Here is a 115,343-nt window from a genome sequence, read left to right as displayed (position 1 = left end):
TGCCGTGGAAGGCGATGCGGCGCGCCGCCAGCGGCCGTTCGGCGGTCGGGCGCGAGAGCGCCCACTCGGCGCGCTCGGCGAAGGCCATGTAGGCGGCGAAATAGAGGAAGTCGGCGCCGTTGAAGTCGAGCGTCGGACAGGGGTGGACGGTGAGGCCCGGCGCCGCCGGATCGAGGGGCGCGGGCGACCGGAGCGGGAGGAGCGCGGCCTCGTGGGCGGCGACGTCCGGGTCCGCCGCCGCATCGGCGCCGACCGGCGGCAGGCCCGGCACCTCCGTGCGGACCACGTGGGTGTTGCGCCCGGCGGTGGTCCGCCGGACGAAGACGGACGTCATGGCGACGGCGCCGACCGGGCGGCCCATGACGGTGAGCCGGTGGTGGCTGACGAAGCGGGTGCGCGACAGGCGGACGAGGCGGGACGCGATGGCGAGCGGGTCGTGCTCCCGGCAGGTGGCAAAGCCCGCCGCGTCCACCGTCACGCCGGAGAAGGCGGCGTAGATGGGCGCGCCGTCCGGATCGCGAAAGGCCGGGACGGCCAGGCCCGCGCTCTCGGCGAGGAGATACCAGTGCCGGTGGCCGCATTCCTTGAGGAGCCAGTGCTCCGACAGCATGCCGGCCGCCAGATGCGGCATGCCGAGGACGACGGTCTGCGGCAGCCGGCGCGGCCGGGCCGGCACGGTCTTCAGCCGGCCGGCTAGGTCGCTCGTCAGCCGGCGTGCTTCGTCGAACCAGACGAGCCGTGTCATGGGGAGGCGCCTCAGCCGGCGGCCCGGAAGGCCGGCACCTGGCGCATCAGCGCCAGGTGGGCGACGATCCGGTCCTTCAGATAGGCGGCATCGCGGCCGACGCCGACGAAGCGGCCGGAGCCCCAGGTGTGCAGCCAGGGCAGGCCGAGGGTGTAGACGCCTGGAAGCGCCGTGACGCCCCGCGCGTGGGTGGGGTAGCCGTTGCCGTCGAAGAGCGGCAGGTCGACCCACGACCAGTCGGGCCGGAAGCCGGTGCACCAGACGACGGACGTGATGCCGGCCGCCACCGGGTCGAGCGTCGGCTCGAACGGGCCGGGCCGCCAGACGGGTTCGTAGCGGGACGGCGGCGGGGCGAGAAGATCAGCCTCGGCGATGTGCTTGTCGATGAGGCCGCAGATGCCGTTGTAGACCGCGTCGGCGCCGTCGAGGTTGGCCGCAAGGTCATCGCGGAAATGGATGCGGCCGCCGCTCACCGTCTCCATCCGGCCGTGGAGGCGCATGCCCTCCAGGGCGAACTTGCGGAGATCGATGTCGCGCCCGCCGCCCCGGCCGGTGAGATAGTGGTTGGCCTTGCGGCGCACCTTCTCCTTCAGGGGGTGTTCGGTGACCGGCAGGTCGTACTGGCCGAGGTCGGCGAGCCAGTCGACGGCGTCGCGCCCGCGATAGACGCGCGGGCAGCGGGGCGCGCTGCCGACGACGAGGTGGACGGTGCGGCCGGCAAGGTGCAGGTCCTCGGCGATCTGGCAGCCGGACTGGCCGGAGCCGACCACCAGGACGGCGCCGGGGGGCAGCTGGTCCGGGTTCTTGTAGGCGGCGGAGTGGACCTGCACGATCGCCTCCGGCAGGCGCTCGCCGGCGCGCGGCACGAAGGGCGTGTGGTAGCCGCCGACGGCGAGGACGACCGCGTCGGCGGTGGTGACGCCCTCGGCGGTCTCCAGCACGTAGCGCTCGCCGGACCGCGACAGGCGGTCGATGCCGAGGCCCTCGCGGACGGGCGCGCCGATGCGGGCGGCGTAACCCTCCACATAGGCGACGATCTCGTCCTTCAGCATGAAGCCGTTCGGGTCGGTGCCCGGATAGGGATGGCCCGGCAGCTGGCACTGCCAGTTGGGGGTGACGAGACAGAAGCTGTCCCAGCGCTGGTCGCGCCAGGCGTGGGCGACCCGGTGCCGTTCGAAGATCACGTGGTCGATGCCGCTCTCCTTGAGGTGGTAGCTCATGGAGAGGCCGGCCTGGCCGCCGCCGATCACGGCGACCGGGACGTGGCGGGAGGGGGATGCGGTCATCGGGGTCAGTCCTCGAAGGCTAGGATCGCCACGGCGGCGTCCGGGTCGGACGCGAAGCCGGCGGCGGCGGTCTCGATGCGGGCGAGCTGGCCGAGGGCGCGGGAACAGGGGACGCCGTACTTCGCCCGCACCCGCTCGCTGGCGATGCCGAGGGCGGTGCGGCTGCGGTCGAGGAAGTCGGCGAGCGGATAGGTCTCGCCGACGGCCATGTGCTCGCGGATGACGAGGGACGGCGAGTAGCAGCTCTCCGCCTGCCCGTCGGGCCAGCGGACGGTGAAACGCATCTCAGGCATGGACGGCCTCCGTGAGGGCGGCATAGGCGGGCAGGTGGGCGCGGGCGACGGCGGCCCAGTCGTGGTCGGCGGCGATGCGAAGGCCGCGGGCGGCAAGGCCGGCGGCGCGGTAGCCGTCGAGCGCGAGGCCGACGGCGCCGGCGATGGAGGCGGGATCCTCCGGGTCGCACCAGGCGACGTCCGCCTCGCCGCAGTATTCGGTGAAGGGCGCGATGCGGCTGAGCACCACCGGGCAGGCGCTCGCCATGGCCTCCAGGACGACGAGGCCGAAGCCCTCCTTGACGGACGGGAAGACGAGGGCGTCGGCGATCCGGTAGAGCGACGGCATGTCGGCGTCCGGCACCGGGCCGAGGCGAAGGACGGCGCCCTCCGGCAGGCCAGACGCCGCGAGAGCCGCCGCGAAGGCGGCCTGGTAGGCGTCGTGGTCGAGGAGGGAGGCGCCGCCGGCGATGACGAGGCGGGCGGTCGGGTGGGCGGCGCGGACGAGGACGAAGGCGTCGAGGATGCGGCGCGTGTTCTTCCGCGCCTCCACGCCGCCGACGGCGAGGAGCAGCGGACCGGGGCCGGCAAGGCCGTGGCGGGCGCGGACGAGCCGGTCGTGCGGGTCGGGGGACGACCGGTAGCGGTGCATGTCGACGCCGTTGCCGACGCGGTCGGCGGCGATGCCGTGCTCGGCGGCAAGGATCCGCTGCCAGAGCCGGCTCACCACCAGATGGCGGTCGGGCGTGACGAGGGCGCGGGTCTGGAGGGCGGCAAGGCGCGGGTCCGCGAAGGCGTCCACGTGGTGGACGGTGCGGACGAAGCCGGCAATCAGGCCGCGGTCCTTCAAAGTCGCGAGCGCGTTGGCCGAGATGCCGTCGCCGGCGTGGAAGACGTCGAACCGGCGGTGGGCCGGGTCCTCGAACCAGCGGACATAGTCGGCGGCGCGGGTCTCCACCATGTCGGCAACGTCGCGGCCGACCGGCGAAGCCGGCACGGACACGGTGGCGCAGCGGGTGGGGCGGAAGAAGCCCTGGCCGGACGGGTCCGGCGCGTGCACCACCGCCTCGATGCCGGCGTCGGTGAGCGCGTCGGCGAGCGCCAGCGCGTGGACGACGCCGCCGCGCGGGTTGGTGGAGTGGGCGAGGAGGGCGACGCGGAGGGTCATGGCGCTCCTTTCGCGGGGGCGCAGCCGATGAGCGGTTCCAGGGCGAAATCCCAGACCGTGCGACGGGGGCCGGCGGCGGCGATGTCGACGCGCCTGCCGGGCTCGAAGGCGCCGACGTCGGCGGCGACGATGTCGCGTTCGGCGAAGCGGGCGATCACCGCGGGGGCGTCGGTGGGCGAGGCGGCGAGGAGATAGCCGTAGCTCGGGAAGGACTGGAGCCAGCGCTCCAGGGGAACGCCCGCCGGCACGGGCACGGCGTCGAGGTGAAGGACGGCGCCGACGCCGGAGGCTTCGGCGAACATCATCAAGGTGCCGACGAGACCGCCCTGGCTGATGTCCTTGGCGGCGACCGAGAGGCCGGCCTCGGCGATCTCCGGCAGGAGGGCGAGGTCGGCGCGGAGGCGCTCGGGCGGCGCGTCGGTAGCGGCTTCCCAGTTGGAGAAGGGCTCGCGGTAGCGGCCGCGATGGTCGACGGCGGCGATCAGGCGGTCGCCAGGCCGGGCGTCGAACGAGGTGAGCAGGCGGCGGGCCCGGCCGAGGACGGCGACGGCGAGCTGGCCGCGGTCGGTGGAGAGGTTGGAGTGGCCGCCGACGATGGGCACGCCGTAGCGCGCGCTCGCGGCGGCAAGGCCGTCCAGCACCGGCCGGGCGCCGTCCTCGCCGGGAGCCCAGACGGCGTCCACCACGGCAAGCGGCCGGCCGCCCATGGCGGCGATGTCGGAGAGGTTGACCATGACGCCGCACCAGCCGGCGAACCAGGGGTCGCGCTCCACGAAGGCGTTCATGAAGCCCTCGATGGCGAGGAGCAGATAGCCGTCGCCGTCCGGGATGGCCGCGCAGTCGTCGCCGACCGGTACGGCGGCCGCGGCATCGAGGCCGAGGCGCGCCGCCACGCGGGCGATGTCCCGCTTGGCGACGACGCCGGCACCGGCCCTCAGCCGGTCCGCCAAGGCGTCGACGGCACCTGGATCCATCATCCGCCGGGTCTCCGCAGAAGCGAGAGGAAGCCGACCTCCGGATCGGCGATCGGCGGGTAGTAGGCGAGATCGGCTTCCATGAAATGGTGCGGCCGGCCGTGGATGGCGGTCTCCTCCAGGGTGGTCCAGCGCAGGCGCCGGAACAGCGGCGCGTTCTGGCTCTGCACGTGGGCGAAGAAGCGCCGGCAGCCGCGCGCGTGGGCGGACGAGACGGCCAGGCGGATCAGCGACGAGCCGAGGAGGCCGACCTTGCGGTAGGGTTCGGCGACCGCAAGGCGCGAGCCCCACCAGACGCCGGGCTCCGCCTCGTGGATGCGCACGGTGCCGACCACCTCGTGCGGCGTGACCGCGACGCTGGAGACGGCCACGATCGGCACGGCGACGTCGTCCACCGCGTCGCGGTCGTGGCCCACAAACAGGCTCTGCTCCACGCAGAAGACCTGACGGCGGAGCGCCGCGGCGGCGGCGAACTCCCAGGGGCGGGTGGCGAACTTGATGCGGTATTCGGCGGGCAGAAAGGCCGAGACGGGTTCGATGATCACGCCGCGCCCTCCCGCTCGTAGGTGGAGAGCGCCGAGCAGGCGCCGCACTTGCCGCAGCCGGCCTTGATGTCGGTGGACTTGAGGCCGCCGGCCCGCAGCATGGCGGCGAGCGGCTTCAGGATCTCGTGCATGAAGCCCGGCGCCGGGGTCGGGTGGCTTTCCAGCGGCGTCCCGGAGATGGGCACGAAGGGCACCACGAAGGGGTAGACGCCGAGGGCGATCAGCCGCTCGGACATGGCGAGGATGGCCTCGCGGGTGTCGCCGAGGCCAGCGAGGATGTAGGTGGACACCTGGCCGCGGCCGAACACCGGCACGGCGGCGGCGAAGGCCTCCATGTAGCGCTCCACGCTCACCTCCGCCTTGCCGGGCATGATGGCCTTGCGGACCTCCGGCGTGACGGCTTCCAGGTGCATGCCGAGGGCGTCGACGCCGGCGTCCTTCATCCGGGCGAACCAGGCGTCGGTGTCCGGCGGCTCGCACTGGGCCTGGATCGGCAGGTCGACGGCGGCCTTCACGGCGGCGGCGCTCTCGGCGAGGATGGCGGCGCCGCGGTCGCGGGTCGGCGGGGTGCCGGTGGTCATCACCATGTGCTTGACGCCGTCGAGCCGGACGGCGGCCTCGGCCACCTCGGCGAGTTGCGCGGGGGTCTTGCGCTCCACCGTCCGGCCGGCGGCGAGCGACTGGCCGATGGCGCAGAACTGGCATGTCTTGGTGCGGCTCTGGTAGCGGATGCAGGTCTGCAGCACGGTGGTGGCGAGCACGTCGGCCCCGTGCAGGACGGCGATCTTGGAATAGGGAATGCCGTCGGCGGTCTTCAGGCCATAGAAGGCGGGCTGCAGGGGGAAGGTGACCTCGCCGAGCACGAGGTCGTCGCGGCGCACCCGGCTGCGGCCGAAGGCGTCGGGCTTTTCGACGAGGTACGGGCTCTCGAAGGCCGGCGCGGTGTGTACCGGCACCATGACGGTCATGCCGTCGATGGTCATGGCCTTGTGGTCGGACGGCCCTGCCCCGCCGCGGCGGCTGTCGGCGCCGGCCTTCGGGTCAACGAGACGGACCCCGTAGGACTGCAACTCGTTGATGAGCTGTTCCGGGGGGAGCGCGGTCGGCAGCGTCGGCTTCATCGGCGTCGTGTCCGGGAAGGGGAATGGGAAGGGGGGCGGCGTCGGTGGCGACGCTGAGCGGCGCGGCGGGCCGGTTGTCGAGGGTGAGCGACAGAAGCTCCGGCCGGGCGTAATGACCGACGGAGTCCATCATGCGCTTGCGCTTGACGATGAAGGCCATGTCGAGGTCGGCGACGAGGATGCCCTCGCCGGTGGTCAGCGGCGGCACCACGTGGGCGCCTTCCGGCGACACGATGGCGGTCATGCAGCCGCCGGTGAGCGCCCGCTGAAGCTTGGGGTCCGGCGTCACCGAGGCGATCTGCTCGTCGGTGAGCCAGCCGGTGGCATTGATGACGAAGCAGCCGGATTCCAGGGCGTGGTGGCGGATGGTCACCTCGATCTGGTCGGCGAAGATCGGCCCGACCAGGGAGCCGGGGAACTGGGCGACGTGGATCTCCTCGTGCTGCGCCATCAGGGCGTAGCGGGCGAGCGGGTTGTAGTGCTCCCAACAGGCGAGCGCGCCGACGCGGCCGACGGCGGTGTCCACCACCGCAAGGCCGGCGCCGTCGCCCTGGCCCCAGATCATGCGCTCGTGGAAGGTGGGCGTGATCTTGCGCCGCTTCAGCACGATCGAGCCGTCGCGGTCGAACACGAGCTGGGTGTTGTAGAGCGAGCCGTGGTCGCGCTCGTTGACGCCGAGCACCACCACGAGGCCGTGGCGGCGGGCCGCGGCGCCGACCGCTTCGGTGACCGGGCCGGGCACCGCGACCGCGTGCTCGTAGAGCCGGATGTGCTCGGCCCCGGAGAGGACCGGCGGCAGAACGAAGGAGAAATAGGGGTACCAGGGGACGAAGGTCTCCGGGAACACGACGATCGCGGCGCCCTTGCCGGCGGCCTCGTCGATGGCGTTGAGGACGCGGACGAGCGTGCCGGCTCCGTCGGTCAGATCGGGCGCGATCTGGACGGCGGCGGCGCGGACGATGCGTTTTTCGGCCATGGCGCTCTCCTTTCGGGCCGGGACCTCGCCGGCCCGGCACCTGGCACTGCCCTTGCTAATCCCCTTGGGAGGGTCGGCGAGCCCCAGGCCGCGACGACGGATGCGCCGCCGCGGCCTTTGGGCGGTCGAGCGGTCAGACCGTCCAGGTGTGGAGCTGGAAGGCGTTGTCGCGGCGGTGGATCAGCACCAGGTCGAGCACGTCGAGCGGGTTGATCGGGCGGATGCCCTCGATGAGGGACGGCTCGCCGTGGCCGTAGAGGGCCTGGAGCGCGAAGCGGCAGGCGTAGACCTTGCCGCCCTCGGACATGAACTTCATCAGCTGGTTGTTGAAGTTCTGCGCGCCCGGGAAGGCCTCGTCGCCGATGGTGGGGAAGCCGCGTTGGATGCCGAGGGTGACGCCGGGGCCGTAGAGCAGGATGGATGTCTCGAAGCCCTTGCGCAGCAGGCGCAACGCCTGGAGGATGTTGACGAGGCCGATGGAGCCTTCGAAGGCGACGGTGTGGAAGGTGACGAGGGCCTTTTCGCCCGGTTCGGCCTTCACGTCCTCGAAGACCTTCTCCTCGTAGTCGACGAAGAAGTCGCCCTTCTTGTGCATCGGCGTGGTCACGGCAGGCATGGTGCTCTCCTCAGGTGTCTTTCGGCGGCCCATTCCGGCCGTCCGTGGCTCCGAGGACGTCGCAAACTACGTGCCAACACTGATATCCAATCAATCCATACAGTCTGGACCCATTTTCCAGTCAGATATGCAGTCAATCATGGCTGGTCGCGGTCTGTGACGCGGTCACGGACCGGTTGCCGGATGGCGTGAAACTGGGCGATTGGTGCCTTTTTCTTTAGCGATGCTCCGGTTTTCAGAGGCAGCGCGCGGGTGGACAAGCCATCGTCCGGTGATACAGTCAATTTGATTGGACGGGCGCAAGCACGGGACGGGGCATGGGTGAGTGGACGCCGGATCTGAGCGCTAGCGACAAGCCGCGCTACCTCGCCATCGCGGACATCATCGACGCCGACGTGAGGAGCGGCCGGCTGGCGCCCGGCGACCGGCTGCCGCCCCAGCGCAAGCTGGCGATCCGGCTCGGCATCGACTTCACCACGGTGGCGCGCGGCTATGTGGAGGCGCAGAAGCGCGGGCTGATCGAATCCCGCGTCGGCCAGGGCAGCTATGTGCGCGCCGCCGAGCCGCGCGCGCCGACGGCCCTCACGCGCCGGTCCAACCCGGTGGACCTCTCCATGAACCTGCCGCCGGAGCCGGACGACCCGGCGCTCCTGGAGCGGATGCGGGCGGGCCTTCAGGAGATCGGCGGCGACCTGGTGGCGCTGTTGCGCTACCAGGGGTTCGGCGGCAGCCCGGCGGACAAGGACGCCGCCTCCAACTGGCTCGGCCGGCGGGCGCTGGTGCCCTCGCAGGACCGGCTGTTCGTGACCCCCGGCGCCCATCCGGCCATCCTCGCCATCCTGTGCACCGTGGCGGAGACCGGCGACGCCATCCTCTGCGAGGACCTGACCTATCCGGGCCTTCGCGCGCTCGCCGCCCAGATCGGCCTTCGCACCATCGGCCTGCCGATGGACGACGAGGGCATCGACCCGGACGCCCTGCAGGCGGCCTGCGTGCGGGAGAAGCCGAAGGCGCTCTACCTCAACCCGACGCTCCTCAACCCGACCACCGTGACCATTCCGGAGAAGCGGCGCGCGGCGATCGCCCAGATCGCCCGCCGCCACCGGCTGCCGATCATCGAGGACGACGCCTACGGCTTCATCCCGCAGCACGGGCCGCCGCCGTTCGCCGCCATCGCGCCGGACATCACCTGGCACATCGCGGGGCTTGCCAAGTGCGTGGGCGCGGGTCTGCGGATCGCCTATGTGGTGACGCCGGAGGTGAAGGCCGGCTGGTCCTTCGCGCCGGTGATCCGGGCGGCCTGCGTGATGGCCTCGCCCGTGACCGCCGCGCTCGCCACGCGCTGGATCGAGGACGGCACGGCGGACGCCATCCTGCGCTTCGTGCGCACCGAGACGCTGGCGCGGCAGAAGCTGGCGATGGAGATCCTGCCGGCGGGAAGCGTCCGGTCCGACCCGCTCGGCTTCCATCTCTGGGCAAGCCTGCCGGAGCCCTGGACGCGCTCCGCCTTCGTCAGCCAGATGCGCGGCACCGGCATCGGCGTGGTGGCGAGCGACGCCTTCGCGGTGGGGCCGCTACCGCCGGAGGCGGTGCGCGTCTGCCTCGGCGGCACCGCCGACCGGGGCGGCGTGCGCCGGGCGCTGGAATTCATGGCCCACCTGCTCGCCACCCGGCCGGAAGCGGCTTCGGGGATTTTGTGAAGGTTCGGAGGGAGGGGGCTTCTTTCCGCTGCGACCGGTCGGCGGTCTTCATCCTTCCCCTCAGGGGAAGGTGGCCCGAAGGGCCGGAAGGGGTTGTCTTTTTCTTGCGTCTTGGCAGTGCGGAAAGGAAACGCACAATCCCATCGAAAAAGACGACCCCTCCCCCGGCCTCCGGCCGGACCCTCCCCTGAGGGGAGGGATCAGATGGAGCTTCAGATGCCTGGCTGGACCCGTGAGGAGAAGAACCGCCTGCGCCTCAGGCGAGGGCTCCCGCAGTGAGCGCCCGTTCCACACCGCGCAGTTCCGCGAGGCCCTTCAGGCGGCCGATGGCGGGGTAGCCGGGCTGGGCGCCGCGGGCGAGGTCGTCGAGGATGTCCTGGCCGTGGTCGGGCCGCATGGGGATGACGGCATCAAGCCGGCCCTCGGCTCGCCTTCGGGCCTCCTCGGCGAGGAGGGCCGCGACGATCGCCACCATGCGGCCGTCGCCCTCCAGGTGCTCGTCCTCGAAGAAGGAGCAGGGCACGGTCTCGGCCTCGCGCCGCACGGTGCGCAGGTGCGCGAAGTGGATGTGCGGTCCGAGCCGGCGGACCATGCCGAGGAGGTCGTTGTCGGGACGCGCGCCGAGCGAGCCGGTGCAGAAGGTGACGCCGTGCGCCGGGCTCGGGACCGCGTCGAGAACGGCCCGGTAGTCGGCCTCCGTCGACATGATGCGCGGCAGCCCCATGATGGGGAACGGCGGATCGTCCGGGTGGCAGCAGAGGCGAAGGCCGAGGCGCTCGGCCGTGGGCACCACCTCGGCGAGGAAGTCGACCATATGGCGGCGGAGGCGATCCGCGTCGATCTCCGCGTAGCGGGCGAGCTCGGCCCTGAGGCCGTCGAGCCCGCCGGTCTCGGCGGCGCCCGGCAGGCCGGCGTTGACGCTGCCGGAAAGCCGCGCCCGGTCGGCGTCGCTCATGGCTTTGAAGCGGCGGGCGGCGGTCTCCACGAGGTCGGGCGGATAGTCCTCCGCGGCGCCGGCGCGGGCGAGCAGGTGGATGTCGAAAACGGCGAAGTCGACGAGGTCGAACCGCATGGTGGTGCCGCCGTGGGCGACCCGCCAGGCAAGGTCCGTGCGCGTCCAGTCGAGCACCGGCATGAAGTTGTAGCAGATCACCGTGAGGCCGGCCTCGGCCAGATGACGAAGCGACGTGCGATAGGCGTCGAGGTGGGCGCGCCAGTCGCCGGTCTGGGTCTTGATGGCCTCCGACACCGGCAGGCTCTCCACCACCTCCCAGGCAAGGCCGCTCGGTGCGCCGTCCGCCGTGGTGGCGACCTCCGCCTGCCGGCGGCGGATCGCCTCCGGCGTCCACACCGCGCCGGTCGGCACGTGATGGAGCGCCGACACGATCCCCTCGGCGCCGGCCTGCCGCGCGTCGGCGATGGACACCTTGTCCACCGGTCCGAACCACCGCCACGTGTGCCTCATCTGAACCCCCGTTGATCCTCGGTTTCGATCCGCATCCCGTCAGCCGAACGCAAGGTTCGGCAGCCACAGCACCAGTCCCGGCAGGAACAGGAGGGCCGTGATCAGCGCCACGATGGCGGCGATGAAGGGGATGGATTCGATGCTGTACTCTTCGATGCTGACGTCCATCAGCGAGCAGACGGCGAACATGGCCGGGCCGCTCGGCCAGGTCATGCCGCCGAGCGTGACGATGCTCATCATCAGGATGCCGAAGTGGACCGGGTCCATGCCGATCGTCTTGATGATGGGCACGAAGATCGGCGTCAGCAGCAGCACCATGACGGTGCTCTCCAGCGCCAGACCGGCGATCAGGAGGAAGACCAGGATGACGAGCACGATCATGTTCGGGTCGGTGATGCCGGTGAGCATCCACGTGGCGAGGTTCTGCGGCACCTGCATGTAGATGACCGCGAAGCCGATCATGCCGCTCATCAGGATGATGAGCATGATGAGGCCGACGTCGGTGGCCGCCTGCACGAAGCTGGTCCAGACCTTCGCGAAGGTCAGCTCCCGGTGGGCGAGGAAGCCGACCGCGAGGGCGTAGACCACCGCGAAGGCGCCGACCTCCGAGGGTGTGAACACGCCGCCGCGGATGGCCAGCACCAGGGCCACGGGGAAGAGCAGCGCCCACTTGGCGTTCCAGGCGGCGGCGCCGAGGGCGGCGGCGGTCGGCTTCGGCTGGTCGGTGACCACGTAGCCGCGCCGGCGGGCGATGACGTAGGTGGTGAGCATCAGGACGAGCATCATCAGGATGCCCGGGATGATGCCGGCGAGGAAGAGACGGCCGATCGAGACGTTGCCCACGTAGCCGTAGAGGATGAGGCCGATGGAGGGCGGGATGGTGGCGGTGATCAGCGAGCCGACCGCGATGGCGGCGGCGGAGAAGCCCTTGCCGTAGCCCTTGGCGATCATGGTGGGGCCGAGGATGCGCGCCTCCATGGCGGCGTCGGCGACGGCGGAGCCGGACACGCCGCCCATCAGGGTGGAGAGCACGATGGCCACCTGGGCGAGCCCGCCGGACATCCAGCCGACCGCCACCAGCGACACCTTGAGCAGGCGGTCGGTGATGCCGCTCTCGTTCATCAGGTGGCCGGCGAGCACGAAGAAGGGCACGGCCAGAAGCGGGAAGCTCTGGCTCATGGCGGCGATCTTCTGCACGCCGATGGACATGGGCATGCCCGCCTCGAACACGAAGAAGACGAAGCCCGCGATGCCGGTGGCGAAGGCGACCGGCATGCCGATCGCCATGAGGACGACGAACACGATGGCGATCAGCATGTCAGAGCTCCAGCACCGGCTCGGCGTCGCGGTCGATCGCGGTGCGGGTGTAGACGAGCGCCCCCTCGGCGCGGCGGCGCCAGGCGAGGACCATGTTGTGGATCAGCGATCCGGCGATGAGCAGGGAGCCGACCGGCACCGCCACGGTGACCCAGGCGTAGGAGAGCGTGCTGTCGCCGAACTGGCGCTCCAGGTTGAGGAGGGTGAGCTCGACGCCCTTCTCGGCAAGCACCAGCAGGAAGAGGATGACGACGACCGACGAGACCATCTCCACGGCGAACTGGCGCCGGTGGCCGAGGCGCTTGGCGATCACCTCCATGCCGAGGTGGGCCTTCTGGCGCATGGCGCGGGAGGCGCCGAAGAAGCAGAGCCAGATGAAGAGCAACTGGGCAAGGTCCACCGACCAGGTCAGCGGGTAGCCGAAGAACCGCATGATGGCGGCGACGAACACGAGGCCGGTGATCGCCGCGAGCAGCACCGCGCAGACGCCTGCCTCCAGCAGCGAAAGCCGCTTGAGCATGAGTTACCTCCCCTTCGGGATGGATGGTCGGCTGGTTGGACCCGCCGCCGGTCGGGGCGGAGCGGCGGCGGGTCCGGGTGTCCGGGATCGGCGCCGGGTGGCGCCGGACCTGGACGGAGGGTGGATCGGCGAAGGGGCGGATGGAACGCGCGGCCCGGCTCCGCCGCCGGCTTCACTGGCTGGCGATCGCCTGCAGCTCGTCGCGCAGGTCGCCATAGCCGAGCTTGTCGTAGACGCCGGCGGTGGCGGACTTGAAGGGCTCCAGGTCCGGCGTGGTGACGGTCATGCCGGCGGCCACCAGATCCGCCTCGATCTGCTGAAGGGCGTCGCGGGTGCCGTAGGACGCCACGTCGCCGGCCTTCAGGGCCTCTTCGCGGAGGATCGTCTGCAGCTCGGCCGGCAGGCTGTCGAACCACGGGCCGCTGGTGACGACGCCGGTGATGAGGTTGATGTGGCCGGTCTTCGTCACGTGCTTGGTGACCTCTGAGAGCTTGGCGCCGAGGCCGGCCGGAAGCTGAGCCTCCACCGCGTCGATGACCTTCTGCTCCAGGCCGGAGTAGACTTCCGAGAAGGGCATGGGAGTCGGCGTGGCGCCCATGGCGCTGACCGTCTCCACCCAGACCGGCGCGCCGGGCGTACGCATGCGGACGCCGGCGAGGTCGGCCGGGCCGGCGACGGGCGTGTTGGTCCACAGGTGGCGCTCGCCCTGCCACCAGTTGAAGGAGAGGACCTGATGGCCGGAGCTGTCGTGGAGCGCCTTCACCCAGGTCTCGAACACCGGCGAGGTGACGATCTTGCGCATGCCGTCGTAGCCGGACGCCAGGTAGGGCGCGCCGAGGACGCCGAACTCCTTCTGGAAGACGGCGAGACGGCCGCCGTCGACGACCACGGCCACCGGGGCGCCGGCGCGGGCCTGTTCCAGCACGTCCTCGTCGGCACCGAGCTGGGAGTTCGGGAAGAGCTTGATCTCCAGCGCGCCGTTCGACCGCTCGGCGACCTGTGCCTGGAAGGACTCCAGGCCCTTGTAGAGCGGGTCGGTGGTGGTGAGCGCGGTGTTGATGCTGAGGGTGTAGTCGGCGGCGAGCGCCGGCGACGCCGTCATGGCGAGTCCGAGCGCGACCAAGGACGAGACGATCCGGTGTTTCATGGTTTTCCTCCCCAGGCGATGACGCCACGGGTCATTACGCGGTTGACGCGACCCGTGACCGTGCGGCTGACTCCTCCCGCCGCTTCCCAATACGCTAGTATGGTAGTATAGGACTGTCAACATGGCGACCACGTTCCAACTCTCCACGCTCCACGACGCGCCCCCGCAGACCCGGCGGTCGACCGTCAGCGGGCGCGTGTTCGAGGTGGTGCGGGAGGCCATCATCCAGCTGCGCTTCAGCCCGGGGAATCCGCTGTCGGAGGCCGACGTGGGGCGCCAACTGGGCGTGTCGCGCCAGCCGGTGCGGGAGGCCTTCATCAAGCTCGCCGAGGTGGGGCTGGTGGAGATCCGGCCGCAGCGGGGCACCTTCGTGCGGATGATCTCGCGCCGGGAGGTGGCGAACGCCCGCTTCATCCGCGAGGCGATCGAGGTGGCGATCGTCCGCAAGGCCGCAGTCGAGGCGGCGCCGGCGAGCCTTGCCGGGCTCGACGGTCTGATCGAGCGGCAGCGCGCCATGGCGGCGGCCGGCGACCACGGCGGCTTTCTCGCCCTCGACGAGTCCTTCCACCAGACGCTCGCCCACGCGGCCGACTGCGACGACGCCTGGCGGGTGCTGGAGGGGCTGAAGGCGCAGATGGACCGCGTCCGCTTCCTGTCGCTGCCCGACGCGACGCCGCTGGAGGCGCTGATCGAGCAGCACGCGGAGATCCTGGCGGGCGTGCGCGCCGGCGCCCCCGACCAGGCGGAGGCGGCCATGCGGCGGCACCTCTCCGAAATCCTGATCTCCCTCCCCCGCCTCGCCGCCGCCCACCCGGCCTTTTTCGCGGACTGATCCGGGCCGGAACAGGACCGGCGCGTCGGCCGTTTCGAAGACAGTGTTGCTTCGAACCGAAGATCGGCTCCCCATGCCCGACATGCCGCCCGCCGTCGTCGTCACCGGCGCCTCCGCCGGTCTCGGCCGCGCCATCGCCCGCCGCTTCGCAAGGAGCGGCTGGCGGGTGGGCCTGATCGCCCGCGGCTTGGACGGGCTGGAGGGCGCGGCCGCCGATGTGCGGGCGCTCGGCGGCGAGCCGCTGGTGCTGCAGGCCGACGTCTCCGACGCGGAGGCGGTGTTCGCCGCGGCGGACCGTGCGCGGGCGACCTTCGGGGCGATCGACGTGTGGGTGAACAGCGCCATGGCGACCGTTGTCGGGCCGGTGGAGACCGTGACGCCGGCCGAGTTCCGTCGGGTGCACGAGGTGACCTATCTCGGGCAGGTGCACGGCACGATGGCGGCGCTCCGCCACATGCGGCCGGTGAACCGGGGCACGATCGTGTCGATCGGATCGGCGCTCGCCTACCGGTCCATCCCGCTGCAGGTGCCCTATTGCGCCGCCAAGGCGGCGACCCGCGCCTTCGTGGAGGGGGTGCGGAGCGAGCTCAGCCACGGCGGCAGCGCCGTGCGCGTCTCCATGGTGCACATGCCGGCGATGAACACGCCGCAGTTCGAATGGGCGCGCACCCACATGGACGCGGCGCCGCGGCCGGTGGCGCCGGTGTTCCGGCCGGAGGACGCGGCGGACGCGGTATATGACGCCGCGCGCTCGGGGCCGCGCGAAATCTGGGTCGGCGGGTCGACCGCGCAGGCGATCGTCGGCGAGATGGTGATGCCGGGCCTCCTCGACCGCTATCTCGGCAGCGTCGCCTGGGACGGCCAGATCGACAGCCGGCGGCAAGCCGACCGGCGCGACAACCTGTTCGAGCCGGTGCCTGGCGACCACGGCGCCGACGGCCCGTTCGGCGACGAGGTGAAGCCGGCGCCCTGGCGGTTCGACGCCGCGATGGTGCGGATCGCCGGCGCGGTGGGGGCCGCGGTCATCGCCGGCGGCCTCGTCGGCGCGCTGACATCCGCGGTCCGCAGCGGCCGGCGCCGCTGACGCGGGCCGCCCCCTCCCTCCCTCATCCTTCACATCCGGAGCCGACCGATGCCCATCCTTCTTTTCATCCTCATCGTGATCCTGATCGCCCAGATCGGCTTCTGGGACACCCTCGGCGCCCTCTTCGGCGCGGTCGGGGCGCTGATCCTCTTCGTGCTGATCGTCGCCGCCATCATCGGCGTGGGGGTCAACATGGCCGTCCGGCGGGCCCGCCGCCGGCTCTGACCGGCCGCGCCTCTGCGAATCAAAGGCTGACGATCACGAAGGTCAGGACGCCGCCGGCGAGCGCGTAGAGCGCGCAGGCCACGAGCGTGCGCTTCAGCACCTCCCCTTCCCCGCCCTTCAGGCCGACGGTCGCCGCGCCGGCGATGATGTTGTGCGGGCAGACGATGTTGCCGACCGCCGAGCCGAAACCCTGGGCGGCGATGATCCAGAGCACCGGCAGGCCGAGGGCGGCGGCGGTGGCGGCCTGGAAGTCGGCGAAGAGGATGTTCGAGGCCGTCGACGACCCGGTGACGAAGGTGCCGAGGATGCCGATCAGCGGCGCGAGCAGCGGCCACGCCGGTCCGAGATGGGCGGCGGCGGCGGAGGAGAGGGCGTCCACCATGCCGGCGTGCATCATCAGCCGGGCGATGCCCAGCATGGCAAAGAGCGCCAGCACCACGAGCGGCAGGCGGAGAGCCGCCGCGCGCGCGGCCCCGGCGAGGTCGCCGGCACCCCGGCCCTGCAGGAGGCCGCCGAGGAGGAAGCCGGCGAACAGCAGGGTGCCGGGGTGGTGGAGGGGCTGCACCGTGCCGCGGAAGGTGTCGGCGATCGTCCAGGAAAGGGTCACGCTCCGGGTGAGCGCCTGAAGGTCCGGCACGAGACGGGTGGCAAGCACGAGGACGAGCAGCACCAGATAGGGCGCGGCGGCGCGGACGAGAACGCCGGCCGGCGGGCCGTCGGCCGGGGAAGCGCCGGACGGGGCGGCGTTGGCGGCGGTCTTCGACGGCCTCGACCGCCAGCGGACAGCCGCGGCGAAGGCGAGGCCGCCGAGGAGCGCCGCCGCGACGGTCGGCAGTTCGGGGCCGACGAACCACGCGATGGCGAGGAAGGGGACGAGGAAGGCGGCCGCCGCGAGCGTCGCCCAGCCGATGACCGGCCGCCGGTTTGCGCCCGGCATGGCGGCGCCGGCGATCCGCACCACGAAGACGAGCAGGATCCAGCCGAGGAGGCCGTGCATCAGCCCCATGGCGGCGGCGATCGCGGCCGGATCGAGTCCGGAGGCCGCCTCCAGCGGCACCACCGGGGTTCCGACCGCCCCGAAGGACACGCCGGCCGCGTGGCCGATCAGCACCAGCGTCACCGCCGCCACCGGCTGGAAGCCGAGGGTGACGAGGAGCGGGGCGGCGAGCGCCACCGGCGTGCCGAACCCGGCGACCCCCTCCATGAAGAGGGCGAAGAACCAGGCGACCAGGAGGGCGAGGATGCGCGGATCGTCCGACAGGCGGGCGAGCGCGGCGCGAAGCGTGTCGAAGGCGCCGCCGCGCACCTGCGCCTCGTAGATGCAGAGGGCCGGGAAGATGATCCAGATGACCGTCGCGGTGACGAACCCCGCCTCGGCGAACGCGCCGGCGAGCGCCACCGCCCGGCCGCCCTCCCCGGCTACAGGCGCGCCATAGCCGAAGGCGAAGAGCGCGATCGGCACCGTGACCGCAAGGGCGGCGCCGCCGGCGAACGCGGCGGTCCAGCGGAACGCCGTCATGGTGATCAGGATGAGGAGGATGGGCGCGGCGGCAAGGAGGACGGGCACGGGCGGGCGGAGACCATCAGGGAGGCGGGACCGGCGGTTCGCCCCATCCTGGCAGCCCGATGCCGGCCTGGATACTCCGTGCGCCGCCGGATGCGCCCGCGCGACGGTCGGTGTTGACCCGCTCCTGGCGGAGCGACGGGCGGCTCCGACCGGACGACGCGCGAAGTCCCGCGTGATTGAGACTCCGCGCGTCTGGCGTCAGGGCTGCGGGGCGGGCGCGGCCGGGGACGGCGGCAGCACCGCCGGGGCGACCTCCGTCTGGGCGGGCGTCGTCCGCCCGGCGTCGTCGGCCGGCGGGAGGGCCGCGCCGTCCGGGGCGGCTGCGCTGTCCGGCGCAGGCGGGGTGGTGGCGCCGGTCGCGGGCGCGGCGCCGGCGGGCGGTTCGGTGGCGGGCGTCGCGGCGACGCGGTCGGAGCCGATCGGCTCAGGCGTCACCGTGCCGTCGGCGGCGGCGACGCGCCAGACCGTGTTGCCGGCATCGTCGGCGATAAGGAGCGCGCCGGTGCCGTCGATGGCGACGCCGACAGGGCGGCCGCGCGCCGTGTCGCCGTCAAGGAAGCCGGTGACCACGTCCTGGGCCATGCCGGCCGGGCGGCCGTTCTCGAAGGGCACGTAGACCACCTTGTAGCCGTTGAAGGCGGAGCGGTTCCAGCTGCCGTGCTCGCCGATGAAGGCGCCGTTGGCGTAGGGCTCCGGCATGGCCGAGCCGTTGGAGAAGGCCAGGCCGAGGGCGGCCACGTGGCTGGAGAGGGCGTAGTCGGGCTTGATCGCCGCCGCCACCATGTCGGGCCGGGGCGGATGGACCCGCTCGTCCACATGGTCGCCGAAATAGCTCCAGGGCCAGCCGTAGAAGCCACCGTCCACGACGGAGGTCATGTAGTCCGGCACGAGGTTGGGGCCGAGCTCGTCGCGCTCGTTGACGACCGTCCAGAGGACGCCGGTCTCCGGGTGGATGGTGAGGCCGTTGGGGTTGCGCAGGCCCGAGGCGAAGACGCGCGCGGCGCCCGTTTCCCGGTCCACCTGCCAGATGGCGGCGCGGCCCTTCTCCGCCTCCAGGCCGCGTTCGGCGGCGTTGGAGTTGGAGCCGACGGAGGCGTAGAGGAAGCGGCCGTCCGGGCTGAGCGCCAGGTCCTTGGTCCAGTGGTGGTTGATCGGGCCGCCGGGGAGCGGCGTCAGCACCGTCGGTTCGGCGGTGATCTCGGTCTGACCCAGCTGGTAGGGATAGGTCAGGATGGCGTCCGCCGCGGCCACGTAGAGCGTGTCGTCGGCCCAGGCGACGCCGAAGGGCGAGTGGAGGCCGGTGAGGAGGTCCACCCGCTCGTCGACCTGGCCGTCGCGATTAGGGTCGCGGAGAAGCGTGATGAGGTTGCTCTCCTTCTGCGGCCCGCCGCCGCCCTGGGCGAACGACATCACATAGTCGCGGATCACGTCCTTCGGGCGCGGAAGCGGCTTGCCGGAGGGGCCGCGCGACTGGACGACCAGCACGTCGCCGTTCGGCAAGGTGTGCACCGTGCGCGGGTGGGCGAGGTCGGCCGCGTAGGCGGTGACGACGAGGCCGTCCGGGACGGTCGGGGTGGCGCCGTCCGGCCAGCCGACCACCTCGGCGATCTTCATGTCGGGGAGGAGGCCGGGATTGGGCTCCGGCAGCACCGGGTCGGGGCCGATCTGGCTGGTGACGTCGAAGTCCCCGCCCTCCTCGTTGCAGGCGGCGAGCCCGAGGGTGAGGACGGCGGTGGCGGCGAGGAGCGCGGCGCGGCGCGCCGAAAGATCAAAGGTCATGGTCGCGGACTCCGACACCGTGGACGTGGACGAGCGAGGCACCGAGCCAGGCGGTGACGAGGAGCACCAGCACGGTGAGGGCCGAGAGGATCAGCCCGGTCGGCACCACGGCGGTCCAGCCGTCGGCGGCGTGGACGAGGTTGTTGAAGAAGGCGAGCACCAGCGCGATCACGTTACCGATGGCGTGCGGCCAGGCCGGGCCTTTCGCGCGCACCTCGCGGCGGGCGAAGTCGATCGCGCCGAAGAGGCCGGCGGCGACGCCCGTGACCATGCCGGCCAGAAGCAGCCAGGCGGAGAACTCCACCCACATCAGGTGGCCGGTCTGCCAGTAGACGATGTCGGTGACGAGGGCGAGGACGAAGCAGACGATCGGAAACGGCACCAGCATCGCGTGGATGGGGTGCCCGGCGATCGAAGCTGTCGATCGTGGATTGTGGTGTCGGATGGAGGACATGACGGCCTTTCCCGGTGTGGGGGTCCCCGGGGTAAAAGGCCGGCGTCCGGTTTTGTTCCGGCAGGAGATGCCGGGGCGCGTCGGCGGCACCGGGCTCGATGGCCCGGCGCCGCCGAACACCGGATGGCTCAACCGGCGCGGTTGGCGGCGGCGGGCTCGCGGAAGAAGCGCATCATTTCCGCCGATGCGTCCGGGCCGGCCGGATCGGTGTAGGACCCGGCGGCCGCCCCGCCGGACCAGGCGTGGCCGAGGCCGTCGAGGATCCAATGCTCCGCGGCGGCGACGCCGTCCGCGGCCCGGTGGACGACGCGGGTGAAGCCGCGCCCGGCGGCGCTGGTGCCCTTGGCGCGGTCGACCGACGCGGCGCCGATGGCGCGGGCGGCGACGATGGCCTCGCCGTTGGAAGGGTGCACGGTGCGGTCGGCGGTGCCGTGGAAGACGATGAGCCGCGCCGTGGTGCTGCCCTTGGACGCCGGCCTCGGCTGGCCGGTGCCGCCCATGGCGGCGAAGGCGGAGGCGACGTCGGACGCCGATCCGGCCGGCAGGCCCGAATGGATGCCGGCGGCGGCGAACACGTCCGGGTAGGCCTCGGCGAGGATGGCCGCCATGGCACCGCCCGCCGACAGGCCGGCCACGTAGACGCTGTCGGCCGGCACGGCGAACTCGTCCGCCACCGACCGGGCGAGAGCCGCCAGGATGGCGGGCTCGCCGGCGCCGCGGACCTGGTCTCGCGGGCTGAACCAGTTCCAGCAGGACGACGGGTTGGCGGCGGACAGCTGGCCCGGATAGACCACGATCATGCGCTCGGCCTCGGCCTTGGCGTTCATGCCGGTGCCGACGGCGAAATCGTCCGGGTTCTGCTTGCAGCCGTGCAGCATGAGGACGAGCCCGGCCGGCCGGTCGCCGGCGGAGGCCGGGATGTAGACCCGGTAGGGCCGCGCGCCCGCCGGGCAGGTGAATTCGCGGGAAAGATACTGCGCGCCGGGCGGCACGTCCGGCGTCGCCGCCGGACCGCGGACGCCATCGGCCAGACCTTCGAACAGGCGCTTCGCGCCGGCAAGGCCGCGCACCGTTTCGGCGAGCGAGCGGCGCAACGCCGGACGGGCACGGCCGAAGGCGGCGGGCTTGGCAGCGGCGGGGTTCGCGGCGGGGGAACTCGAAGCGGCGGGGTTTGTGGTGACGGATCTTGCGGCGGCGGGGCGGTTCACCTCGGTGGCGGTGAGGTCGAGGACGTCCGGGGCCGCCACCGACGGGTGGGCCGCGGCGTCAGCGGACGGTTCACCGGCCGGAGTGCCGTGGCCGCCGAGGGCGGCCTGGATGGCGCGGGTCGCCTCGGCGAGGTTGCCGGCGCGGGTGAGCGATGCGGCACGCTGCATGGCGGCTGCGAACAACTGTGTCATGGGATTTGATCCTGGTTGGGACGGCGTCAGCGGATGCGATCCGCCAGGGCTGCCCGGATTTCGGACGGCGCCTGGAGGGCGCCGAGAACAGTCAGGGAGCCGATCGCCGCCAGGGCGAGATCGGCCGTCACGTCGGGGGCGATGCGGGCGAGGCCAACCACGTGGAGGGTCAGCTTCTCGCCGCCCGCCCGCGCGGCTTCCAGTTCGGCACGGGTGATGTCGCGAAGGCCAAGCTCGAACGTGCTCCGCTCGATGGACCGGGCCAGCACGTCCGCGTGGGCGGTCAGCTGGTTGCGGATGGCGGTGCGGATGAAGTCGGACCGGTTGGAGTAGAAGCCGTCCCGCACCATGAGGTCGATCCGGCCAAGGTCGACGTAGCCGAGGTTGATCGTGATCTTCTCCGAGTCCTCAGTCTTCTTCATGGGGGTCATGCGCCAAACCATCCGTTCGCCATCCGTCTGGATGGTATATGGAGGGTCCGAAGTGACCCCGCAAGGGGTAGCGCAGATGAAGGGGGCCGAGCGCTGCCGGTCGCCCTCCCGGGCGCCTCCCGTCAACGGCGGGTGGCCCGGATGGCTCCCGTCCGTTCCGGGATGGCCGCTATGCGGTGGATCGGGTGCTGGCGCCCGCAAGGCTCACCGACCTGACGCCGGCCGGAATGGCCGGCGTGCAGAGACGAAGAACCACGCCGCCCCTTGCGGGACGGCGTGGTTCCAGGTCTGCGCGGACGGCGGGGCAATGGGTCAGAGCAGCGATTTCGCCAGCAGCATGTGGATGCCCTTGTTGCCGTCCACCATCTGGGTGACCCTGAGGTTCCCGGCGAGCGAGCAGAGCATGTAGGCCTGGTTGCGTGTGAGGTTGGTGCGCGAGCAGACGTGCGCCACCATTTCGCGGACCGCCTGCTTGACCGCGTCGTCCAGGTCCTCGTCGAGGCCGATCGACATCAGGTGGTCCTCGGTCTCGGCGAAGGGCCAGGTGAAGCCGAGGTCCTTGCGCACCGTCAGGCGGAAGGTGCCGGTGACGCCGGTCTCCAGCGCCGTGATGCAGACCTCGCCGTCGCCCTGGACCCCGTGGCCGTCGCCCGCGTAGAAGAGCGCGCCTTCGTTGTAGACGGGCAGGTAGAGCGTGGTCCCGGGCTTCAGCTCCTTGTTGTCCATGTTGCCGCCGAAGCTGCGCGGAACCGGCGAGCCGCAGCGGCCCCAGGCCGGCGGCGGCGCCACGGAGATGATGCCGAAGAAGGGATCGAGCGGGATCTCGGTGCCCCACGGCATGGTGCAGACGCCGCGCTCCGCGTCGATGGTGGGGTGGATGGTCTCGTAGTCGGTGAACTCGTCCGGCAAGGTGCCGAGCAGCGGCAGGATGGCGACGAAGCCCCAGTCCATCCGCGTCTTCACCTCCAGGATGTCGATCTGGAGCACGTCGCCCGGCATGGCGCCCTCCACGTGGACCGGTCCGGTGATGAAGTGCGGGCCCGGGCCCTGGCTCATGGTGTCGAGCGCGGTCCGGTAGTCGGCCGGCACGATCGAGGCATCGGGCGGCAGGCTCTCGGGGCCGCCGGCCGGAAAGGAATGAAGGGTCACGGTGTCGCCGGATGCGACCCGCAGGACCGGCTTGGTGGTGCTGTCGAGATAGCCCCAGACCATGTTTTCGGTCGTGGCGGGGATCTCATGATGCCGCGGCATTGCTCAACTCCAGCATTCGGATGGGAAAGGTCAGACGGCGATGTGCCGGGACAGGGCGTCCCGGTCGATCGCCCCACGGTCGGCCGTCTCCACCACGGTACCCCGTGACATGACGACCACCCGGTCGGCGAGACTGATCGCGAAGTCCAGGTACTGCTCCACGAGCAGGATGGAGATGCGGCCCCGGAGGCCGGCGATGACGTCCTCGATGAGGCTGACGATGGAGGGCTGGATGCCCTCGGTCGGCTCGTCGAGGATGAGGAGCTTGGGGCGGGTGACGAGCGCCCGGGCGAAGGCGAGCTGCTGCTGCTGGCCGCCGGAGAGCGCCCCGCCGCGCCGCTTCCACATCTCCTTCAGGATGGGGAAGAGGTCGAGCGCCTCCTCCACCGCCCCGGAGGCCTTGGTGCCGTGGGCGCGGGCCGCGGCGAGGATGTTCTCGCCGACGGAAAGGTCGCCGAAGATCTCGCGGCCCTGGGGCACGTAGGCCATGCCGCGGCGGGACCGGACGTGCGACGGCAGGTCCACCACGTCCTCGCCGGCAAGGCGGATGCTGCCCCGGGTCGGCGCAAGCACGCCCGTCAGGCACTTCAGAAGGGTCGTCTTGCCGGCGCCGTTGCGGCCGAGCACGGCCACGCAGCCGCCAGAGGGGACGGAGAAGCCCACGGACCGGAGGACCTGGGCGCTGCCATAGTGCTGATCGAGGCCGTCCACGTCGAGCTGCATCGTTCACCGTCCGAGATAGACTTCGATCACCCGGGCATCCGCCCGCGCGCCGGCCATGGAGCCCTCAAAGAGCGTGCGGCCCTCGTGCAGCACGGTGACCCGGTCGGCGATGGTCTCCACGAATCCCATGTCGTGCTCGACCACCACGATCGCCCGGTCGGGGCGCTTCAGGGAGCGCACCAGGGCGGCGGTCTTCTCGGTCTCCTCGTCGGAGAGGCCGGCGACCGGCTCGTCGAGGAGGAGCACCTTGGGGTCGCCGCCGAGCACCATGGCGATTTCGAGCCACTGCTTCTGGCCGTGGGAGAATTCGCCCGCCTGACGGTCCGCCTCGTCGGCAAGCCCGACCGCGTCGAGGAGATCGAGCGCCCGCCGGCGCACCTCGGCGGCCGGGGCGGTGCGGCGGAGGCGGCCTTCCACACCGACGGCGACATTCTCGGCCGCCGTCAGGGCATCGAACACGCTCGGCTTCTGGAACTTGCGGCGGACGCCGCTGCGGGCGATCAGCGTCTCGCTCGCCCGGGTGATCTCCAGGCCGCCGTCGAGGACGACGCGGCCGGCCTTCGGGCGGGTGATGCCGGAGACGACGTCGAGCACGGTGGTCTTGCCGGCGCCGTTGGGGCCGATGACGCCGCGGATCTCGCCGTAGTCGATGGCGAGCGACAGGCGGTCGATGGCCCGGAAGCGGCCGAACTCCACGCTGATGTCGTCGATGAGGAGGGCGCTCACGGGCCGGCCCTCCGTGGATCGAGGCTCGCCACCCCCTCCCGCCGCATGCGGGCCTTGAGGGCGCCGAAGCCGCGGGAAAGGTCGAGGAGGCCGTTCGGAAAGACGAGGACGACGAGGACTATCAGCGCCGAGAGGATGAAGGGCCAGACGTCCGGCGCCGCGAAGGAGAGCCAGAACTTCAGCGCGTTGACGAGCACGGCGCCGATCACCGCGCCGACCAGGTGGCCGCGACCGCCGATGGCCACCCAGACGGCGATCTCCAGGGAGAGCTCCGGGGAGAGGATGCGCGGGTTCACGATGCCGACCTGGGGCACGTAGAGCATGCCGGCGATCGCCGCGAGGAGGGCCGAGACCACCCAGACGCCGGTCTTCAGCACGATGGTGTCGTAGCCGAGCGAGCGGAGCCGGACCTCGTCGTCCCGGGTCGCCAGCATCAGCCGGCCGAGGCGGCCGGAGACGAGGGCGCGGGTGGCGACAAGGCCGAGCGCCAGCACGACGACGGAGGCGAGCGCCAGCACGGCGCTCGCGGTCTCGGTGCCCATGCGCAGGCCGAAGATCACCGAGAAGCCGGTCATGCCGTTGTTGCCGCCGAAGCCGGTGTCGTTGCGGAACATGAGGAGCATGGCGGCGTAGACGAGCGCCTGGGTGATGATGGCGAAGTAGACGCCGCCGACTCTCGACCGGAACGACACCCAGCCGGTGACAAGGGCCACCACGCCGGCAAGGACGAGCGCGACGGCGAGCGCGTACGGGAAGACGCCGAGGCCGGCCCAGTAGGCGGGGAATTCCTTCCAGCCCATGAACTGCATGAAGTCCGGCACGGTGCCGGTGGTCTCGAAGCTGTGCATCAGGAGATGCATGGCCATGACGTAGCCGCCGATGGCGAAGAAGAGGCCGTGGCCAAGGCTGAGGATGCCGAGGTAGCCCCAGATGAGATCGAGCGCGAGAGCCAGGAGCGCGAAGGCGGCGAGCTGGCCGATGATGTTCACCAGGAAGCCCGAGGGGCCGACGCCGGCGAGGGTGGCGACCAGGAGGGCCGCGGTGACGGCGAGCGCCGCCAGGGTGAGCGAAAAGCCGGTGCCGCCGGAGGAGCCGAGGAGGGAGCGGATCATTTGCGCCGGCCCGCCACCGTGAAGAAGCCTTCCGGGCGCCATTGCAGGAAGGCGATGATGAGGGCGAGGACGATGACCTTGGCGGCCACCGCGCCCCAGATCGGTTCGATCAGGACGTTGATCTGGCCGATCCCGAGGGCGGCGATCACCGTGCCGGCGATGGACCCGACGCCGCCGAGGACGACGACCATGAAGCTGTCGATGATGAAGTTGGTGCCCATCTGCGGGTTGACGTTGTAGATCGGCGACAGCGCCAGGCCCGCGAGCCCGGCGAGCCCCGACCCGAAGCCGAAGGCCAGCATGTCGACCCGGCGGGTGGGGATGCCGATGCAGCCGGCCATGTCGCGGTTCTGGGTGACGGCGCGGATGTCGAGGCCGATTCCGCTGCGCCGGATCAGGAACCAGGTGCCGGCGAGCGTGAGCGCGGCGAAGCCGATGGCGAACAGGCGGTTCCAGGTCATGATGAAGTCGCCCACGATGGCGATGCCGCCTGTGATGTAGAAGGGCGTTTCCATCTGCAGGTTCTGCGTGCCGAAGCCGACGCGCACGAGGTTGATGAGGAAGAGGCTGACCGCCCAGGTGGCGAGGAGGCTCATCAGCGGCCGCCGATAGAGGTGGCGGATCAGGCTCGCCTCGAGGGCGATGCCGATGAGCGCGGTGACCAGGAAGGCGAACGGGATGGCGATCACCAGATACCAGTCGAGAAGACCCGGCAGGAGCGCGCGCAGCCCCTCCTGGACCACGTAGGTCACGTAGGCGCCGATCATGATGAACTCGCCCTGGGCGAGGTTGATGACGCCCATCAGCCCGAAGATGATGGCAAGGCCGATCGACGCCATGAAGAGGATGCTGGCGAAGCTGAGACCGTTGTAGAGGGTGGCGGCGGCGTTGCCGATGGCGATGGCGCCGGACACCTTGGCGGCGGCGGCGTCGACCGCGGCGGCGAACGCCGGCTCGGACGCGTAGGCCGGGTCGGCCCGCAGCGCCTCGATCTCGGTCAGCACGCGGCGGTTCTCCCCTTCGGCGAGCCGGGCGACGGCGGCGACCCGCTTGTCGATGTCGGTGCCGTAGAGGCTGGCGAGGTCGGCGACCGACGAAATCCGGGCGGCAAGCGCCGGATCGGGCTCGCGGCCGGCCGCGGCGGCGAAGAGGTCGGCCGGCACGTCGGCGGCGGATTTCGCCAGGACCTCGAGCGCGGCGGCACGGGCGGCCGCGTTCGGCGCGGCGAGGAGCGCCAGGGCGGCGGCGAGGCGCTCGAACTTCGCCCGGTTCTTGAGGCTCACCACCGGGGCCTTGCCCTTCGGCAGGGCGGCGAGCGGCGCGCCGGTCGCAAGGTCCACGGCGCCAGTATCGGCCTTGAGGGCCACCGGGTCAGTGGGCGCGGCGGGGCAGACGAGCTTCTTGGAGAGGAGACCGCCGATGGCCGCGTCGGCGAACGCGAGGTCGTCCGGCGAGAGGGTCGGCGTAGCGGAAAGCAGACGGTCGGCGGCCTCGCCGGACGCGGCGGCGTTTCCGCAGAGACCGCGGAGCGTCGGGTCGCGCTCCAGGGGCGCCGCCCCGGCGGCGGTGGCAAAGATCAGGCCGATGAGGACGGCGGCAATTCGCAACATGACCCAGGCGATCCGGAGGGCGGACGGAGGGCGCCGAGGCTGGCGCCCTCCCCTTTAGACCTTGTCAGCCGAACGGGCTGAACGGGCCGTGTCAGCCGAAGGGGCTGAACGGGCCGTGTCAGCCGAAGGGGCTGAACGGCACGGGCTTCGGCGTGTCCTCCGACTGCCAGAGGATGTCGAAGCCCTGGGCCTCGTTGACGGAGCCGATGAAGACGCCGCGCGACACGTAGTTGTTTTCCGCCGTCATGGCGATCTTGTAGCCCGACGGGCAGTCGAAGCTGAGCCCGTCGAACGCCTTCGTCACCTCCGGCACGTCGAACGAGCCGGCCTTGGCGGCGGCCATCGCCCAGAGGTGGACCGAGTCGTAGGCCGACACCATGGGGTCGATCGACACGTCCGCCCGGTAGGGGACGGCGTTCTTCTCCACATAGCCCTTCCAGTCGGCGAGGAACTTCTCGTTCGCCGGACCTTCGGCCGCCTGCAGGTAGGCCCAGCAGTTGAGGTGGCCGACGAGCGGGGCGGTGTCGAGACCTTCCAGGTCCGCTTCCACAACGTCGAGGCCGAGCACGGGGACGTCCGTCGCCTTGATGCCCTGGTTGATGAACTCGCGGAAGAAGTCCGGGATGGACGAGCCGACGCAGGTGAGGATCACCACCGGCTGGCCGCCCTCCTCGTCCGCGAAGGCGCGGATCTGGTTGACGAGGGTCTGGAAGTTGGAGAAGCCAAGCGGGACATACTCCTCCTTCCAGGCGGTCTCGGCGATGCCCTTGCTGGCGAAATAGCCCTTCAGCTGCTTGTTGATCGTGCGCGGCCACACATAGTCGGAGCCCAGCATGAAGAAGCGCTTGGCGCTGACGCCCTCGTCGCTCATCAGGTAGTCGACGGCGGGCAGCACCGAGGAGGCCGGCGGCGAGTTGACGTAGACGACGTTCTTGGAGTTCTCGTCGCCCTCGAAGTGCAGCGGGTAGAAGAGAAGGCCGTTGCTCTGCTCCACGACCGGCAGCACGGACTTGCGCGACACCGACGTCCAGCAGCCGAACAGGGCGGCGACGCCCTCCTGCTGCAGCATCTGCTTGCCGATCTGCGCATAGAGCGGCCAGTCGGACGCCGGGTCGGAGGTCAGCACGTCGATCATCTTGCCGTTGACGCCGCCGGCCGCATTGATTTCGTCGGCAGCCATCTTCACGACAAAGTTGAGACGCCCCTCGATATTGGCCATGGTGCCGGAAGACGAGAAAAGGCAGCCGAGCTTGACGGTATCGGCGGCCCGCGCCGACCGGATGATATTTGGCGCCGACAGCGGAAGTACGAGACCTGCACCTGCGACACCGGCAGCCTTGATGATTGAACGACGCGTAAAGTTGGTCATTGCCGAACTCCTTCTGCGACCTGCCAGATGTTTTCTCTTTGGAGCCCTTGGTTCAAATCCAAATGTCGATCAAAGCGGCATGCATCTGCTCAACTTTGAGGCACCCATGCGCCGAAGCGTCAGTTCTGCCATAATAGCCGGCACGCGCCCTGCTTCGGCCGAGCCGAAATCGGCCGGCGGGCGGTTTCCATGGCCCAGTGTGGGGGCAGGCACGCCGCTTGCTTCGTGCATGGGCGGGATTTGGCAAGTTCGGCGGACAACGATCCAGAGGGGCCCTGACGTGAAGAAATCCCGGCATTCCGAAGACGAGATCCTGACGCTGCTCGACGAGGCGCGGCGCGGCATTCCGGTGGAGTCGATCTGCGCCACGGCGCACATCTCGGAGCGCACCTTCTACCGGTGGAAGAAGCGCCTGGACGGCGTGACGCCGAACGGCCTCGACCGGGTGGTGAAGCTGGAACGGGAGATCGCCCGCCTGAAGCGCCAGCTCTCCATGCGCGATCGGGTGGACCCGGCCAGCCTGTCGAAGGACCCGCGCCGGACGGCGCCGTCCCGGCCGGACATCGGCGGCCCGTTCGTCGGCGCCAACGGCGATCGGAGCCAGGGTGCCCGGACCGGCCGCTTCTCCCACATCCGCGCGGGTCGCTGAGGCGGCCGGGCGTTTCAGCGCGTTCGCAGCGAGAGCGCGCTTTCATAGGACGCCTCGAAGTCGGCCCGGTCGTTGGGCTCCTGGATCACCCGGTCGGCCGCACGCCGGACCATGTGGAGGTGCTTGAGGAGGACGCGGTCGTGCGCCTCTGTGCGGGCGATGCCGATCAGCTGGCCGAGGCCGTCCGCGAGCGCGATCAGAACCGCCGCGTTGCCGTCCGTGCTCGAGGCCTGACGGATCTGGTTGAAGGCCGCGTCCACCAGTCCCTCGAGGGTCGGCGCATTGGCGAGGATGCGGACCTCTCCGGCGTCGTCCCTGAGAAGGGTGCGATCCGGCGGATCGCCCGCCATGATGCGCTCCACGGCCTCCTCCAGCCGGTGAAGCGCGGTGGTGGCGGTGAACGGGTCGTTGATGCCGGGCGACAGCGCGCGGACGGCGATCTCCACCAGCTGGCGGATCGCGTATTCCACGTCCTGGGTGGCGGTGCGCTGGGACCCGATGAGGAAGGCGGACCGGATCGCGGCTTCCGCCTCGTCCGAAACCGGCTGGTCGCTGCGGACTCGGACCACGGTCGCCGACGAGAGCACGAAATGGCCGGCCCTGACGTCGATCTCCAGGATCAGGCTGCTCTTGGCGGCCTGGCGCAGCAGCCGCTCGTACTCGATCACCTGCACATAGCCGCTCCGCCCCAGCGACAGGGCGCTCCGGACCGCATGGTTGGCGAGCGCGGGCGGCGCGGCGCCCTCGCCGTCCTTGGCGCGCGGCATGGCGTCGACGGCCGCGATCAGGTCCACGGCGACCTCGTTGATCACCGTGTCGGCCACGATGGACCGGGCCACTTTGTGCACGTGGAAGAGGAGCGCAAAAAGGCAGAGGCCGACGAGCGCGGTCGCCACCGTGACGGCCACCGCCGGGACGCTCTCCGCATGGACGCTGCGCAGCACCACCAAGAGATAGACGATCGTGCCGAAGAAGAGCCCGATGACCGCCTGGATCTGGCGGTCGCGGATGAAGTTCCAGATCAGCCGCGGGCCCAGCTGGTTGGCGGCGAGCGACAGCACCACCATGGTGATCGAGATCACCAGGGACGCCATGGTCATCATGCCGGAGAGAAGCGTGGAGAGGAGGCCGCGGGCGGTCTGGGCGTCGCCGCCGAAATACCACCAGGCCTCCAGGTCGGCGAACAGCGTGAGGTCGTCGAGCTGCGTGATCGCCCGGGCGAGCACGGCGGCGGCGGCGCTCATCAGGGCGGGGATCAGCCAAAGCCGGCTGCGGATGGAATCGAAGGCGCTGCGGAGCCGGTCGAGATGGCCGCTGATCATGGTCCGAGCCCTTCCTGGTCGCCGCCGGTTCGTCTGGCGCCGGCGGGGCGAAGGCCGGCCTGACGGAAGTCCGGCCGGCGGGCCGACGTTCCCGGGCTGAAGCGCGATCGTAACGGGGTCGGGGCTTTTCGCCGGCAGGTCGGCTCCGCCATTGGGGTCGGGGAAGGCCGAACCGTTCGTTCCATGATCAGCGCGGCTTGATCGGCTTGCGCCCGAACGGGTTTGGCCTCAGGCGGTCTCGGCGCGCGAGACCGCGTCGGACTTGACGCCCGGCAGGAGGCCTGATCCCCGGCCCTCCGGCACCACGCTGAAGCTGCCGTCCGTCTCCAGGACGACGAAGCGGATGCTGTCCAGCGACGGGTGGCCCTGCGAGCGGACGGCGGCCAGCACCTCCTCCTCGGTGACGCGCTCGGCGCGAAGGGCGACCGGCAGAAAGCCGCCGCCGCCATAGAGGAGGCGCGGCTCCGACTTCACGAAGGACTGGAAGCGCGGCGAGCGCACGGACGCCCAAGCGACCGCGTATTGGAGGCCGCAAAGGAGCGCGAAGGCGAGCAGGCCTTCGGCGAGCGCGACGTCCTTGCTGAGGAGGATAGTAGCGAGGGTGGAGCCGAGCGCCACGGTCACCACCAGGTCGAAGGCGTTCATCTTGGAGAGCGTGCGCTTGCCGGTGAACCGCAGCAGCGCCACCAGCCCGACATAGGCCAGGGTGCCGACCACGATCACCCGCCCGAGTTCACCCCATCCGTCGAAAAACATCCGGCCGTCCTCCGTCCGCCGGCCGGCGGCCTGCCCGCGTCCGGAAAAGCCCCGCGGCGGCGGGGCATTCAGGACCAACCCAGGCGTTGGGCGCGGTGTTCCCTCGTCGGGTGGCGTAGCGCGGATGACGGGGCGGCGCGGGTCCCCGAACGCTCAGCCGCCGGCGGCGTGCAGGCGGTTGACCTCGGACCAGTTCACCACGGTCCACCAGGCGTCGAGATAATCCGCGCGCCGGTTCTGGTAGCGCAGGTAGTAGGCGTGCTCCCACACGTCGACGCCGAGGATGGGCCGGCCGCGCACCGGCGCCACATCCATCAGCGGGTTGTCCTGGTTGGCGGTGGTGGTGATCCTGAGGCCGTCGTCGGTCATCACCAGCCAGCCCCAGCCGGCGCCGAACTGCCCGGCGGAGGCCTTGGCGAACGCGGCCTTGAAGTCGTCGAGCGAGCCGAACGCCCGCTGTAGGTCGGCCGAAAGGGCGGCGGAGGGATCGCCCCCGGTGCCAGGCGGCGCCATCAGCGTCCAGAACAGGCTGTGATTCCAATGCCCGCCGCCATGGTTGCGGATCACCGGCGGCAGCGTCGACACGCGGGCGAAAAGGGCTTCCAGGGACTCGCCGGCCAGCGCCGGCTGTTCGGAGAGGGCTGCGTTCAGCGTCTTCACGTAGCCGGCGTGATGCCGGCCGTGGTGGATCTCCATGGTGGCGGCGTCGATCGCGCCCTCCAGGGCATCGAACCCGTAGGGCAGATCCGGGAGGGTGTGGGCCGGCGCCGTGGCGCGGGCCCTCGGCAGGCCGGCCCAGGTGACGGCGGCGGCGGCGCCGGCGATCAGGGCCCGGCGTGAGAGGACGTTTCCGGTCATGGCTGGTCTCCCGGTCTGGTGAACGAAGCGACAGTCACATCATGGAAATTTAATACATCACACGGGAAAACGCCTCCTCAGGTCGGGTGATGACCGGCGGCAAAAGCGCCCGATGCGAGCGGCGCTAGACCTCTTTTACAGGTCCCGGCGCGGGCTGCGGGCGGCCCGGTGTGTCGGGCGGACCGGTCGCGGGGGCAAACTCGGGACGTCAGACACCTGGAAAGGTGCCCAACGGGTCGTTATCGTCGTTCATGAAGGGCGAAGGTCGAGATGCCGCACGGCGCCGGCTCGAGAACCCGACTAGAGAACTGAGCCGAACGCTTCAGGCCACACCCGCCCATACGCCTTCCGCAGCCAGTCTGAGGGAGCGGGTGAGACTTGCGGCACCCGAGACCCTGGCCTGCGGGCCGAGCCGAGAGGCACGATGGACACCTTTCTTCCCCTTCTCGGCGGCCTCGTGCTTCTGATCGTCGGCGGCGAACTTCTGGTCCGGGGAGCGGTCGGCGTGGCGACGCGGCTCGGCGTCTCGCCGCTCGTCATCGGGCTCACCCTCGTCGGCTTCGGAACGTCGACCCCTGAGCTGGTGACCTCCGTGCAGGCCTCCCTCAGCGGGTCGCCCGGCATCGCCTACGGCAACATCGTCGGCTCCAACATGGCCAACGCACTGCTGATCCTCGGCGCCTCGGCGGCCATCATGCCGATCGCGGTGCAGTCCAAGGCGCTGAAGCGGGACGGCGCGGTGATGCTGGCCGTGACGCTCCTGTTCGCGCTCGCGGCCTGGTTCGGTGTCATGAACCGGCTGGTCGGGGCGCTCTTCCTTCTGGCGCTCGTCGGCTACATCTACCTCGCCTTCCGCACGGAGCGGACCACCGAGGTGGTGGACCACGGCGCGGTCTACGACAAGAGCGCCGCCGCGCAAGGTGCCGACGCCGCCTTGGTGCCGGACCCGGCCCGTGGCGGCTCCGTCGTCGTGTCGCTGCTCGTCGCGCTCTTCGGGCTCGCCCTGGTGGTCGGCGGCGGCTATTTCCTGGTGGACGGGGCCGTCAGCCTGGCGCGCGACTTCGGCATCTCGGAAACGGTGATCGGCCTCACGATCGTGGCCGTCGGCACCTCCATGCCGGAACTCGTCACCTCCCTGGTGGCGGCCGTGCGCAAGCAGGCGGACGTCGCCTTCGGCAACATCATCGGGTCGAACATCTACAATCTCATCGGCATCGGCGGCACGACGGCCCTCATCGCGCCCGCGCCCGTGCCGGCCGAGATCATCGGCTTCGACATTCCCGTGCTGATCGTGATCTCCCTCCTCGTCATCCTGTTCGCCGCCACCGGCCGCAGCATCGACCGGCGCGAAGGCATCGTGCTGGTGGCCGGGTACGTGCTCTACACGGTCCTGATCTGGCCGTAAGGCCGGAAGGCGGTCGCGGGAGGACCCGTCGCCGCCTTCATTCAGAGCGTGCGGAGATCGGACGAGGCGCTACACGTTGCGCGGCGGCAGCGTCGGCACGGACGGGGTGAGGGCGGTGGGCGCCGCGGCAGCGGCGACCGTCGGCGCGGCCTTCGGGCCTGACGGAGAGACGGTCGTTCCGGGCGGGAAATGGTACAGCTGCCCCGGCTCGAACGGGGGACCTTCGGAGCCACAATCCGACGCTCTAACCAACTGAGCTACAGCTGCTTGTGCAAAAGCGAGGCGGAACCTAGTGGGATCCGGGACGCATTGCAAGTCCAAAAGGAACGGCCCCGAGGCACCGCGGATCTCGGCCGTTCGGGGCGCTCCCCTGCCGCCGGAACCGCCACGTGGCGGCCGGCGGATCCAACAGAAAAGCCCCCGGCGCGTGGGCGCCGGGGGCTTGATGACGGTCGTCGGGCGGGTTGCGGCGGCGTCCTTGAGGAGCGCCGGGGCGCCCCCTCCGTCGCGGCGGCGGCGACCCACCGGAGGCGCCTCAGGCGGCCTTGAACATCTTGGTGAAGGCTTCCTTCATCGGCTGCTGGGTCTCGGCCGAGTACTTGGCCATGAGCTCCTGCATCTCCTTGGCCTGGGCCGACAGCATGTCGAACTGCTGACGGGCGAAGCTGGTCTGCAGCTCGATGATCTCGGCCACGGTCTTGACCGCGAGCACGTCCTTGGCGAAGCGGAAGGTGGCGTCCGCGTTGGCCTTGGCGGCCTCGATGGCCTTGGCGTTCAGCTCGACGAAGCCGTTGCGGGCGGTCTCGAACTGATCTTCCATCAGGTCGGTCGCCTCTTCGGCGGCGGCGCGCATCTTCTCGTACTGCTCCTTGGCCTGCTTGACCGACTTCTCAGCCACGTCCCGGAACACTTCCGGCATCTCGACCGGCGCCATCGTGAAGGCCTCCGGCATCTCGGGCTTCGGGGCGGCGGCGAGCTTGGCCGCGCGCACGGTCTTCTCGGCAATGTCCTTCACCGGCTTGGCCGGGGTGATCTTCTCGACCTCATCAACCATGGCGTTCTCCTTCCGCGTCATGCATCCGGGATCGGAAGGGGACACCCATTGGCCTCGGGGTCGTTCCGATCGCTCACGGACATATAGGTCAACCTATGCTGCAATGCAACATTTCCCCACGGCACAAATAGTCTAATAGCCGTTCGGAGGCTGTTTACCGCGCCGGACGGCCGTTGGCGGGCGGGATCGACAGCCTGCCGGTTCCTCTGCGGACGGGGCGGATCGGCACCGTGCCGGCCGTGCGGGCACGGGCGCGTGGACCGCTCCGAACGGCCGGCGGCGGGCCGCCGGCCGGGTGGCGTGCCTCAGCGGTCGAACGGTTTGGTGAGATCCTGGGCGGTGCGGATGGCGCCGTCGCCGAGCACCCGGGCCTGCCGGCCCATGCGCTGCATCTGGGCTTCCACGAAGGCCTTCTGGATGGCCGCGGCCTCGCCCGGGTCCTTGGCCTTGGACAGCTGCTCGACGAGCGCGAAGGCCGCCTCGGCGGTGGCGCCGGCGTAGTCGAGGGTCTCGCGGGTCATCTCCTGCAGGTTCGACTGCAGCGTGGCGGCGTTGGTCTCCATGCCGCCGATCGCCTTCTGGGCCATGCCGAGCACGTCCTCGAAGGCCTTGCGGGCCTGATCCACCGACTGCTCGGCGGCGACCCGGAAGCCGGCCGTCGGGTCGACGCCGTCGGTCGCTCCGGTCCCGGCGCCGGTGCGTTCGTTGTTCGCCATGATCGTCTCCTGTCCTCCCGGACCGATCAGGGCCTGATCGGCCGCGCCCAAGTTCACCACGTTCGGCCGAGCCTGGCAAACGGGAAGCGCGGGCCATTCGTCGATCCTCGGGGCCGCCGTTAACGCTACGGCGAGGCGGGCGATCCGGTGCGCGGTCTGGCAGTGGTCATGGCCGGTGGCACACTGTATTAACGGAGGATTAATGCCGACCGGGCAATGCCGCCGAGGCCATGCGCCGGTCCGCCGGGTCCGGGGCCGCACGAGGCCGCGCGGGTCTCAACGGGAGTGTTGCCGCATGGCGGATCTGGACGACGTCTTCCTGGCAGCGGCGGCGGATCCGTCCGTCGCGGCGCTAATCGAGGACGCGCGCCCGGTCTTCCTGTTCGACCGCCGCGGCAGCCGCCTCCTGTTCGTGAACGCCGCCGGCGCGGACCACCTGGACATCCGCGACCGTGCCGGGCTGGAGGGCTTCCGCCTTCTGCCGGGCCACCCGACCGCCCGCCGCGTGGCCGCCATCGACGGACAGCTCGGCCCCGGCCAGGCGCGCACCGACCGGGTGCCGCTGTCGCGCTCGGTGGTGCCGCAGTCCGTCGTCTGCCGGGCGAGCCGGTTCCGCTTCGCCGGCGAGCGGGGCATTCTTCTCGTGGTGCTCGATGCGGCGACCCGCTATCCGGATGCGTCGTCCGCCCGCGCGGCGTTCGAGGCCCTCTTCGCCGCGCCGGCGGAGCGTGTCGGCGGCAGGGACGAACCGGCGCCCGTCACGGCGGATGCCGCCGAGGCGACGGGGGACGGGCTGGCGAACGCCGAGGCGCCGGCCCTGGTGGCCGACGATCATCCGCCCGCCGTGGTGACCGACCCGATGCCGCTCGCCGAGCCGCCGTCGCCGCCCTCGCTCCAGGACGCCGACGACCTGCCGGACCTTGGCGCCGACTACGGCCAGGAAGACCCGACCGCGGGCGCCGCCGATCCGGACGAGGAAGCGCGGGGCAGCGACCTGAAGGCCATGGACGACGAGGCGGGCGACGCCGGATGGACCGCCGTGGCTGAACCGGGGCGCTCCGACGCGGACGCCGGGGGGATCGATACGGAAGCAGCGGACGCGGCCGGCGAAGCTTTGGACGCGGATGGCGCCGATGCCGAGGTGACGGCGGAGAACGGTGCGTTCTTGGCGGCAGACGATACGGCTGTCGAGCCGGTCGAGGACCATGCGGCCGAGGCCGCTGATGGGGCGGTCGAGACCGCTGGTCTGGCAGCCGATACGGCCGTCGCGGAGGATGCGGCGGTGGACGGCGGTGCTCCGACGGAGAACGACCCGCCGGTGGCCGATGATGGCTTGCCGGAGATGGATGGCTCCACCGGAGGGGACCAGACCGAGGCGGGGCAGAGCACGGCCGGGACCGCGGAAGACACGGCCGGCACGGCGGACGAGGGGGCCGGCACGGAGGAAGCTGCGGCGGAACACGAGGCCGGGGCGGCGGAGCCGGGGTTCCGGTTCCCGGATCATGGGCGGTCCGTGCGCTTCGTGTTCGAACTCGACCACGCGCTGGCCTTCGCCTTCGTGTCAGAGGATCTTGCCGGCGTGGTCGGCCCGGCGGCGGCCCCGCGCCTCGGCGACACCTGGGCCGATCTGGCGGCCCGAATGGATCTCGATCCGCGCGGCCGGGTGCAGTCGGCGCTCGCCCGCCACGACACCTTCACCGGCCTGACGGTCGACTGGCCGGTGGACGGCGGGATGCTGCGCCTGCCGGTGGATCTTGCCGGCATGCCGGTGTTCGCCCGCGACCGCGCTTTCCGCGGTTACCGGGGCTTCGGCATCGCCAAGACCGGCGCCGCCTTCTCGGTCGCGCCGATGGCCCTTCCGCCGGTTGCGGACGTTTCCTTGGCTCACGAGGAGCCGCTGGAGACGGCACCGGCCGAAGACGTGCGGGAGAATGCGCCGGCCGACGAGGCCGCCGAGGAGACCCAACTCCTGGAGCCGGTTGCGGCGCCGGAAGACCTGCCCGCTCTCGATGAGCGCGTGGCGGACGCCGACCGGCGCGAAGAGGATTTCGCCGCGGAGCGGGACGCCGAAGCGACCGACGATGCGGTGGCGGCCGAAGCCGCGACGTCGACGGATGCTGCCGACGAGGTCTCGCAGTCGGTGGATGCGGACGCGGGAGAGCCGAGCGGCTTGCCCGCCGAACCGGTCGAGGCGGATGAGACCGAAGCCGGCGCGGCAGCCATCGACGCGCCTCTGACGGACGCGGCCGATGCGGACGCCGAGGCGCTTAGCGGCCCGCGTGTCGAGCCCGGCGAGACCGATGAGACGGACGCCGTCGACGCGCCTGCGACAGGCACGGCTGATGCGCCTTCGACGGATACGGCAAATCGGCCTTCAGCGGACATGACGGAAGAGCCCGCCGCCGAAGCGGAGGCGCCCGCGGCAGGGCCCTCCCCCGCCTCGGCGGCCCGTTCCCCGGCGCGCGGTGATGGCCTTGCCGCGGCGCTTCTCGCGGCGGCGGCCGCAGCCGCCGTGGCCGGCCATCGCACGTCGCTTCGCGAGCCGACGACCACCGTCGAACCGAGCCCTTCGGATGCCGAGGTGCTGCCGTCGGAGCCTTCGGGCGATGCCGTCGCGGAGCAGACGGCGACCGTGGTGACGGACGCGGAGAGCGCGCCGACGCTGCCGGTCGCCGTGCCGCTCGCCGACGCGCAGGCCTTCGCCGACGATCGGGAGGGTGTGGTCATCGGGCTCGATCCCGACCAGATCTACGCGGCGGAATCCCTGCTCTTCGGCGGCATGACGGAACCCCCGCCGCCGGAAGACGCGGTGCTGGTGTCGCCTGCCGACGCGGTGGCGTTCGCCGGCATAGAAGGCGCCGTGGATCCGGATGGGCCGCCGGCAGCGGAAAGCTGGCCGGGCGAAGACGCGGGCGACACGGTCGCGACCCCGTCCGACATGGTCCAGACGGGCGACGAGACGGATGGCGATCCGCAGCCGGACGTGGACGACGGCTTCGCGGCCATCGCTGAGGACACGACCATCGACGCTGCGCCGGACGAGCAGCCGGAAACCCTGGCGCCGCTCGCCGAGCCGACCGATACGGCGGCTGCGGCGGGAGACGGTGTCGACGAGGGAAATCCAGCGTTCGACGGGACTGCGGTCGCGGACGAGCCGGACGCGGCGCCTCGCGAGGCGGTCTCGTTCGGCGCGGAGAACCCGCTGGACCTTGTCGAGGAGCCGAACCCGGAGGCCGACGACGTGGCCTGGAGCGAGCGGACGGCGGACGTCATCCCGTCGCCGATGGTCGCCCGAAGCGTTCCGCCGGAGCCGCCGCTGAGCGCCGCCGACGCGGCGCGGCGCCAGCTCTCCCGCCCGGAGCGGGAGGCGTTCCAGAAGATCGCCGAGGCGCTAGGCGCCCGGCTCCACGATAGCCACGCGGCGGGGCGGGCGGACAAGGGCGGCGCTCCGACGCCCGGGATGGATGCTCCGGCTCCCCTCGGGTCGCCCGCCGACGGGGGGCCACCGGCAGAGCCGGGCGTCGCGGCGGGTCCGGACGGGACGGCCCTGCGGGGGGCGTTCGCCTCCGGCCCGATGCTGGAACTCGCGGTTCTCGACCGGCTACCTGTGGCGGTCGCGCTGCTGCGGCACGGCGAGGCGATCGCGGCCAACCGCGCCTTCCTGGATCTTGCCGGCTATGCGGACCTTGCCGCCCTCGACGCGGCCGGCGGTTTCGCCGAGGCCTTCGTCGGCAGCCCGCTCATCCGCGACCACCGGCTGCCGGCGATCCGCCGCCGCGACGGCGTGGAGGTGCCCGTGCACGTGCGGCTCCACAGCGTGCCTTTCGAGGGCGCCATGGCGTCCATGCTGGTGGTCCAGGAGACCGCCAAGGCCACGGGCCCGATCCGCGCCGAGACCGCGGAAGCGCGGGTGGGCGAGTTGGAGGCCATCCTCGACACGGCCACCGACGGGGTGCTGCTGATCGACACCAGCGGCCGGATTCTTGGGGCCAACCGGTCGGCGGAGGCGCTGTTCGGCGCCGAGCGCGAGGCCATGGTGGGGGCGCCGCTGATCGATTATCTGGCGCCGGAGAGCCACCGGAACGCGCTCGACTACCTGGACGGGCTCTCCCGCAACGGGGTGGCGAGCGTCTTGAACGACGGCCGGGAGGTGATCGGCCGGGTGCGGCGCGGCGGCCTGGTGCCGCTGTTCATGACCGTCGGGCGAGTGTCGGCGGGCCGCTTCTGCGCGGTTCTGCGCGACATCACCCAGTGGAAGCGCGCCGAGGAGGAGTTGACCACGGCCAAGCGGTCTGCGGAGAACGCATCCTCGCAGAAATCGGACTTCCTCGCCAAGATCAGCCACGAGATCAGGACGCCGCTCAACGCCATCATCGGCTTTTCCGAAGTGATGATGGAGGAGCGGTTCGGGCCGGTCGGCAGCGAGCGCTACAAGGAGTACCTGCGCGACATCCACATGTCCGGCAGCCTGATCATGAGCCTCGTCAACGACCTGCTCGACCTCTCCAAGATCGAGGCCGGCAAGCTGGACCTCGCCTTCGAGGCGGTGCCGGTGAACGAGGTGGTGCGCGAGTGCGTGGCGCTGATGCAGCCGCAGGCGAACCGGGAGCGGATCATCATTCGCACCTCGCTCTCCTCCAGCCTGCCGAACGTGGTGGCGGACCACCGCAGCCTCAGGCAGATCGTGTTGAATTTGCTGTCGAATGCCATCAAGTTCAACCAGCCCGGCGGGCAGGTGATCGTCTCCACGCTCTACGAGGACAGCGGCGAGGTGGCGCTCCGGGTTCGGGATACGGGGCCGGGGATGAGCGCGGACGACGTGGAGAAGGCGCTGGAGCCGTTCCGGCAGCTGCACACCACCCGTCCCGGCCGCGGAACCGGGCTCGGGCTGCCGCTGACCAAGGCGCTGGTGGAGGCCAACCGGGCGGCTTTCCGGATCGATTCCGCGCCCGGCCAGGGGACGCTGGTGCAGGTGACGTTTCCGTCGACACGGGTGCTGGCCGAATAGCGGCGGGCGCACCGGGGTCAGCGGGTGCGTGTTTTTCCGCGCCGCGAAAACCTGCTGATGATCCTCAAGATTTCGCCCATAAACTTGAACGGGTTAGCCCGGTTTTTGGAACGGTTCCAAGAACCGGACCATCAAGCGCTTGAAGTTGCTTCCTGTTTTGCATTTGACAGCAGGCCGGCGCGCCGACATAGATCCGCTCGTACCGGCGTTCCACGGCCGTGGATCGCCTCCCGATGACAGGACCTTGCCCCCTGCCGATTGGAGACGAACGATGAAGTCCGTCCGCGTTCTTGCCGCTGTCGCGGCCACCTTCCTTTCCACCTTGCCGGCGCTCGCGGCCGGTGAGGTGAACGTCTACACGACCCGCGAACCGGGTCTGGCGCAGCCGCTGTTCGATGCCTTCACGAAGGAATCCGGTATTGTTGTCAATACGATATTCATGAAGGAAGGGCTGGCGGAGCGGGTTGCGGCAGAGGGGGACAACTCGCCGGCGGACCTGATGATGATGGTGGATTTCGGCAATCTGGCCGATCTCGCCGACCGCGGGCTGACTCAGCCGGCCGGCTCCGAGACGCTGGATTCCGTTGTGCCTGAAGGACTTAGGGCACCGGACGGGAGCTGGTACGCGCTCTCGGCGCGGGCGCGCGTGCTCTATGCCGCCAAGGACCGGGTGACCGACACGGCGGTGACCTATGAAGATCTCGCCGACCCGAAGTGGCAGGGCAAGGTCTGCATCCGCTCTGGACAGCATCCGTACAACACGGCGCTGATCGCGGCCGTCATCGCCAAGAAGGGCGAAGAAGAGGCCAAGACCTGGCTGGAGGGTGTGAAGGCAAACCTCGCGCGCAAGCCTGGCGGCGGCGACCGGGACGTGGCCAAGGACATCCTGGCCGGGATCTGCGACATCGGAATCGCCAACTCCTACTATGTGGGCCTGATGCGTTCCGGCGCCGGCGGGGACGAGCAGAAGACCTGGGGCGACGCCATCAAGGTCATCATGCCGACCTTCGCGGACGGCGCCGGCACCCACGTGAACGTCTCCGGCGCGGCGCTGGCAAAGAACGCGCCGAACAAGGAAAACGCGGTCAAGCTGTTGGAATATCTGGTTTCTCCGGAAGCCCAGAAGATCTACGCGGAGGCCAACTACGAGTATCCGGTGCGCGCCGACGTGGATCCGGACCCGATCATCGCGGAGCTCGGCACCCTGAAGATCGACCCGCTGCCGGTGACGGACATCGTCAAGCAGCGCAAGGCCGCCAGCATGCTGGTGGACGCGGTCGGCTTCGACAACTGAGGCATAACCTGTCGCCGGTTGTCGCGATTGTAGCGGCGATGAAGCGGCTGATGTAGCGCTTTGTCGCCGCCCATGTCGCGGGTTTGTAGCCCTTGTCGCCGGCGACAGTCGCGCCCTCGCCCGGTCCCCGCTCTTCGGGGGCCGGGTTTTGCCATGAAGGCCCCCCTTCTGGTGCCCTCCCCGCCCGCCGAGGCCCCGATGATCGCCCGCGCCGCCCCCCTGCCCTCACCCCCGACCGCCCGCCGACCGTCATCGGCCGCGGGGTTCTATGGCGAAGTGCGCGTGGGTTCGGCACGGCGGATGCATCATGGTGTGTGCATGAACGAAGGGTCGGCGCATGGATGAGGCGGGACGCGAGACAGGCACCCGCCCGGCGGGGGAAGCGGACGGACGGATGGATGTGGTCGCGCGCAGCCATGCCCGCCGCGACAGCCTTCGCCAGCCGCCCGTGCCGCCCGGCGAGCGGGCCTCCACGGCGGACGCCTCCAGCCGGCCCTGGCTGGTGGCGAGCGGCCTTCTGGTGGCGCTGGTGCTGGCGCCGATCGGCGGGCTGGTCTTCTATGCCGCCAAGGGCTCCGGCGACCTCTGGCCCCACCTGATCGGCACCATATTGCCGACGGCGCTCTGGACCACGCTCCTGCTCCTTGCCGGCGTCGGCACGCTGGTGGCGGTGGTGGGCGTCGGCACCGCGTGGCTGGTCGCCATGTACCGTTTCCCGGGCCGCAAGCTGTTCGAATGGGCGCTCCTGCTGCCGCTCGCGGTGCCCACCTATATCGTCGCCTACGCATACCTTGACGTGCTGCACCCGATCGGCCCGGTGCAGACGGCGCTTCGGGCGCTCTTCGGCCTGGAGCGGCCCGGCGACCTCTGGTTTCCGGAGATCCGCTCGCTGCCGGGCGCCATCCTGCTCCTCGGCTTCGTGCTCTATCCCTATGTCTACCTGCCGGCGCGGGCGCTTTTCCTGATGCAGTCGCCCGCCTTGGTGGAGGTGGCGCGCACGCTCGGGGCCGGGCGCAACCGGGTGTTCTTCAAGGTTGCGCTGCCGCTCGCCCGGCCGGCCGTGGCCGTCGGCACCAGCCTTGCGCTGATGGAAGCGCTGAACGACATCGGCGCGTCGGAATTCCTCGGCGTGCGCACCCTCACGGTCGCCATCTATTCCACCTGGGTGACGCGCTCGTCGATCGAGGGCGCGGCCCAGATCGCCCTCGTGATGCTGGCCTTCGTGGTGATGCTGGTGACGCTGGAGCGCACCGCCCGGCGCCGCCAGCGCTTCGTCGGCCGGGCGTCGAAGACGCGGCCGGCGCTCCCCATCGGGCTCACGGGCGGCGCGGGGATGCTGGCGACGCTCGCCTGCGCGCTGCCGATCGCCGTTGGCTTCCTGGTGCCGGCCGCCTACCTCGTCCACCACGCGCTGATCCGGCTGATCGAGAACGGCCTGCCGGACGCCTTCGCGGGCTGGGTGATCAACACGGTGACGATCTCGGCCGGCGCCACGGTGGCGTGCGTGACGGCGGGCCTGGTGATCGCCTACACGGGCCGCTTCGCCCGGCATCGGCTGGCCAAGCCCCTCGTCCGCCTCTCCGGCCTCGGCTACGCGGTGCCGGGCACGGTGCTGGCCGCCGGCATGCTGATGCCCTTCGCGGCGGTGGACAACGCCATCGCGGACCTCTGGCGCGCGGCGACCGGCGAGCGGATCGGCCTCGTGCTCTCCTCGCTCGGGGTGGTGCTGGTGGTGGGCTATGTGATCCGCTTCCTGGCGGTCTCGTCCGGCGGCATCGAGGCGGGGCTGACCAAGATCCCCCCCACCCTCGACATGGCCGCCCGCTCCCTCGGCGCCCGCCCCGGCCGCACGGTGGCGTCCATCCACGTGCCGCTCCTCAAGCCCGCCATCGCGGCCTCCGGCCTCCTCGTCTTCGTGGACTGCATGAAGGAGCTGCCGCTGACCCTGATGCTGCGCCCCTTCAACTTCGAGACCCTGGCCACCACGGTCTACGGCGAAGCGGCGCGGGGGACGTATGAGGACGCCGCCATCGCGGCGCTGATGATCGTGGTGGCGGGGTTGGCGCCGGTGATCCTGCTGGCGCGGAGCAGTTTCAGGGATGCGCCGAAGGGGAGCCAGAGGGAGAGGGTGGCGGAGACGCCGGTGGAGCGGGGGGTGGTGGTGGGGGTGTGAGGGGGGGGGCGACCCGTTGACACGGCACCGAAATCGGCCAATGGCCGAAAGTATCACTAGTTAAATTTACTCGGAATGATAGGCTCCTTGGTCGAATACAACCATTTCGTCCAGGGAGAAACGTTTTGGCCTCGCTTAAATCGAACCTGCTAAAGCGGATTGAAAGGCTTCCGAAGCCAGCGACTGTTTCCGGGGCTCTACAGCCATTGTTTGAAGCCGTAAGCAACTCTATCCATTCCGTTCAACATCGCTATGACGATGCTGTCGCAACGCTCGGACAGATCACAATCGTTGTAAATCTATTTAGGAAAAAAGACGCCTTCTGGATAACGATCCAGGACAATGGCCACGGCTTAGATAATCGCAACTACGAAGCATTTACTACTACCGATACAGACAATAAAATTGCAATTGGCGGAAAGGGAGTTGGTCGTTTACTCTGGCTCGACTGCTTTCTTGATATCTCTGTCGATTCCGTTTTTAAAGATGGAGATGTCTTTTTCCGTCGTAAATTCGATTTCATCTTAGATCAGGAAGAGCAGATTCAAAATTACAGTTTAGTCTCAGATGAATCCGTCCATGATGCAATGTTCTTTGTGCGTTTCAGCGGTCTAAGAGATAATGGCTATCTGAAGAAATTTCCCGGACGGAAAGAGTTCATTTTTCAACATTTTACTTCACATTTTCTACCAACGCTGATCAGTGGTAGATGCCCAAATATCACGATAGTCTGCGGGGACACATCTCGGACATATCCAGACTCTCTTTCGACGATCGTCAGATCTAAGAAGGACGGCATCCAGGTAGAAACGGATGAATACGAAACGCTGAAACTTGCTCTTCTCGAATGCGAAAAAACAGCAAGCTCAGACCTAAAGGGTAATCACTTTATACATTTTATTGCTCACGATAGAACCGTCGTTTCACAGTGTATAGACGCTAAACTTGGACTAAAATACTTTGGTGATGACAATCAAAGCGTTTTTCACGGCATACTCACGGGTGAATATCTAGATAGGAACGTCAATCAAGAAAGAACTGACTTTCTGTTCGAAGATGCAACTCTTGAGCGAATTGTTTCGGATATTTGGAACCATGTAGCCGATTTTCTGGCGACCCCCTTGTCGAAGTTGCATGGCGAGCAACAGCAGAAAATTGCAGCCATCACAGAGTCTTACCCCTCGGTAGCTTTCGGAGACGTGGTGGAACTACAGGCACGGATTCCTTCGGGTGAGTTAAGTGAAGACGCAATATTTGGCCATTTGTCTCGTGAGCGTTTCAGGCGCGATCAAAGGCAAGGTGAGAAAATTCGCGTCGTTCTACAGAAATTGAAAAACAGCAATGCTGACATAAGCGGATTTGTTGACGCAATAAAAGAAGCGCGCGAGGCGATTGAGGAAGCCGAGCAGAAAAGCTTGGCAGAATACGTAATCCGACGCAAAGTCGTTCTTGATATGATAGAGATTCTGTTACAAAGTGTAAGACATGAAAAAAGGGACAGCTCCTATCAACGAGAAGATATTCTTCATTCTATGATTTGTCCTGTACGAGTAAACACTTTAGATGACGGGCAGCGTAGGATTGATTCGGCAGCCTCTCATGACCTTTGGATAATCGACGAGCGGCTCACATTTGCTCAGTATTTTAGTTCAGATACAGAATTCTCGCTGCTTTCTAGCGCAATTGACAGCGAAGAACGGGCGGATGTTCTTGTATTTGATCACGTACACGGATTGAGGCAAACCGACCAGCCATCTCGAATTCTGTTGGTAGAGTTTAAACGACCAGGACGCACTGAATACAATGACGACGAAAATCCACAGATGCAGGTGGAAAAGTACGTCAAGAAACTTCTTGCCGGTGGCTGTATAGACGTAAGAGGGAGGCCAATAACGATAAATAGAGATGCCGTTTTCTACTGTTTTATCATCGCAGATATTGTGGGAAAACTCGAAGACTGGACGTACAGCTGGCAAAGAACAGCAGATGGACGGGGCCGAATTTTACAGCCACGTCATGGATTCAATGGGATAGTTGAGTTGATTGGTTGGGACGCCCTGCTAACCGACGCAAAGGAACGCAACAAAGCATTCTTTGATCACGCAGGGCTTTCAGGGCGGAGTGTGTTCAGTGAGTAGATGCAGCAAACCTCACCCATCCAACTCCCCCAGCCCCCTGAACAGCTCCAGCGCCTCCGGGTTCGCCAGCGCCTCCTTGTTCTTCACCGGGCGGCCGTGGACCACGTCGCGGACGGCGAGTTCGGTGATCTTGCCGGACTTGGTGCGGGGGATGTCGGCGATCTGGACGATCTTGGCGGGGACGTGGCGAGGGGTGGCGCCGGTGCGGATGCGGGTCTTGATGCGCTGGACGAGGGCGTCGTCGAGCACGGTGTCGTCCTTGAGGCGCACGAAGAGGACCACGCGCACGTCGCCCTCGAAGTCCTGGCCGATGGCGAGCGCCTCGACCACCTCGGGCACCTGCTCCACCTGGGCGTAGATCTCCGCCGTGCCGATGCGCACGCCGCCCGGGTTGAGGGTGGCGTCCGACCGGCCGTGGATGACGAGGCCGCCGGAGGGGGTGACCTCGGCAAAGTCGCCGTGGCACCAGACATTGTCGAAGCGCTCGAAATAGGCGGCGCGGTACTTCAGGCCGTCCGGGTCGTTCCAGAACATCAGCGGCATCACCGGGAAGGGCTTGACGCAGACGAGCTCGCCCTTCTCGCCGACGGGTGCGGGGCGGCCGTCGTCGGTCCACACCTCCACGGCCATGCCGAGGCCGGGGCCCTGGATCTCGCCCTTCCGCACCGGGCGCGTGGGATCGCCGAGGACGAAGCAGGAGACGATGTCGGTGCCGCCGGAGATGGAGGCGAGGTGCACGTCGGGCTTGATGGCCTGGTAGACAAAATCGAAGCTCTCCGGGGCGAGCGGCGAGCCGGTGGACGCGATGGCGCGCACGGTGGTGAGCGCGTGGGTCTCGCGCGGGACGAGGCCGGCCTTCTTCACCGCGTCGATGTATTTGGCGGAGGTGCCGAAGAGGGTCATGCCCTCGGCGTCCGCATAGTCGAAGAGGACGGCGCCGGAGGGGTGGAAGGGCGAGCCGTCGTAGAGGAGGAGCGTCGCCCCGAGGCCGAGGCCGCCGACGAGCCAGTTCCACATCATCCAGCCGAGGGTGGTGAAGTAGAAGACGCGGTCGCCCGGCCGGGTGTCGGCGTGGAGGCCGTGCTCCTTCAGGTGCTGGAGGAGCACGCCGCCCGCCCGGTGGACGATGCACTTCGGCACGCCGGTGGTGCCGGACGAGTAGAGGATGAGGAGCGGGTGGTCGAACGGCAGCCGGGCGAAGACGAGCGGCGCGGGGGCGTGCGGGGCGAGGAAGGCCGGCAACGTGACGGCGGCGGGCAGGCGCGCGGCGACGGCCTCGGCCTCGTCGGGGCCGAGGTAGGGCACGACGACGACGGCGGTGAGGGAGGTAAGTTCGGGCACGACCTCGGCGAGCTTGTCGGCGATGGCGATGCGCTTGCCGGCGTACCAGTAGCCGTCGCAGGCCAGAAGCACCTTGGGCTCGATCTGGCCGAACCGGTCGAGGATGCCGCGCGGGCCGAAGTCCGGCGAGGCGGACGACCAGACGGCGCCGATGGACGCGGCGGCCAGCATGGCGGCGACCGCCTCCGGCAGGTTGGGGAGGAGACCCGCCACCCGGTCGCCCTCGCGCACGCCGGCGGCCTGGAAGGCCTGCTGCAGGCGGGAGACGGCGGCGCGAAGGTCGTCCCATGACCAGCGGGCGGCCGCCTTGTCCTCGCCGCGGAAGACGAGGGCGTCGTCGGGGCCTTCGCGGCTGAGGAGGTTTTCCGCCACGTTGAGGCGCGCGTCGGGGAAGAAGCGGGCGCCGGGCATGAGGGTGGGGTCGACGAGGCGGCGCTCGCCCTTCTCGCCCACGACGGCGAAGAAGTCCCACACCGCGTCCCAGAAGGCGGCGGGCTCGGCGATCGACCAGCCGTGGAGGGCGACGCTGTCGGCGAGCGGCCGGCCGGCGCGCGCCTCGGCGAAGAGGCGGAAGCGCGTCATGGTGGCGTCGGCGACCCGGGCGGGGGACGGGGTCCAGAGCGGGGCGTCGGCGGTCATGGGCGGGGGTCTCCGGGGGTGGGGGTGGGGTGGGGCGTGGGGGTGGGCGGATGGGTGCGGCGGCGCAGCATAGCGCGGCGGCGGGGGTGGGGGGAGTGGGGGCAGAAAGGGCCTACGGTTCCGCTGCGGAGATCAGAGCGCTGGGGGTGTTCGCGGGCACGAGGTGGGGCGCCGGCGGTTGTCCCACGCGCCGTCATCCCGGCGGACGCCAGGATCCAGCCGACGGGGCGGGTTGCGGAACGGGGGCGGGTGGCCGGGGCGGGGCGGGTGGCCGGGGCGGCGGTTGGATCCCGGCGTTCGCCGGGATGACGGCCGCGCGTTATGGGGAGGAGAGGGAAAAGACCCCTCCCCCGGCCTTCGGCCGGACCCCGCTCCGCAGTCACGGGACTGCTTCGCCTTCGCCTTTGGCCAAACCCCGCGAGGGAGGGATTGGACGTGCCGCCCGGTGCCCCGCCGCCGTGTTCCACCGCGCTGCCCCTGCCCCGCGGCCGAGCTTCCCCTCGCCTCCCCGATCCGTCCGCCGAGCGCCCCCTCTCCTCCCTACCCCGCCTGCGCCACGGCGGCGCGTTCGGCGCGTTCGCGTTCGACTTCGACGCGCTTGGTGTAGAGGGAGGCGGCGATGACGCCGAGGGCGACGACGGCGATCATGACGGTGCAGACGGCGTTGATCTCGGGCGTCACGCCGAGGCGGACCTGGCTGTAGATCTTGATGGGCAGCGTGGTGGCGCCCGGGCCGGTGTTGAAGGACGCGATGACGAGGTCGTCCAGCGACAGGGTGAAGGCCAGCATCCAGCCGGCCACCACCGCCGGCAGGATGAGCGGCAGGGTGATGGCGAAGAAGGTCTTGGCCGGCGGGCAGCCGAGGTCCTGGGCGGCCTCCTCCAGGCTGCGGTCGAAGGTGACGAGGCGGGACTGCACCACGACGGCGACGAAGCACATGGTGAGCGTCACGTGGGCGATGGTGACGGTCCAGAAGCCGCGCGAGAAGTCCATGGCGACGAAGAGGAGGAGGAGCGACAGGCCGGTGATGACCTCCGGCATGACGAGCGGCGCGTAGATCATGCCGGAGAAGAGCAGGCGGCCGGGAAAGCGGGCGTAGCGCGTCATGGTGATGGCCGCGAGGGTGCCGAGCACGGTCGCGATGGTGGCCGACAGGAAGGAGACGCGGATGGTGACCCAGGCGGCGTCCATGAGCGCCTGATTGCGGATCATCTCGCCGTACCACTTCGTCGAGAAGCCGCCCCACACGGTGACGAGGCGGGACTCGTTGAAGGAGAAGATCACCAGGAGAAGGATGGGGATGTACAGGAAGGCGAAGCCGAGCGTCAGCGAGGTGACGTTGAACCAGGAGAGCTTGTTGGACATGGCGCGCGCCCCCCTCAGACTTTCCGCTGGACGTTCTGGAAGATCATGATCGGCACCACCAGGATGAGGAGGAGCACCACCGCCACGGCGGAGGAGACCGGCCAGTCGCGGTTGGAGAAGAACTCGTTCCAGAGCGTCTTGCCGATCATCAGCGTGTCGGACCCGCCGAGAAGGTCGGGGATGACGAACTCGCCCATGATGGGGATGAAGCAGAGGAAGCAGCCGGCGATCACGCCCGGCAGCGACAAGGGCCAGGTGATGACCCAGAAGGCCTTCATGGGCGGGCAGCCGAGGTCGGAGGCGGCCTCCAGCAGCGTGCCGTCGAGCTTTTCGAGCGCCGCGTAGAGCGGCAGGATCATGAAGGGCAGGTAGGAGTAGACGATGCCGATGAAGACGGCCGTCTCTGTGTTCATGATCTGCACCTGCTCGGTGGGCCCGAGAAGGCCGAGCGCCTGCAGGGCGACGGTGAGCAGGCCCTCCGGCTTCAGGATGCCGATCCAGGCGTAGACGCGGATGAGGAAGGACGTCCAGAAGGGCAGGATGACCAGCATCAGGAGCGTCGGCCGGACCGACTTCGGTGCGCGCGCCATGGCGTAGGCGATCGGGTAGCCGATGAGGAGCAGCATCGCCGTGGAGATGAAGGCGATGCGGAGACTGGAGAGATAGGAGCGCCAGTAGAGCGGGTCGTCGGCCAGCCAGAGATAGTTCTCGAACGACAGCTCGCCGAGCTTCTCGCCGAGGCTCGACAGGCTGTCGAACACCGGCACGTAGGGCGGCATGGCGATCGCCGTCATCGACAGGGAGATCTTGGCGATGATGAAGAAGGGGGCGAGGAAGAAGACCAGCAGCCAGAGATAGGGCGCGGCGACCACCAGCCACTTGGTCCAGGTGGGGCCGCCGGCGGCGGAGGGAGCGGGCATCTCGGGTCTCCCGGTCAGGACGTGAGCAGCAGGCCGGCGTCGCGCGGCCAGGAGAGATAGGCCTTGTCGTCCCAGCCGATGGGGCGCTCGACGAGCCGCGTGACGTTGGCGAGGGTGGACTTCATGATGGCGCCGTTCGGCAGCTTCACCCGGTAGACCGACACGTCGCCGAGATAGCCGATGTCCCACACCTCGCCGGAGACCACGTTGAGGGCGGGGTCGGCGGGCGGATCGAGGCTGATGCGCACCTTCTCCGGCCGGATGGCGAACCAGACCGTGTCGCCGGACTTGGCCGTGCCGGCGTGTTCGGTGACGATGGGCTTGTCGAGCCCGGCGCTCGACACCTTGGCGACCGGCCCCTCAAGGCCCGCCACGGTGCCTTCCAGAATGTTGATGTCGCCGATGAAGTCGGCCACGTAGCGGCTGTTCGGCTGCTCGTAGATCTCCGCCGGAGTGGCGACCTGGACCATGCGGCCGAGGTCCATGACGGCGATGCGGTCCGACATGGTCATCGCCTCCTCCTGGTCGTGGGTAACGATCAGGAAGGTGAGGCCGAGCTCGTACTGGATGTCCATCAGCTCGAACTGGGTCTCCTCGCGGAGCTTCTTGTCGAGGGCGCCGAGCGGCTCGTCGAGGAGGAGCACCTTCGGCCGCTTGGCGAGCGCCCGGGCGAGCGCCACGCGCTGGCGCTGGCCGCCGGAGAGCTGGTGCGGCTTGCGGCTGGCGAACTTCTCCAGCTTGACGAGCTTCAGCATCTCAGCCACGCGGGCGGCGATGTCGGGCTTCGGCATGCCGTCCTGCTTGAGGCCGAAGGCGATGTTGTCGGCCACGCTCATGTGCGGGAAGAGCGCGTAGGACTGGAACATCATGTTGACCGGGCGCCGGTAGGGCGGCACGCCGGCAAGATCGTTGCCGTCGAGGAGGATGCGGCCGGTGGTCGGCTCGTCGAAGCCGGCGAGCATGCGCATCAGCGTGGTCTTGCCGCAGCCGGACGGGCCGAGGAGCGAGAAGAACTCCCGCTCGTAGATGTCGATGGAGAGGTTGTCGACGGCCGTGAAGTCACCGAACTTCTTGGTGACGTTCTCGAACCGGATGTAGGCCTTGGCATTCGGATCCAGCCAAGGTGCGAACGTGCGCTTCACCGGTCCGACGGATTTCGACATCGACTGCTGCCCCCTTCAAGACCTGCGCGCGTCCGAAAGGGCGGCCCCGGCGCCGCTGAACGGCCGGGCGCCCCCCGGCGCGTCCTGATGCTAACGGATTCGCGGGCCGCGTCGAGACCGCGCGGCGCCCTTGATGCTGAAACGCCCGGCTTTTCGGGCCGGGCGCTTCATGGAGGGGCGGGATCAGGTGCCGGTCTTCACCGACGTCCACACCCGGGTCAGCACCCGCTGCGACCGCGGGTCGTAGGGCGAGATGGTGAAGAGGCGCTCCACCACGTCCGCCGGCGGGTAGATGGCCGGGTTTTCCAGGACCGCCTTGTCGAGGAACTGCTGCGAGGCGAGGTTGCCGTTGGCGTAGGCGACGTAGTTGGACGCCTTGGCGATGACCTCCGGCTTCAGGAGATAGTCGATGAAGGCGTGCGCCTCGTCCACATTCTTGGCGTCGGCCGGGATGGCGAGGTTGTCGAACCACATGTACGTGCCCTCGGTGGGGATGTGGTACTCGATCGTCACGCCGTTGTTGGCCTCCTCGGCGCGGGCCTGGGCCTGCAGCACGTCGCCGGACCAGCCGAGCGCGAGGCAGATGTCGCCGTTGGCGAGCGCGTTGATGTACTCGGAGGAGTGGAACTTCTTGATGTTCTTGGCGGCCTCCTTCCAGAGTTCGCCCGCGGCCTCCAGATCGGCGGCGTCCTTGCTGTCCGGGTCCTTGCCCATGTAGCGAAGCGCGATGGCGAGCGTCTCGTCCGGCGCGTCGAGGGCGTAGATGCCGCAATCCTTGAACTTCGCGGCCCACTCCGGATCGAAGATCATCTTCAGGCTGTCGACCGGCGCGTCGGGCGCGATCGCCTTGATCTTCTCCACGTTGAGGCCGATGCCGGTGGTGCCCCACATGTAGTTCACCCCGTACTCGTTGCCGGGGTCGTACTTGCCGAGGCGCTCGGCGATCTGCGGCCAGACGTTGCCGATGTTGGTGAGCTTGGCCTTGTCCAGCTTCTGGAACACGCCGGCCTGGATCTGGCGGGCGAGGAAGGGACCGGTCGGCACCACGACGTCGTAGCCCGAACCGCCGGCGAGCAGCTTGGTCTCCAGCAGTTCGTTGCTGTCGAACACGTCGTAGACGACCTTGATGCCGGTCTCCTTGGTGAAGTCCTCCAGGATGGAATCGTCGATGTAGTCCGACCAGTTGTAGACGTTGACGACGCGCTCCTGCGCCACGGCCACGCCGCCGGCCACCAGGGCGATGGCGGCCGCGATGCCGGCCAACGCCGACGTTTTCACTTTGCTGTTCATCGACTTGTCCTCTGACTGTGCCGTCCCGATCGGCGCGGGTGAAGGGTCGTACGGGTGGGTCTCAGCCGGCCGGTCCTGGCGGTATGGAGCCCATGTTTTCTCGTCAATCCGGATTATGCAAGTTCGTTCATCATGCCTGTCGCCGCATCAGACGTCGGTCTCGCCGTGGGGCGGCCGGGCGGGGCCACCGCCTTGGTTCGCCACCTCAGAGATATGTGGACCGCTCCAGGGGCGAGATCTCCTCCAGGAAGGTGCGCATCTCGGCCCGTTTCAGGGCGGCGAACAGGCGGCGGTATTCGACGCCGAAGGCGCGGCGGATGAAGTCCGACGTCTCGAAGGCCCGGATGGCGCCCTCCATGGTGGACGGCAGAGCCGGGTCGCTGGCGTCGTAGCCGTTGCGGTCGCAGGGCGGCGGCGCGGCGGCGGCGCGCTCCAGCCCGTCGGCCATGCCGTTGAGGACGGCGGCGAGCACCAGGTAGGGGTTGGCGTCGGCGCCGGCCACCCGGTGCTCGATCCGGCGGGCGGCCGGCTCGGACATGGGCACGCGCACGGCGACCGAGCGGTTGTTGTGGCCCCAGGTGGCGCGGGTGGGCGCGTAGGAGCCGGGCTGCAGCCGGCGGAAGCCGTTCCAGGTGGGGACGAACAGGATCGTGGAGGGCGCCATGGCGTCGACGAGACCCCCGACCGCCTGGGTGAGGCGCGCCTCGCCGACGCCCGGCGCCGAGAAGGCGTTGGCGCCGTCGCCGTCGATCAGGCTGACGTGCACGTGCATGCCGTTGCCGGCCCGCTCGATGAAGGGCTTGGCCATGAAGGTGGCACGGAGGTGGTGCTTGCGGGCGACCTCCTGGATCAGCCGCTTCAGCATGACGGCGTCGTCGGCGACGGCGAGCGGGTCCGGCCGGTGCTTGAGGTTGACCTCGAACTGGCCGGGGGAGGCCTCCGACACGATGGTGTCGAGCGGCAGGCCCTGGACAAGGCCGGCGGTGCGGATCTCGTGGAAGAGGTCGGAGAAGGCGGAGAGATCGGAAAGAGCGTAGATGTTCTGCCGCTCCGGGCCGCAGGCGCCGGAAAGGACCGCGCGGGGCGCGTCGTCCGGCCGTTCCACAGCGCGCGGATCGACGAGGTAGAACTCCAGCTCGAAGGCCGCGACCGCCCGGTAGCCCGCGCGGGCGAGCCGCTCCACCGCGAAGGCGAGCTGCTGGCGCGGATCGGCGAGGAAAGGGATGCCCGTCTCGGTCCACATGGTGAGCATGGCCTGGGCGGTGGGCCGGGCGGCCCAGGGCACGAGGCGCAGGCTGTCGGGCACCAGCCGGCAGAGGCCGTCGCGGTCGCCGGTCTCCACGTGGAGGCCGGTCTCGGTGACCTCGCGGCCCCAGATGTCGAGGCCGAAGAGGCCGAGGGGGAAGTTGACGCCGGCCTTGGCGGCCTTGGCGAGCGACGGGGGCGGCGCCCACTTGCCGCGGAGGACGCCGTTGGTGTCGGGGATGAGGTATTCGACCCCCTCGATATCCGGATGGGCCTTCAGAAAGCGCGAGACCTCGTCCTTGGCCGGGTTTTCGGTGAGCGCACGTCCCAAGATGACCTCGCCGGTCGGGCGGCCGGACCGCCTTCAAGGCGGACGCGACGCGCCGGAAAGCGGGCTGGTGGGCCATGGATCCGCCCTGCCGGTGCCCTGTTCTTTCCTGTTGCACGGTGACTGCAATGTGATCACAACTAAGACGGGGCGGTCAAGCGCGGAGCGTGGGGAATGCGGACGGTCATCGGGTCGCGGGCGCCATGAAGACGGGCGCCAAGACGGGCGCCACCGGGGCGGTCGGCGCGGGGCCGGACGCGGGCGAGCGGCCGGAGGCGCATGCCCGGACGGGGGTGCGCGACCGGGTGACCGAGGCGCTGCGCGCGGCGCTGATCATCGGCCGCATCCAGCCCGGCCGGCCCATGACGCTGCGCGGCCTCGCCGATGAGCTCGGCACCAGCCCGATGCCGGTGCGCGAGGCGATCCGGGGCCTTGCGGCGGAGCGGGCGCTCGACATTTCGGACAACGGGCGCATCCAGGTGCCGCGGATGACCGAGCAGCGCTTTGCCGAGATTCTGAAGGCGCGGGCGCTGCTGGAGCCGGCGGCCGCCATGCTGGCGCTGCCGAACCTCGACCGGAAGGACGCGCCGCGCCGGCTGCGCGCGCTCGACGACCAGGTGGACGCGAGCCTTCGCGACGGCAACGTGGAGGCCTACATGCGGCACAACCACGCCTTCCACTTCGCGCTCTACGAGGCTTCCCGGTCGGACGTGTTCCTGCCGCTGATCGAGAGCGTGTGGCTGCGCTTCGGGCCGTTCATGCGCATCGTCTACGGCCGGGTCGGCACGGCGGGCCTCGTCGACCACCACAAGGCGGCGGTGGCGGCGGTGGCGGCCGGCGACGCGGAGGCGCTGGGCGAGGCGATCCGGCTCGACATCGCCGAGGGCATGGCGCTGATCCGCGAGGCGCTGGTGGCCGGGGCCGCCGACTTCGCCGGCCCGCGCTGACGGCGGCGGGCGCCGGGACGGCCGAATTGACACGGCGCGCGTTTGTGATCACAAAAGGACGGCGCCGCGATCCGGCGCGACGCTTTCGGCCGCGCCGGGATGTGAGTTCGGGTGCCACGCTTCCGGTCGCGCCGGGGGTGGAGCCGCGGGCGGCGAGGGTGTAAGCCCGTCCGACGGTGAAACAGCACGCGAAAAGACGGATGCCATGACGACGAACGGCGACGACGCGAAATCCGCCCGGCGGGGCGTGACCTCCATCGAGGAGGCGCAGGCCTGGCTGTCGGAGCGCGGCATCGAGGACATCGAGTGCATGACGCCCGACCAGGCGGGCGTGGCGCGCGGCAAGCTGATGCCGGCCGACAAGTTCTTCACCGGACCGGTGATGTCGATGCCGTCGTCCATCTTCACCCAGACCATCACGGGCGAGTATCCGGAGGAGGACGAGAGCTTCAAGCACGACCCCAACGACGGGGACATCCAGCTGAAGCCGGACTTCTCCACGCTGGCGGTGGTGCCCTGGGCCTCCGACCCGACGGCGCAGATCATCCACGACGCCTACACCCGCGACGGCCGGCCGGTGGACATCGCGCCGCGGCAGCTGCTCCGGCGGATCCTCAACCTCTACGACCGCCAGGGCTGGAAGCCGGTGGTGGCGCCGGAGATGGAGTTCTACCTCGTCCGCCCCAACACCGACCCGGACTATCCGCTGGAGCCGCCGGTCGGCCGCTCGGGGCGCTCTGAGAGCGGGCGGCAGTCCTACTCGATCCAGGCGGTGAACGAGTTCGACGACCTCTTCGACGACATCTACGACTATTCGGAAGCGCAGGGCCTGGAGATCGACACTCTCATCCACGAGGAGGGGGCGGCGCAGATGGAGATCAACCTCCGCCACGGCGACCCGCTGCAGCTCTGCGACCAGGTGTTCCTGTTCAAGCGCACCATCCGCGAGGCGGCGCTCCGCCACGACATGTACGCCACCTTCATGGCCAAGCCGATGAGCCGGGAGCCCGGCTCGGCCATGCACATCCACCAGTCGCTGCTCGATCTTGAGACGGGCAAGAACATCTTCTCCGACAACGACGGCAACCCGACGCCGGAGTTCTTCCAGTTCATCGCCGGCCAGCAGCGCTACCTGCCCTCGGTGATGTGCATGCTCGCCCCTTACGTGAACTCCTACCGCCGGCTCGCCCGCCACACGGCGGCGCCGATCAACGTGCACTGGGGCTACGACAACCGCACGGTGGGCCTGCGCGTCCCCAACTCCAGCCCGCAGGCCCGGCGGGTGGAGAACCGGGTGCCCTCCTCCGACGCCAATCCCTATCTCGCCGTCGCCGCCTCGCTTGCCTGCGGCTACCTCGGCATCCAGGAAGGCCTCGACCCGGAGAGCCCCGTGGACGGCTCCGCCCGCGAACTCCCCTTCGGCCTCCCCCGCGGCCTCCTGGAGGCCGTCGCCCTCTTCGAGGAGACCGAGGAACTCGCCGAGATCTTCGGCACCCGCTTCGTCTCCACCTACCGCGCCATCAAGCAGCAGGAATTCGAGACCTTCATGAAGGTGATCTCGAGCTGGGAGCGGGAGTATTTGTTGTTGAGTGTGTAGGGGGAGGCTGTAGGGAGTAGGCAGTAGGCAGTAGGGAGGTCGAGCGAGGGGACGGACCTTCGCCCTTACTCGTTGCCGACACTTCAAACGCCGGAACCTCCACTGCCTACTGCCTACTGCCTACTGCCTCACCTACTCGGGAACCCCCACAATGCCCGCCTCCAACACCTACCCCACCGCCCACTACCGCGCGCTCGATGCGGCGCATCATCTGCATCCGTTTTCGGATACGCGGGCGCTGAATGCGGATGGGGTGCGGGTGATCGTCAGGGGCGAGGGGGTGTGGCTGACGGACAGCGACGGCAACCGGATCCTCGACGGGATGGCGGGGCTCTGGTGCGTGAACATCGGGCACGGCCGGCCGGAAATCGGCGAGGCGGTGAGCCGGCAGATGGCCGAGATCTCCTACTACAACACCTTCTTCAAGACGACCCATCCGCCGGCGGTGGATCTGGCGGCGCTGCTCAAGTCGGTGGCGCCGGAGGGCTTTAACCGGGTGTTCTTCACCGGCTCCGGCTCGGAGAGCAACGACACGGTGGTGCGCATGGTGCGCACCTACTGGGCGACGCTCGGCAAGCCGGAGAAGCAGATCATCATCGCCAGGCGAAACGCCTATCATGGCTCCACCATGGCGGGCGCCTCGCTCGGCGGCATGAAGCCGATGCACGCGCAGGGCGGCCTGCCGATTCCGGGCATCCACCACATCGCCCAGCCCTACTGGTTCGACGAAGGCGGCGAGATGACGCCGGACGACTTCGGCGTCTGGGCGGCGGAGGAACTCGGCCGGGCGATCGACGCGCTCGGGGAGGACAAGGTGGCGGCCTTCATCGCCGAGCCGATCCAGGGGGCGGGCGGCGTCATCATCCCGCCGGCCACCTACTGGCCGACGGTCGCCCGGATCCTGAAGGAGCGCGACATCCTGTTCGTCTCCGACGAGGTGATCTGCGGCTTCGGCCGGCTCGGCCGCTGGTTCGGCTCGGCGTATTTCGGCACCAAGCCGGACCTGATGCCGATCGCCAAGGGCCTTTCGTCCGGCTACCTGCCGATCGGCGGCGTGATGGTCAACGACAAGGTCGCCCACGTTCTGGAGGAGACCGGCGACTTCAACCACGGCTTCACCTATTCGGGGCACCCGGTCGCCTGCGCGGCGGCCATCGCCAACCTCACCATCCTCAAGGAGGAGAAGCTGGTGGAGCGGGTGGCCGACGACATCGGGCCCTACCTGCAGGCCAAGTGGCGCGCGCTCGCCGACCATCCGCTGGTGGGCGAGACGCGCATGATGGGCCTGATGGGCGCGCTGGAACTCGTGCCCGACAAGGCCTCGCGTCGGCGCTTCGAGGGCGACGGCAAGGTGGGGCTGATCTGCCGCGACATCTCGTTTTCCAACAACCTCGTGATGCGGGCGACGCGCGACAGCATGATCATCTCGCCGCCGCTGGTGATCACCCACGGCGAGGTCGACGAGCTGATCCGCCTCGCCACGCTGACGCTGGACCAGACGCACGCGGAGTTGAAGCGACAAGGGCTGATGGGGTGAGCGGGGGGATGCTGGATGACGCGACAGGTCTGGTGTTCGCGACCAATACGGCAGCCGGCTTGGGCGGACACGACGTCACCCCTCCGCCGTCATGGTCCGCGAAGGCGGACCACCTAAGCTTTTCAGAGGGTGGGCGGTTGGCGCATGGGCTGCGGGCCGGGGTGAATGCGTGGATGGTCCGCCTGATGCGGACCATGACGATCGAGGGTGGGGGGACGCGGCGGCGGGACGTGGCTGGCGCGGCGGGTTTGGTGCCTGCGACCCGCGCGGTGGCCGGCTTGGGCGGACTCGACGCCACCCCTCCGCCGTCATGGTCCGCGAAGGCGGACCACCTATGCTTTTCAGAGGGTGAGCGGTCGGCGCATGGGCTGCGGGCCGGGGTGAATGCGTGGATGGTCCGCCTGATGCGGACCATGACGATCGAGGGTGGGGGGATGCGGCGGCGGGACGTGGCCGGCGCGGCGGGTTTGGTGCCTGCGACCCGCGCGGTGGCCGGCTTGGGCGGACACGACGCCACCCCTCCGCCGTCATGGTCCGCGAAGGCGGACCACCCACGCTTTTCAGAGGGTGAGCGGTCGGCGCATGGGCTGCGGGCCGGGGTGAATGCGTGGATGGTCCGCCTGATGCGGACCATGACGATCGAGGGTGGGGGGACGCGGCTGCGGGATGTGGCCGGCGCGGCAGGATGGGTGTCTGCGACCCACGCGGTGGCCGGCTTGGGCGGACACGACGCCACCCCTCCGCCGTCATGGTCCGCGAAGGCGGACCACCCACGCTTTTCGGGGGGTGAGCGGTCGACGCAGGGGCTACGGGCCTGGGTGAAGGCGTGGATGGTCCGCCTGATGCGGACCATGACGATCGAGGGTGGGGGGACGCGGCTGCGGGATGTGGCTGGCGCGGCAGGATGGGTGTCTGCGACCCGCGCAGTGGCCGGCTTGGGCGGACACGACGCCACCCCTCCGCCGTCATGGTCCGCGAAGGCGGACCACCCACGCTTTTCGGCGGGTGAGCGGTCGGCGCATGGGCTGCGGGCCGGGGTGAATGCGTGGATGGTCCGCCTGATGCGGACCATGACGGCGGAGGGTGTGGGGGCGCGATCGCGTTTGCTGGCGGGCGTCGGCATGGGCGCGGCCGCTTCTGCTCGCAGCGCACGGATGGTGTTTCCATGATGCCGACGGCTTTCATGCCGCCTGAGGGGCGGGCGCCGCATGCGGCGTCCTGGTATGCGGCGAGTGCCGGGTACATGCCGGGGCATCCGCCGCTGAAGGGCGCGCGGTCGGCGGATGTGTGCGTGATCGGGGCGGGGTATACGGGGCTGTCGGCGGCGCTGACGCTGGCGCGGGCCGGCTACGACGTGGTGGTGCTGGAGGCCAACAAGGTGGGCTGGGGCGCCTCCGGGCGGAACGGCGGGCAGATCCACACCGGCCATCGGCGCGATCCGGACTGGATGGCGGCGCGCCTGGGCGAGCCCGCGGCGCGGCGGCTGATGGCGCTCGCCGACGAGGCCTGGCATTTCCAGCGAGCGCTGATCCGCGATCACGGGATGGCGGTGGACCTTGCCGACGGGCTGATCCACGGCATCCACAAACCGCGCTGGGTCGACGAGGCCAGGCGCGAGGCGGACCACCTGACGAAGCACTGGGGACTCGGGCCGATCCGCTTCCTCGACAAGGCCGAGACGGCCCAGCGGCTGGGCACGGACGTCTACCACGCGGCGACGCTGGACCCGAAGGGCGGGCACCTGCACCCGCTGAAGTTCGCGCTCGGGCTCGCCAAGGCGGCGCGCGAGGCGGGCGCCATCATCCACGAGGACAGCCGGGCGCTCTCGATCCGCCACGGCGCCAAGGTGACGGTGACGACGCCCGGCGGCACGGTGACGGCGGACACGCTGGTGCTGGCCGGCAACGGCTATCTCGGCGGGCTCGACCCGGAGACCGACGCGCGGGTGATGCCGCTCAACAACTTCATCCTGACCACGGCGCCGCTGGAGGCGGATCTCATCCCCGGCAACGAGGCGGCGAGCGACACGCGCTTCGTGGTCTACTACTGGCGCCAGACGCCGGACCGGCGTCTCCTGTTCGGCGGCGGCGAGACCTTCACGCCGAAGTTTCCCAAGGACGTGGCGAAGTTCGTGACGCGGCACATGACCGCCATCTACCCGCGCCTGAAGACCGTGCCGGTGGACTATGCCTGGGGCGGCACACTCGGCATCACGGTCAACCGGCTGCCCTACGTGCGCCGGCCGAAGCCCAACGTGTGGGTGGCGGCCGGCTATTCGGGCCAGGGCGTGATGCTGGCGCCCTTCGCCGGCCATGTGCTGGCGGAGGCCATCCGCGGTGTGACGGAGCGGTTCGACGCCTTCGCGGACATCCCCTGCCCGCCGTTTCCGGGCGGGACGCTGATGCGCTGGCCGACGCTCGTCGCGGCCATGAGTTGGTTCGCGCTTCGCGACCGGATCTGAGGACCAAGGCCGTCAGCGGGCGATCGTCTCCAGCGGCTTGCGGCCGTCGAGGCTCTGGTTGCCGAACACCGGCGTGACCTTGATGACCTCGCTCGGCTCGCCGGCGGAAGCGGCCGGCGCGGGCGGGCGCGCCTGCTGGCCGTTGTCCAGCTTGGCGAAGTCGGCGAGGAGGCCGCTCAGGCTGTCGGCGCTCATCCGGCCGGGATCGAGGCCCTGGGTCAGCCCGTAGCGCAAGTAGAGCCGGTCGATGATCTCCGAATGACCGGCGTAGAAGGACGTCCATTCGTCGAACTTCCGTTCGTCGATTGTTCCAGCGGCCAGAATCGTCAGGTTGGCGGTGCGCTTGTCGCGGGCGATCCGCACCAGAAGCGAGGACAGACGTCGCCGATCACCTTCGATGACACCGACGAAATACTGCTCGTTGAAGCCGAGCACGCCGGTGACGCCGGCAGCGGGGTTGTTCTTCAGGCCGGAGGCGACGATCGCCTTCAGCTCTTTTGCCAGGGGAAGGCCGAGCTCCCGGATCTTGTTTTCGCTGTAGTAGACCAGCCTGTGCAAGTACATGACCGTCTTCCTCGCAGTCTTTAGTCTTATGCTACGCGTCAGGCCTGAACCCGACATGAAGGCGATCCTTCGATTTGTTTCGATTCCTGCCATAAACCGCGATTTTTGCGCGAAGTCGGCGATGCGGACACCTCCGATGAGCCGATTGACCGCGCCCGGAGGCCGCGGCCGGCCTTGCGCCCGGCTTTCCAAGGGGACGCTGCGATGCGGAAACGCTTTCCGCCCCGTTTTGAAGAATTAGAAAGTGCGACGCCGCAAAGTGCGGCCGGATCGCGTATGTCTGTCGTTTGAAGCCACGCATCCGCAGCCGACGAGACCGTTCATGCCGCAAATCGTCACCGCCAACGACCTCATCAGTGGAGACGTGGTGTTCCGCACCGCGGACGGCGCCTGGGCGCGGGACGTGAACGCGGCGGGCGTGCTCGCCGACAAGGCCGGCGCCGAGGCCGCCCACGCGGCGGCGCTCGCCGACGTGAAAGCCGCCGTGGTGGTGGACGTGGCGCTGATCGACGTGACCGCCGCCGACGGCAAGGTGGTGCCGGTGAAGCTGCGCGAACGCATCCGCGCCTTCGGCCCCACGGTGAAGGCGGACTACCGCGCCGACCTGAAGCCCTACGTCGCCTGACCCGTCCGCCGTTCCACGCCGCCCGATCTCCAGTCCGAGTTGCCGCCCATGTACCGCTACGACGAGTTCGACGCCGCCTTCGTGCATGAGCGCGTGGCCCAGTTCTCCGACCAGGTGTCGCGCCGCGTTGCCGGCGAGATGACCGAGGAGGAGTTCCGGCCGCACCGGCTGATGAACGGACTCTATCTGCAGCTGCACGCCTACATGCTGCGCGTCGCCATTCCCTACGGCACGCTGAACGGCCGGCAGATGCGCCGGCTCGGCCGCATCGCGCGGGTCTACGACAAGGGCTTCGGCCACTTCACCACGCGCCAGAACATCCAGTACAACTGGCCGGCGCTCAAGGACATTCCGGCCATTCTGGCGGAACTGGCCGAGGTGGAGATGCACGCCATCCAGACCTCGGGCAACTGCATCCGCAACGTGACGGCGGACCACTTCTCCGGCGCCGCCCGCGACGAGGTGGCGGATCCCCGCCCCTATGCGGAGATCCTGCGCCAGTGGTCGAGCATCCACCCGGAATTCTCCTTCCTGCCGCGGAAGTTCAAGATCGCCGTCAGCGGCGCCGCCCACGACCGGGCCGCGATCCGGGTGCACGACATCGGCCTCGAAGTGCGCCGCAACGAGGCGGGCGAGATCGGCTTCCGGGTGCTGGTCGGCGGCGGCCAGGGCCGCACGCCCATGCTGGCGCGCGAGGTGAACGCCTTCGTGCCGGAGAAGGACCTTCTCGCCTACGTCGACGCGATCATGCGCGTCTACAATCTCTACGGGCGGCGGGACAACAAGTACAAGGCGCGCATCAAGATCCTCGTCCACGAGACCGGCATCGACGAGCTGAAGCGGCAGATCGAGGCGGAGTTCGCCGCCATCAAGGGCGGCGTGCTGACCCTGCCGGCCGACGAGGTGGCGCGGATCGAGGCCTATTTCGCCCCGCCGGTGCTGGCCGAGAAGCCGGCGACGAGCGCGGCCTTCGAGGCGGCGCGGGCGGCGGACCGGGACTTCGACCGCTTCGCGCGGGTGAACCTCCACCCGCACAAGGTGCCGGGCTACACCTCGCTCACCATCTCGCTGAAGCCGGTGGGCGGCATTCCGGGCGACGCCTCGGCGGACCAGATGGACGTGGTGGCCGAGCTCGCCGAGCGCTACGGCTTCGACGAGGTGCGCGTCAGCCACGAGCAGAACCTGGTGCTGCCGCATCTGGCGCTCGACGACGTGCACGCGGTCTGGTCGGTGCTGAAGGAGAACGGGCTGGCCACGGCCAACGCCGGGCTGGTGACCGACATCATCGCCTGCCCGGGGCTCGACTATTGCGCGCTCGCCAACGCCCGGTCGATCCCGGTGGCGAGCCGCATCTCCGAGCGGCTGGGCGATCCGGACCGGCAGGAGGCGATCGGGCCGCTGTCGATCAAGATCTCCGGCTGCATCAACGCCTGCGGCCACCACCACGTGGGCCACATCGGCATCCTCGGCGTCGACAAGAAGGGGGTGGAGATGTACCAGCTCACCCTCGGCGGCAGCCCGGACGAGACGGCGGCGATCGGCGAGATCGTCGGCCCCGGCTTCGACAGCGACCAGATCGTGGACGCGGTGGAGACGGTGGTGGACACCTACATGCGGCTGCGCGCATCGCCCGACGAGACCTTCCTCGCGGCCTACCGCCGGGTGGGCGAGGCGCCGTTCAAGGAGGCCCTCTATGGCGCTTGACGCTCTCGACATCGGCGCGGGGCTTGCGAGCGACGCCCTGAAGGCGGAGGCGCGGGCGCTGACGGCGCGCGCCGACGGGCTCGGCGCGGAAGCGGTGCTGAGGCTCGCCCGCGACCACTTCGGCGCGGGCCTTGCGCTCGTCTCCTCGTTCGGCGCCGACAGCGCCGTGCTCCTCCACATGGTGGCGACCATCGATCCGGCGACGCCGGTGATCTTCGTCGACACCGGCAAGCTCTTCGGCGAGACGCTGCGCCACCGGGACGCGCTGGTGGCGCGCCTCGGCCTCACCGACGTGCGCTCGGTGAAGCCGGAGCCGGCGCGGCTGGCGGCCGTCGATCCGGAGGGCACGCTCTGGTACCGCGACACCGACGCCTGCTGCGGCGTGCGCAAGGTGGAGCCGCTGGCGCTGTCGCTCACGGGCTTCGATTGCTGGATCACCGGGCGCAAGCGCCACCAGGCGGAGACGCGGGCGAACCTTGCCCTCTTCGAGGCGGACGGCGACAAGCTGAAGGTGAACCCGCTCGCCGGCTGGACCTCCCGGGATGTGGAGGCCTACCGGGTCGCGCACGACCTGCCGGCCCATCCGCTGGTGGCCGACGGCTACCGGTCGATCGGCTGCATGCCCTGCACCGACCGGGTGGCCGAGGGCGAGGACGAGCGGGCCGGCCGCTGGCGCGGCAAGGCCAAGACGGAATGCGGCATCCACCTCGGCCTTGCCGGCCGCGAAGCCTTCGGCAGCGGGATCTGACGGACATGACCATCCAGGCCACCACCATCGACACAACCCCTGCCGACGTGTTCCGCGCCGGGCATTTCGTGCCGGACGACTGGCGCCGGCTCGCCGACGACGAGATCATCCCGGCGGACGGCAAGGTCTTCCTGTCGGTCGGGCGCTTTCTTGCGGACGCGGAGGCCGGCGCGCTCGGCAACCGGCCGGTGGGCGTGCTGATCGAGCCGGCCGACCGGGTGGCGCCGCTGGTGCCGCATCTGGACCGGCTGACGGCGATCGCCATCGACTTCCCGAAGTTCGCCGACGGCCGCGGCTTCAGCCACGCGGCGCTGCTGAAGCGCCACGGGTTTGCCGGCGAGATCCGGGCGGTGGGCAACGTGCTGATCGACCAGATCACCCACATGCGCCGCGTGGGCTTCACCGCCTTCGCGGTGACCCACGCGCTGACGCGTCGGTATCTCACGGAAGGCCGCGACCCGGCGCCGAAGCACTACTACCAGCCCGGCGCCGGCGACGAGGTGCCGGCCGGCACCCGGCCATGGCTGCGCAAGCTGGCGTGAGGGGTGGGTAGCGGGGGTTGGGTGCGGACGGCCCGTAGAGGTCGTCGCCGCCTGCTCTCCGACACGCGCGAACGTCATGGTCCGCGCAGGCGGACCACCCATGCTTTTCTATCCGCGTTACCGAATGCGTGGGTGGTCCGCCTGCGCGGACCATGACGATCGTGGGTGCGATGTCGCGCGGGAGACGGTTCGGGGAGGAAGCGCCTTCGGTTGTCCAGAACGTCACCCTGGCGAAAGCCGGGGTGCAACCGGCGGTGCGTTCAGTCGTGCCGGCTGGGTGGGACCACGGTCGGTTGGATCCCGACTTTCGTCGGGATGACGGGATGGGTTGTGCCCGGGATGGGTTGAGCCGGGGGTGGGTTGAGCTGTGGTGCTTCGCCGGGGGTGGGTTGCGCCAGGGTGCTTCGCCGGGGTGTTGCGCGGCTGGTGACCCCTCCATCGTCATGGTCCGCGAAGGCGGACCAGCCACGCTTTTCTTTTCCGGCGCCCCGAATGCGTGGGTGGTCCGCCTGCGCGGACCATGACGAGGGTGCGCGGGCGGGTGGTGGGGGGTGGTGAGATGCCGCTCATTGTCTCGCCACGCTCATGATCATGCCACGCGGATCATCACGACCCGCGGATCATCCCGTCACGCATCATCACGGCCCCTCGCCTCCCCTCCTCCTCTCCTTACTTCCCGTCGCCGCGGACGAATTTGAAGAAGCGGCTGGTGGAGCCGTCCTTGGTCTTGTCCTGGTAGAGGAACTGGAGGCCGGACTCGTCGAACTTTTCGAAGAAGTCGTCCCAGGAGATCTCGTCGAGCTTGCTGTCGTCGCCCTGGCCGGGGAAGTCGATGCGGAGGATGCCGGCGTCGTCCTTCTCGTGGGTGGCCTTCACGGAGGCCGGGCGGCCGCCGCGCTCTTCGGTCCATTTGCGGATCGTGTCGTGATCGGTCGTGGTCTTGGCTTCGGACATGAACAACGCCTCCGTCAACAGCCCCCACCGGCTGACGGATGGAAAACCGGCTGAGACGCGGAAGGTTCGACCGGTCCGGAGGGTCAATCCTGGCCCGTGACGTCGGGCTTGCCTACGCTCGTGCTCGGTTTCAGGCGCCGCCCTGCCAGACCTTGATGGCCTCCACCGGCCAGAGCAGCATGATGACGTTGAGGGTGAGGTTGTCGCGGATCATGAAGCCGACGAAGAGCTCGGCCGCGATCGCGAGCGCCACGCTTGCCCAGACGGGAAGGCGGGCGGCGAGCCAGAAGCCGAAGGCCATGGCGCCGATGTCCGCCACCGAGTTGAGGATGCTGTCGCCGAAGTAGTCGAGCGCGATGGTCTGGGTGCGGTAGCGCTCGATCACCGCCGGCGAGTTCTCCACGATCTCCCAGGCGGCCTCCACCACGATGGCGATGGCCAGACGCGCGCCGAGCGGCAGGCGCCGGGCGACGAGCCAGAGGACGCCGTAGAAGAGGAGGCCGTGGATCACGTGGCTCGGCGTGTACCAGTCGGTCAGGTGCTGGGAGTTGTCGGAACTCGCCACCGCGCCGACCCAGAGCTTGACCGTGCCGCAGGTGCAGATGGGCTCCCGCCCCATGGCGAACAGGATGGCGGCGGTGAGCGCCGTGAGGCCGAGGGCGACCGCCGTCCAGAAGCCGGCGGACGCGCGGCCCTGGAGGCGGTCGAGGAGGAAGGTCATGCGCGAGTCACCCTGAGGAAATATGTGTCGTTTCAAATGTCTCACGACGAAGTGAACGCTTCCACCAAGGGAAGACGGGCGGTGATACAGTCCCTTACACTTTCCGAGGTTTTCCACCGGCCGGGGCTCCCCTAATCAAGGGCCATGGTGCGGTGCGACCAATCCGGTTGTGGCCGCGTTCTCGTACTGACCTCCGAACGCAACCAAGGACACGTCCTCCATGGCAGCCTGGAAACAGGGTCTCATCGTCATCGCCCTGGCCGTCGCGGCGATCTACGGGTGGATCTTCGTCGACCCGAGCGCGCGGGAGCGGCTTGTGTCGTACGGCGTGCCGGAGGCCGTGCTGCCGGCCGCACCGGCCGAGACCGCCGCAACGGATGCGGCGCCCGGACAGGGCGGCAACCGCCAGGGCGGCGCGCCCGGCGGCGGCCAGCAGGCCCGCCAGGGCGGTGGCGGACAAGGCGGCGGCCAAGGTGGCGGCGGGCGTGGGCCGAGCGGCCCCTCGCCGGTGACCACCAGCGCGGCCACCGAGGCGGTGACCAACGACCGGGTGTCGGCGATCGGCACGGCCGAGGCGGACCGGACCGTGACGGTGTTCCCGCGGACGGCCGGCATGGTGGACGAGATCCTGTTCCGCCCCGGCGAGCGCGTGGCGGCCGACGCGGTGCTGGTGCGGCTCGACGACGACGCCGAGCAGATCGCCCTCGCGCGGGCCGAGGTGACGCTCGCCGATGCGCGCGCCAAGGTGGAGCGCTACGAGCGGCTCGCCGCCAACAATTCCATTTCGTCGGTGGAGCGCGACACGGCCCGTTCGGAGCTGGCGTCCGCCGAACTCGCCGTGCGCGAGGCGCGGCTGAACCTGGAGCGACGGGCCGTGAAGGCGCCGTTCGCCGGGGTCGTCGGCCTCACCGACGTGGAGGTGGGCGACATGGTGTCGGACAGCACCGCGATCGCGACCGTGGACGACCGATCGGTGCTGAAGGTGGAATTCCGCATTCCGGAGGCCTACGCGGCCAAGGTGCAGCTCGGCGACGGGATGGACGCGGTGACGCCCTCTCGCCCGGGCGAGACCTTCGAGGGCACCGTGTCGGCGCTCGGCAGCCGGGTGGAGGCGGACAGCCGGACGCTGGTGGTGCAGGCGCGGCTGGACAACGCCAACGACGCGCTCCGGCCCGGCATGTCCTTCCTCGTCACGCTGCGCTTTTCCGGCGACCGCCACGTGGCCGTGCCGGCGCTCGCCGTGCAGTGGGACCGCGACGGTTCCTACGTGTGGCGGGTCGAGGACGCCAAGGTGACGCGCGTCGGCGTCACCATTCTGGAGCGCACCGCCGATCAGGTGCTGGTGGAAGGCGCACTGGCGCTCGGCGACACGGTGGTGGTGGAAGGCGTGCAGCGCCTCCGGCCGGGTGCCGCCGTGGCGGACGCGGGCGCAGCGCCGGCCGGCATCGAGGCGGTGCCGGCCGGACAACCGGGCGCCGGACCCGCCGACGCAACCGCCGCGCCGCCGCGCCGCTCCTGAGGAAGGACGTCCGCCGATGACCACGCAGGCTCCCCATATGCAGGACGGCGACATGCGAACGACTTCCGACATGCAGCCTGCGGACATGCCGGCGCGAGAGGGCGCGGACGGGCAAGCGCCGAACGGGCCGCCCGACGAGGTGGCGAACCGGGCGACGGGCGAAGCGCCGAACGGGGCGACGGACGGGCTGCCGAACGGGATGTCGGACCGGGTGCCGGATGCGACCGGTGGGGACCAGGCTGGCGGCCGGGATGCTGACGCCGACGGCGGTGACGGGTCCGGCTCGGGCGGATCGGGCCACGGCGGTGGGTCCGGCCACGGTGGCGGCCATGGGGGCGGGCATGACGGGGCGGCACCGACGCCGAGCCGGGCGTCGGCCTTCACGGCGCTGTTCGTGCGCCGGCCGGTGCTGGCGCTCGTCATCAACATGCTGGTGATCGTGGCGGGGCTTGCGGCGCTCAACGGCATCGAGATCCGCGAGTTGCCGGACGTGGACCGGCCGGTGGTGACCGTGACGGTCAACTACACGGGCGCCTCGCCGGAGAGCGTGGACAGCGAGATCACCGCCGAGGTGGAGAGCGCGGCCTCGCGGGTGTCGGGCGTGTCGTCCATCTCCGGCCAGTCGCAGTTCGGCCGAAGCCGGGTGACGGTGGAATTCCTGGACAGCGTGGACCTCAACGTCGCCGCCAACGACCTGCGCGATGCCGTCTCGCGCATCCGCAACAGCCTGCCGGACGACATCGACGAGCCGCAGATCGTGAAGGCGGATGCGGACGGCGAGGCCATCATGCGCGTGTCGGTGATGTCCGACACCATGACCATCGAGGAGCTGACCACGCTCGTGAGCGAGCGGGTGGAGGACCGGCTGGCGGCGGTGAACGGCGTCGCAGACGTGCAGGTGTTCGGCGACCGGGAGGCCATCTTCCGCATCGACGTGGACCAGGCGGCGCTGGCGGCGCGCGGGCTGACCATCGGCGACCTCTCCGAGGCGCTCGGCACGGTGACGTTCGACGCGCCGGCCGGCAGCCTGCAGAACAGCGACCAGAGCCTTGTGGTGCGCGCCGATGCGCGGCTGGTGCGGCCGGAGGAGATCGGCAACCTCCTCCTCAACGCCACCACGCGGGTGCGCGACGTGGCGGAGGTGACCCTCGGCCCGGACATCCGCTCGTCGCAGCTGCGCGTCAACGGGCGGATCGGCGTCGGCCTCGGCATCGTGCGGGCGGCGCAGTCGAACACGATCGAGATCTCCGAGGGCGTGCGGGCGGCGGTGGAGGAGCTGCGGCCGACGCTGCCGGAGGGCGTGGACCTTCTGGTCACCTCCGACGACGCGCTCTTCATCCAGGGCGCGCTCCATGAGGTGGAGATCGCGCTCGCCCTCGGTGTCGCCATCGTGGTGGCGGTGATCTGGCTGTTTCTCGCCGACTGGCGGGCGACCCTCATCCCGACGCTGACCATTCCGGTGTCGCTGATCGGCACGCTGGCGGCCATGTGGATCGTCGGCTTCTCCATCAACATCCTGACGCTGCTCGCCCTGGTGCTGGCCACCGGCCTCGTGGTGGACGACGCCATCGTGGTGCTGGAAAACATCGTGCGGCGGCGTGCGATGGGCATGAAGCCGCGTGCCGCGGCGGTGCTGGGCACGACGGAGGTGTTCTTCGCGGTGCTGGCGACGACGGCGACGCTCGCCGCCGTGTTCGTGCCGATCAGCTTCCTGCCGGGCACGGCGGGCGGGCTCTTCCGCGAGTTCGGCTTCGTGCTGGCGATCGCGGTCGGCATCTCGTCGGTGACGGCGCTGACCTTCGGGCCGATGCTGGCGGCCAAGCTGCTGCCGGACGTGAGCGACACGCCGGAGCGGCGCTCGCTGGCCGGGCGGATCCTCGACGGGATCGGCGGCGCGCTGGCGCGGCTCTACATGGGCATCCTCCGTGCCTGTCTGGCGGCGCCGATCGTGGTGCTGGCGGTCTGCCTCGCGTTCGGCGGGGCGGCCTGGATCGCCTTCGGGGCGCTGCCGCAGGAGCTGACGCCGCGCGAGGACCGGGGCGTGGTGCTGATGAGCGTGTCGGCGCCGCAGGGCGTTTCGATCGACTACACCGGCCGGCAGATGGACCGGATCAACGCCATCCTGCAGGGCTATCTGGAGAACGGCGAGGGGCGCGCGGTGTTCTCCATCGCCGGGCGCGGCGGCAACGTGAACTCCGGCTTCGTGGTGCTGACGCTCGCCGACTGGGCGGAGCGGACGCGGAGCCAGCAGGACATCGCCAACGAGATCAACGCACGCGTGACGCGGATCCCGGGCGTGCGCGCCTTCGCCATCAGCCCGAACAGCCTCGGCATCCGGGGCGGCGGCCAGGGCCTGCGCTTCGCGGTGCTCGGACCGGATTACGCCGGGCTCGCCACCGCGGCGGACGACCTGATGGCCGCCATGGAGGCGCGCGCCGACGTGTTCCGCGGCGTGCGGCTCGATTACCAGACCACCCAGCCGCAGCTGTCCGTGGAGATCGACCGGGACCGGGCGCAGGACCTCGGCGTCTCCATCGAGGGCCTCGGCGTGGCGCTGCAGGCGGTGCTGGACGGGCGCGAGATCGCCGAGGTGACGGCGGGCGACCGCTCCATCCCGGTGAAGCTGATGGCGACGCGCAACCCGCTCAACGACCCGAAGGACCTGGAGAACGTGTTCGTGCGCACCGGCGACGGGCGCATGGTGCCGATCTCGGCCATCGCCACCATCCGCGAGGAGGCGGTGGCGCCGTCGCTCGCCCGCGAGGGCCAGCAGCGGGCGGTGCCGATCACCAGCGAGCTCGTGGGGGAGACCGCCCTCCAAGGCGCGCTTGAAGAGGTGCGCCTGATCGCCGCCGACGTGCTGCCGGCGGGCTACCGGATCGAGCCGCTCGGCGAGGCCGCCACCCTGGAGGAGACCTCCGGCGGGCTCGCCATGACGTTCGGCTTCGCCATCGTGGTCATCCTCCTGGTGCTCGCCGCCCAGTTCGAGAGCTTCATCGCGGCGCTCATCATCATCGCCACGGTGCCGTTCGGCCTCGCGGCGGCGGTGTTCGCCATCCTGTTCACCGGCGGCACGCTGAACCTCTACAGCCAGATCGGCCTCGTGATGCTGGTCGGCATCATGGCCAAGAACGGCATCCTGATCGTGGAGTTCGCAAACCAGCTGCGCGACGAGGGCATGGGCGTGCGCCGGGCCATCGAGGAGGCCTGCCGCATCCGCCTCCGGCCGGTGATGATGACCATGATCGCCACCATCGTCGGCGCCGTGCCGCTGGTGCTCGCCTTCGGGGCGGGCGCGGAGGCGCGCGTCGCGCTCGGCTGGGTGCTCGTCGGCGGGCTCGGGTTCGCGACGGTGTTCACGCTGTTCCTGACGCCGGTGGTGTATCTGCTGCTCGCCGGCTTCACCAAGCCGCGGACGGCCGAGGAGGCGAGGCTGGAGCGGGAGCTGCGGGAGGCGGAGGCGATCGGGCTGGTGGAGGAGCGCGAGGGCGAGAACGGCGTGGGCATGAGGGGGCGTGGGGGGATGGTGCCGGCGGAGTGATGGGGGGGAGAGATACGCTGTTACGAAAGAAGGCTACCGCGCGTAGATACAGTTCCATTTCCTACACAACAAAGTTCGGTAGCGGTCAGTCGCGACTCGATCGCCTGCGTTACTAGGGGATAATGCACCAATCCAGTTGCGTACTACGCCAAGTTGTGCAACGCTGCGGTGTCCTATAGCTCAACCTCGAGCAAACTAATAAGCGCCCAAAGAGATGGAACTAGAGGTTCTTGCAAGGCAATGTCAGGCCTGCATGCAAAGAAACCCTGTGATTGTCCTAGGCAGTGGGGCTTCGATTCCTCATGGAATCCGGGGTATGGGTGATTTAGCTAACTGGCTTCGTGACAATGTTGTCGCCGATGATGGCGTCGAAAGCGACGCCTGGACGCTGGTCAGAACGGCACTTGCAGCGGGTGATCACTTAGAAGCAGCGCTTGAAAATAAAACACTGCCTCAGTCTCTCGTTCAGAAGGTCGTCAGGCAGACTTGGGACTTTATCGCTCAAGACGACTATTCTTTACTGAAGGCGGCAATCCGGAACGAAGCGAGATTTCCCCTCCAATCGCTGTACACTGGTCTATTTCGAAGTACTAACCGCAATATTCACGTTGTCACAACCAATTATGATCGAGTGGCAGAATACGCATCCGATTCGGGCGGTTATATACATGTGACAGGTTTTCTGCCGGGCTACATCCGACAAGCAAACGGTGGTAGTAAACTGAACATCAAGCTCGGAAATAGCCCTGCACAAACTGTCACAGTCTGGAAGGTCCATGGATCACTAGACTGGTTCGCAGATCCAAGAGGCAGTGTGATATCGCTTCCCATGACGAGCGATCTGCCGGACGGGTTGCTTCCACTGATCGTTACTCCCGGGGTGAGCAAGTATCAACGGACCCATGACGAGCCCTTTCGTAGCGTGATACAGGGCGCAGACCGCGTTCTTGACGCGGCATCTGCATTCGTCTGCATTGGATATGGGTTTAGAGACAGGCATATTCATCCGAAAATGATGATGCGATGCAGTGTCTATGACACACCAATTCTAGTAGCTGCGCGGACACTAACCCCGGAGGCAAAAGAATTTCTTCACGCCTCGGCTGGCCGACACTACCTTGCTCTTGAACATCACGAGAGCGGAACTATGGTTTATAACCGTGATAACCCCGAAGGTGCAGTTGTGACTGGCGGAAAGTACTGGGAACTGTCAGCCTTAAATCAACTAGTTGGCTTTTAGGGAGCAAAGATGAGCATCTTAGACTTCAAAAGCAGCGAGAGCCTTGGGAAGATAATCTCTGTTGATACGGCGACTGTAACGGTTAGAGTAGATGAACTAGAACTATTAAAAAGAATTCAGGTCAATCGGCTCACTGCCATCCGAAGTTCTAAGGCTGGGCAACACCTTATTGGAATCGTTTCCCGCATCACCCGGAAAGCTGATGCTCAAGCTGGAGACGAAAGTGATGACGACGATCCGGAAGCGGCGCTGCCAGAGAATAACTTGGTTCGGGTCGCGCTTATAGGCACACTTTGTGACAAAGACGGCTTACGGGAGAATGTCTTCAAACGCACTCTCGAAACGGTTCCGGAAATCGACGCTGACTGCTTCTCACTTGAAGGCCAGCGATTGACAGCTTTTATGCAGATCATTTCGCAGGTTTCTGATGACGGTCCGCAGTTAAATCTTGGTCGGTACGCCTTAGACGAAGACGCGAAAGCTCTTTTGAATGGGAACCGATTATTTCAGCGTCATGCCGTCGTCGTTGGTAGCACGGGCAGCGGAAAATCTTTCACAACAGCCCGTCTTCTTGATCAGATCGCCGAACTGCCACAGGCGAATGCTATCTTGTTTGATATTCATGGCGAGTATAAAACGCTGAATAGTGAGGATTTTAGGCACCTACGGATCGCTGGACCGAGCGAAATTGGGCAAGCCTGTGGCTTTGAAGATGGTGTACTGCATCTTCCGTTCTGGTTATTGGGATATGAAGCGTTAATAGCTCTGTTTGTGGATCGAACAGATCTCAATGCACCGAACCAAGCGATGCTAATGACACGGTGCGTAACGGAAGCTAAGCGTGCAAAGCTAGATCCGACGCTACATTCCGATATACTGGCAAATTTTACTATAGACAGCCCAGTCCCGTTCGATATTGATAATGTTCATTTAAATCTGACAAAATTAAACGAAGAAATGGTTCCAGGCGCCAATAATAGGGACAAACAGGGCCCCTATTTCGACAAGTTGAGCCGCTTGATTGCTCGTTTTGAAGCCAAGCGCAATGACCGGCGCCTCGGGTTCATATTCCAACCCCCTCCGGCGTGTATGGAGATGGACTGGCTCGCTCAGGTCACGCACTTTCTGACAGGAGGACGAGGATCGCAGCAGGACGGAAAAGGTGGAATAAAGATCATCAACTTTTCGGAAGTTCCCTCCGACATTTTGCCGCTGATGGTCAGTTTGATTGCGCGGTTAGTCTTCACGGTTAGCCAGTGGACACCCGTTGAAGCGCGTCATCCCATCGCTCTGTTCTGCGATGAAGCGCATTTGTACATCCCGGAACGAACCTTATCCGATGCGGCAGACGAGATTTCAGTCGATATCTTCGAGCGAATAGCAAAGGAAGGGAGAAAGTACGGCATCGGACTAGTTGTCATCAGCCAAAGACCTTCCGAAGTAAACAGAACTGTACTCAGTCAGTGCAACAATGTCATCGCAATGCGACTTACAAACGGGGATGATCAGTCGGTAATCAAGCGACTTTTGCCGGATAGTCTTGGTGGTTTTGGCGATCTTCTGCCAGTATTGGACATTGGTGAAGCACTGGTTGTTGGTGACGCAAGTCTTCTGCCAACTCGTGTGGTGGTTAGCGAGCCAAGATTTAAGCCCAGCAGCGCAACTGTGGATTTTTGGGATCGGTGGCGCGAGGCGGCACCGGTCAACGGTACTGACGACGCAGTGCGCTCGTGGAGGAGGCAAAGTAATCAGTAAATGGGACTTTGGCTACGCAATCGGAGTTTCAAGCCCCCCCTACTCCACCGCATACCAATACCTTGCATCCGGCTTCCCCCTCTCGATCACCACATACTGGTTCGCGAACACCCGGTACCCGTGGCTCCATTCGCCGTCGGGCCATTGGACGCGGATTTCGGCGCGTTCGGCGGTGCCGAGGCCGACGTGGGTCCAGCCGAGGTGGCCGGAGGCGTGGCCGCCGCCGATGAGGACGTCGCGGGGCATGGTGCGGGTGCCGGTCTTCACGGCGATGCGGGCGCCGACGGCCCAGCGGTTGGCGTCCTTCTGGACGAGCTGGATGCCGAGGAAGTTGCCCATGGGGCCGGTGCGGGGAAGGTCGGTGTTGGGATTTCCAGTTCCGGGGGTCTTGGACGGTTGCGGGGCGACCGCAACGGGGATGGACGCGGGTGTCTCGGATGCGGGCGCGCCAGGGGCGGCCGGCTCCGGCGCGGCGGCGACGGTGAGGGGCGCGGGCGTGTCGCCGGTGGCGGTCTCGGCGGCGGGCTGGGGGCCAAACGGGGCGCGGGGGGCGCCGAGGTTGCGGAAGACGGTGGCGGGCTGGCCGCGGTTCACCTGAACGAGGTCCAGCATGCCGTCGAGGTTGAAGTCGACGAGGGCGGCGCCGCGGCCCTTGGTGCCGGTGGCGATGCCGGCCTCCGCGCCCGCCTCGGCGAAGCTGCCGTCGAACCGGCCGAGGAGCAGGTTGGACGGGTCGAACTGGGCGAAATCGGGCATCGCCTCCACGTTGCCCTTGGCGATGAAGAGGTCGATGGCGGCGTCGTTGTTCACGTCGGCGAAGGCGGTGTGCCAGCCGGTGGAGGGGCGCAGGTCCTGGCCCGTGTAGGGCCGGTGGGCGGTGGCGCCGCGCTCGAAGGCGATGTCGCGGTAGACCGGGCTCTCCTCGTCGGCGTCCTCGTCGAGGGTCTGCAGCTTGGTGTCGCCCATGGACGACAGGGCGTATTCGGGCGCGCCGTCCACGTTGAGGTCGAACTGGGCGATGCCCATGCCCCAGATGGTGAGCCGCTGCCAGCCGTCCTTGCGGCCATAGGCCGTGACGGCGCCGCCGGGCGGCACCTTCCAGAGCTGCTCCTCGCCGCCGCGGTAGTATTGCCGGTCGTTGGTGACGCGGAGCGCCGGCTCGCCGGACCGGTTCCAGTCGGTGAAGAGCATGGAGAGCGCGCAATAGCCCGGCGTGAGCGGGGTGCGCTCACTGTAGCGCGGCGTGTCGCCGGCGCCGGGGCGGAAGAGGTCGTTGTCGGCGCAGGTGCCCCAGGGGGAGCCCGGCTGGGCGCGGTCCACGTAGTTGCCGAAGGCGAGCGTCGGGAAGCGGGCGCCGCGCTCGAAGGTGGCCGCGAAGGCGGTGGTCCAGGCCCGGCCGCCGTCATAGCCCCAGGCCTTGTTGGCGACCTCGAAGCGGCAGCCGGGAAGACCTTTCAGGAGGAGGTTGCGGCCGAGCTTCAGGAGCACGAGGTCGGTCAGGCCGTCGCCGTCGATCTCCAGCGGATAGGCGCCGAGCACGTTGGCGGCGTCCTTCTCGTCGAGGCCGTGGGGCCGCTCCTCGAAGCGGAGCGGGCCGCCGACCTTGGAGCGGTTGGCGTAGAGCTTCAACGGGTTGCGGCCGCCGGCGATGGCCATGTCGGGCTTGCGGTCGCCGTCGCAGTCGAAGCTCGCCACGCCGCCGCCGACGAAGAACTCCCACGGGCCGTCGTAGACCTGGGACACGCCGGCGGCGGCGGCCTCCTCGGTGAAGAGCGGGATGTCGCCGGTGGGGCGGCGCGGCGCCTCGTCGGCGGCATGGGCGGGGAGCGCGAGGGCGAGCGCGGCGAGGAGGGCGATGGGGGAGCGGGGCATCAGTCGAGCGCCTCCTCGATGACGAGGGTCTTCAGGAAGGCGATCACCGCCTGCCGGTCGGCCTCGGGAAGGGCCTTGTAGGCCGTGGTGGTTTCGGTCGCGGCCCCGGCGTGGGCGCGGATCACCTCGTCGAGCGTGGTGATGTCGCCCCGGTGGCCATAGGGCGCCGAGGAGGCGATGCCCCAGAGCTCGGCGGTGATGAAGGCGTCGCGCGGCACGAAGCGCTGTTCCATCAGCTCGTTGCCGAGCCGCTCGTTGCGCTGGTCGGCGATTACGTGGCGCTTCAGGTCGCCGAAGAGCGGCACCAGCACCCGGCCCTTGTCGTCGCGCGGCAGGGTCTCGACGAAGGCGAGGCGCGCGAAATCGATGGCGATGGGGGCGTCCACGTCGGCCTGCTTCAAGGTGCCGGCGGCGTCGAACGGGCCGGGATCGGTGAAGACGAGGCTGTCGAGCGGCAGCGCCGGCCGGTGGCACTCGGCGCAGCCGACATCGGCGAACACCTGTTCGCCACGGGCGGCGGCCTTAGCCCACACGGGCGAGAGGTCGGTGCGGCGGGTGGGGACGGCGAGGGTCGCCTGCCAGGCCACCATGGCGGAGATGTCGCCGGGCGACACCTCGTCGGCAACGCCGTCCTCGTCGAAATCGGCGGTGCCGGTCCAGCGGGCGCCGAAGCGCTCCGTCGCCTGCATGCCGTGGTGGACGTTGAGGGCGTTGATGGTGAATTGGCGGAGAGACGTGAACACGCCCTTCTGGCTGAACGGGCGGATCACGAGGTCGGTGTCCACCCCGTCGAAGCCGGTGGTGTCCACCATGCCGTCCGGGAAGGCGGTGATCGTGCCGAAGGAGACGCCCTTGGACTGGAGCGGCAGGCGCGCCTCCGTGCCGGCCTCGCGGGCTTTGCGAAGCGCGATGGCGCGGATCTCGTGCAGGTCGCGGGTCATCTCGCGGGCGAGGAGTTCGACGAGGCCGGAGCCCTGCAGGATGTTGGAGTTGCGCTCGTTGGAGAACTGCGGGTCGAGGCTGTCGAAGTCGGCGCTCTCGAAGCCCTCCGAGACGAACACGTTGGCGACGAACTCGCCGGCGGCGCCGACCACCGGGTCGTTGTGGCAGCCCGAACAGGCGTTGGCGTCCGGCCCGTGGGTGCGGCTGAACGGCTGCTCCAGCGGGCGCTTGCGGCGGGTGGGGACGATCGCCTGGGTGGCCATCGGCCGGCCGGCGCCGTCGAGGACGGTGAACTTCGCCCGGAACAGGGCCTCGCCGCGGGCGATGAGCGCGTCGATGGCCGCCGTGCCGCCGGCGGCGACGGCATCGAGCGAGAGGGGCGCGCCGAGCACGCGCTCGTCCCACGGGGCGGGTTCGGGGGCGGGCTCGGGCACGGGCTCGGCGGCGAACGCCGGGGCGGCGAGGAGAACGGCGGCGGCGAGGACGAGGCGGCGCATGGGGGTCAGCCCTCCTGGCGGAAGCGGCGGGCGTTGGCGGGACTGGCGAACACGTCCCGGTCGAGCCGGGCGAGCGCGTCGGCGACGAGGCCGGTGATGATCATGTCCTTCTCCTCCGGCAAGGTCTCGAACACGGTGAAGCGGCGGAGATCCTCCACCAGGGCGTCCTCGATCGCGCGCTGCATGGCCGGCTCGATCAGCGGGAAGGCGCGGGTGGAGCGGCCGGTGAAGACGATGCGGCTGGGATTGACCAGCGCCATCAGCCGCGCGACGCCGTAGCCGAGCGCCTCACCGGCCTTCCCGTAGATGGCGCTGAGGGCCGGGTCGCCGTTGGCGGCGGCGATCTCGAGGGCGAGCAGTTCGTCGCGGCTGGGGCTGGCGTCGCGCGGGTCGGTGTCGGGCGGCATGCCCTTGGCCTCCCGGTAGATGGCGTAGTCGGCGACGAAGGCCTCCAGGCAGCCCTGCCGGCCGCAGCGGCAGAGGGGGCCGTGGGGGATGTGGTTCATGTGGCCGAACTCGGCGGCGGACCCGCTGGCCCCCGCGTGCAGCCGGCCGCCGACGAAGAGGCCCATGCCGACGCCGTAGTCGACGAAGATCACCGCGAAGGTGTCGCCGTAGGTCTCCGGGTCCTGGGCGTGCAGGGCCTCAGCGATCATGTTGGCGTCGTTGGAGATGACGCACGGCACGTCGAAGGCGGCCTCCAGCGGCGCCACGAGGCGCACGTCGCTCTCCCGGAAGGCGGGCGACCACATGACCGAGCCGGACACTACGTCGACGAAGCCCTGGGCGGCGATGGACACCTCGGCGATGCGGGAGAGCGGCACCTGGTGGGTGTCGAGGAAGCCGCGCACGAGGCCGACCAACGTGGTGGGGAAGCTCTCGCGGGTCTCGTCGAGGGTGCGGGGCGTGAGGTCGGCGCGGGCGACGATGACGCCGGTAAAGTCGGCGAGCACCAGGGTGACCTGGTTAATGGCGATCTTGATGCCGAGCACCAGGGCGGCGCGCTGGTCGAGCTGGAGAAGGATGCGCGGGCGGCCGCGGCGAACGGGCGTCTCGGCGTCGACGATCTCGGCCGGGTCGGCGGGATCGACGGTGACGGTCTCCACGAGGCCTTCGCCGATGAGGTCGGCGGTGATGGCCGTGATGGTGGCGGGCGAGAGGTTGGTGAGGAGGCCGAGGTCGACGCGCGCGAGCGGCGTGCGCCGGCGGAGGGCGGAGAGGACGAGCGAGCGGTTCTGGCGGCGGACGAGGTCGCTGTCGGCCTTGACCGGGATGCCGCGCGGACGATGGGAGGCGGGCTCGCTCATGGGGCGCCGAGCCTCCCGCACGGGACCGATGGCACCGGCCTCAGGATCCGCCCGGCGGCGGCCCGCGTCGGCCGCGCCGAGGCGGCGGCAGGGCGACCAACAGGGTGGGCCTCCGGCGCGCGTCCGCGCCGACGGTATGTGTGCATGTCTCATCTCCTCCCACGACGCCCGTCACCGGTTTCCTCGACCGTTACGGTATCGCGAGCCCGTCCGCCGGGTCGCGGCGGGAGCCCGAGATCCGCGCGTTGCGGGCGTCGAACAAAACCATGTTGACACCGGACCCGCTTGTGGTCCACACTTTTTTCGAGCTTCGAATTATACGGCTTTGCACCATTCGAAGTTTGCAGTGCGGTGCCGGGGAGGCGGCCGCACGGGAGAGAAGACTTCAACATCGGGATCCCTGTCCATCGATGGCCGGATCCCTCGGGAGGAGCAATAGCATGTCGCGGATCCTTACCGCGCTCGCCGTCACGTTCGTGTCGGCCACGGCGCTCGTTTCTTCGGCTCAGGCCCAGGACAAGATCAAGGTCGGCGTCAGCTGGTCGAACTTCCAGGAAGAACGCTGGAAGACCGACGAAGCGGCCATCAAGTCGGCCCTCGAGGCGGCCGGCGCCGAGTACATCTCGGCCGACGCCCAGTCGTCGCCCGCCAAGCAGCTGACCGACGTGGAAAGCCTGATCAGCCAGGGCGCCACGGCGCTCATCATCCTCGCCCAGGACAGCGACGCCATCGTTCCGGCCGTGGAAAAGGCCCAGAACGAAGGCATTCCGGTGGTCGGCTACGACCGCCTGATCGAGGTGCCCTCGGCCTACTACATCACCTTCGACAACAAGGAAGTGGGCCGCATCCAGGCCCGTGAGGTCCTGAAGGCGGCGCCGGAAGGCAACTACGTCTTCATCAAGGGCTCGGCTTCGGACCCGAACGCCGACTTCCTGTTCTCCGGCCAGATCGAAGTCCTCAAGGAAGCGATCGACAGCGGCAAGGTCAAGAACGTCGGCGAGGCCTATACCGACGGCTGGCTTCCGGCGAACGCCCAGAAGAACATGGAGCAGTTCCTGACCGCCACCAACAACGACGTGGACGCGGTGGTCGCCTCCAACGACGGCACCGCGGGCGGCGCCATCGCGGCGCTGGCGGCCCAGGGCCTCGCCGGCTCCGTGCCGGTGTCCGGCCAGGACGCCGACTTCGCGGCGCTGAACCGCGTGGCGCTCGGCACCCAGACCGTGTCGGTCTGGAAGGACAGCCGCGAACTCGGCAAGAAGGCCGCCGAGATCGCCCTGGAACTCGCCAAGGGCACGGCCATGGACGCCGTCCCGGGCGCGATGAAGTTCTCCGGCGGCCCGAAGGGCGCCGAGATGACCTCCACCTTCCTGACCCCGATGGCCATCACCAAGGACAACCTCAACGTCGTCATCGACGCCGGCTGGGTTTCCAAGGACGTGGTCTGCCAGGGCGTCGCGGCCGGTTCGGTCGCCGCCTGCAACTGACGACCGTTCGGCCAGGGCGTCGCGGCCGGTTCGGTCGCCGCCTGCAACTGACGACCGTTCGGCGGGGCGCCTGGCGCGCCCCGCCGTTCCTTCCCCGTCCAACGGGGACCTCCGGCGTGCCGGAGCCTAGACCCCGGTTCGCCGGAGACCCCGATCTTCGGTTTGCCGGAGATCCGACGCCGTTGATCGAACCGGATCGATCGCGGTGTTGGTCCGCCCGATGGGCGACCGTCCACCCAACCCCTCGTCGAGCCGCTTCCGGCAACCTCCGACCTGTCGCATGATGCGACGGGCCGTCTTTGCGCATCGTGGTCGCGACGCGAAGGAGGGCGGACCTGACGAGAAACGGCCGTTCGAGGCCGACGATACTGGGAGCAGCCCATGAGCGATCAAGCAACCGCCCGTGTCGGGGCGCCGAGCGGGTCTCCGCCGCAGGCCAAGGCGACGTCATTTCTGTCCGCCATGGAGGTGGATGTCCGTTTCATGGGCATGCTCTGTGCCCTCGCGGTGATCTGGATCGGGTTCCACATCCTGTCGGGCGGCACCTTCCTGACGCCACGCAACCTGTGGAACCTGTCGGTGCAGACCGCCTCGATCGCCGTGATGGCGACCGGCATGGTGCTCGTCATCGTCACCCGCAACATCGACCTGTCGGTCGGCTCGGTGCTCGGCGTCACCGGCATGATCATGGCGGTGGTGCAGGCCGACTACCTGACGCCGACCTTCGGCTTCGACAACCCGCTCGTGTGGATGCTGACCCTCGGCATCGGCCTGATCGCGGGCGCCATGATCGGCGGCGTGCAGGGCTATGTGATCGCCTACATGGGCGTGCCGGCCTTCATCGTCACCCTCGGCGGCCTGCTGGTCTGGCGCGGCGCGGCCTGGTGGGTGGCGTCCGGCAAGACGATCCCGCTGACGGACAACAACTTCAAGCTCATCGGCGGCGGCGCGGAAGGCGCGGTCGGCGCCTCGTGGAGCTGGATCATCTGCGCGGTCGCCTGCGCACTGATCGCCTTCGTGACCTGGAACGCGCGGCGCCAGCGCACCCGCTTCCGCTTCCCGCTGAAGCCGCTGTGGGCCGAGTTCACCACGGTCGGCGTCGGCATCGCGGCGGTGGTCGCGGCCACGCTGGTGGTGAACAGCTATGTGCTGCCGCCGGTGCTCGCCCGCCGCTACGCGGAGGCGAACGGCATCCCGCTGCCGGCGGACGGCTCGGCGCTCGCCATCCCGTTCGGCTACGCGGTCCCGGTGCTGATCGCCATCGGCATCGGCATCCTGATGACCTTCGTGGCCACCCGTACCCGGTTCGGCCGCTACGTGTTCGCCATCGGCGGCAATCCGGAGGCGGCGGAGCTCGCCGGCATCAACACCCGGCGGGTGACCATGATGATCTTCGCCCTGATGGGGGCGCTCGCCGCCCTCGGCGCGGCCATCTCCACGGCCCGCCTCACCTCGGCGACCAACGCGCAGGGTTCGCTCGACGAGCTCTACACCATCGCGGCGGCGGTGATCGGCGGCACCTCGCTCGCCGGCGGCGCCGGCACCATCGCGGGCGCCATGCTGGGCGCCCTGGTGATGCAGAGCCTGCAGTCCGGCATGGTGCTGCTCGGTATGGACACGCCGCTGCAGAACATCGTGGTCGGCATCGTGCTCGTCATCGCGGTGTGGCTCGACACCATGTACCGCAAGCGCATCCGTTGAGAACGGGGAGGACAGAACCCATGGCACAGAACACCGGGACGCCCCTCGTGGAGATGCGCGACATCTCCATCTCGTTCGGCGGCATCAAGGCGGTCGACCACGTGACGGTCGACCTTTTTCCGGGCGAGGTCGTCGGCCTCCTTGGCCACAACGGCGCCGGCAAGTCGACGCTGATCAAGATCCTCTCAGGTGCCTACAAGGCGGACACCGGGTCGATCTTCGTCCGGGGACAGAAGGCCGACATCGCCAGCCCGCGCGACGCCAAGGCCTACGGGATCGAGACGATCTACCAGACGCTGGCGCTCGCCGACAACGTGGACGCCGCCGCCAACCTCTTCCTCGGCCGCGAGCTCCTGACCCCCTGGGGCACCCTCGACGACGTGGCCATGGAGGCGGCGACGCGGCAGGTGATGGGGCGGCTGAACCCGAACTTCCGCAAGTTCAAGGAGCCCGTGAAGGCGCTCTCGGGCGGCCAGCGGCAGTCGGTGGCGATCGCCCGCGCGATCCACTTCAACGCCAAGATCCTGATCATGGACGAGCCGACCGCCGCCCTCGGCCCGCAGGAGACCGCGCAGGTGGGCGAGCTGATCAAGCAGCTGAAGGACGACGGCATCGGCATCTTCCTGATCAGCCACGACCTCCACGACGTGTTCGACCTCGCCGACCGGGTGTCGGTGATGAAGAACGGCAAGCTGGTGGGATCGGCGCGCACCACGGACGTGAGCCAGGACGAGGTGCTGGGGATGATCATTCTCGGCAAGTGCCCGCCGGGTGCGACCCGCGGCCCGGGCGCCATCTCGGACGCGGAACTGGCCGCGGTGGCGCACCACGCCTGAGGGGTTTTGTCCGATAGAGCAGGACAGGAAGGCCGGGGCGGCATGCTCCGGCCTTTCGTCGTTTCCGGGCCGGCGTCGTTTGCGGGCGGGCGCCGGTTCAGGGGGCTGAGGATCAGGCGGCGAGGTCGGCGGCGGGGTCGGTGAGCCGGTGCATGAGGGCGTCGAAGGCGGGCTCGCCCCGGCGGGCGTCGGCGACGATGCGGCCGTCGCGGACGGAAACCAGCCGGTCGGCGAGCGCCGCCTCGGTGCGCCGGTGGGTGGCGACCACGAGGGTGCGGCCGGCGGTGGCGTTCGAAAGCGCGGCGAGCACCGCGTCGGCGGTGACGGCGTCGAGGCCGTCGGTCGGCTCGTCGAGAAGCACCACGGACGGATCGGCGACGAGGAGGCGGGCGAGTGCCAGGCGCCGCCGCTCGCCGCCGGACAGGCCCGACCCGCCCTCCCCCAGCGTGAAGGCGAGGCCGTCGCGCGGGCCAAGCACCGGGTCGAGGCCGGCGGCCGTGACGGCGGCGCCGAGCGCGGCGTCCGGGGCGTCGGGGCGGCCGAGGCGGAGCACGTCCGCCACGTCGCCCTGGAAGAGGTCGATGCGCTGGGTGAGGAGGCCGACCGCGCCGTCCGGCCCGCCGGGGCCGACGACCGGGCGCCCGCCGACGTCGACGCGCCCGTCCGTCGGCGGGACGAGGCCGGCGATGACGGCGAGGATGGTGGACTTGCCGGCGCCGCTCGGGCCGACGAGGGCGACCCGCTCGCCGGGCACGATGGCGAGGGAGACCCCGTCGAGGAGCGGCGGCCGGCCGTCGTCGGCGCGGACGGTGACGGCGTCGAGGCGGATGGCCATGGGGCCGGCCGGGTGGATGGACGGCGCCAGTGATTCGGCGGACCGGTGGCCTTCCGCGGCGCCGACGCGCATCAACGGCGCGATGCGGCCGGCGGCGAGGATCATGCGGCCGAGGTCGAGGGCGAGCGCGCGGAGCGGCTGCACCGCTTCGAGCACCGTGAAGGCGGCGAGCACGATCAGCACGAACACCGGGCCGGAGACGGCGCCGGCGGCGAGAAGGTCGGCGCCGACGAGGAGCGCGCCGACGATCGCCACCTGGCCGGCGAGGAGCCCGGCGGCGCGGACCGCCATGTCGCGACGGTGCTGGCGCGCCTCGACAGCGGCGACCCTGTCGGCGGCGGCGGTGACGGACGAGGCCGCCTCGCCGAGCCGGCCGGCGACCGCCCATTCGGTGCGGCCCCGGTCGAGGTCGACGATGCGGCGGCGGATGGCGTCGATGCCGTGGTGGCGGCGGCGCGCGTCCCGCCGGCCGCGGGCGGCGAGCCAGACCGGCGCCACCACGCCGAGGCCGACCGCGGGCACCAGCACGGCGACGGCGAGGACTGGAGACAGGAGGGCGTAGACGACGCCGAGGGCGAGGAGCGCCGTGAAGGCGGCGCCGACCGGGGCGACGAAGCGCAGGTGCACCGCGTCGAGGGCGTCGAGGTCGCCGGAGAGGCGGGCGAGGAGGTCGGCGCTCCGGCGCTGCACCCGGGCCGGGGCGGCGGCGATGCCGCGGAAGACGTCCACCCGGAGCGCGGCAAGGACCCGGAAGGTGGCGTCGTGGCTGACGAGCCGCTCCAGGTAGCGGGCGCCGGTGCGGGCGAGGGCGAAGAAGCGGATGGCGGCGCTCGGCCGGAAGGTGTCGAAGGCGATGAGGCCGAGCCCGGCGAGCGCCGTGCCGGCGATCAGGTAGCCGCTGGCGGCAAGGAGGCCGAGGCCGGCGGCGAGCGTCAGCACCAGGAGGACGACGCCGGCGAGGAGCCGCAGCGGCGCATAGGTGAAAAAGCGGCCGATGACGGCGAGGAGCGCGCTCATGCGGGGCCCTTCGCGGGTTCGGTCGCGACCGGCCGGCCGGCGGCGGCGCGCGGCGCGGGGTCGGCGGCCGGCTGGGGGGCGGCCGGATCGGCGGGCGGTGGCGGGGCGGACGGGGCGGCGAGGCGGATCACACGGTCCATCTGGCGGGCGAGCAGCGGATCGTGGGTGGCGACGATGAGCGTGCGGCCGGCGGCGGCCTTGAGGAGACCGGCGCGGACCGCGTCGGCGGTGTCGGCGTCGAGGTCGGCGGTGGGCTCGTCGGCCAGCACCAGCGGCCGGTCGGCGACGAGGGCGCGGGCGACGGCGAGGCGGCGGAGTTCGCCGCCGGAAAGGCCGGCGCCGGCCTCGCCGATGGGGGTGGCGAGGCCCCGCGGCAGCCGGGCCACGAAGGCGCCGAGGCCGGCATCCGCGATGGCCCGTTCAAGGGCGCACGGGTCGGCCGGCCCCCGGTCGGCCGGTTCGGCGAGCGTGAGGTTGCGGGCAAGACTGGCCGACAGGGTGAGCGGGGTCTGGCCGATCCAGGCGACGCGGCGGCGGATGGCGTCGGCGGTCGTCGGCGAGAGGGTGTCGTCGCCGACCGTGATGGTGCCGGCCGAGGGGGCGACGAGGCCGGCGAGGGCCGCCAGCACGGTGGATTTGCCTGCGCCGCTCGGCCCCCAGAGCGCCACCGTCTCGCCGGGCGAAACCTCGAACGAGACGTCCGCCACCATGACGGCGCCGCCGGGGGCGGTGACCGTGAGGCCGTGGACGGTGACGGTGGGCGCGGCAGGGGCGGCGTGGGTGAGGACCACAGGCGGGGCGGCGGGCGCCGGATCGGCGCGAAGGAGGCGCGGACGGGCGGGGGCGATCAGCGCGTCGTGCCGGTCCATCAGCGCCTCGGCGGCCGCCTTGTCGTGGTAGGCGGCGGAGAAGTCGCGGAGCGGCTGGAAGAAATCGGGCGCGAGCAGGAGCACGAAGAGGCCGGAGGCAAGGTCGAGCGGGGCGCCGGTGACGCCGAAGTCGATCCAGCCGAGGAGGGAGAAGCCGATGAAGATGGCGACGAGGCCGACGCCGATGGCGGAGAAGACCTCGATCACCGCCGACGACAGGAAGGCAAGCGCAAGGACGCCCATGGTGCGCCGGCGGATGCCGTCGCCGGCCGTCCCGATCGCCTCGGCGGTGCGGTCGACGGCGCCGAAGAGGCGGATGGTGGAGAGGCCGGCGAGCTTGTCGAGGAGGACGCCGGTGAAGGTGCCGACCTCGGCGAGTTGCGCCTTGCTGCGGTCGCGCGCCTCCATGCCGATCAGCGAGGTGAGGAGGGGGATGAAGGGGAAGGCGAGCACGAGGACGAGCGCGGCGGCCCAGGCGTACCAGGCGACCACGAGGGCGATGACGATCGGCACCACGGAGACACGGAAGCGGGCCGGGCCGTAGCGGACGATGAAGGGCTCCAGGCTCTCCACCTGGTCGCCGACGAGGGTCGCCACCTCGCCGACGGGCGGGCGCGTGGCGTCCACCGGCGACCAGGCGGCGACGGTGGCGGCAACAGTGGCGCGGATGCGGTGCTTCTCCGCGGCCGCATGGGTGGCGGCAAGGCGCACCGAAAGGGTGTCGAGACCGGTGCGGACGAGGGCGAGCACGAGAAAGAGCGCGGCCGGGACGAGGAGGTCCGCGGCGCCGAAGGCCGCGCCGGACACGGCGTCCGCCACCGCGCGGGCGAGCACGAAGGCCTGCGGGATCCAAATGAGGCTGGCGCCGGCCGACAGGAGGCAGGCGGCGCGCGGCGCGGACGGGAGCTTTCGGGACGACCGGCTCATGGCGGGTCAGATAGGGCGCCGCCGGCGCGCCGCCGAGTGCGCAGAGATGCCGCGTCCTTCCTTTGCAAGGAGGCTTCCGATACGGTTCGGCCAACCCGGCCGACGGCCCTCAAGGCAGACATCCATGACCTCTCCCCTCCTCCCGCACGCGGTCAGCACCCACGATTCGGCGCCGGACCCGCGCAACGACAGCATTCTGATCTACGTCAACGGCACGCTCCACCCCCGCGACGAGGCGACCGTGTCGGTCTACGACAGCGGCTTCATGATGGGCGACGGCGTCTGGGAAGGGCTCCGGGTCTACGACGGCCGGATCGCCTTCCTCGACGACCACCTGGACCGCCTGTTCGAAGCCGCCAAGGCCATCGATCTCGACATCGGTCTATCGCCCGCCGACATGGAGAGGATCCTTTACGACGTGCTGGCGGCGAACGCCATGACCGACGGCGCCCATGTGCGGCTGATGGTGACGCGGGGCCGGAAGAAGAACCCGTTCCAGGACCCGCGCCTCTCGGTCTACGGGCCGACGATCGTGATCATCCCGGAGTTCAAGGTGGCCTCCGAGGCGACCTTCCGGACAGGGCTGCGGCTCTTCACCGTGCACGTGCACCGGCAGACGCCGGACAGCCAGGACCCGAAACTGAACTCCCACTCCAAGCTGAATTGCATCCTGGCGCTGATCCAGGCCCTCAAGGCCGGCGGCGACGAGGCGCTGATGCTGGACCCGCACGGCTTCGTCAACACCTGCAACTCGACCAACTTCTTCATCGTGCGCAAGGGCGCCGTGTGGACCTCCACCGGCGACTACGCCATGAACGGCATCACACGGGCGAAGGTGATCGAGGTCTGCCGGGAGGCCGGCATCCCGGTGTTCGAGCGCAACTTCTCGCTGGTCGACACCTATGGCGCCGACGAGGCCTTCGTGACGGGCACCTTCGGCGGCCAGACCCCGGTGGTGGAGATCGACGGCCGGCCGATCGGCACGGGCAAGCCCGGCCCGATGGTGGAACGCATCCGCGGCCTCTACAAGGACCTGATCCGGCGCACCAACGCCGTCGCCGCCGAAAGGACCCGCGCGTGAGCGATCTTCTGCCCGAGACGCGCCTGCCGCCCGTCACCATCGCGGACCGGCGGACGGTCTACGACGCCTGGGTGACGCTGGAGGTGGTGGTGCTGGACACCACGGTGCGGGGCGAGCCGGTGCGCTTCAAGCGCGAGGTGCACGACCACGGCAACGGCGCGGCAGTGCTCGTCTACGACCCGGCCGCGCGAACCGGCATCCTGGTGCGGCAGATCCGGCCGGCGGCGCTGGTGGCGGACGGCTCCGGCCTCCTTCTGGAGGCGATGGCCGGCATCGTGGACGCGGGCGAGAGCCCGGAGGACGCCGCCCGCCGGGAGGCGGAGGAGGAGGCGGGCGTGACGATCGGCGCGATGGAGTTCGTCGGCGCGCCCTTCTCCACGCCGGGATCGGTGACCGAGCGCGTGTGGCTCTACCTCGCCCCGCTGGAAAGCCGCCTTGCGCAGGACGTGGGCGGGCTCGCCGAGGAGCACGAGGAGATCGAGGTGCTGGAGATCCCGCTCGGCACCCTGGCGGCCTTGGCCGACGCGGGCGAGATCCGCGACATGAAGACGTTCATCCTGGTGGAGACGCTCCGGCGGCGCCAGCCGGGGTTGTTCGTGTGAGGGGATAGGTGGGGTGCTTGAAGGGGATGCGTGGGTGGTCCGCCTTCGCGGACCATGACGATGATGGCGAGAACGGCTCGCTTCAACGTCATCCCGGCGGAAGCCGGGATCCAGCCGACGGCGGGACCACCGCGCCGGCGCGGCTGATGACAACGCCGGTTGGATCCCGGCTTTCGCCGGGATGACGGCTGGGGGGTAGGAGCGGGTGGGTCGGCGCGTGAATAGGAGCCACGACCCGTTTCCCCCTACTCCTTCATCGTCATGGTCCGCGAAGGCGGACCACCCACGCTTTCAGCCCCTCGCCCCTACTCGCCGCCGCCGGACTTGCGGACCTGGAAGCCGCGGCTGGGGTTGTAGCCGAAGATGGCGCCGGCGAGGAAGACCACGAGGGTGACGGCGACGATGGAGAGAGCGAAGCCGTTGACCTTGGCGTAGAGCCCGAAGCGGAGCGCCTCCACCGCGTAGGTGAACGGGTTGAGCTGGCAGAGCTGCCAGACGATGTAGTTGGACTCGCGCATCTTCCAGAGCGGATAGAGCGCCGACGACAGGAAGAAGGTGGGGAAGATGACGAAGTTCATCACCCCGGCGAAGTTCTCCAGCTGCCGCACCGTGGAGGACAGCAGCATGCCGACCGCGCCGAGCATCAGGCCGGTGAGCGCCATCACGGGCAGGATGGTGAGGAAGCCCATCCAGGGGATCTTGATGCCGAGCGCCACCGCCACCAGGAGGAAGGCGTAGGCCTGCAGGATGGAGACGCAGGTGCCGGCGAAGAGCTTGGAGACGAGCAGGAACCAGCGCGGCAGCGGGCTCGTCAAAAGCACCCGCATGGAGCCCATCTCCCGGTCGTAGACCATGGAGAGCGACGACTGCATGCCGTTGAAGAGCTGGATCATGGCGACCAGCCCCGGCACGATGTAGACGTCGTAGGTGATGTAGGTTGGATAGGGCGGCTGGATCGGCAGGCCGAGCACGGCCCGGAAGCCGGCGGCGAAGATGACGAGCCAGACGAGCGGGCGGACGAGGGCGGAGAAGAAACGCTCGCGCTGCTTCAGGAAGCGCAGGAGCTCGCGGCTGACGATGCCCACGAAGGCGCGGCGATAGAGCGTCGGAGTGGACACGGACGGGGGCATCATCGAGCGGCGGCCTCCCCGTCGGGGGCGCGGGTCAGACGCGCGAAGGCGCCGTCGAGGTCCGGCGCGCCGGTTTCCGCCACCACGCCCTCGGCGGTGCCGGTGGCGACGATGCGACCCCGGTGGAGGACGACGAGGTCGTCGCCGGGCAGGATCTCGTCGATCAGGTGGGTGGTCCAGAGGACCGCCAGATTGCGGGTGCGGGTGAGGTCGTGCACGTGGTCCACGATGGTGCGGCGGGTCGGCACGTCGAGGCCGACGGTCGCTTCGTCGAGCACCACCACCTCCGGGTCGTGGAGGAGCGCGCGGGCGATCTCCACCCGCCGCCGGTGACCGCCGTTGAGGGCGCGCACCTTCTCGCCGATGCGCTCGGCCATGGCGAGCCGTTCCAGTTGGGCCTCGATGCGCCGGTCGGCGTCCTTGACGGAGAGGCCGCGGAGCCGCGCGAAGTAGCGCAGGTTCTGGCGGACCGTCAGGTCGAGGTCGAGGGTCGGCTGCTGGAACACCACGCCGAGCGGCGCGAGCGCGGACGCACCGGTCTTGGCAAGGTCGCGGCCGGCGATCCGGATGGCGCCCTCGCGGGCGTCGAACAGGCGGGTGATGAGCGAGAAGAGCGTGGTCTTGCCGGCGCCGTTCGGTCCGAGCAGCGCGGTGAAGCGGCCGCGGCGGACGGTGAAGCTCACGTCGTCGAGGGCCTTGCGCCCCGCGTAGGCGAACGACACCCGGTCCACTTCCAGCGCCGGCGCACCGGACCCGGCCGCCCCGTCACGCGCGGCGTCAGCCTCGCTCATGCGCTCCCTCCCGGGTGGCGGGGACGCCGGCGGCCCGCCTTCGGGCCGGCCGGACGCCCGTCGGATCAGGACTTGGTCTCGGGCAGCGCGTCGGCCGGCGGGGCCGATTGCTGGGCGTACTCGCACCGCCAGTTGCGGATTTCCACGTCGGTGTTCTCCGCCTTCCAGGCGGCGATGTAGAACTGCGCCTCGAACAGGCACTCGTTGAGCGAACCGAAGCTTTCATACTGCAGGCGCTGCTCGCGGCACGACGTCGGGTCGTTGAGCAGGCAGATCGCCATCACGATGTCGAAGAAATTCATGGTGGGGACGCCCTCCTCCCAGGGTCTTGACTGTTTGCCGGAAGCCTTGTCGCGTCACCGGCGGCTTCCGTGCGGCTGATGCGGGACAATAGGAGGGCGATCCGGGCATCCGTCAAGGATGCGTGTGACGCCCCCGCCCCCGCAGGCCGCGGCAAACGCACGCCATGGTGTCCGGATTCAGTGCGTGAACCGACAAATCCGGCCATGCCGGCCGGCGTCGCGGTGCGGCATCGGGAATATTTTCCCGAGGTTGCGACGACTTGTCCCGTTTGTGTCCGGACTTTTTCCTGTGGAACCGGGGCGAACAACCCGGGCCTCGTCAGATTTCGCCCGAAGATCGGCCCTTCCGTCTCGCTCAGGCGCGCGGAAAACCGCCGCTGGACAGAGAGAGGGTGCGTCCGCAAATTACAAATCGGTAATTGGAAGAGCCTTTTGGCCCGACCTATCCTCGCCGCCGATGCTGAAAGACCTGATCGGATCGTCCGCCTTTGCCAAAAGGCGTTGCGATCCGGCGAGAGGACGGGGCTTTCGACGGCGGAGGGGCTTTTCCAGGCGGCATCCGAACTGCCGGCACCTTCCGTGCCCGAACCGACGACCCTGAGGAGGAGACAGAGATGACGATGACGCGCACGGCGCTTCTCGCCGGTACCGCCGCCCTGGCCGCTCTCGTGACGGCGGCGCCTTCGCTTGCCGGCACGGCCTATGTGACCAACGAGAAGGACAACACCTTCACGGTGATCGACACCGAGACCCTGGAGGTGATCAAGACGGTTCCGACCGGCCAGCGCCCCCGCGGCATCACCATCTCGCCGGACGGCGCGCATCTCTACATCTGCGCCTCCGACGACGACACGGTGGAGGTCTACGACACCAAGACGTTCGAGATGCTGCACACGCTGCCGTCCGGCCCGGATCCGGAGCTGTTCGTGCTGCATCCGACCGGCAACCCGCTCTACATCGCCAACGAGGACGACAACCTCGTCACCGTGGTGGACGTGAACGACCACACGGTGCTGAGCGAAGTGGTGGTGGGCGTGGAGCCGGAAGGCATGGCGGTCTCGCCGGACGGCAAGACGGTGATCAACACGTCCGAAACCACCAACATGGCCCACTTCATCGACACCGAGACCAACGAGATCTACGCCAACGTGCTGGTGGACGCGCGGCCGCGGTTCGCCGAGTACAAGAGCGACGGCTCGGAACTTTGGGTGTCGGCGGAGATCGGCGGCACGGTGGCGGTGATCGACCCGGCCACCCAGGAGATCAAGAAGACCATCTCCTTCGAGGTGCCCGGCATCAGCCCGGAGGCGCTGCAGCCGGTGGGCGTCCGGATCACCAAGGACGGCAAGTTCGCCTTCGTGGCGCTCGGCCCGTCCAACCGGGTGGCGGTGATCGACGGCACCACCCACGAGGTGCTGGAGTATCTGCTCGTCGGCCAGCGGGTCTGGCAGCTCGCCTTCACGCCGGACGAGAAATATCTCTTCAGCACCAACGGCGTCTCCAACGACGTCTCGGTCATCGACGTGGCAACCCAGGAGGTGATCAAGTCGATCACCGTCGGCAGCTACCCCTGGGGCGTCGTCGTCAATCCGGTGAACTGACCGCCGGACGACCTGCCCGTTCTTGAACCTGACCCGGCGAACCGAGCCGGAGGGCAAACCTCATTCGGCGGCCGCGCCCTGCGCGGCCGACGGAGAAGCCGTGCATGCCAAAACGATCCACAGTCGTCATTCCTTGGGGGGAAACGATGAAGACCACGATCTCTGCCGTGCTGTTTGCGCTCCTTGCCACCCCGGCCCTCGCGGCCGGCAACCTCGGTTCCAAGCCGACCGCCCTGCCCGAACTGGTGGTCGGCACCGGCGACGGCTTCGGCGTGTCGCAGGCCACCTACGACATGGAGACGGGCAAATCCTACAGCCTGATGATCAAGGCCACGGGCGCGCAGGAATGCGCCTTCCAGGCCAAGAGTTTCTTCTCCAGCGTCTGGCTGCGCAAGGTGGAGGCGGGTGGGCTCGAGATCAAGGCGCCCTACTTGAACGAACTGGAGTTCGAGAACGCGGCCGAGGCGGAAATCTTCGTGGTGCCGATCGTTCCGGGCGAGTATGTGTGGGAATGCGAAGGTCTGGCCGACAAGGGCCTGACCGGGACGTTTATCGTGAAGTGAGGCCTGAGATGATCAGAACGATCGCCGCCACGCTGGTCGCAACCGCGGTCCTGACCGCGACCCCGGCCTTTGCGGTCGGCGATCCCAACGACCCGGATTGGCCGTGCGTCCAGCGAAAGGTGGCCGAGCTTGCTATCGGCACCGTCTGGACGGGCCCTCCGGTCGAGCCGGGATCGTCGGCGTGGGAGGAAGACCCCCAGGTGGTCGAACTGGTCACCTTTCTGCAGCAGCGCCGCGTGCCGCTCGAAGAGGCGTCGAAGGCCATCGCGGCCTTCGCCGAGGCGAGCGGCGCCGATGCGCGCGCGAAGCTGACGCTGGTGTTCGCCGGCCTGTTCGATCGGATGAACAGCGAGCGGCGCGACGTGGTCAACGGCATCGTGCGCTTCGCCAAGAAGCAGCGCAATTTCGCCGACCAGGTGCGGGCGAGCAGCGCCTCGCTCGACGCCCTGCGCAACGATCCGAAGGCGGACTTCTCGGTCGTCCAGTCGAAGACCGACGAGGTTTTGATGCAGACCCGCGTGTTCGAGGAACGGCAGAAGGCGATCACCTTCGTGTGCGAGGTGCCGGTGCTGATCGAGCAGCGCCTGTTCGCCCTCGGCAAGGCGGTCACCGCCGCCATGGAGTGACCCGGCCCCGTGCGGGGATCGGGCGAACGGGGCCGCGGCGGTGACGCCGACGGCCCCGTTTCCGTTCAAGCGGCGCCCGTCGCGGCGACTTGACCGCGGCGGCCCTCGCCGACCATAAGCGGCGGTCCCGTTTCGCCGGAGCCTCCGCCCATGCCGACTTCCGACTGCCTTGCCGTGGTCCTCGCCGCCGGCGAGGGCACCCGTATGCGGTCCGCCCTGCCGAAGGTGCTGCACAAGGTGGGCGGCCGGCCCCTGCTCGACCATGTGATCGCCACGGTGCGGGCGGCCGGCGCGGACCGGCTGGCGGTGGTGATCGGCGCCGGAGCGGACCAAGTGCGGGCGCATCTGGCGGCGACCGCCCCGGACGCGAGCCTCCACGTGCAGGCGGAGCGGCGCGGCACGGCGCACGCGGCGCTCGCCGCCCGGGCGGCCTTCGCGGACCCGGCCCCGGCCGCCCACGTGCTGATCCTCTTCGGCGACACGCCCTTGGTGCGGCCGCAGACCGTGCGCGCCCTCCGCGACCGGATGGACGCCGGCGCGGACCTGGTGGTGCTCGGCTTCGAGGCGAGCGACCCGACCGGCTACGGCCGCCTCGTCACCGACGGCGACCGGCTCGTCCGCATCGTGGAGGAGAAGGAGGCGGACGCGGCGACGCGGGCGATCCGGCTCTCCAACTCCGGCATCATGGGCATCCGGGGCGCGCTGCTGCCGGACCTTCTGGAGTCGATCGGCAACGCCAACGCCAAGGGCGAATTCTACCTGACCGACGCGGCCGAGATCGCCGCCGGGCGCGGGCTCGTCACCGCCGTGGTGACGGGGCCGGAGGCGGAGTTCGTCGGCATCAACGACCGGGCGCAGCTGGCCGCCGCGGAGGCGCTCTTCCAGGCCCGCGCGCGGGCCGCAGCGATGGCCGGCGGCGCGACGCTGACGGCGCCGGAGACGGTGTTCCTGTCCCACGACACGGTGCTCGGCCGCGACGTGACCGTGGAGCCGAACGTGGTGTTCGCCCCCGGCGTGACCGTCGGCGATGGCGCCGAGATCCGCGCCTTCAGCCACCTGGAGGGCGCCACCGTCGCCCCCGGCGCCATCGTCGGCCCCTATGCCCGCCTGCGCCCCGGCGCCAAGGTGGGACCGGGCGCCCACATCGGCAACTTCGTGGAGATCAAGAACGCCACCATCGCCGAAGGCGCCAAGATCAACCACCTGAGCTACATCGGCGACGCGTCCGTGGGGGCGCGCACGAACGTCGGCGCCGGGACCATCACCTGCAACTACGACGGCGTGTTCAAGCACGCGACGGTGATCGGCGCCGGGGTGTTCGTCGGCTCGCAGACGACACTGGTCGCCCCCGTGACGGTGGGCGACGGCGCCTTCACGGCGGCCGGCAGCGTCATCACCGAGGACGTGCCCGCCGACGCCATGGCGTTCGGCCGGGCCCGCCAGGCGGTGAAGCCGGGCGCGGGCAAGGCGAAGCGGGAGGCGCTGCTGGCGCGGAAGGCCGGGAAGGGGTGAAGGGGCGGGGTTCGGCAGTCGGGCTTCGGGCTTCGGGCTGACACAATCGGTCATGCAAGGTGATTTTGGTCCGGCGCGGTGGATCCACTAGGGTCGCGGCAACGCCGGGTTGGCGGCGCGTGCCTTAACCGGTCGTGCAGGCCGGTCGGCTATGCATACGGGAATAGTGATCTTTTTGAGGGCGTCGCCATGTGCGGAATCGTGGGCATCGTCGGGCGGGAGCCGGTGGCCGGACGGCTGGTGGACAGCCTGCGGCTCCTGGAATATCGCGGCTATGACAGCGCCGGCGTGGCGACGCTGGAGGACGGGGCGATCACCCGCCGGCGGGCCGAGGGCAAGCTCGTCAACCTCGCCGGGAAGCTGGCGGGCCAGCCGCTCGGCGGCACGGTCGGCATCGGCCACACCCGCTGGGCGACCCACGGCGGCCCGACCGAGCGGAATGCCCACCCGCACGTGGGCCGCGGCGTGGCGGTGGTGCACAACGGCATCATCGAGAACTTCCAGGCCCTGAAGGCCGGGCTCGTCGAGGCGGGCGTGCGCTTCCAGTCCGACACGGACACGGAGGTGGTGGCCCACCTGGTGGCGGCGGAGCTCGACACCGGCAAGAGCCCGGTGGAGGCCGTCGGGGCGGTGCTGCCGCGGCTCACCGGCGCCTTCGCGCTCGCCGTGCTGTTCGAGGGCCGGACCGACCTTCTCATCGGCGCCCGGCGCGGCCCGCCGCTCGCCATCGGCTACGGCAAGGGCGAGATGTATCTCGGCTCGGACGCCATCGCGCTCGGGCCGCTGACCGGGTCGGTGAGCTATCTGGAGGATGGCGACTGGGCGGTGATCACCCACGAGGGCGCCACCATCCGCAACGAGGCCGGCACGGTGGTGTCGCGGCCGGTGCACACCTCCACGGCGGCCGCCATCGTGGTGGACAAGGGCAACCACCGGCACTTCATGGCCAAGGAGATCCACGAGCAGCCGGAAGTGATCGGCCACACGCTCGCCCACTACATCGACTTCACCACCGGCCGGACCCGGCTGCCCGAAGGGCTGCCGTTCGACTTCCGCACCGTGCGGCGGCTGGTGATCTCGGCCTGCGGCACCGCCTACTACGCGGGCCTCACGGCCAAATACTGGTTCGAGCGCTACGCCCGCCTGCCGGTGGACATCGACATCGCCTCGGAGTTCCGCTACCGCGAGGCCCCGCTTCAGGAGGGCGACCTGTCGCTGTTCGTCTCCCAGTCGGGCGAGACGGCCGACACCCTGGCGGCGCTCCGCTACTGCAAGGCGGGCGGCCAGCATGTGGCGGCCGTCGTCAACGTGACCGGCTCCACCATGGCCCGCGAGGCGGACGTGGTGTTCCCGACGCTCGCCGGACCGGAGATCTGCGTCGCCTCGTCCAAGGCCTTCACCTGCCAGCTGACCACGCTCGCCGCGCTCGCCATCGCGGCCGGACGGGTGCGCGGCACGCTGGACGAGGCCGAGGAGGCGGCGCTCGTCGGCGCGCTCATCGAGCTGCCGCGCTTCGTCGCCGAGGCGCTGAAGCGCGAGCCGCAGATCGAGCGGCTGGCCAAGACCCTGTCGAAGGCGCGCCACGCCCTCTATCTCGGCCGCGGCACGTCCTATCCGCTGGCGCTGGAAGGCGCGCTGAAGCTGAAGGAGCTCTCCTACATCCACGCGGAGGGCTATGCGGCGGGCGAGTTGAAGCACGGGCCGATCGCCCTCATCGACGAGTCCATGCCGGTGGTGGTGATCGCCCCGTTCGACGGCATCTTCGAGAAGACCGTCTCCAACATGCAGGAGGTGGCGGCGCGCGGCGGCCAAATCATCCTCGTCACCGACCCGAAGGGGGCGGCGGCGACGGAGGTGACGACGATCGAAACGATCGTGATGCCGGAGGTGCCGACGCTGATCGCACCGCTCGTCTACGCCATCCCGATCCAGCTGATCGCCTACCACACGGCGGTGTTCATCGGCACCGACGTGGACCAGCCGCGCAACCTCGCCAAGAGCGTCACGGTGGAGTGATCCCAAGCCCGAACGGGCGCCGGCCGGATCAGGGCGTGGGGCTGTCCTTGCGGATGTCCCTCAACTTCGCCATGACGTCCGGCACATCGCCGCCGTCTGGCATAAGGCTATCCAGGAGCGCCACGGTATAGCGGATGTTGCCGTCCCAGTCGGGCGTCAACGGCTCCATGCGGTGGAAGGCGACATTCGGGTCGGACATGCGCGCATGGGCGTCGGCGGCGCAGGAATCGAGCTTCTTGAAGTCGATGTCCGATCGTACCGGCACGGAGCCCTTCTTCAACGCGAACTCCAGTTGCACGCGCGGGTCCATCAGAACCTCGACCAACCGACCCTGTGCGGCGATCAGGTGTGAATCGTCGAGAAACGGGAAGTAGAAGCCGTCGATCACGAGGCTCTGGAGCCACCGGTTGCCAGGCGGGAAGGCGCAGAGGATCTGCTCGTCGACCTTGATGCCGTTCGCGGCGAACTCGCCGCGGACCCAGTCGCCCATGAAGTAGAAGCCCGCGCGCCCTTCCGCCAAGTCGAGCGCGGCGTCGGTCCAGCGGACGCGTTCGTCCGACAGCGTGACAAGGTCTCGCAGGCTGACGATCGTCTCCACGATCTCCTCCATGGCCGGATGATCGACGAGTTCGTTCCAAGTCAAGTTGGGGCGGCGCAGAGCCTCGTGGCTGCCGGCCACGCCCGCGATAACGTTGCGGATGAGGATGTTCGTCGGCCAGTCGTCCTTCGGCAGAACGATCGGGGTGACGCCGCGTGCCTTCAGGACCCGCGCAGCAGCGATCAGGTCATCCCAGGTGGCCGGGATGGAAAGACCGTTCTCCTCCAGCACCGCACGGTTCATCCACATCAAGTTCTCGACGTGGACGCCCACCGGCGCGATGTAGAGTTCCCCGCCGGCGGAGATGCTTTCAAGGACGAACGGCGGCAGAATCCTGGACCAGGCGTCGGTTGAACCGAGTTCGTCGATCGGCGTCATCATGCCGGCGTCGGCCATTTCGGTGATCGACTGTCCGAACGCCCACTGTGCGGCGGCCGAGGGCGTTCCGGTGACGAACTGGCTGGTGGATTCGCGGCGGAGCAGCGAGCTGTCCGAGAAATCGCGCTGACGCCATGTGCTGCCGTCGGCCACGAAGGCATCCCGAACGACAGCAAGCGCCGCGGCTTCGCTCCGCGACGTCCAGAAGGTCATCACCTCGAAATCGCCGGCCAGGGTGGCGGGTCCGGTCATGCACGTGACGGCGGTCGCAAGGAAGAGGGTCTTCAAGGCGCGCATCGGTCGTCCTTCTTGTCGGCACCCGGTGCAACGGTCCGGAGGGCTTCCTCCGGGCGACATCACCGGGCGATTGCATGTCTCAACAGCGCGTCGGTGGTGCGGCTTCGGTAGCGGTCGGCGATCCAGGCCTCCAGGTCGCCGATCGGCAGGGCGGGCGCGTAGAGGTAGCCCTGGGCCACCGTGCAGCCCTCCGCCGCCAGGAAGCGGAGCTGCCGCTCCGTCTCGACGCCCTCGGCGACCACGTCCTTGCCGAGCGCCCGGGCGAGCGAGACGATGGACCGGACGATCTGCTCGCTCGCGGTGGCGACGCCGATCTCCGCGACGAAGCTGCGGTCGATCTTGAGCTGGTCGAAGGCGAAGGACCGCAGGTGCGACAGGGACGCGAAGCCGGTGCCGAAATCGTCGAACGAGATGCGCACGCCGAGGGCGCTGAGGCTGTTCACCACCTCCGAAATGGTCTCCGCCGCCCGGGAGAGGAGCACGTCCTCGGTAATCTCCACCGTGAAGGCGTGACCCGGCAGGCCGTGGCGGTCCATGGCGTCGCGCAGCGCGGTGAGGCCGAGCCGGCTCGCCAGCATGCTTTCCGGCATGTTCACCGCCACGTTGTGGACGGGAATGCCGCTGCGCCGCCAGTGCTCCAGGTCCGCCGCCGCGGTGGCGATGACGTGGCGCGTGAGGTCGACCATGCGGCCACCGCGCAGGACGGCGCCGAGAAACTGGCCGGGCGGCAGCAGGCCGCGGTCCGGGTGGCGCCAGCGGACGAGCGCCTCCACGCCGACGAGGCCGCCGTCGGCGATCCGGATCTTGGGCTGGTAGTGGAGTTCGAATTCGCCGGTCGCGAGCGCGCGCGGCAGTTCCCGAAGGATGGCCGCCTCGTTGTCGCGGGCCGCGCGAAGGCCGCCGTCGAAGATCTTCAGGTGCCGCTCGCCGGTCTTGGCCTCGTAGAGCGCCATGTCCGCATAGGCGAACAGCCGGTCCGGATCCTCCGATCCATCGATGGTGAGCGCGCCGCCGACGGAGGACGACACGTCGATCTCCACGTCGCCCCAGCGCCAGGGGAGCGCCGTGGCGGCACGAATGTGGGCCACCAGATCGATCAGGTCGGTCTCGGCCACGAGGCCCGGCGCGATCACGGCGAACTCGTCGCCGCCGAGACGGGCCGCCGTGTCGCCGGGCCGGATGGCGCCGGCGATCCGGCGTGCCATCTCGGCGATGAGGGCATCGCCCGCCGCGTGGCCGAAGCCGTCGTTCACCGCCTTGAAGCGGTCGAGGTCGCAGAGGATGAGGGCGAAGCCCCCCTTCGACGGCGCGGCCGCGCAGTGGTCCTGCAAGGCGCGCTGGAAGAAGGTGCGGTTCCCGAGGCCGGTGAGGCTGTCGGTGAAGGCGAGGCGGTTGAGGTCCGCCGTCGTCTCCTCGGCCCGCAGGTGGGCGCGCCGCAGGCGTCGGACCATGGGGCCGAAGATGAAGACGGCCTCGCCGAGGAGGACCAGGAGGGTGAGACCGGTCAGCCCGGCCTGCAGCGTCTCCTGGCGGGTCACATGCGCCTTCGACGCCCGTTCGATCTCGGCGAGGAGGTTGTCGAAGCTCCGGATGAGGCCGGTGCCGGATAGGAGCGCCACGTTGACCGTCGACCAGTTGTCGACGACATAGCGCACCTCCCGCGGGCTCATGATCTGCAACTCCTTCGAGCGCTTGACGACCGTGTCGAGCCAATGGGCGAGCCGGTGCGGCCGATCGCGGTAGATGGCGATGATGGTGTCCGACACACCGCCGTTGAGCGTGCCTCTGCGCGTGTCCAGGAAGGTGGCGATCTCCCGGTTCAGGCCGTCAAGGCGGTTCACTTGGTCCGCCAGGCGCTCACGGACGCGGATCAACCCGGCGTCGACCGCGTCGGGCTCGCTGGCCGCATCGAGAAAGACGTTCGTGGCCGACTGGACGGCGGAGAAGACCTGCGCCTGCCGGCTGACCAGGAGGCTGAGTTCCACATGGGTGCGCTGGATGAGCAGGGCCCAGTTCATCAGCACGGTGCCGGTGAAGGCGAGCACCACCAGGATGGCGATCGCCAGCGCGTAGGTCTTCTCAATCAGGCGTATTTGTCCGACGAGAGCCACACCACGCTCCGAGGAAGCATTCACTGCCCGGAGGATAACTTACACCGATTAAGAATCGTACTATTATCGATTCGCGCGCGGCTTTCGACGAGGCAGACTTTCACTTGCCGGTCCGAACGACGAGACCGGCCCGCATGCCGATGACCGCGCGGGCCGGTCGTGGCCGGACTGTCGCCGAGAGGATCGATCAGTGGTTGTCGCGTGGGATCTTCTCGCGGACTTGCCGGTATTTCACGGCAAGTTCCATGCAGGCGCCCTGGTCGAACTGGCCGACGGTCGCCCGGTGGAGTTCCTGCCAGGGAGTCTGGGAGGCCGGGTAGCGGGGCTGGAAGGCCTGTCGGCGCGTCTCCCACACGTCCGGGTCCACGAGCGCGTCGGCGGTGCCCTTGACGAGGTCGAAGCGTAGGACGTCGCCGGTTTCCACGAGGGCAAGGCCGCCGCCGATGGCCGCCTCGGGCGCGGCGTTGAGGATGGACGCCGAGCCGGACGTGCCGGACTGGCGGCCGTCGCCGATGCAGGGCAGCGAGGTGACGCCGCGGCGGATGAGGGCGGCGGGCGGCTGCATGTTCACCACCTCGGCGCCGCCGGGCCAGCCGATCGGCCCGGTGTAGCGGATGACCAGGATGCTGTCCTCGTCGATGGCGAGCGACGGATCGTCGATGCGGTGGTGGTAGTCCTCCGAGCCGTCGAACACGACTGCCCGGCCCTCCAGGATCCACTGCTTGCCCGGACGGTTGAGATAGCGGGCGTAGAATTCCTCGGAGATGACGCTCGTCTTCATGATGGCGGTGTCGAAGAGGTTGCCCGAGAGGACGAGGAATCCGGCCCGTTCCTTCAACGGCCGGTCGTAGGGGCGGATCACCTCGCCGTCGGGCGCCGCGGCGCGCGCCACGTTCTCCGCCACCGTGCGGCCCGAGACGGTGAGGGCGTCGCCGTGGAGCCGGCCGCGGCCGAGCAGTTCCTTCATCACCACCGGAACGCCGCCCGCCCGGTGGAAGCCCTCCGACAGGTAGGCGCCGGCCGGCTGCATGTTGACGAGGAGCGGCACGTCGTAGCCGACGGTCTGCCAGTCGCGCGGCTCGATCGGAACGCCGGCGTGGCGGGCGATGGCGGTGATGTGCGGCTGGGCGTTGGTGGAGCCGCCGATGGCCGAGTTGACCACGATGGCGTTCTCGATCGCCGCGCGGGTGAGGATCTTGGAGGGCGTCAGGTCCTCGTCCACCATGGCGACGATGCGCCGGCCGGTGGCGTAGGCCATCTGGCCGCGCTCCCGGTAGGGCGCCGGGATGGAGGCGTTGCCGGGCAGCGACATGCCGAGCGCCTCGGCGAGCGAGTTCATGGTGGAGGCGGTGCCCATGGTGTTGCAGTAGCCCGCCGACGGCGCCGACGCGGCGGCGGCCTCCATGAAGTCGCCGTAGTCGATGTCGCCGGCGGCGAGCTTCAGCCGGCTTTCCCAGATGATGGTGCCGGAGCCGGCGAGGCGGCCGTCGATCCAGCCGTCCAGCATCGGCCCGGCGGAGAGCACGATGGCCGGCAGGTCCACCGTGGCGGCCGCCATGATAAGCGCCGGGGTGGTCTTGTCGCAGCCGGTGGTGAGCACCACGCCGTCAAGCGGGTAGCCGTGCAGGATCTCCACGAGCCCGAGGTAGGCGAGGTTGCGGTCGAGGGCCGCGGTCGGGCGGCGGCCGGTCTCCTGGATCGGGTGCACGGGGAACTCGAACGGGATGCCGCCGGCGTCGCGGATGCCCTCGCGCACGCGTTTGGCGAGTTCCAGGTGGATGCGGTTGCAGGGGGAGAGGTCCGAGCCCGTCTGGGCGATGCCGACCAGCGGCTTGCCGGACTGCAGTTCCTCGCGGGTGAGCCCGTAGTTCAGATAGCGCTCCAGGTAGAGCGCGGTCATGCCCGGGTTGTCCGGATTGTCGAACCAGAGGGCGGAGCGGCGCGTGGGCTTGGACATGAGGCATTCCCGAGGGTCAGGGGCGGGGGCGGCGCGGGATCGACCGCGCCGGGCCGGTGGCCCAGCATAGACGGCCTCCAGCCTTATGAAAAACCACGTTTCTTGTCGTCGACCGATGCCGGATCGGCATGGGTCGGCCAGTGTGGCGGCTGACCGCCGGTCTTTCTCCTACCTGGCGCGTGACGGCCTGACCGGCCGGCGCCCGTTCGGGCTTGCCTGCGCTCTTAAAGTCCCGACAGGTCGGGACTTTAAGAGCTTGGTATCAGAGGAGGACCGGCGGGTCGAACCGACCGCGGACAGGTAAGTCGACCACGAAGGTCTGGCCGGCGAGCGGGTCGGCGGCGCGGGCGGCGGCGTCCATGCCCTCGTGGGCGGAGGTGACCGCCAGCCGGTCGGCGTTCGGGCCGAAGAACACCGGGCACGAGGTCTGACGGGCGGGAACCGCGATGGAGCGGAGGCGCCGGCCGTCCGGCGCGTAGACGTCCACCGCGCCGCCGCCCCAGCGGGCGTTGTAGAGGAGGCCGTCCGCGTCCACCACCGCGCCGTCCGGGCCGCCGTCGGTGACGGTGGCGAAGGGCTTGGGCTCGCCGGTCGGCAGGCCCGTGGCCGGGTCGGTGTCGACCCGCATCAGGACGCCGGCGAGCGTGTCGGTGTAGTAGGCGTGGCCGCCGTCGGGCGAGAACGCGATGGCGTTCGGGATGGCGATGCCGCCGAAGAGCTTGCGGACCTCGCCCTTACGGAACCACCAGATGGCGCCCCGCTCCGGCGCCGGCTCCCAGCCCATCGTGCCGAGCCAGAGCGCGCCGGAGGGATGCACCCGGCCGTCGTTGCTGCGGGTGGTGGGGTCGTCGGCGAGGAGCGGCGTGTGGAGCGTCAGCCGGCCGGTGGCGATATCGCGCACGTGGAAGCCGGTCTCGGAAGCGATGAACTGCCGATCGCCGTCGATCACGGCCGCCACGCTGGCGTGCATCGGCAGGTCGTGGATGGTGGTGCCGGTGCGATCGAACGGGCGTTCGAACAGGCGCTTGGAGAGGATGTCGAACCAGTAGAGCCGGCCGAGCCCCGGATGGGTGGAGGGCCCCTCCCCCAGGTGGCAGACGATGTCGGAGAGGACGGTGACGGCGGGCGTGCTCATGCGGCCCTCCGGCCGTTGGCGGCGTCGTAGGCGGCGACGGCGGCGCGGGCCCGGATGGCCACTTCGCCGGCCGCGTCGCCCGGCCGGTAGAGGCTGGTGCCGAGGCCGAAGGCGGAAACGCCGACCGCCATCAGGGGCGCGAAATCCGCTTCGGTGATGCCGCCGACGGCGCCCATGACGGTGCCCTCCGGCAGCACCGCCCGCACGGCCCCGATGCCGCGCGGCCCGAGCACGGAGGCGGGAAAGAACTTCAGCGCCGACGCGCCGTAGCGCAGCGCCTCGAAGGCCTCCGTCGGGGTGAAGACGCCCGGCATGGTGACGAGGCCGAGCTTGGCGGCGGTGCGCACCACCGCCTCGTCCACGTTGGGCGAGACGATCAGCCGGCCGCCGACGCCCGCCACCGCCTCCACCTCCTCACGGGTGATGACGGTGCCGGCGCCGACGAGCACGCCCTTCGGCGAGCGGGCGACCAGGCGCGCCACCGAGGCGAGCGCGTCCGGCGAATTCAGCGGCACCTCGATCGCCTCGAAGCCGGCGTCGGTGAGGGCGTCGGCGATGGCGTCGATCTCGTCCGGGCGGACACCGCGCAGGATGGCCACCAGGTTGCGGCCGAGCGTCGGCCAGGGTGCGAACGGGCTGGACGGGGACATGAGGCGGATCCTTCGTGGGCGGCTGAGCGCGTCGGCGGGAGGGCGCCGGCGCGGGGACGTCAGGGCGGCATTCGTTCAGGCCGGCCGGATCCGGCCGGCGGCATCAGGTTCAGGCCGGCCGGATCCGGCCGGCGATATGACGTTCAGGCCGGCCAGATCCGGCCGGCGGCGTGGGTGAGGCCGCGCCGGACCGCGTCGTCGGCCTCGACGCGGCGGACGGTCCGGCCGGCGCAAGCAAGCGCCGCCGCGTAGGCGTCCGCGAGCCCGCCGGAGGCGACGAGGATCACCGGCACGTCCATCGGTGTATCGTGGAGCGCGCCGGCGACGTCCGCCCCGATCATGAGGCCGGAGAGCCGGTCCGCCGCCGGAACGCCGGTCGCGCCGTGGAGGAGACCGCCGGCCCTGATGCCGAAGAGGAGCCCGGTGAGCCGGGCGGGCGCGGCCAGCGCCGCCGCGAGGCCGGCCGTGAAGGCGGGGGATTCGGGATCGCCGCTCGGCCGGCAATCGCCGATCGTGTGCCGGAGAAGGCTCTCCCGGGAGAGGAGCGCGAAGAGTTCGCCCGTCATCACCGTGGAGAAGCCGCGCACCACGCCCTTCTCGAGCCGCACCCATTTGGTGTGGGTGCCGGGCATGGCGACGAGCCCGTCGAGCGCCGGATCCTCCAGGGCAAGACCGAGAAGCTGGGTCTCCTCGCCGCGAAGGACGTCGGGCGCGTCCCGGTCCGGCACGGAGAGGCCGGGGAGGATGCGCACGTCGAGGTCCGCCGCCGGAACGCAGATCGCGGCCTCCGGCAGGGCGTCGAGCGCCACCGGCACCGGCCGGTAGGGCGCCTCCCGCCAGCCCTGGCGGGCGCCGGCCATGCCGCAGATCACCACGCGGACGGGACGCACGGCAGGATCGAGGGCCGACAGATGGGCGCGGAGCACCGGCTCGAATCGGTCCGGCGCGAGGGTGGACATGCCCTCCTCGGAGCGGCGTTCCGCAAGAACGGCGCCAGACCGGTCGATCAGCCACAGGCGAAAACTGGAGGTGCCCCAATCGACCAGCGCCACCGTCGTCATCCGCCGCCTCCCGTCGCGCCGCCTCCGGACCAGCGCCGGATGGGTCGCTCATGCTTTTGGCCGGCACTTTAGAGGGTTTTCCCCACGGACGGAATTCTTCGGCCGGATTTCGGCGGACGCCGGACCCGACCTGCGGCGGCGGCACGCTTCGGGTACGCGCCTGCGGCGTTCGTGCAGGTGTCACACGCCTCTTGTAACTCCTTAGCCCACTTCAGGCGGAGGCCGTGTCATCATGGGGATCCTGGCCGCTTTCTGCGTCTTCGCCCTTGCCGTGCATCTGGCCAGCCTGACGGCGGCCGGCATCAAGGCCAAGGCACGCCGACGGCCGACGGCGGTCTCCGGCGGCCGACCGCCGGTGACCGTGCTCCGGCCCGTCTGCGGCCTGGAGAACAATGTGGAGGCGACGCTCGGCAGCACGTTCGACCTCGCCTATCCGGACTACGAGATCGTCTTCTGCGCCGCCACGGTCGACGATCCGGTGCTGCCGCTCGTCCGCCGCCTGATCGCCGCCCATCCGGAGCGGCCGGCCCGGCTTCTCGTCGGCGACGACCGCATCAGCCAGAATCCCAAGCTCAACAACGTGGTGAAGGGATGGGCCGCGGCCCGGCACGACTGGATCGCCATGGTGGACAGCAACGTCCTGATGGCGCCGGACTTCATCGACCGGTCGCTGGAGCGCTGGACCGACGGGACGGGGCTCGTCTGCTCGCCGCCGATCGGCATCGCGCCGGACGGCTTCTTCGCGGAACTGGAGTGCGCCTGGCTGAACGCGTTCCAGGCTCGCTGGCAGCTCGTCGCCGACATGGCCGGGTTCGGCTTCGCCCAGGGCAAGTCCATGATGTGGAACCGGCCGATGCTCGACCGGGCGGGCGGCATCGCGCGGCTGGCCGCCGAGGTGGCGGAGGACGCGGCCGCGACCAAGATCGTGCGTGGGGCCGGCCTTTCCGTGCGCCTCGTCGACCGCCCCTACCCGCAGCCGCTCGGCCGGCGCACGGCCGGCGAGGTCTGGCGCCGTCAGCTGCGCTGGGCGCGCCTGCGCCGGGCCTCGTTCCCGCTGTTCTTCGCGCCGGAAATCCTCGCCGGGGGCGCGCTGCCGATGGCCGGCGCGGTGACGCTCGGCACCCTGGGCTTCTGGGACGGTTCCACCGTGGCGGCCTTCGCGGCGCTCTGGTACGGCGCCGAGATGATCCTCAACCGGGTGTCCGGCTGGCCGAACACGGCGCACGGCCTCACCGCCATGCTGGTGCGCGATCTCGCCCTGCCGGTGCTCTGGCTCGCCGCCCTCACGGGCAACGGCTTCGTCTGGCGCGGCAACGCCATGTCGGTCTCCGACCCCGCCCCCGGCCGCCTGGTGGCGACGCGCCAGCGGGTGAAGGCGCGGATCCGCGAGCTGGCGGACAGCTTCCGGTGAGGGCCGGACTGCTAGAGCGCTTTCCGACCTGACGGAATCGTCAGGTCGAGAAGAAATCGCTCCAGATTCGATTTGCTGGAGCATTCTCTCATCGATCAAGTCATGCAACTTGATCGGAGAATGCTCTAGGCAGGGTGTCCTGTCGGCACGAAGAGCGCGTGTTCGTTGTCACTCGATCTTCAGGTCGACAAGAATCGCTCCATGTTGAAGGCGCTTGAGCAGACCCTCACCGATCGTGTCCTGCACCTCGATCTATGCGTTGGCGCGCCAAGGGCCGTGTCTTAAGGGGCGTGTACGTCTCGCGTCACGATCGTGCCGGGCGGGACAACCGCCCCCGGGCCAATGGTCACGCCCGGGACGAGGACGACGCCGCTGCCGATCACCGCTCCCCGGCAGACGCGGGTTTCCGGATAGGCGGGCGGATACTGCTTGGAGCGCGGATAGCGGTCAGTGGTGAAGGTGACGTTGGCGTCGATCCGCACGTCGTCCTCCACCCTGAGCGCGTCCCAGAGCTGCACCCCGAAGCCGATCCGCACCCGATCGCCGACCACCACGTCGTTCTCGATGAAGCAATGGGGGGCGATCTCCACGTGGCTGCCGATGGTGGCCTTGGGCAGCACCACGCAGTAGGCGCCGATGCGCGTGCCGGGGCCGATGGCGGTCGCCATCACGTCAGCCGTCGGATGGATCTCCACCGGGTCGGCGGGCCGGTCCGCGGCCTCTCTCAGCGCCGCCGCGATCGAGCGCGCGACGGTGGGCGCGATGTCGCTGATGCGGCGCACGTTCTCCACGTGCCACATGCGCAGGCTGTCGTTGAAGATGCCGCCGAGCAGGGGACCGTTGACGAAGAGGCCCGGCGCCGCCGCGAGGGTGTCGTCGACCGCAAGGCCGCGCCCGGTGGCGTTGGCCTTCGCGAGACCCCGGCCGATCAGCGCGGCGATCAGCGGCGACGTGCTGTCGGCGGTCAGGGGCTCGAAACCGCAGCAGTTGGCGACCGCCGCGAACGGGCCGAGCGCCGCGCCGCCGTCCGTCGTCTCGGCGTGCCAGCCGTCCGGTTCGTGGCGCAGATCCGTGAGGCCGGCGGCGAGGGAGACCAGCACGCCCCGGTCCCGCAGCGCGTCGGCGGCGTCCCGGTACTCGCGGCCGGCCCGGCGGATGAGGCGGGAGAACCGCATGCCGTGACGGGTGTGGAAGGTTTCCTTGTCGGCGTCGGGCATGCGCGCCATCACCTGCCCGAGGAGGCGGCCGACCGAGCCGAAGCCGTCGCCCACCGGCACGCCGGCCAGCACCGCGCGGGCGACGTCCGCCTCGGCGGCGTCCATCAGCGCCTGGGGCGTCACCGCGTCGGCTTCGAGAAGAGCGCGCATGGCCGGCAGATCGATCTCGATCTCCGGCGCGCCGGAGATGCGATGGGGGAAGGCGCCGCCGGGCGACAGCACGACGAGCCGTTCCAGATCGGCGAACCGGCCGTCCCCGGCCAGCATGTAGGCGGTCTCCAGCGCGCTGGCGTTGGCGCCGACCAGGAGGAGGCGCCGCGCGCCGGGCGGCCGGGCGGCGAGGAAACCGTAGAGCCGCGTCAGGTTTTCCGCAAAGGCGGGCGCGTAGACGTCGTCCACCAGGGTGGCGTCGACCGTGCCGGCGCGGACCAGCGGCTTCAGGGACTGCCCTGGCGGGCTGCCGACCGCCAGGAGGACGAGACCGGCGTGCAGCGACTGAACCCGTCCGGTGTCGTTGGCCATGGTCAGGGCATAGCCGCCGCCGGCGCGCCGCTCCAGGTCGACCACCTCGCCGACGAGAAGGCTGACGGCGAGAAGGCCTTCCCTCTCCGCGGCCGCGATCGCCGCCGCCATGACGTCGGCCTTGAAGTCGCCGAACAGGCGCCGGGGAATGTAGACCGGGGCATAGTCGCCGTCCTTGAGGGCGGCCGCGTTGCGGGCCTGCCAGGCGGCCGCGATCTCCCCGCCGTCGGCCCGCATCCGCTGCGTCCAGTCCGATCGGTGGGCGCTCAGCCACGTCTCGAAGGCCGGGCGGTCCGCCGCCGGAACGAACTCCTCGAAGGTGGTGATGATGAGGGCGTTGGCGGACGAGCGGGGGCCGTAGGGAATGCCCGTCCAGAAGGGCGGAGCCTTCTCCACCACCGCGACGCGGACCGGTGACGGCGCCGGGCCTTCCGACCGGACCTCGTCGATGAGCCGCAGGAGGGAATAGGCGGCGGCAACGCCGCTGCCCACGATCACGAGATCGAACACCTGCGGCAGCTGAGCGTCAGCGGCTGCTTCCATGGTCCACTCCTTCGACTCACCCCTTGGCGCGCCGGGCTTCGGGAATCGCGGCAGGCCTCGTCACCGACCGGAAAGAATTCACGACGAAATCGCGCTTCTACAATGTTTCGTACTCATAGCCCCATTGTCGGTTCGGGCGACAGGGGGACTGGACCCTGATTGACGACTCCGGTCAATGATGCATATGTGAAACTGAATAAACGACAACATATATCTTGAATATGAAAGTGTACTTTTAAAATGCTGGCTGAAACCAAGCCGGCGATGGTGCATCGCCTTGCCGATTGCCAGTCTGCCAATGTCGGCAGCGGCACAAAAATCTGGCAATTCTCGATTGTTCACTCAGGCGCACGGCTTGGGGAGGACTGCAATGTCTGTTCCCACTGCCTAATTGACGATGATGTGGTCATCGGCGCTCGCGTAACCTTGAAGAACGGCGTCGAACTGCCGGCCGGCCTGCGAATCAGCGACGATGTGTTCATCGGGCCGAACGTGTCCTTTGCGGCGTCGCTGGCGGACGGGTTCGCAGAGGGCGACCGGCGCGGACCGTTCCGGGAGACGCGGATTCTCGCCCGGGCCTCCATCGGAGGCGGCGCGGTTATCCACCGGGGCGTGACCATCGGCGAGAACGCCATGATCGGCGCCGGGGCGGTGGTCCGGCTCTCCGTGCCGCGGAACGCCATCGTGGTCGGCAACCCGGCGCGGATCATCGGCTACCAGGACGACGGGAGCCGGTCTCCCGGACCCGGCCTCGACCCGCTCGGGGACCTGCCGCTCGGCGTCACGCCCACGGGGGTCAAGGGCGTCACGCTCCACCGCATGCCGCTCGTGGAGGACATCCGCGGGAACCTCACCGTGGGCGAGTTCGAGGGCATGGTGCCGTTCCGGGCCGCACGGTATTTCATGGTCGTCAACGTCCCGAGCCTGGAGACGCGCGGGGAACACGCCCATCGCCTGTGCGAGGAGTTCCTGATCTGCGTCACCGGAAGCTGCTCGGTGATGGTGGACGACGGCGTCAACCGCCAGACCTTCCGGCTGAACGCGATCGACCGCGGCATCTACCTGCCGCCAGGCGTCTGGCGCACCCACTTCGGCTATACGAGCGACGCCATCCTCCTGGTGTTCGCCTCGCACCGCTACGATCCGTCGGACTACATCCGCGACTACGACGACTTCCGCCGGGAAGTGGGGAGCCTGCCGTGATCCCCTTCCTGGAACTGCGGCCGACCTACGAGGAGCTGAAGGACGAGATCGACGCCGCGGTCGCGCGCGCCCTCGCCTCCGGCACCTACATCCTCGGGCCCGAGGTCGCGCGGTTCGAGGAGGACTTCGCCGCCCATGTGGAGGCGGGCGCCTGCGTCGGCGTCGCCAACGGGCTCGACGCCCTCCATCTGGCGCTCCGGGCGGTCGGCGTCGGCCCCGGCGACGAGGTGATCGTGCCCGCGCACACCTTCATCGCCACCTGGCTGGCGGTGCTCCAGGCGGGGGCCCGGCCGGTGCCCGTGGAATGCCGGCCGGACACGTTCAACATCGACGTGGACGCCATCGCAGGCGCGGTGACGGCGCGCACCCGCGCCATCGTCCCGGTGCACCTCTACGGCCAGCCGGCCGACCTCGACCCCATCCTCGCCGTCGCCCGCCGCCACGGCCTGAAGGTGGTGGAGGACGCCGCCCAGGCCCAAGGCGCCCGCTACCGCGGCCGGCGGATCGGCGGCCACGGCGACGCCGCGGCCTGGAGCTTCTACCCCGGCAAGAACCTCGGCGCGTTCGGCGACGCGGGCGCGGTGACCACCGACGATCCGGCGATCGCCGACGCGGTCCGCACCTTGCGCAACTATGGCTCGAAGGAGCGCTACTACAACGAGCGGATCGGCTACAACAGCCGCCTCGACCCGGTGCAGGCCGCCATCCTCGGGGTGAAGCTGAAGCATCTGGACGCCTGGAACGACCGGCGGCGGGCGATTGCGCGGCTCTATGCGGACCGGCTCGACGGCATCGTGCGCCTGCCCGACACGATCGCGGACGTGGAGCCCGTCTGGCACCTCTTCGTCATCCGCCACACCCGGCGGGACGCGCTCCGCCAGCATCTCGCCGACGCGGGCGTCGGCTCGCTCCTGCACTATCCGGTCGCCTGCCACATGCAGGAGGCCTGCCGCGATCTCGGCTTTTCGCCGGACGCCTTCCCGGTCGCCCGCGCGCTCGCCGACCAGGTTCTCAGCCTGCCGATGGGGCCGCACCTTTCCCTGGCCGACGCGGCGACGGTCGCGGACGCCGTGCGCGCCGCCGTCCTCGCCATCGGCCCTGACATCGGCCCACGCTGATGCCGGCCGGCAGCCACCGCCGCATTCTTCAGGCCGCGCTCGTGCTCGGCGGCTCTTCGGCCGTCCAGATCCTGATCGGCATCCTTCGGACCAAGCTGGTCGCCATCATGATCGGCCCGGCGGGCGCGGGGCTGATCGGCGTCTATTCGTCCCTGCTCGCGCTCCTGTCCAGCCTCGCCGGCCTCGGCCTCTCGCAAGGCGCCATCCGGGAGATCGCCGCCGATCGGGACGACCCGGTCCGGCAGGCGGTCGCCCGGCGGACCCTCCTCGTCGGCAGCCTCGGGCTCGGGGTCGGCGCGGCGGCCCTCGTCCTCCTCTTCAGCGAGCCGATCGCCGCCGGCGTCGTCGGCGACGCCGGCAGGGCCGGCGACGTGCGCTGGATCGCCCTCGGCGTCTTCCTCACGGTGGTGGCGGCCGGTCAGACCGCGCTCGTCAACGCGCTGCGGCCGATCGGCGAACTGGCTGCGATCGGCGTCGTCGCCGCGTTCCTCGCCTCCATCCTCGGGGTCGGGGCGGTGGCGCTCTTCGGCCTCGACGGGGCGATCGGCTTCGTCGTGGCGATGCCGGCGGCCACCGTGCTGGCGGCGGGCGTGGTTTGCCTCCGGCTGCCCAAGGTGGCGCCGGTCGCGGTGCCGCTTTCGGCGGTTCGCGGGCGCCTCGGGGGCATGCTGCGCACCGGCGGCGCTGTGACGATCGCGGCGGTGGTGGGCGGCGGCGCCCAGGTCGCCGTCCGGGCGATGGTGACCGACGCCGAGGGGCTCGAGGCCACCGGCCACTTCCAGGCCGCGTGGACCATCTCCATGCAGTATGTGGGCTTCGTGCTCGGCACCATGGCGGTCGACTACTATCCGCGCCTTTCCGCCGCCATGAACACCCCGGAGGCCGCCCGGCGCCTCGTCAACGAGCAGACCGAGGTGGCGCTCCTCCTCGCCGCGCCGGTGCTGATCGCGGTGTTCGCCTTCGCGGCCATCGCCGTCCCGCTGTTGTTTTCCGCCGACTTCGCCGAGGCCGTGCCCATCCTCAAGTGGCAGATCGTTGGCGACGTGTTCAAGCTGGCCGCGTGGCCGCTCGGCTTCCTTCTGCTCGCCCGCGGCGCCAGCGTGGCCTTCGTGTTGACGGACGCCGCCTGGGCGATCCTCTACATCGGCCTTCTCGCCTTTCTCCTGCCCCAGGTCGGGCTGGTCGCCACCGGCTCGGCCTTCGCCCTTGCCTACGCGGGCTATTTCGCCCTGATGGTCGTGGTCGCCGGCCGGGACTTCGGCCAGCGCCTCACCCGGCGGAACGCGCTCCTCGTCGCACTGACGCTGGCGGCGATCGCCGTCGTCGCCCTTGCCGAGCGGGTGCATCCGGCGCTCGGCCTTCTGACCGGCCTCGGCCTGTCGGCCGGCGGCGGGCTCGCGGCCCTCCTGATCCTGGCGAACGCCGTCGATCCGACGTCGCGGATCGGCCGGAAGGCGAATGCCGTCACCCGACGTCTTGCCGGTCTCCACCCCGCTTTCGCCCGGACGCGCGGATGAGCACCGTCCGGCCTTTCACACCTGCGTTGCGCGTTCCCTGCCGCCGCCCCCGAACCGGGAGGTGAAGATGACCTCGCTACCGCTCGTCAGCGTCCTCGTGCCCGCGTACAACCACAGCGCCTATGTGGCGGAATGCCTGGACAGCATTCTGTCGGACGGCTACCCGAACCTGGAGGTGCTGGTCCTCGACGACGGCTCCGCCGACGGCACCTATGAGGTCGCGGCGGCCTGGCGCGACGCCCACCCGGACGCGTTCCACCGGTTCGTTCTGGAGCGGCAGGCGAACCAGGGTGTCAACACGACCCTCAACCGCCTGATCCGGATGGCGTCGGGCAGCCACGTGGCGCTGTTGGGGAGCGACGACCGGCTGCTGCCCGGCGGCATCGCGGCGCGCATCGCGGCTCTCCGGCACAATCCCCAATGGCGCGCGGTGTTCGGCGACTGCGAACTGATCGACGGATCGGGCGCCCTCACCCATCCGAGCGCCTTCGACGCCCTTCACGGCGCCGACCGGGCCGCGCTCGCCGATCCGATGACCCTCAACACCGAACTGATCTGGCGCTGGAGCGTGCCCGGGCCGGTCCTCCTGGTGGAACGGGCCGTCTACACCGAGCCCGGCGGCTACGGCTTCTACCCGGAAGACCGGATCGTGGAGGACCGGCATTTCTACCTCACGCTCCTGGCGAACCGGCAGATCGGCTACATCGACGTCAAGGTGGCCGCCTACCGCCTGCACGGCGCGAACGTGTCGCGCACCCGCGGGGTGGAGATCGAGCGGCAGAACAGGGAGGCCGAACTCATCCTCGCCCGGTCCTTCGTCGGCCGGGACCGATGGGGCCTTCGCTTCAAGCTGTTCACCTACACCCTGCAGGCAAGGCACCTGGAGGCGCGCTTTGCCGCCCGCCGGCTGATCGGCCGGGCCGCGCGCAAGCTGGACTATCTGGTGACGCGCGTCGTCCTTGCCCGCAACGCCCGCCGGGCGGCCCGCCGGGTCGCCACGACGGGTCGGCGCAGGTTGGTCGCCGCAGCCCCGATCCGGCGCGACATCGACGTCAGCATCATCGTGGCCACGCACAACCGGTCGACCCGCCTGGTGCCCTGCATGGAGGCGGTGCGGGCGGCGGTGGAGGCGGCGCCGGACCACAAGGCCGAGTTCATCATCGTGGCCAACGCCTGTCCGGACGACACCTACGAGGTGGCGCGCGACTGGGCGCGGCGCCAGGCCTTTCCGGTGCAGGTGCTCTGGTCGCCGGTTCCGGGGGCCTGCGGCGCGCGCAACCTCGGCATGGCCATCGCCCGCGGCGGCATCCTCGCCATCACGGACGACGACTGCTGCCTCGCCCCGGACTTCGTCAGCGCCGTCGTCGCCGCCCACGCGGAGGACGCGGTGCCGAGCCTTCGCGGCGGCCAGGTGCTGCTCGGGGATCCCGACACGCTGCCGATGACGATCAAGACCGATCCGAACCCGGCGGTCTACGCCTGGCCCATCTTCCCCGGCGCCTTCCTGCACGGCTGCAACTTCACCTTCCCGGCCTCGCTCCTTGCCACCGTCGGCTGGTTCGACATCCGGTTCGGCCCCGGCTCGCCGGCCGGCGCCGCCGAGGACACGGACTGGATCTACCGGGCGCATCTGGCCGGAGTGCCGATCCACTACGATCCGCGCCTCGTGGTGTCGCACTTCCACGGCAGGGCCTCCAGCGCGGAGCTCGCCAGGCTGGTGAAGACCTACAACCGCAGCGACGGCGCCTTCATCGCCAAGCACATGGTCGACCGGCCGGACGTGCTGAGATGGGTCTGGTGGGACGTCCGCACCGCCGGCAAGGAGCTGTTCCGCGGCCCGCAATGGCAGGCCGACCTCGGCCTCACCTACCGCCGGCGGGTGGTCCAGCTCCTCTGCGGGCTGGTCCGCTTCCGGTGGCAGAACCGGGACGCGCGACGGGCGATGCAAGCGGAGTTGGAGGCGCTGCCGGGGTCTTGATCCGACGGGCGCATGGCCGGCCGGCGACGGTGTTCGGACGCGGTCCTGCCCGGGATCATACCCAGCTCATCAAGTCCCGACCTGTCGGGACTTGATGAGCGCAGGCAAGCCCGAACGGGCGTCGGCCGGTCAGGCCGTAACACTCACGATGGTCGGACAAGTCCGAACGTCATGAGCCGGGTATCACACCGCTGGATCGATCAGGCCGGCGGCCGCAGCCGGCTCAGCCGCAGCCGGAGGCTGAGCGGCAGGAAGCGCTTCAAGATCTCCGGGTGGCGGCGGTAGATCGCCCCCACCTCGGCCAGCTGCATGGACAGCGGCATGAACTCGAAATTGTCGAAGTCGAGCAGGTCGTTGCTGTATCCGGCGCCCTCGTGGAAAGCGAGCACGACCTCGTCCACGGCGGACGGCGGCTCCGGCTCGATCCGGGTGTGGGGCCGGTGGGCGGCATTGGCGATCGTCCGGTCGTAGGCGTCCGCCAGCGCCCGGCGCCAGCCCTCTCCGGCATGATGGGCCGGGATCGCCGCCGCGAGGCGGGCGCCGAGCGCCGTCGCGGCGGTCTCGTTCCGCAGCAGGCGCAGGACGGCCGCACGGTAGGC

At 69.7% G+C, this 115,343-nt stretch carries 91 protein-coding genes and 1 tRNA gene (2 of these 92 cut by a window edge); 37 read left to right on the top strand and 55 right to left on the bottom strand.

What is annotated here, in order from left to right; genetic code table 11:
- The 9 genes from BUQ68_RS06330 to BUQ68_RS06290 form a co-directional block, all read right to left on the bottom strand.
- Positions 1-745, bottom strand: the 5' portion of a protein-coding gene (locus BUQ68_RS06330; RefSeq protein ID WP_075215073.1) for a Pnap_2097 family protein. Its footprint begins 155 nt before the window's first position; the window shows 745 of its 900 coding nt (coding positions 1-745); its start codon is at positions 743-745; the stop codon falls past the left edge of the window.
- An 11-nt stretch (positions 746-756) separates the two neighbouring features.
- The gene (locus BUQ68_RS06325) at positions 757-2,031 is read right to left on the bottom strand and encodes an MSMEG_0569 family flavin-dependent oxidoreductase (RefSeq protein ID WP_075215072.1); all 1,275 of its coding nucleotides are present in this window, start codon (positions 2,029-2,031) and stop codon (positions 757-759) included.
- A 5-nt stretch (positions 2,032-2,036) separates the two neighbouring features.
- Positions 2,037-2,324, bottom strand: coding sequence for an MSMEG_0570 family nitrogen starvation response protein (locus tag BUQ68_RS06320; RefSeq protein ID WP_075215071.1), 288 nt, complete (start codon positions 2,322-2,324; stop codon positions 2,037-2,039).
- Positions 2,317-3,471 (bottom strand): MSMEG_0565 family glycosyltransferase, encoded by a 1,155-nt coding sequence (locus tag BUQ68_RS06315; RefSeq protein ID WP_075215070.1) that lies wholly within the window; start codon positions 3,469-3,471, stop codon positions 2,317-2,319. The genes BUQ68_RS06320 and BUQ68_RS06315 overlap by 8 nt, the downstream gene beginning before the upstream one ends.
- Positions 3,468-4,448 carry a sll0787 family AIR synthase-like protein gene (locus BUQ68_RS06310; protein ID WP_075215069.1) on the bottom strand — a complete coding sequence of 327 codons (981 nt, stop codon included), beginning with the start codon at positions 4,446-4,448 and terminating at the stop codon, positions 3,468-3,470. Before BUQ68_RS06310 ends, BUQ68_RS06315 begins: the two co-directional genes overlap by 4 nt.
- On the bottom strand, positions 4,445-4,990 hold the full coding sequence (locus BUQ68_RS06305) for an MSMEG_0567/Sll0786 family nitrogen starvation N-acetyltransferase (protein ID WP_095407290.1): 546 nt from the start codon (positions 4,988-4,990) through the stop codon (positions 4,445-4,447). Before BUQ68_RS06305 ends, BUQ68_RS06310 begins: the two co-directional genes overlap by 4 nt.
- The gene (locus BUQ68_RS06300) at positions 4,987-6,111 is read right to left on the bottom strand and encodes an MSMEG_0568 family radical SAM protein (RefSeq protein WP_075215068.1); all 1,125 of its coding nucleotides are present in this window, start codon (positions 6,109-6,111) and stop codon (positions 4,987-4,989) included. The genes BUQ68_RS06305 and BUQ68_RS06300 overlap by 4 nt, the downstream gene beginning before the upstream one ends.
- Complete coding sequence (locus BUQ68_RS06295; RefSeq protein ID WP_075215067.1) at positions 6,032-7,087, bottom strand: Nit6803 family nitrilase; 1,056 nt, start codon at positions 7,085-7,087, stop codon at positions 6,032-6,034. Before BUQ68_RS06295 ends, BUQ68_RS06300 begins: the two co-directional genes overlap by 80 nt.
- A gap of 133 nt (positions 7,088-7,220) precedes the next feature.
- Entirely contained in the window at positions 7,221-7,703 is a 483-nt protein-coding gene (locus tag BUQ68_RS06290; RefSeq protein WP_075215066.1) for an MSMEG_0572/Sll0783 family nitrogen starvation response protein, read from the bottom strand.
- A 317-nt stretch (positions 7,704-8,020) separates the two neighbouring features.
- Between BUQ68_RS06290 and BUQ68_RS06285 the strand changes: the two genes are divergently transcribed.
- Positions 8,021-9,403, top strand: a complete 1,383-nt coding sequence (locus BUQ68_RS06285; RefSeq protein WP_075215065.1) for an aminotransferase-like domain-containing protein — start codon at positions 8,021-8,023, stop codon at positions 9,401-9,403.
- Between the two features lie 256 nt (positions 9,404-9,659).
- On the opposite strand, the gene uxuA is transcribed toward BUQ68_RS06285, so the two are convergent.
- The 4 genes from uxuA to BUQ68_RS06265 form a co-directional block, all read right to left on the bottom strand.
- Positions 9,660-10,868: a mannonate dehydratase gene (uxuA, locus tag BUQ68_RS06280; RefSeq protein ID WP_075215064.1), complete on the bottom strand. Its 1,209-nt coding sequence runs from the start codon at positions 10,866-10,868 to the stop codon at positions 9,660-9,662.
- 39 nt (positions 10,869-10,907) lie between these two features.
- Positions 10,908-12,185, bottom strand: a complete 1,278-nt coding sequence (locus BUQ68_RS06275; protein ID WP_075215063.1) for a TRAP transporter large permease — start codon at positions 12,183-12,185, stop codon at positions 10,908-10,910.
- A gap of 1 nt (position 12,186) precedes the next feature.
- Entirely contained in the window at positions 12,187-12,705 is a 519-nt protein-coding gene (locus tag BUQ68_RS06270) for a TRAP transporter small permease (RefSeq protein ID WP_075215062.1), read from the bottom strand.
- Between the two features lie 172 nt (positions 12,706-12,877).
- Positions 12,878-13,852, bottom strand: a complete 975-nt coding sequence (locus BUQ68_RS06265; RefSeq protein ID WP_075215061.1) for a C4-dicarboxylate TRAP transporter substrate-binding protein — start codon at positions 13,850-13,852, stop codon at positions 12,878-12,880.
- A gap of 121 nt (positions 13,853-13,973) precedes the next feature.
- Between BUQ68_RS06265 and BUQ68_RS06260 the strand changes: the two genes are divergently transcribed.
- The 3 genes from BUQ68_RS06260 to BUQ68_RS23600 all read left to right on the top strand — a co-directional run bounded on the left by BUQ68_RS06260 (position 13,974) and on the right by BUQ68_RS23600 (position 15,993).
- A complete protein-coding gene (locus BUQ68_RS06260) occupies positions 13,974-14,684 on the top strand; it encodes a GntR family transcriptional regulator (RefSeq protein WP_075215060.1) in 711 nt (236 codons plus the stop codon).
- A gap of 73 nt (positions 14,685-14,757) precedes the next feature.
- Positions 14,758-15,768: an SDR family oxidoreductase gene (locus BUQ68_RS06255; protein WP_075215059.1), complete on the top strand. Its 1,011-nt coding sequence runs from the start codon at positions 14,758-14,760 to the stop codon at positions 15,766-15,768.
- A 48-nt stretch (positions 15,769-15,816) separates the two neighbouring features.
- The gene (locus BUQ68_RS23600) at positions 15,817-15,993 is read left to right on the top strand and encodes a hypothetical protein (RefSeq protein ID WP_175577748.1); all 177 of its coding nucleotides are present in this window, start codon (positions 15,817-15,819) and stop codon (positions 15,991-15,993) included.
- A 19-nt stretch (positions 15,994-16,012) separates the two neighbouring features.
- Here the strand turns inward: BUQ68_RS23600 and BUQ68_RS06250 are convergent, their stop codons facing one another.
- From BUQ68_RS06250 to BUQ68_RS06200, 11 genes are all read right to left on the bottom strand, one after another.
- The gene (locus tag BUQ68_RS06250) at positions 16,013-17,560 is read right to left on the bottom strand and encodes an L-lactate permease (protein WP_075215058.1); all 1,548 of its coding nucleotides are present in this window, start codon (positions 17,558-17,560) and stop codon (positions 16,013-16,015) included.
- A 198-nt stretch (positions 17,561-17,758) separates the two neighbouring features.
- Positions 17,759-19,339 (bottom strand): PQQ-dependent sugar dehydrogenase, encoded by a 1,581-nt coding sequence (locus BUQ68_RS06245; protein ID WP_075215057.1) that lies wholly within the window; start codon positions 19,337-19,339, stop codon positions 17,759-17,761.
- On the bottom strand, positions 19,329-19,793 hold the full coding sequence (locus tag BUQ68_RS06240; protein WP_075215056.1) for a DUF2231 domain-containing protein: 465 nt from the start codon (positions 19,791-19,793) through the stop codon (positions 19,329-19,331). Before BUQ68_RS06240 ends, BUQ68_RS06245 begins: the two co-directional genes overlap by 11 nt.
- A 128-nt stretch (positions 19,794-19,921) precedes the next feature.
- A complete protein-coding gene (locus tag BUQ68_RS06235) occupies positions 19,922-21,193 on the bottom strand; it encodes an extracellular catalytic domain type 1 short-chain-length polyhydroxyalkanoate depolymerase (RefSeq protein ID WP_075215055.1) in 1,272 nt (423 codons plus the stop codon).
- 26 nt (positions 21,194-21,219) lie between these two features.
- Positions 21,220-21,624, bottom strand: coding sequence for a CopG family transcriptional regulator (locus BUQ68_RS06230; protein ID WP_095407295.1), 405 nt, complete (start codon positions 21,622-21,624; stop codon positions 21,220-21,222).
- A gap of 312 nt (positions 21,625-21,936) precedes the next feature.
- Complete coding sequence (locus BUQ68_RS06225) at positions 21,937-22,875, bottom strand: acetamidase/formamidase family protein (protein ID WP_075215054.1); 939 nt, start codon at positions 22,873-22,875, stop codon at positions 21,937-21,939.
- 30 nt (positions 22,876-22,905) lie between these two features.
- Positions 22,906-23,598 carry an urea ABC transporter ATP-binding subunit UrtE gene (gene urtE / locus BUQ68_RS06220; protein ID WP_075215053.1) on the bottom strand — a complete coding sequence of 231 codons (693 nt, stop codon included), beginning with the start codon at positions 23,596-23,598 and terminating at the stop codon, positions 22,906-22,908.
- A 3-nt stretch (positions 23,599-23,601) separates the two neighbouring features.
- A complete protein-coding gene (locus tag BUQ68_RS06215) occupies positions 23,602-24,324 on the bottom strand; it encodes an ABC transporter ATP-binding protein (protein WP_075215052.1) in 723 nt (240 codons plus the stop codon).
- Positions 24,321-25,436: an urea ABC transporter permease subunit UrtC gene (urtC, locus tag BUQ68_RS06210; protein WP_075215051.1), complete on the bottom strand. Its 1,116-nt coding sequence runs from the start codon at positions 25,434-25,436 to the stop codon at positions 24,321-24,323. Before urtC ends, BUQ68_RS06215 begins: the two co-directional genes overlap by 4 nt.
- Positions 25,433-27,046, bottom strand: coding sequence for an urea ABC transporter permease subunit UrtB (gene urtB, locus BUQ68_RS06205; RefSeq protein ID WP_075215050.1), 1,614 nt, complete (start codon positions 27,044-27,046; stop codon positions 25,433-25,435). Before urtB ends, urtC begins: the two co-directional genes overlap by 4 nt.
- 118 nt (positions 27,047-27,164) lie before the next feature.
- A complete protein-coding gene (locus tag BUQ68_RS06200; protein ID WP_075215049.1) occupies positions 27,165-28,415 on the bottom strand; it encodes a transporter substrate-binding protein in 1,251 nt (416 codons plus the stop codon).
- A gap of 280 nt (positions 28,416-28,695) precedes the next feature.
- On the opposite strand from BUQ68_RS06200, the gene BUQ68_RS23595 reads away from it, so the two are divergent.
- Positions 28,696-29,064 carry a transposase gene (locus BUQ68_RS23595; RefSeq protein WP_075215048.1) on the top strand — a complete coding sequence of 123 codons (369 nt, stop codon included), beginning with the start codon at positions 28,696-28,698 and terminating at the stop codon, positions 29,062-29,064.
- Positions 29,065-29,078: 14 nt separating this feature from the next.
- Here BUQ68_RS23595 and BUQ68_RS06190 read toward each other — a convergent pair whose 3' ends face one another.
- The 3 genes from BUQ68_RS06190 to BUQ68_RS06180 all read right to left on the bottom strand — a co-directional run bounded on the left by BUQ68_RS06190 (position 29,079) and on the right by BUQ68_RS06180 (position 32,000).
- Positions 29,079-30,386 carry a DUF2254 domain-containing protein gene (locus BUQ68_RS06190; protein WP_075215047.1) on the bottom strand — a complete coding sequence of 436 codons (1,308 nt, stop codon included), beginning with the start codon at positions 30,384-30,386 and terminating at the stop codon, positions 29,079-29,081.
- A gap of 228 nt (positions 30,387-30,614) precedes the next feature.
- Positions 30,615-31,142 carry a DUF421 domain-containing protein gene (locus BUQ68_RS06185; protein WP_075215146.1) on the bottom strand — a complete coding sequence of 176 codons (528 nt, stop codon included), beginning with the start codon at positions 31,140-31,142 and terminating at the stop codon, positions 30,615-30,617.
- Between the two features lie 153 nt (positions 31,143-31,295).
- Positions 31,296-32,000 (bottom strand): superoxide dismutase, encoded by a 705-nt coding sequence (locus tag BUQ68_RS06180; RefSeq protein ID WP_083656332.1) that lies wholly within the window; start codon positions 31,998-32,000, stop codon positions 31,296-31,298.
- Positions 32,001-32,424: 424 nt separating this feature from the next.
- On the opposite strand from BUQ68_RS06180, the gene BUQ68_RS06175 reads away from it, so the two are divergent.
- Positions 32,425-33,405, top strand: a complete 981-nt coding sequence (locus BUQ68_RS06175; RefSeq protein WP_075215046.1) for a calcium/sodium antiporter — start codon at positions 32,425-32,427, stop codon at positions 33,403-33,405.
- 190 nt (positions 33,406-33,595) lie between these two features.
- On the opposite strand, the gene BUQ68_RS06170 is transcribed toward BUQ68_RS06175, so the two are convergent.
- The 3 genes from BUQ68_RS06170 to BUQ68_RS06160 all read right to left on the bottom strand — a co-directional run bounded on the left by BUQ68_RS06170 (position 33,596) and on the right by BUQ68_RS06160 (position 35,175).
- Positions 33,596-33,672 (bottom strand) — tRNA-His (locus BUQ68_RS06170).
- A gap of 268 nt (positions 33,673-33,940) precedes the next feature.
- Positions 33,941-34,459, bottom strand: coding sequence for a phasin family protein (locus BUQ68_RS06165; protein ID WP_075215144.1), 519 nt, complete (start codon positions 34,457-34,459; stop codon positions 33,941-33,943).
- A 305-nt stretch (positions 34,460-34,764) separates the two neighbouring features.
- Positions 34,765-35,175, bottom strand: a complete 411-nt coding sequence (locus tag BUQ68_RS06160; RefSeq protein ID WP_075215143.1) for a phasin family protein — start codon at positions 35,173-35,175, stop codon at positions 34,765-34,767.
- A gap of 295 nt (positions 35,176-35,470) precedes the next feature.
- On the opposite strand from BUQ68_RS06160, the gene BUQ68_RS24180 reads away from it, so the two are divergent.
- The 4 genes from BUQ68_RS24180 to BUQ68_RS23215 all read left to right on the top strand — a co-directional run bounded on the left by BUQ68_RS24180 (position 35,471) and on the right by BUQ68_RS23215 (position 45,788).
- Positions 35,471-40,183, top strand: a complete 4,713-nt coding sequence (locus BUQ68_RS24180) for a PAS domain-containing sensor histidine kinase (protein WP_075215045.1) — start codon at positions 35,471-35,473, stop codon at positions 40,181-40,183.
- 271 nt (positions 40,184-40,454) lie between these two features.
- A complete protein-coding gene (locus tag BUQ68_RS06150; RefSeq protein ID WP_075215044.1) occupies positions 40,455-41,477 on the top strand; it encodes a Fe(3+) ABC transporter substrate-binding protein in 1,023 nt (340 codons plus the stop codon).
- A 394-nt stretch (positions 41,478-41,871) separates the two neighbouring features.
- Entirely contained in the window at positions 41,872-43,650 is a 1,779-nt protein-coding gene (locus BUQ68_RS06145; protein WP_083656330.1) for an ABC transporter permease, read from the top strand.
- A gap of 125 nt (positions 43,651-43,775) precedes the next feature.
- Complete coding sequence (locus tag BUQ68_RS23215; RefSeq protein ID WP_139315163.1) at positions 43,776-45,788, top strand: ATP-binding protein; 2,013 nt, start codon at positions 43,776-43,778, stop codon at positions 45,786-45,788.
- Positions 45,789-45,800: 12 nt separating this feature from the next.
- Here BUQ68_RS23215 and BUQ68_RS06140 read toward each other — a convergent pair whose 3' ends face one another.
- From BUQ68_RS06140 to BUQ68_RS06115, 6 genes are all read right to left on the bottom strand, one after another.
- On the bottom strand, positions 45,801-47,768 hold the full coding sequence (locus tag BUQ68_RS06140; RefSeq protein WP_075215043.1) for an acetoacetate--CoA ligase: 1,968 nt from the start codon (positions 47,766-47,768) through the stop codon (positions 45,801-45,803).
- A 540-nt stretch (positions 47,769-48,308) separates the two neighbouring features.
- The gene (locus BUQ68_RS06135; protein WP_075215042.1) at positions 48,309-49,133 is read right to left on the bottom strand and encodes an ABC transporter permease; all 825 of its coding nucleotides are present in this window, start codon (positions 49,131-49,133) and stop codon (positions 48,309-48,311) included.
- Positions 49,134-49,147: 14 nt separating this feature from the next.
- Positions 49,148-50,053 carry an ABC transporter permease gene (locus tag BUQ68_RS06130; protein WP_075215041.1) on the bottom strand — a complete coding sequence of 302 codons (906 nt, stop codon included), beginning with the start codon at positions 50,051-50,053 and terminating at the stop codon, positions 49,148-49,150.
- A 14-nt stretch (positions 50,054-50,067) separates the two neighbouring features.
- Positions 50,068-51,216, bottom strand: a complete 1,149-nt coding sequence (locus tag BUQ68_RS06125) for an ABC transporter ATP-binding protein (protein ID WP_075215040.1) — start codon at positions 51,214-51,216, stop codon at positions 50,068-50,070.
- Positions 51,217-51,399: 183 nt separating this feature from the next.
- Positions 51,400-52,506: a polyamine ABC transporter substrate-binding protein gene (locus BUQ68_RS06120; RefSeq protein WP_095407288.1), complete on the bottom strand. Its 1,107-nt coding sequence runs from the start codon at positions 52,504-52,506 to the stop codon at positions 51,400-51,402.
- Positions 52,507-52,711: 205 nt separating this feature from the next.
- The gene (locus tag BUQ68_RS06115; protein ID WP_245293173.1) at positions 52,712-54,082 is read right to left on the bottom strand and encodes a glutamine synthetase family protein; all 1,371 of its coding nucleotides are present in this window, start codon (positions 54,080-54,082) and stop codon (positions 52,712-52,714) included.
- 200 nt (positions 54,083-54,282) lie between these two features.
- On the opposite strand from BUQ68_RS06115, the gene BUQ68_RS06110 reads away from it, so the two are divergent.
- The 4 genes from BUQ68_RS06110 to BUQ68_RS06090 all read left to right on the top strand — a co-directional run bounded on the left by BUQ68_RS06110 (position 54,283) and on the right by BUQ68_RS06090 (position 60,621).
- The gene (locus BUQ68_RS06110; protein ID WP_083656329.1) at positions 54,283-55,026 is read left to right on the top strand and encodes a GntR family transcriptional regulator; all 744 of its coding nucleotides are present in this window, start codon (positions 54,283-54,285) and stop codon (positions 55,024-55,026) included.
- 205 nt (positions 55,027-55,231) lie between these two features.
- Positions 55,232-56,623 carry a glutamine synthetase family protein gene (locus tag BUQ68_RS06105; protein ID WP_075215038.1) on the top strand — a complete coding sequence of 464 codons (1,392 nt, stop codon included), beginning with the start codon at positions 55,232-55,234 and terminating at the stop codon, positions 56,621-56,623.
- A 151-nt stretch (positions 56,624-56,774) separates the two neighbouring features.
- Complete coding sequence (locus tag BUQ68_RS06100) at positions 56,775-58,160, top strand: aspartate aminotransferase family protein (RefSeq protein ID WP_075215037.1); 1,386 nt, start codon at positions 56,775-56,777, stop codon at positions 58,158-58,160.
- A 1,165-nt stretch (positions 58,161-59,325) separates the two neighbouring features.
- The gene (locus tag BUQ68_RS06090; protein WP_245293172.1) at positions 59,326-60,621 is read left to right on the top strand and encodes an NAD(P)/FAD-dependent oxidoreductase; all 1,296 of its coding nucleotides are present in this window, start codon (positions 59,326-59,328) and stop codon (positions 60,619-60,621) included.
- Positions 60,622-60,633: 12 nt separating this feature from the next.
- Here BUQ68_RS06090 and BUQ68_RS06085 read toward each other — a convergent pair whose 3' ends face one another.
- Complete coding sequence (locus tag BUQ68_RS06085) at positions 60,634-61,185, bottom strand: BLUF domain-containing protein (protein ID WP_075215035.1); 552 nt, start codon at positions 61,183-61,185, stop codon at positions 60,634-60,636.
- A gap of 322 nt (positions 61,186-61,507) precedes the next feature.
- Here BUQ68_RS06085 and BUQ68_RS06080 point away from each other — a divergent pair, with 322 nt between their 5' ends.
- Genes BUQ68_RS06080 through BUQ68_RS06065 form a run of 4 tightly spaced genes read left to right on the top strand, consistent with a single transcriptional unit; the run spans position 61,508 to position 64,804 of the window.
- Positions 61,508-61,810, top strand: coding sequence for a DUF2849 domain-containing protein (locus BUQ68_RS06080; RefSeq protein WP_075215034.1), 303 nt, complete (start codon positions 61,508-61,510; stop codon positions 61,808-61,810).
- A 48-nt stretch (positions 61,811-61,858) separates the two neighbouring features.
- A complete protein-coding gene (locus tag BUQ68_RS06075; RefSeq protein WP_075215033.1) occupies positions 61,859-63,514 on the top strand; it encodes a nitrite/sulfite reductase in 1,656 nt (551 codons plus the stop codon).
- A complete protein-coding gene (locus BUQ68_RS06070; protein ID WP_075215032.1) occupies positions 63,504-64,262 on the top strand; it encodes a phosphoadenylyl-sulfate reductase in 759 nt (252 codons plus the stop codon). Before BUQ68_RS06075 ends, BUQ68_RS06070 begins: the two co-directional genes overlap by 11 nt.
- Positions 64,263-64,267: 5 nt before the next feature.
- Positions 64,268-64,804: a DUF934 domain-containing protein gene (locus tag BUQ68_RS06065; protein WP_075215031.1), complete on the top strand. Its 537-nt coding sequence runs from the start codon at positions 64,268-64,270 to the stop codon at positions 64,802-64,804.
- Positions 64,805-65,473: 669 nt separating this feature from the next.
- Here the strand turns inward: BUQ68_RS06065 and BUQ68_RS06060 are convergent.
- Both BUQ68_RS06060 and BUQ68_RS06055 read right to left on the bottom strand, forming a co-directional pair.
- Positions 65,474-65,758 (bottom strand): hypothetical protein, encoded by a 285-nt coding sequence (locus tag BUQ68_RS06060; protein WP_075215030.1) that lies wholly within the window; start codon positions 65,756-65,758, stop codon positions 65,474-65,476.
- Positions 65,759-65,888: 130 nt separating this feature from the next.
- Positions 65,889-66,479, bottom strand: coding sequence for a DUF2585 domain-containing protein (locus tag BUQ68_RS06055; RefSeq protein WP_075215029.1), 591 nt, complete (start codon positions 66,477-66,479; stop codon positions 65,889-65,891).
- Between the two features lie 220 nt (positions 66,480-66,699).
- Here BUQ68_RS06055 and BUQ68_RS06050 point away from each other — a divergent pair, with 220 nt between their 5' ends.
- The 4 genes from BUQ68_RS06050 to BUQ68_RS06035 all read left to right on the top strand — a co-directional run bounded on the left by BUQ68_RS06050 (position 66,700) and on the right by BUQ68_RS06035 (position 74,534).
- A complete protein-coding gene (locus BUQ68_RS06050) occupies positions 66,700-67,998 on the top strand; it encodes an efflux RND transporter periplasmic adaptor subunit (protein ID WP_075215028.1) in 1,299 nt (432 codons plus the stop codon).
- 52 nt (positions 67,999-68,050) lie between these two features.
- On the top strand, positions 68,051-71,539 hold the full coding sequence (locus tag BUQ68_RS06045) for an efflux RND transporter permease subunit (protein WP_245293171.1): 3,489 nt from the start codon (positions 68,051-68,053) through the stop codon (positions 71,537-71,539).
- 316 nt (positions 71,540-71,855) lie between these two features.
- Positions 71,856-72,779 (top strand): SIR2 family protein, encoded by a 924-nt coding sequence (locus BUQ68_RS06040; RefSeq protein WP_175577746.1) that lies wholly within the window; start codon positions 71,856-71,858, stop codon positions 72,777-72,779.
- A gap of 9 nt (positions 72,780-72,788) precedes the next feature.
- On the top strand, positions 72,789-74,534 hold the full coding sequence (locus tag BUQ68_RS06035; protein ID WP_075215026.1) for an ATP-binding protein: 1,746 nt from the start codon (positions 72,789-72,791) through the stop codon (positions 74,532-74,534).
- A 39-nt stretch (positions 74,535-74,573) separates the two neighbouring features.
- Here BUQ68_RS06035 and BUQ68_RS06030 read toward each other — a convergent pair whose 3' ends face one another.
- From BUQ68_RS06030 to BUQ68_RS06020, 3 genes are read right to left on the bottom strand one after another with little or no spacing between them, the layout of a single operon-like run.
- Positions 74,574-76,406 carry a CRTAC1 family protein gene (locus BUQ68_RS06030; protein ID WP_075215025.1) on the bottom strand — a complete coding sequence of 611 codons (1,833 nt, stop codon included), beginning with the start codon at positions 76,404-76,406 and terminating at the stop codon, positions 74,574-74,576.
- The gene (locus tag BUQ68_RS06025) at positions 76,406-77,845 is read right to left on the bottom strand and encodes a cytochrome c family protein (protein WP_075215024.1); all 1,440 of its coding nucleotides are present in this window, start codon (positions 77,843-77,845) and stop codon (positions 76,406-76,408) included. Before BUQ68_RS06025 ends, BUQ68_RS06030 begins: the two co-directional genes overlap by 1 nt.
- 5 nt (positions 77,846-77,850) lie before the next feature.
- A complete protein-coding gene (locus tag BUQ68_RS06020; protein WP_075215023.1) occupies positions 77,851-79,152 on the bottom strand; it encodes an ROK family protein in 1,302 nt (433 codons plus the stop codon).
- A 440-nt stretch (positions 79,153-79,592) separates the two neighbouring features.
- On the opposite strand from BUQ68_RS06020, the gene xylF reads away from it, so the two are divergent.
- The 3 genes from xylF (at position 79,593) to BUQ68_RS06005 (ending at position 83,176) form a co-directional block, all read left to right on the top strand.
- Positions 79,593-80,639 (top strand): D-xylose ABC transporter substrate-binding protein, encoded by a 1,047-nt coding sequence (gene xylF / locus BUQ68_RS06015; protein ID WP_075215022.1) that lies wholly within the window; start codon positions 79,593-79,595, stop codon positions 80,637-80,639.
- A gap of 381 nt (positions 80,640-81,020) precedes the next feature.
- Entirely contained in the window at positions 81,021-82,340 is a 1,320-nt protein-coding gene (locus BUQ68_RS06010; RefSeq protein WP_075215021.1) for a sugar ABC transporter permease, read from the top strand.
- Positions 82,341-82,360: 20 nt separating this feature from the next.
- Positions 82,361-83,176, top strand: a complete 816-nt coding sequence (locus tag BUQ68_RS06005; RefSeq protein WP_075215020.1) for an ATP-binding cassette domain-containing protein — start codon at positions 82,361-82,363, stop codon at positions 83,174-83,176.
- Positions 83,177-83,288: 112 nt separating this feature from the next.
- Here the strand turns inward: BUQ68_RS06005 and cydC are convergent, their stop codons facing one another.
- Positions 83,289-85,028 (bottom strand): thiol reductant ABC exporter subunit CydC, encoded by a 1,740-nt coding sequence (gene cydC, locus BUQ68_RS06000; protein ID WP_075215019.1) that lies wholly within the window; start codon positions 85,026-85,028, stop codon positions 83,289-83,291.
- Complete coding sequence (gene cydD / locus BUQ68_RS05995) at positions 85,025-86,824, bottom strand: thiol reductant ABC exporter subunit CydD (RefSeq protein ID WP_075215018.1); 1,800 nt, start codon at positions 86,822-86,824, stop codon at positions 85,025-85,027. The genes cydC and cydD overlap by 4 nt, the downstream gene beginning before the upstream one ends.
- A gap of 124 nt (positions 86,825-86,948) precedes the next feature.
- On the opposite strand from cydD, the gene BUQ68_RS05990 reads away from it, so the two are divergent.
- Positions 86,949-87,905, top strand: coding sequence for an aminotransferase class IV (locus BUQ68_RS05990; protein WP_075215017.1), 957 nt, complete (start codon positions 86,949-86,951; stop codon positions 87,903-87,905).
- The gene (locus BUQ68_RS05985) at positions 87,902-88,507 is read left to right on the top strand and encodes an NUDIX domain-containing protein (RefSeq protein ID WP_095407287.1); all 606 of its coding nucleotides are present in this window, start codon (positions 87,902-87,904) and stop codon (positions 88,505-88,507) included. The genes BUQ68_RS05990 and BUQ68_RS05985 overlap by 4 nt, the downstream gene beginning before the upstream one ends.
- A 305-nt stretch (positions 88,508-88,812) precedes the next feature.
- On the opposite strand, the gene BUQ68_RS05980 is transcribed toward BUQ68_RS05985, so the two are convergent.
- From BUQ68_RS05980 to BUQ68_RS05970, 3 genes are all read right to left on the bottom strand, one after another.
- Complete coding sequence (locus tag BUQ68_RS05980) at positions 88,813-89,640, bottom strand: ABC transporter permease (RefSeq protein ID WP_175577745.1); 828 nt, start codon at positions 89,638-89,640, stop codon at positions 88,813-88,815.
- A complete protein-coding gene (locus BUQ68_RS05975) occupies positions 89,637-90,428 on the bottom strand; it encodes an ABC transporter ATP-binding protein (protein WP_075215016.1) in 792 nt (263 codons plus the stop codon). The genes BUQ68_RS05980 and BUQ68_RS05975 overlap by 4 nt, the downstream gene beginning before the upstream one ends.
- A gap of 65 nt (positions 90,429-90,493) precedes the next feature.
- A complete protein-coding gene (locus BUQ68_RS05970) occupies positions 90,494-90,730 on the bottom strand; it encodes a hypothetical protein (protein WP_075215015.1) in 237 nt (78 codons plus the stop codon).
- Between the two features lie 620 nt (positions 90,731-91,350).
- Between BUQ68_RS05970 and BUQ68_RS05965 the strand changes: the two genes are divergently transcribed.
- The 5 genes from BUQ68_RS05965 to glmS all read left to right on the top strand — a co-directional run bounded on the left by BUQ68_RS05965 (position 91,351) and on the right by glmS (position 97,048).
- Positions 91,351-92,331, top strand: coding sequence for a YVTN family beta-propeller repeat protein (locus tag BUQ68_RS05965; protein ID WP_075215135.1), 981 nt, complete (start codon positions 91,351-91,353; stop codon positions 92,329-92,331).
- A gap of 146 nt (positions 92,332-92,477) precedes the next feature.
- A complete protein-coding gene (locus BUQ68_RS05960) occupies positions 92,478-92,894 on the top strand; it encodes a cupredoxin domain-containing protein (protein WP_075215014.1) in 417 nt (138 codons plus the stop codon).
- A gap of 8 nt (positions 92,895-92,902) precedes the next feature.
- Positions 92,903-93,520 (top strand): hypothetical protein, encoded by a 618-nt coding sequence (locus BUQ68_RS05955; protein WP_075215013.1) that lies wholly within the window; start codon positions 92,903-92,905, stop codon positions 93,518-93,520.
- 150 nt (positions 93,521-93,670) lie between these two features.
- Positions 93,671-95,032, top strand: coding sequence for a bifunctional UDP-N-acetylglucosamine diphosphorylase/glucosamine-1-phosphate N-acetyltransferase GlmU (glmU, locus tag BUQ68_RS05950; RefSeq protein WP_075215012.1), 1,362 nt, complete (start codon positions 93,671-93,673; stop codon positions 95,030-95,032).
- 189 nt (positions 95,033-95,221) lie between these two features.
- Entirely contained in the window at positions 95,222-97,048 is a 1,827-nt protein-coding gene (gene glmS, locus BUQ68_RS05945; RefSeq protein ID WP_075215011.1) for a glutamine--fructose-6-phosphate transaminase (isomerizing), read from the top strand.
- Positions 97,049-97,076: 28 nt separating this feature from the next.
- Here the strand turns inward: glmS and BUQ68_RS05940 are convergent, their stop codons facing one another.
- From BUQ68_RS05940 to BUQ68_RS05915, 6 genes are all read right to left on the bottom strand, one after another.
- Positions 97,077-98,276 carry an ABC transporter substrate-binding protein gene (locus tag BUQ68_RS05940; protein WP_175577744.1) on the bottom strand — a complete coding sequence of 400 codons (1,200 nt, stop codon included), beginning with the start codon at positions 98,274-98,276 and terminating at the stop codon, positions 97,077-97,079.
- 104 nt (positions 98,277-98,380) lie between these two features.
- Entirely contained in the window at positions 98,381-100,432 is a 2,052-nt protein-coding gene (locus BUQ68_RS05935; protein WP_075215009.1) for a putative bifunctional diguanylate cyclase/phosphodiesterase, read from the bottom strand.
- Between the two features lie 187 nt (positions 100,433-100,619).
- Positions 100,620-102,389 carry an IlvD/Edd family dehydratase gene (locus BUQ68_RS05930; protein ID WP_075215008.1) on the bottom strand — a complete coding sequence of 590 codons (1,770 nt, stop codon included), beginning with the start codon at positions 102,387-102,389 and terminating at the stop codon, positions 100,620-100,622.
- A gap of 262 nt (positions 102,390-102,651) precedes the next feature.
- Positions 102,652-103,524, bottom strand: coding sequence for an SMP-30/gluconolactonase/LRE family protein (locus tag BUQ68_RS05925; protein ID WP_075215007.1), 873 nt, complete (start codon positions 103,522-103,524; stop codon positions 102,652-102,654).
- Positions 103,521-104,174 carry a 2-dehydro-3-deoxy-6-phosphogalactonate aldolase gene (locus BUQ68_RS05920; protein ID WP_075215006.1) on the bottom strand — a complete coding sequence of 218 codons (654 nt, stop codon included), beginning with the start codon at positions 104,172-104,174 and terminating at the stop codon, positions 103,521-103,523. Before BUQ68_RS05920 ends, BUQ68_RS05925 begins: the two co-directional genes overlap by 4 nt.
- Before the next feature lie 143 nt (positions 104,175-104,317).
- A complete protein-coding gene (locus BUQ68_RS05915) occupies positions 104,318-105,235 on the bottom strand; it encodes a 2-dehydro-3-deoxygalactonokinase (protein ID WP_075215005.1) in 918 nt (305 codons plus the stop codon).
- A 232-nt stretch (positions 105,236-105,467) separates the two neighbouring features.
- On the opposite strand from BUQ68_RS05915, the gene BUQ68_RS05910 reads away from it, so the two are divergent.
- The gene (locus BUQ68_RS05910; protein WP_083656325.1) at positions 105,468-106,646 is read left to right on the top strand and encodes a ceramide glucosyltransferase; all 1,179 of its coding nucleotides are present in this window, start codon (positions 105,468-105,470) and stop codon (positions 106,644-106,646) included.
- Between the two features lie 281 nt (positions 106,647-106,927).
- Here BUQ68_RS05910 and BUQ68_RS22760 read toward each other — a convergent pair whose 3' ends face one another.
- The gene (locus BUQ68_RS22760; protein WP_083656324.1) at positions 106,928-108,928 is read right to left on the bottom strand and encodes an FAD/NAD(P)-binding protein; all 2,001 of its coding nucleotides are present in this window, start codon (positions 108,926-108,928) and stop codon (positions 106,928-106,930) included.
- Positions 108,929-109,168: 240 nt separating this feature from the next.
- On the opposite strand from BUQ68_RS22760, the gene BUQ68_RS05895 reads away from it, so the two are divergent.
- From BUQ68_RS05895 to BUQ68_RS05880, 4 genes are all read left to right on the top strand, one after another.
- Positions 109,169-110,131 carry a WxcM-like domain-containing protein gene (locus tag BUQ68_RS05895; protein ID WP_210215589.1) on the top strand — a complete coding sequence of 321 codons (963 nt, stop codon included), beginning with the start codon at positions 109,169-109,171 and terminating at the stop codon, positions 110,129-110,131.
- On the top strand, positions 110,128-111,249 hold the full coding sequence (locus tag BUQ68_RS05890) for a DegT/DnrJ/EryC1/StrS family aminotransferase (RefSeq protein ID WP_075215003.1): 1,122 nt from the start codon (positions 110,128-110,130) through the stop codon (positions 111,247-111,249). Before BUQ68_RS05895 ends, BUQ68_RS05890 begins: the two co-directional genes overlap by 4 nt.
- Complete coding sequence (locus tag BUQ68_RS05885; protein ID WP_075215002.1) at positions 111,249-112,766, top strand: O-antigen translocase; 1,518 nt, start codon at positions 111,249-111,251, stop codon at positions 112,764-112,766. The genes BUQ68_RS05890 and BUQ68_RS05885 overlap by 1 nt, the downstream gene beginning before the upstream one ends.
- A gap of 67 nt (positions 112,767-112,833) precedes the next feature.
- Entirely contained in the window at positions 112,834-114,744 is a 1,911-nt protein-coding gene (locus BUQ68_RS05880; RefSeq protein WP_175577743.1) for a glycosyltransferase family 2 protein, read from the top strand.
- A 200-nt stretch (positions 114,745-114,944) separates the two neighbouring features.
- On the opposite strand, the gene BUQ68_RS05875 is transcribed toward BUQ68_RS05880, so the two are convergent.
- Positions 114,945-115,343: the 3' end of a glycosyltransferase family protein gene (locus BUQ68_RS05875; protein ID WP_139315159.1), read on the bottom strand. It continues 1,173 nt past the right edge of the window; 399 of the gene's 1,572 nt are visible here — the last part of the coding sequence; its start codon lies beyond the right edge, outside the window; its stop codon occupies positions 114,945-114,947.

The sequence above is a fragment of the Mongoliimonas terrestris genome (assembly GCF_001927285.1).
Classification (GTDB): domain Bacteria; phylum Pseudomonadota; class Alphaproteobacteria; order Rhizobiales; family Pleomorphomonadaceae; genus Chthonobacter; species Chthonobacter terrestris.
The sequence above is the reverse complement of the archived record's forward strand: the minus strand, read 5'-3'. Positions and strand labels throughout refer to the sequence as shown.

Bases quoted from the DNA above. Each gene is read 5' to 3' on its own strand.
- BUQ68_RS05955 (WP_075215013.1), top strand. From the start codon at position 92,903: ATGATCAGAACGATCGCCGCCACGCTGGTCGCAACCGCGGTCCTGACC.
- glmU (WP_075215012.1), top strand. From the start codon at position 93,671: ATGCCGACTTCCGACTGCCTTGCCGTGGTCCTCGCCGCCGGCGAGGGC.
- BUQ68_RS06140 (WP_075215043.1), bottom strand. From the start codon at position 47,768: ATGACCGCCGACGCCCCGCTCTGGACCCCGTCCCCCGCCCGGGTCGCC.
- BUQ68_RS23600 (WP_175577748.1), top strand. From the start codon at position 15,817: ATGCCCATCCTTCTTTTCATCCTCATCGTGATCCTGATCGCCCAGATC.
- BUQ68_RS06120 (WP_095407288.1), bottom strand. From the start codon at position 52,506: ATGAACAGCAAAGTGAAAACGTCGGCGTTGGCCGGCATCGCGGCCGCC.
- BUQ68_RS06045 (WP_245293171.1), top strand. From the start codon at position 68,051: ATGCGAACGACTTCCGACATGCAGCCTGCGGACATGCCGGCGCGAGAG.
- BUQ68_RS06310 (WP_075215069.1), bottom strand. From the start codon at position 4,448: ATGATGGATCCAGGTGCCGTCGACGCCTTGGCGGACCGGCTGAGGGCC.
- BUQ68_RS06160 (WP_075215143.1), bottom strand. From the start codon at position 35,175: ATGGCGAACAACGAACGCACCGGCGCCGGGACCGGAGCGACCGACGGC.
- BUQ68_RS06085 (WP_075215035.1), bottom strand. From the start codon at position 61,185: ATGTACTTGCACAGGCTGGTCTACTACAGCGAAAACAAGATCCGGGAG.
- BUQ68_RS06175 (WP_075215046.1), top strand. From the start codon at position 32,425: ATGGACACCTTTCTTCCCCTTCTCGGCGGCCTCGTGCTTCTGATCGTC.
- BUQ68_RS05940 (WP_175577744.1), bottom strand. From the start codon at position 98,276: ATGACCGGACCCGCCACCCTGGCCGGCGATTTCGAGGTGATGACCTTC.
- BUQ68_RS06030 (WP_075215025.1), bottom strand. From the start codon at position 76,406: ATGCCCCGCTCCCCCATCGCCCTCCTCGCCGCGCTCGCCCTCGCGCTC.
- BUQ68_RS06020 (WP_075215023.1), bottom strand. From the start codon at position 79,152: ATGAGCGAGCCCGCCTCCCATCGTCCGCGCGGCATCCCGGTCAAGGCC.
- BUQ68_RS06110 (WP_083656329.1), top strand. From the start codon at position 54,283: ATGAAGACGGGCGCCAAGACGGGCGCCACCGGGGCGGTCGGCGCGGGG.
- BUQ68_RS06005 (WP_075215020.1), top strand. From the start codon at position 82,361: ATGGCACAGAACACCGGGACGCCCCTCGTGGAGATGCGCGACATCTCC.
- BUQ68_RS05885 (WP_075215002.1), top strand. From the start codon at position 111,249: ATGCCGGCCGGCAGCCACCGCCGCATTCTTCAGGCCGCGCTCGTGCTC.
- BUQ68_RS06035 (WP_075215026.1), top strand. From the start codon at position 72,789: ATGAGCATCTTAGACTTCAAAAGCAGCGAGAGCCTTGGGAAGATAATC.
- urtC (WP_075215051.1), bottom strand. From the start codon at position 25,436: ATGATCCGCTCCCTCCTCGGCTCCTCCGGCGGCACCGGCTTTTCGCTC.
- BUQ68_RS06265 (WP_075215061.1), bottom strand. From the start codon at position 13,852: ATGAAACACCGGATCGTCTCGTCCTTGGTCGCGCTCGGACTCGCCATG.
- urtE (WP_075215053.1), bottom strand. From the start codon at position 23,598: ATGCAGCTCGACGTGGACGGCCTCGATCAGCACTATGGCAGCGCCCAG.
- xylF (WP_075215022.1), top strand. From the start codon at position 79,593: ATGTCGCGGATCCTTACCGCGCTCGCCGTCACGTTCGTGTCGGCCACG.
- BUQ68_RS05930 (WP_075215008.1), bottom strand. From the start codon at position 102,389: ATGTCCAAGCCCACGCGCCGCTCCGCCCTCTGGTTCGACAATCCGGAC.
- BUQ68_RS05975 (WP_075215016.1), bottom strand. From the start codon at position 90,428: ATGAGCGAGGCTGACGCCGCGCGTGACGGGGCGGCCGGGTCCGGTGCG.
- BUQ68_RS06180 (WP_083656332.1), bottom strand. From the start codon at position 32,000: ATGACCGGAAACGTCCTCTCACGCCGGGCCCTGATCGCCGGCGCCGCC.
- BUQ68_RS05925 (WP_075215007.1), bottom strand. From the start codon at position 103,524: ATGAGCACGCCCGCCGTCACCGTCCTCTCCGACATCGTCTGCCACCTG.
- BUQ68_RS06325 (WP_075215072.1), bottom strand. From the start codon at position 2,031: ATGACCGCATCCCCCTCCCGCCACGTCCCGGTCGCCGTGATCGGCGGC.
- BUQ68_RS05970 (WP_075215015.1), bottom strand. From the start codon at position 90,730: ATGAATTTCTTCGACATCGTGATGGCGATCTGCCTGCTCAACGACCCG.
- BUQ68_RS06290 (WP_075215066.1), bottom strand. From the start codon at position 7,703: ATGCCTGCCGTGACCACGCCGATGCACAAGAAGGGCGACTTCTTCGTC.
- BUQ68_RS06130 (WP_075215041.1), bottom strand. From the start codon at position 50,053: ATGCCCGCTCCCTCCGCCGCCGGCGGCCCCACCTGGACCAAGTGGCTG.
- BUQ68_RS05920 (WP_075215006.1), bottom strand. From the start codon at position 104,174: ATGTCCCCGTCCAGCCCGTTCGCACCCTGGCCGACGCTCGGCCGCAAC.
- BUQ68_RS06270 (WP_075215062.1), bottom strand. From the start codon at position 12,705: ATGCTCAAGCGGCTTTCGCTGCTGGAGGCAGGCGTCTGCGCGGTGCTG.
- BUQ68_RS05960 (WP_075215014.1), top strand. From the start codon at position 92,478: ATGAAGACCACGATCTCTGCCGTGCTGTTTGCGCTCCTTGCCACCCCG.
- uxuA (WP_075215064.1), bottom strand. From the start codon at position 10,868: ATGAGGCACACGTGGCGGTGGTTCGGACCGGTGGACAAGGTGTCCATC.
- BUQ68_RS06135 (WP_075215042.1), bottom strand. From the start codon at position 49,133: ATGTCCAACAAGCTCTCCTGGTTCAACGTCACCTCGCTGACGCTCGGC.
- BUQ68_RS06190 (WP_075215047.1), bottom strand. From the start codon at position 30,386: ATGATCAGCGGCCATCTCGACCGGCTCCGCAGCGCCTTCGATTCCATC.
- BUQ68_RS06025 (WP_075215024.1), bottom strand. From the start codon at position 77,845: ATGCGCCGCCTCGTCCTCGCCGCCGCCGTTCTCCTCGCCGCCCCGGCG.
- BUQ68_RS06200 (WP_075215049.1), bottom strand. From the start codon at position 28,415: ATGACCAACTTTACGCGTCGTTCAATCATCAAGGCTGCCGGTGTCGCA.
- BUQ68_RS06080 (WP_075215034.1), top strand. From the start codon at position 61,508: ATGCCGCAAATCGTCACCGCCAACGACCTCATCAGTGGAGACGTGGTG.
- BUQ68_RS24180 (WP_075215045.1), top strand. From the start codon at position 35,471: ATGGCGGATCTGGACGACGTCTTCCTGGCAGCGGCGGCGGATCCGTCC.
- BUQ68_RS06300 (WP_075215068.1), bottom strand. From the start codon at position 6,111: ATGAAGCCGACGCTGCCGACCGCGCTCCCCCCGGAACAGCTCATCAAC.
- BUQ68_RS05895 (WP_210215589.1), top strand. From the start codon at position 109,169: ATGCTGGCTGAAACCAAGCCGGCGATGGTGCATCGCCTTGCCGATTGC.
- BUQ68_RS06235 (WP_075215055.1), bottom strand. From the start codon at position 21,193: ATGACACAGTTGTTCGCAGCCGCCATGCAGCGTGCCGCATCGCTCACC.
- BUQ68_RS06075 (WP_075215033.1), top strand. From the start codon at position 61,859: ATGTACCGCTACGACGAGTTCGACGCCGCCTTCGTGCATGAGCGCGTG.
- BUQ68_RS06100 (WP_075215037.1), top strand. From the start codon at position 56,775: ATGCCCGCCTCCAACACCTACCCCACCGCCCACTACCGCGCGCTCGAT.
- BUQ68_RS06230 (WP_095407295.1), bottom strand. From the start codon at position 21,624: ATGACCCCCATGAAGAAGACTGAGGACTCGGAGAAGATCACGATCAAC.
- BUQ68_RS06315 (WP_075215070.1), bottom strand. From the start codon at position 3,471: ATGACCCTCCGCGTCGCCCTCCTCGCCCACTCCACCAACCCGCGCGGC.
- BUQ68_RS06165 (WP_075215144.1), bottom strand. From the start codon at position 34,459: ATGGTTGATGAGGTCGAGAAGATCACCCCGGCCAAGCCGGTGAAGGAC.
- BUQ68_RS05965 (WP_075215135.1), top strand. From the start codon at position 91,351: ATGACGCGCACGGCGCTTCTCGCCGGTACCGCCGCCCTGGCCGCTCTC.
- BUQ68_RS06240 (WP_075215056.1), bottom strand. From the start codon at position 19,793: ATGTCCTCCATCCGACACCACAATCCACGATCGACAGCTTCGATCGCC.
- BUQ68_RS06010 (WP_075215021.1), top strand. From the start codon at position 81,021: ATGAGCGATCAAGCAACCGCCCGTGTCGGGGCGCCGAGCGGGTCTCCG.
- BUQ68_RS06225 (WP_075215054.1), bottom strand. From the start codon at position 22,875: ATGCCGCGGCATCATGAGATCCCCGCCACGACCGAAAACATGGTCTGG.
- BUQ68_RS05990 (WP_075215017.1), top strand. From the start codon at position 86,949: ATGACCTCTCCCCTCCTCCCGCACGCGGTCAGCACCCACGATTCGGCG.
- BUQ68_RS05880 (WP_175577743.1), top strand. From the start codon at position 112,834: ATGACCTCGCTACCGCTCGTCAGCGTCCTCGTGCCCGCGTACAACCAC.
- BUQ68_RS06320 (WP_075215071.1), bottom strand. From the start codon at position 2,324: ATGCCTGAGATGCGTTTCACCGTCCGCTGGCCCGACGGGCAGGCGGAG.
- BUQ68_RS06125 (WP_075215040.1), bottom strand. From the start codon at position 51,216: ATGTCGAAATCCGTCGGACCGGTGAAGCGCACGTTCGCACCTTGGCTG.
- BUQ68_RS06050 (WP_075215028.1), top strand. From the start codon at position 66,700: ATGGCAGCCTGGAAACAGGGTCTCATCGTCATCGCCCTGGCCGTCGCG.
- BUQ68_RS06070 (WP_075215032.1), top strand. From the start codon at position 63,504: ATGGCGCTTGACGCTCTCGACATCGGCGCGGGGCTTGCGAGCGACGCC.
- BUQ68_RS06040 (WP_175577746.1), top strand. From the start codon at position 71,856: ATGGGTGATTTAGCTAACTGGCTTCGTGACAATGTTGTCGCCGATGAT.
- BUQ68_RS06145 (WP_083656330.1), top strand. From the start codon at position 41,872: ATGGATGTGGTCGCGCGCAGCCATGCCCGCCGCGACAGCCTTCGCCAG.
- glmS (WP_075215011.1), top strand. From the start codon at position 95,222: ATGTGCGGAATCGTGGGCATCGTCGGGCGGGAGCCGGTGGCCGGACGG.
- BUQ68_RS22760 (WP_083656324.1), bottom strand. From the start codon at position 108,928: ATGGAAGCAGCCGCTGACGCTCAGCTGCCGCAGGTGTTCGATCTCGTG.
- BUQ68_RS06245 (WP_075215057.1), bottom strand. From the start codon at position 19,339: ATGACCTTTGATCTTTCGGCGCGCCGCGCCGCGCTCCTCGCCGCCACC.
- urtB (WP_075215050.1), bottom strand. From the start codon at position 27,046: ATGTTGCGAATTGCCGCCGTCCTCATCGGCCTGATCTTTGCCACCGCC.
- BUQ68_RS05910 (WP_083656325.1), top strand. From the start codon at position 105,468: ATGGGGATCCTGGCCGCTTTCTGCGTCTTCGCCCTTGCCGTGCATCTG.
- BUQ68_RS06055 (WP_075215029.1), bottom strand. From the start codon at position 66,479: ATGACCTTCCTCCTCGACCGCCTCCAGGGCCGCGCGTCCGCCGGCTTC.
- BUQ68_RS06105 (WP_075215038.1), top strand. From the start codon at position 55,232: ATGACGACGAACGGCGACGACGCGAAATCCGCCCGGCGGGGCGTGACC.
- BUQ68_RS06065 (WP_075215031.1), top strand. From the start codon at position 64,268: ATGACCATCCAGGCCACCACCATCGACACAACCCCTGCCGACGTGTTC.
- BUQ68_RS06285 (WP_075215065.1), top strand. From the start codon at position 8,021: ATGGGTGAGTGGACGCCGGATCTGAGCGCTAGCGACAAGCCGCGCTAC.
- BUQ68_RS06185 (WP_075215146.1), bottom strand. From the start codon at position 31,142: ATGTTTTTCGACGGATGGGGTGAACTCGGGCGGGTGATCGTGGTCGGC.
- BUQ68_RS06090 (WP_245293172.1), top strand. From the start codon at position 59,326: ATGATGCCGACGGCTTTCATGCCGCCTGAGGGGCGGGCGCCGCATGCG.
- BUQ68_RS06060 (WP_075215030.1), bottom strand. From the start codon at position 65,758: ATGTCCGAAGCCAAGACCACGACCGATCACGACACGATCCGCAAATGG.
- BUQ68_RS05980 (WP_175577745.1), bottom strand. From the start codon at position 89,640: ATGATGCCCCCGTCCGTGTCCACTCCGACGCTCTATCGCCGCGCCTTC.
- BUQ68_RS06255 (WP_075215059.1), top strand. From the start codon at position 14,758: ATGCCCGACATGCCGCCCGCCGTCGTCGTCACCGGCGCCTCCGCCGGT.
- BUQ68_RS06295 (WP_075215067.1), bottom strand. From the start codon at position 7,087: ATGGCCGAAAAACGCATCGTCCGCGCCGCCGCCGTCCAGATCGCGCCC.
- cydC (WP_075215019.1), bottom strand. From the start codon at position 85,028: ATGAGCGCGCTCCTCGCCGTCATCGGCCGCTTTTTCACCTATGCGCCG.
- BUQ68_RS06275 (WP_075215063.1), bottom strand. From the start codon at position 12,185: ATGCTGATCGCCATCGTGTTCGTCGTCCTCATGGCGATCGGCATGCCG.
- BUQ68_RS06150 (WP_075215044.1), top strand. From the start codon at position 40,455: ATGAAGTCCGTCCGCGTTCTTGCCGCTGTCGCGGCCACCTTCCTTTCC.
- BUQ68_RS05915 (WP_075215005.1), bottom strand. From the start codon at position 105,235: ATGACGACGGTGGCGCTGGTCGATTGGGGCACCTCCAGTTTTCGCCTG.
- BUQ68_RS06260 (WP_075215060.1), top strand. From the start codon at position 13,974: ATGGCGACCACGTTCCAACTCTCCACGCTCCACGACGCGCCCCCGCAG.
- cydD (WP_075215018.1), bottom strand. From the start codon at position 86,824: ATGAGCCGGTCGTCCCGAAAGCTCCCGTCCGCGCCGCGCGCCGCCTGC.